Source organism: Lacisediminihabitans changchengi, assembly GCF_016634425.1.
Lineage (GTDB): Bacteria > Actinomycetota > Actinomycetes > Actinomycetales > Microbacteriaceae > Lacisediminihabitans > Lacisediminihabitans changchengi.
In genome coordinates, this window is sequence record NZ_JAEPES010000004.1 from 444,532 (window position 1) to 559,351 (window position 114,820).

Annotated in this window: 108 protein-coding genes, 1 tRNA gene and 1 pseudogene (2 of these 110 running past the window's edge); 30 read left to right on the forward strand and 80 right to left on the reverse strand. The window is 66.0% G+C overall.

The window, feature by feature from the left end; genetic code table 11:
- Window positions 1–775, forward strand: partial view of a threonine aldolase family protein gene (locus IV501_RS13320; RefSeq protein WP_200556804.1) — the 3' portion only. Its footprint begins 290 nt before the window's first position; 775 of the gene's 1,065 nt are visible here — the last part of the coding sequence; its start codon lies beyond the left edge, outside the window; it ends in the stop codon at window positions 773–775.
- A gap of 52 nt (window positions 776–827) precedes the next feature.
- On the opposite strand, the gene IV501_RS13325 is transcribed toward IV501_RS13320, so the two are convergent.
- From IV501_RS13325 to IV501_RS13375, 11 genes are all read right to left on the reverse strand, one after another.
- Entirely contained in the window at window positions 828–2,360 is a 1,533-nt protein-coding gene (locus tag IV501_RS13325) for an amino acid permease (RefSeq protein ID WP_307812289.1), read from the reverse strand.
- A gap of 156 nt (window positions 2,361–2,516) precedes the next feature.
- On the reverse strand, window positions 2,517–3,566 hold the full coding sequence (locus tag IV501_RS13330) for a zinc-dependent alcohol dehydrogenase family protein (protein WP_200556805.1): 1,050 nt from the start codon (window positions 3,564–3,566) through the stop codon (window positions 2,517–2,519).
- A 9-nt stretch (window positions 3,567–3,575) separates the two neighbouring features.
- On the reverse strand, window positions 3,576–7,220 hold the full coding sequence (locus IV501_RS13335; RefSeq protein WP_200556806.1) for a phosphodiester glycosidase family protein: 3,645 nt from the start codon (window positions 7,218–7,220) through the stop codon (window positions 3,576–3,578).
- Window positions 7,221–7,400: 180 nt separating this feature from the next.
- The gene (locus tag IV501_RS13340; RefSeq protein ID WP_200556807.1) at window positions 7,401–9,452 is read right to left on the reverse strand and encodes an acyltransferase family protein; all 2,052 of its coding nucleotides are present in this window, start codon (window positions 9,450–9,452) and stop codon (window positions 7,401–7,403) included.
- A gap of 36 nt (window positions 9,453–9,488) precedes the next feature.
- Window positions 9,489–11,648 (reverse strand): ATP-dependent Clp protease ATP-binding subunit, encoded by a 2,160-nt coding sequence (locus IV501_RS13345; protein ID WP_200556808.1) that lies wholly within the window; start codon window positions 11,646–11,648, stop codon window positions 9,489–9,491.
- A 54-nt stretch (window positions 11,649–11,702) separates the two neighbouring features.
- The gene (locus IV501_RS13350) at window positions 11,703–12,851 is read right to left on the reverse strand and encodes a class I SAM-dependent methyltransferase (RefSeq protein ID WP_200556809.1); all 1,149 of its coding nucleotides are present in this window, start codon (window positions 12,849–12,851) and stop codon (window positions 11,703–11,705) included.
- Between the two features lie 2 nt (window positions 12,852–12,853).
- Entirely contained in the window at window positions 12,854–13,270 is a 417-nt protein-coding gene (locus IV501_RS13355; RefSeq protein ID WP_200556810.1) for a heat shock protein transcriptional repressor HspR, read from the reverse strand.
- Between the two features lies 1 nt (window position 13,271).
- On the reverse strand, window positions 13,272–14,264 hold the full coding sequence (locus IV501_RS13360) for a DnaJ C-terminal domain-containing protein (protein WP_200556811.1): 993 nt from the start codon (window positions 14,262–14,264) through the stop codon (window positions 13,272–13,274).
- 139 nt (window positions 14,265–14,403) lie between these two features.
- The gene (locus IV501_RS13365) at window positions 14,404–14,985 is read right to left on the reverse strand and encodes a nucleotide exchange factor GrpE (RefSeq protein ID WP_200556812.1); all 582 of its coding nucleotides are present in this window, start codon (window positions 14,983–14,985) and stop codon (window positions 14,404–14,406) included.
- Window positions 14,986–14,987: 2 nt separating this feature from the next.
- On the reverse strand, window positions 14,988–16,850 hold the full coding sequence (dnaK, locus tag IV501_RS13370; protein WP_200556813.1) for a molecular chaperone DnaK: 1,863 nt from the start codon (window positions 16,848–16,850) through the stop codon (window positions 14,988–14,990).
- Window positions 16,851–17,238: 388 nt separating this feature from the next.
- Entirely contained in the window at window positions 17,239–17,769 is a 531-nt protein-coding gene (locus IV501_RS13375; protein WP_234698529.1) for an EXPERA domain-containing protein, read from the reverse strand.
- Between the two features lie 512 nt (window positions 17,770–18,281).
- Between IV501_RS13375 and IV501_RS13380 the strand changes: the two genes are divergently transcribed.
- On the forward strand, window positions 18,282–19,721 hold the full coding sequence (locus IV501_RS13380) for an MFS transporter (RefSeq protein ID WP_200556814.1): 1,440 nt from the start codon (window positions 18,282–18,284) through the stop codon (window positions 19,719–19,721).
- A gap of 138 nt (window positions 19,722–19,859) precedes the next feature.
- On the opposite strand, the gene IV501_RS13385 is transcribed toward IV501_RS13380, so the two are convergent.
- The 7 genes and pseudogenes from IV501_RS13385 to IV501_RS13415 all read right to left on the reverse strand — a co-directional run bounded on the left by IV501_RS13385 (window position 19,860) and on the right by IV501_RS13415 (window position 25,496).
- Window positions 19,860–20,078 carry a YozE family protein gene (locus IV501_RS13385; protein ID WP_200556815.1) on the reverse strand — a complete coding sequence of 73 codons (219 nt, stop codon included), beginning with the start codon at window positions 20,076–20,078 and terminating at the stop codon, window positions 19,860–19,862.
- Between the two features lie 372 nt (window positions 20,079–20,450).
- Window positions 20,451–21,353: pseudogene (locus IV501_RS13390) on the reverse strand (prenyltransferase); the annotation flags it as partial.
- The gene (locus IV501_RS13395) at window positions 21,311–21,631 is read right to left on the reverse strand and encodes a lycopene cyclase domain-containing protein (protein ID WP_200556817.1); all 321 of its coding nucleotides are present in this window, start codon (window positions 21,629–21,631) and stop codon (window positions 21,311–21,313) included. The pseudogene IV501_RS13390 and the gene IV501_RS13395, both read right to left, overlap by 43 nt.
- On the reverse strand, window positions 21,628–21,981 hold the full coding sequence (locus IV501_RS13400; protein ID WP_200556819.1) for a lycopene cyclase domain-containing protein: 354 nt from the start codon (window positions 21,979–21,981) through the stop codon (window positions 21,628–21,630). Before IV501_RS13400 ends, IV501_RS13395 begins: the two co-directional genes overlap by 4 nt.
- The gene (gene crtI, locus IV501_RS13405) at window positions 21,981–23,534 is read right to left on the reverse strand and encodes a phytoene desaturase family protein (RefSeq protein ID WP_200556820.1); all 1,554 of its coding nucleotides are present in this window, start codon (window positions 23,532–23,534) and stop codon (window positions 21,981–21,983) included. The genes IV501_RS13400 and crtI overlap by 1 nt, the downstream gene beginning before the upstream one ends.
- On the reverse strand, window positions 23,531–24,415 hold the full coding sequence (locus IV501_RS13410; RefSeq protein ID WP_200556821.1) for a phytoene/squalene synthase family protein: 885 nt from the start codon (window positions 24,413–24,415) through the stop codon (window positions 23,531–23,533). The genes crtI and IV501_RS13410 overlap by 4 nt, the downstream gene beginning before the upstream one ends.
- Window positions 24,416–24,425: 10 nt before the next feature.
- A complete protein-coding gene (locus tag IV501_RS13415) occupies window positions 24,426–25,496 on the reverse strand; it encodes a polyprenyl synthetase family protein (RefSeq protein ID WP_200556822.1) in 1,071 nt (356 codons plus the stop codon).
- Between the two features lie 22 nt (window positions 25,497–25,518).
- On the opposite strand from IV501_RS13415, the gene idi reads away from it, so the two are divergent.
- Window positions 25,519–26,037: an isopentenyl-diphosphate Delta-isomerase gene (idi, locus tag IV501_RS13420; RefSeq protein ID WP_200556823.1), complete on the forward strand. Its 519-nt coding sequence runs from the start codon at window positions 25,519–25,521 to the stop codon at window positions 26,035–26,037.
- Between the two features lie 10 nt (window positions 26,038–26,047).
- Here the strand turns inward: idi and dcd are convergent, their stop codons facing one another.
- Complete coding sequence (gene dcd, locus IV501_RS13425; RefSeq protein WP_200556824.1) at window positions 26,048–26,647, reverse strand: dCTP deaminase; 600 nt, start codon at window positions 26,645–26,647, stop codon at window positions 26,048–26,050.
- A gap of 76 nt (window positions 26,648–26,723) precedes the next feature.
- Between dcd and IV501_RS13430 the strand changes: the two genes are divergently transcribed.
- From IV501_RS13430 to IV501_RS13440, 3 genes are all read left to right on the forward strand, one after another.
- Window positions 26,724–27,650, forward strand: a complete 927-nt coding sequence (locus IV501_RS13430) for an ABC transporter ATP-binding protein (protein WP_200556825.1) — start codon at window positions 26,724–26,726, stop codon at window positions 27,648–27,650.
- Window positions 27,647–28,699 (forward strand): ABC transporter permease, encoded by a 1,053-nt coding sequence (locus tag IV501_RS13435; protein WP_307812290.1) that lies wholly within the window; start codon window positions 27,647–27,649, stop codon window positions 28,697–28,699. Before IV501_RS13430 ends, IV501_RS13435 begins: the two co-directional genes overlap by 4 nt.
- Before the next feature lie 145 nt (window positions 28,700–28,844).
- A tRNA-Gly gene (locus IV501_RS13440) sits at window positions 28,845–28,918 on the forward strand.
- Between the two features lie 35 nt (window positions 28,919–28,953).
- Here IV501_RS13440 and IV501_RS13445 read toward each other — a convergent pair.
- Complete coding sequence (locus IV501_RS13445; RefSeq protein WP_200556826.1) at window positions 28,954–29,799, reverse strand: hypothetical protein; 846 nt, start codon at window positions 29,797–29,799, stop codon at window positions 28,954–28,956.
- Between the two features lie 281 nt (window positions 29,800–30,080).
- Here IV501_RS13445 and IV501_RS13450 point away from each other — a divergent pair, with 281 nt between their 5' ends.
- Window positions 30,081–31,796, forward strand: a complete 1,716-nt coding sequence (locus IV501_RS13450; RefSeq protein ID WP_307812291.1) for an ABC transporter ATP-binding protein — start codon at window positions 30,081–30,083, stop codon at window positions 31,794–31,796.
- 18 nt (window positions 31,797–31,814) lie between these two features.
- Here IV501_RS13450 and IV501_RS13455 read toward each other — a convergent pair whose 3' ends face one another.
- The 5 genes from IV501_RS13455 to IV501_RS13475 all read right to left on the reverse strand — a co-directional run bounded on the left by IV501_RS13455 (window position 31,815) and on the right by IV501_RS13475 (window position 40,611).
- Window positions 31,815–34,061: a beta-galactosidase gene (locus tag IV501_RS13455; protein ID WP_200556827.1), complete on the reverse strand. Its 2,247-nt coding sequence runs from the start codon at window positions 34,059–34,061 to the stop codon at window positions 31,815–31,817.
- A 56-nt stretch (window positions 34,062–34,117) separates the two neighbouring features.
- Window positions 34,118–34,954, reverse strand: a complete 837-nt coding sequence (locus tag IV501_RS16430; protein ID WP_200556829.1) for a carbohydrate ABC transporter permease — start codon at window positions 34,952–34,954, stop codon at window positions 34,118–34,120.
- Between the two features lie 99 nt (window positions 34,955–35,053).
- Window positions 35,054–36,019 carry a carbohydrate ABC transporter permease gene (locus IV501_RS13465; RefSeq protein ID WP_200556831.1) on the reverse strand — a complete coding sequence of 322 codons (966 nt, stop codon included), beginning with the start codon at window positions 36,017–36,019 and terminating at the stop codon, window positions 35,054–35,056.
- A complete protein-coding gene (locus IV501_RS13470) occupies window positions 36,016–37,320 on the reverse strand; it encodes an ABC transporter substrate-binding protein (protein WP_200556833.1) in 1,305 nt (434 codons plus the stop codon). The genes IV501_RS13465 and IV501_RS13470 overlap by 4 nt, the downstream gene beginning before the upstream one ends.
- Before the next feature lie 342 nt (window positions 37,321–37,662).
- On the reverse strand, window positions 37,663–40,611 hold the full coding sequence (locus IV501_RS13475; RefSeq protein WP_200556834.1) for a DUF5107 domain-containing protein: 2,949 nt from the start codon (window positions 40,609–40,611) through the stop codon (window positions 37,663–37,665).
- Between the two features lie 199 nt (window positions 40,612–40,810).
- On the opposite strand from IV501_RS13475, the gene IV501_RS13480 reads away from it, so the two are divergent.
- The 3 genes from IV501_RS13480 to IV501_RS13490 all read left to right on the forward strand — a co-directional run bounded on the left by IV501_RS13480 (window position 40,811) and on the right by IV501_RS13490 (window position 44,807).
- Window positions 40,811–41,701, forward strand: coding sequence for a helix-turn-helix domain-containing protein (locus IV501_RS13480; RefSeq protein WP_200556981.1), 891 nt, complete (start codon window positions 40,811–40,813; stop codon window positions 41,699–41,701).
- 113 nt (window positions 41,702–41,814) lie between these two features.
- The gene (locus IV501_RS13485) at window positions 41,815–42,834 is read left to right on the forward strand and encodes a glycoside hydrolase family 43 protein (RefSeq protein ID WP_504739222.1); all 1,020 of its coding nucleotides are present in this window, start codon (window positions 41,815–41,817) and stop codon (window positions 42,832–42,834) included.
- Window positions 42,834–44,807, forward strand: coding sequence for a beta-L-arabinofuranosidase domain-containing protein (locus tag IV501_RS13490; RefSeq protein WP_200556836.1), 1,974 nt, complete (start codon window positions 42,834–42,836; stop codon window positions 44,805–44,807). Before IV501_RS13485 ends, IV501_RS13490 begins: the two co-directional genes overlap by 1 nt.
- Before the next feature lie 60 nt (window positions 44,808–44,867).
- Here IV501_RS13490 and IV501_RS13495 read toward each other — a convergent pair whose 3' ends face one another.
- On the reverse strand, window positions 44,868–45,134 hold the full coding sequence (locus tag IV501_RS13495) for a hypothetical protein (RefSeq protein ID WP_200556837.1): 267 nt from the start codon (window positions 45,132–45,134) through the stop codon (window positions 44,868–44,870).
- 451 nt (window positions 45,135–45,585) lie between these two features.
- Here IV501_RS13495 and nhaA point away from each other — a divergent pair, with 451 nt between their 5' ends.
- The 6 genes from nhaA to mtnN all read left to right on the forward strand — a co-directional run bounded on the left by nhaA (window position 45,586) and on the right by mtnN (window position 52,692).
- On the forward strand, window positions 45,586–46,875 hold the full coding sequence (gene nhaA, locus IV501_RS13500; protein WP_200556839.1) for a Na+/H+ antiporter NhaA: 1,290 nt from the start codon (window positions 45,586–45,588) through the stop codon (window positions 46,873–46,875).
- Window positions 46,876–47,014: 139 nt separating this feature from the next.
- Window positions 47,015–47,194 (forward strand): CsbD family protein, encoded by a 180-nt coding sequence (locus IV501_RS13505; RefSeq protein ID WP_200556840.1) that lies wholly within the window; start codon window positions 47,015–47,017, stop codon window positions 47,192–47,194.
- 159 nt (window positions 47,195–47,353) lie between these two features.
- Entirely contained in the window at window positions 47,354–49,429 is a 2,076-nt protein-coding gene (locus IV501_RS13510) for an MMPL family transporter (protein WP_200556841.1), read from the forward strand.
- A 62-nt stretch (window positions 49,430–49,491) separates the two neighbouring features.
- Complete coding sequence (locus IV501_RS16620) at window positions 49,492–51,486, forward strand: acyltransferase family protein (protein WP_200556842.1); 1,995 nt, start codon at window positions 49,492–49,494, stop codon at window positions 51,484–51,486.
- A 13-nt stretch (window positions 51,487–51,499) separates the two neighbouring features.
- On the forward strand, window positions 51,500–51,967 hold the full coding sequence (locus tag IV501_RS13520) for an S-ribosylhomocysteine lyase (protein WP_200556843.1): 468 nt from the start codon (window positions 51,500–51,502) through the stop codon (window positions 51,965–51,967).
- Window positions 51,964–52,692 (forward strand): 5'-methylthioadenosine/S-adenosylhomocysteine nucleosidase, encoded by a 729-nt coding sequence (gene mtnN / locus IV501_RS13525; RefSeq protein WP_200556844.1) that lies wholly within the window; start codon window positions 51,964–51,966, stop codon window positions 52,690–52,692. Before IV501_RS13520 ends, mtnN begins: the two co-directional genes overlap by 4 nt.
- 320 nt (window positions 52,693–53,012) lie before the next feature.
- Here mtnN and IV501_RS13530 read toward each other — a convergent pair whose 3' ends face one another.
- Window positions 53,013–53,615 carry a DnaJ family domain-containing protein gene (locus IV501_RS13530; protein WP_200556845.1) on the reverse strand — a complete coding sequence of 201 codons (603 nt, stop codon included), beginning with the start codon at window positions 53,613–53,615 and terminating at the stop codon, window positions 53,013–53,015.
- 95 nt (window positions 53,616–53,710) lie between these two features.
- Between IV501_RS13530 and IV501_RS13535 the strand changes: the two genes are divergently transcribed.
- Window positions 53,711–55,405: a glycoside hydrolase family 13 protein gene (locus IV501_RS13535; protein WP_200556846.1), complete on the forward strand. Its 1,695-nt coding sequence runs from the start codon at window positions 53,711–53,713 to the stop codon at window positions 55,403–55,405.
- Between the two features lie 121 nt (window positions 55,406–55,526).
- Here IV501_RS13535 and IV501_RS13540 read toward each other — a convergent pair whose 3' ends face one another.
- The 5 genes from IV501_RS13540 to IV501_RS13560 form a co-directional block, all read right to left on the reverse strand.
- The gene (locus IV501_RS13540) at window positions 55,527–60,926 is read right to left on the reverse strand and encodes a discoidin domain-containing protein (protein ID WP_200556847.1); all 5,400 of its coding nucleotides are present in this window, start codon (window positions 60,924–60,926) and stop codon (window positions 55,527–55,529) included.
- A 262-nt stretch (window positions 60,927–61,188) separates the two neighbouring features.
- Window positions 61,189–61,707 (reverse strand): peptide-methionine (S)-S-oxide reductase MsrA, encoded by a 519-nt coding sequence (gene msrA / locus IV501_RS13545; protein WP_200556848.1) that lies wholly within the window; start codon window positions 61,705–61,707, stop codon window positions 61,189–61,191.
- Between the two features lie 25 nt (window positions 61,708–61,732).
- Window positions 61,733–62,197: a peptide-methionine (R)-S-oxide reductase MsrB gene (gene msrB, locus IV501_RS13550; RefSeq protein ID WP_200556849.1), complete on the reverse strand. Its 465-nt coding sequence runs from the start codon at window positions 62,195–62,197 to the stop codon at window positions 61,733–61,735.
- 96 nt (window positions 62,198–62,293) lie between these two features.
- Window positions 62,294–63,538, reverse strand: a complete 1,245-nt coding sequence (locus IV501_RS13555; protein WP_200556850.1) for an MFS transporter — start codon at window positions 63,536–63,538, stop codon at window positions 62,294–62,296.
- A gap of 48 nt (window positions 63,539–63,586) precedes the next feature.
- Window positions 63,587–64,582, reverse strand: coding sequence for an alpha/beta fold hydrolase (locus IV501_RS13560; protein ID WP_200556851.1), 996 nt, complete (start codon window positions 64,580–64,582; stop codon window positions 63,587–63,589).
- A 157-nt stretch (window positions 64,583–64,739) separates the two neighbouring features.
- Between IV501_RS13560 and IV501_RS13565 the strand changes: the two genes are divergently transcribed.
- Complete coding sequence (locus tag IV501_RS13565) at window positions 64,740–65,387, forward strand: dienelactone hydrolase family protein (protein WP_200556852.1); 648 nt, start codon at window positions 64,740–64,742, stop codon at window positions 65,385–65,387.
- A 240-nt stretch (window positions 65,388–65,627) separates the two neighbouring features.
- Here the strand turns inward: IV501_RS13565 and csrA are convergent, their stop codons facing one another.
- The 29 genes from csrA to IV501_RS13710 all read right to left on the reverse strand — a co-directional run bounded on the left by csrA (window position 65,628) and on the right by IV501_RS13710 (window position 89,715).
- Complete coding sequence (gene csrA / locus IV501_RS13570) at window positions 65,628–65,870, reverse strand: carbon storage regulator CsrA (protein ID WP_200556854.1); 243 nt, start codon at window positions 65,868–65,870, stop codon at window positions 65,628–65,630.
- 9 nt (window positions 65,871–65,879) lie between these two features.
- Window positions 65,880–66,842, reverse strand: coding sequence for a hypothetical protein (locus IV501_RS13575; RefSeq protein ID WP_200556855.1), 963 nt, complete (start codon window positions 66,840–66,842; stop codon window positions 65,880–65,882).
- Entirely contained in the window at window positions 66,820–68,871 is a 2,052-nt protein-coding gene (locus IV501_RS13580) for a flagellar biosynthesis protein FlhA (protein ID WP_200556856.1), read from the reverse strand. The genes IV501_RS13575 and IV501_RS13580 overlap by 23 nt, the downstream gene beginning before the upstream one ends.
- The gene (locus IV501_RS13585; RefSeq protein WP_200556857.1) at window positions 68,871–69,983 is read right to left on the reverse strand and encodes an EscU/YscU/HrcU family type III secretion system export apparatus switch protein; all 1,113 of its coding nucleotides are present in this window, start codon (window positions 69,981–69,983) and stop codon (window positions 68,871–68,873) included. Before IV501_RS13585 ends, IV501_RS13580 begins: the two co-directional genes overlap by 1 nt.
- A complete protein-coding gene (locus tag IV501_RS13590) occupies window positions 69,984–70,742 on the reverse strand; it encodes a flagellar biosynthetic protein FliR (protein ID WP_200556858.1) in 759 nt (252 codons plus the stop codon).
- A gap of 1 nt (window position 70,743) precedes the next feature.
- Complete coding sequence (fliQ, locus tag IV501_RS13595) at window positions 70,744–71,019, reverse strand: flagellar biosynthesis protein FliQ (RefSeq protein WP_200556859.1); 276 nt, start codon at window positions 71,017–71,019, stop codon at window positions 70,744–70,746.
- Window positions 71,016–71,852 carry a flagellar type III secretion system pore protein FliP gene (gene fliP / locus IV501_RS13600; protein ID WP_200556982.1) on the reverse strand — a complete coding sequence of 279 codons (837 nt, stop codon included), beginning with the start codon at window positions 71,850–71,852 and terminating at the stop codon, window positions 71,016–71,018. Before fliP ends, fliQ begins: the two co-directional genes overlap by 4 nt.
- Window positions 71,853–71,902: 50 nt before the next feature.
- Entirely contained in the window at window positions 71,903–72,367 is a 465-nt protein-coding gene (locus IV501_RS13605; RefSeq protein ID WP_200556861.1) for a FliO/MopB family protein, read from the reverse strand.
- Window position 72,368: 1 nt separating this feature from the next.
- Window positions 72,369–73,082, reverse strand: a complete 714-nt coding sequence (gene fliN, locus IV501_RS13610; RefSeq protein ID WP_307812292.1) for a flagellar motor switch protein FliN — start codon at window positions 73,080–73,082, stop codon at window positions 72,369–72,371.
- A gap of 49 nt (window positions 73,083–73,131) precedes the next feature.
- Window positions 73,132–74,031, reverse strand: coding sequence for a flagellar motor switch protein FliM (locus IV501_RS16625; protein ID WP_307812293.1), 900 nt, complete (start codon window positions 74,029–74,031; stop codon window positions 73,132–73,134).
- An 8-nt stretch (window positions 74,032–74,039) separates the two neighbouring features.
- Window positions 74,040–74,999 (reverse strand): OmpA/MotB family protein, encoded by a 960-nt coding sequence (locus IV501_RS13620; RefSeq protein WP_200556864.1) that lies wholly within the window; start codon window positions 74,997–74,999, stop codon window positions 74,040–74,042.
- Window positions 74,999–75,811: a motility protein A gene (locus tag IV501_RS13625; RefSeq protein WP_200556866.1), complete on the reverse strand. Its 813-nt coding sequence runs from the start codon at window positions 75,809–75,811 to the stop codon at window positions 74,999–75,001. Before IV501_RS13625 ends, IV501_RS13620 begins: the two co-directional genes overlap by 1 nt.
- A complete protein-coding gene (locus IV501_RS13630; protein WP_200556868.1) occupies window positions 75,811–76,110 on the reverse strand; it encodes a flagellar FlbD family protein in 300 nt (99 codons plus the stop codon). Before IV501_RS13630 ends, IV501_RS13625 begins: the two co-directional genes overlap by 1 nt.
- 176 nt (window positions 76,111–76,286) lie before the next feature.
- Entirely contained in the window at window positions 76,287–77,462 is a 1,176-nt protein-coding gene (locus IV501_RS13635) for a flagellar hook protein FlgE (RefSeq protein ID WP_200556870.1), read from the reverse strand.
- A gap of 22 nt (window positions 77,463–77,484) precedes the next feature.
- The gene (locus tag IV501_RS13640; RefSeq protein WP_200556871.1) at window positions 77,485–77,943 is read right to left on the reverse strand and encodes a flagellar hook assembly protein FlgD; all 459 of its coding nucleotides are present in this window, start codon (window positions 77,941–77,943) and stop codon (window positions 77,485–77,487) included.
- Window positions 77,944–77,959: 16 nt separating this feature from the next.
- Window positions 77,960–79,477, reverse strand: coding sequence for a flagellar hook-length control protein FliK (locus IV501_RS13645; RefSeq protein ID WP_200556873.1), 1,518 nt, complete (start codon window positions 79,475–79,477; stop codon window positions 77,960–77,962).
- On the reverse strand, window positions 79,474–79,908 hold the full coding sequence (locus IV501_RS13650; RefSeq protein WP_200556875.1) for a hypothetical protein: 435 nt from the start codon (window positions 79,906–79,908) through the stop codon (window positions 79,474–79,476). Before IV501_RS13650 ends, IV501_RS13645 begins: the two co-directional genes overlap by 4 nt.
- On the reverse strand, window positions 79,908–81,215 hold the full coding sequence (locus tag IV501_RS13655; RefSeq protein ID WP_200556876.1) for a FliI/YscN family ATPase: 1,308 nt from the start codon (window positions 81,213–81,215) through the stop codon (window positions 79,908–79,910). The genes IV501_RS13650 and IV501_RS13655 overlap by 1 nt, the downstream gene beginning before the upstream one ends.
- Window positions 81,212–81,856 (reverse strand): FliH/SctL family protein, encoded by a 645-nt coding sequence (locus IV501_RS13660; protein ID WP_200556877.1) that lies wholly within the window; start codon window positions 81,854–81,856, stop codon window positions 81,212–81,214. Before IV501_RS13660 ends, IV501_RS13655 begins: the two co-directional genes overlap by 4 nt.
- The gene (fliG, locus tag IV501_RS13665; protein WP_200556879.1) at window positions 81,846–82,862 is read right to left on the reverse strand and encodes a flagellar motor switch protein FliG; all 1,017 of its coding nucleotides are present in this window, start codon (window positions 82,860–82,862) and stop codon (window positions 81,846–81,848) included. The genes IV501_RS13660 and fliG overlap by 11 nt, the downstream gene beginning before the upstream one ends.
- Window positions 82,859–84,487 (reverse strand): flagellar basal-body MS-ring/collar protein FliF, encoded by a 1,629-nt coding sequence (gene fliF, locus IV501_RS13670; RefSeq protein ID WP_200556881.1) that lies wholly within the window; start codon window positions 84,485–84,487, stop codon window positions 82,859–82,861. The genes fliG and fliF overlap by 4 nt, the downstream gene beginning before the upstream one ends.
- Entirely contained in the window at window positions 84,487–84,792 is a 306-nt protein-coding gene (gene fliE, locus IV501_RS13675) for a flagellar hook-basal body complex protein FliE (protein ID WP_200556883.1), read from the reverse strand. The genes fliF and fliE overlap by 1 nt, the downstream gene beginning before the upstream one ends.
- Window positions 84,793–84,794: 2 nt before the next feature.
- Window positions 84,795–85,184: a flagellar basal body rod protein FlgC gene (locus IV501_RS13680; RefSeq protein WP_200556884.1), complete on the reverse strand. Its 390-nt coding sequence runs from the start codon at window positions 85,182–85,184 to the stop codon at window positions 84,795–84,797.
- The gene (flgB, locus tag IV501_RS13685) at window positions 85,184–85,525 is read right to left on the reverse strand and encodes a flagellar basal body rod protein FlgB (protein WP_200556885.1); all 342 of its coding nucleotides are present in this window, start codon (window positions 85,523–85,525) and stop codon (window positions 85,184–85,186) included. Before flgB ends, IV501_RS13680 begins: the two co-directional genes overlap by 1 nt.
- A 127-nt stretch (window positions 85,526–85,652) precedes the next feature.
- Complete coding sequence (locus IV501_RS13690; RefSeq protein WP_200556886.1) at window positions 85,653–86,000, reverse strand: hypothetical protein; 348 nt, start codon at window positions 85,998–86,000, stop codon at window positions 85,653–85,655.
- 1 nt (window position 86,001) lies between these two features.
- Window positions 86,002–86,436 (reverse strand): flagellar export chaperone FliS, encoded by a 435-nt coding sequence (fliS, locus tag IV501_RS13695; RefSeq protein ID WP_200556887.1) that lies wholly within the window; start codon window positions 86,434–86,436, stop codon window positions 86,002–86,004.
- 2 nt (window positions 86,437–86,438) lie between these two features.
- Window positions 86,439–87,821, reverse strand: a complete 1,383-nt coding sequence (gene fliD / locus IV501_RS13700; RefSeq protein WP_200556888.1) for a flagellar filament capping protein FliD — start codon at window positions 87,819–87,821, stop codon at window positions 86,439–86,441.
- A gap of 135 nt (window positions 87,822–87,956) precedes the next feature.
- Entirely contained in the window at window positions 87,957–88,793 is an 837-nt protein-coding gene (locus tag IV501_RS13705) for a flagellin N-terminal helical domain-containing protein (protein ID WP_200556889.1), read from the reverse strand.
- A gap of 106 nt (window positions 88,794–88,899) precedes the next feature.
- On the reverse strand, window positions 88,900–89,715 hold the full coding sequence (locus IV501_RS13710; RefSeq protein WP_200556890.1) for a sigma-70 family RNA polymerase sigma factor: 816 nt from the start codon (window positions 89,713–89,715) through the stop codon (window positions 88,900–88,902).
- Between the two features lie 437 nt (window positions 89,716–90,152).
- Here IV501_RS13710 and IV501_RS13715 point away from each other — a divergent pair, with 437 nt between their 5' ends.
- The 4 genes from IV501_RS13715 to fliW are packed head-to-tail and all read left to right on the forward strand — an operon-like array spanning window position 90,153 to window position 93,352.
- A complete protein-coding gene (locus tag IV501_RS13715; protein ID WP_200556891.1) occupies window positions 90,153–90,638 on the forward strand; it encodes a flagellar protein FlgN in 486 nt (161 codons plus the stop codon).
- Window positions 90,639–90,657: 19 nt separating this feature from the next.
- Window positions 90,658–92,088: a flagellar hook-associated protein FlgK gene (gene flgK / locus IV501_RS13720; RefSeq protein ID WP_234698530.1), complete on the forward strand. Its 1,431-nt coding sequence runs from the start codon at window positions 90,658–90,660 to the stop codon at window positions 92,086–92,088.
- 2 nt (window positions 92,089–92,090) lie between these two features.
- The gene (flgL, locus tag IV501_RS13725; protein ID WP_200556892.1) at window positions 92,091–92,972 is read left to right on the forward strand and encodes a flagellar hook-associated protein FlgL; all 882 of its coding nucleotides are present in this window, start codon (window positions 92,091–92,093) and stop codon (window positions 92,970–92,972) included.
- Complete coding sequence (fliW, locus tag IV501_RS13730) at window positions 92,969–93,352, forward strand: flagellar assembly protein FliW (protein WP_200556894.1); 384 nt, start codon at window positions 92,969–92,971, stop codon at window positions 93,350–93,352. Before flgL ends, fliW begins: the two co-directional genes overlap by 4 nt.
- Window positions 93,353–93,417: 65 nt before the next feature.
- Here the strand turns inward: fliW and IV501_RS13735 are convergent, their stop codons facing one another.
- The gene (locus IV501_RS13735; RefSeq protein WP_200556896.1) at window positions 93,418–93,933 is read right to left on the reverse strand and encodes a DinB family protein; all 516 of its coding nucleotides are present in this window, start codon (window positions 93,931–93,933) and stop codon (window positions 93,418–93,420) included.
- 44 nt (window positions 93,934–93,977) lie between these two features.
- Here IV501_RS13735 and IV501_RS13740 point away from each other — a divergent pair, with 44 nt between their 5' ends.
- The 4 genes from IV501_RS13740 to IV501_RS13755 all read left to right on the forward strand — a co-directional run bounded on the left by IV501_RS13740 (window position 93,978) and on the right by IV501_RS13755 (window position 95,967).
- A complete protein-coding gene (locus tag IV501_RS13740; protein WP_200556897.1) occupies window positions 93,978–94,274 on the forward strand; it encodes a DUF2470 domain-containing protein in 297 nt (98 codons plus the stop codon).
- Between the two features lie 44 nt (window positions 94,275–94,318).
- Window positions 94,319–94,705 carry a DUF4383 domain-containing protein gene (locus IV501_RS13745; RefSeq protein ID WP_200556985.1) on the forward strand — a complete coding sequence of 129 codons (387 nt, stop codon included), beginning with the start codon at window positions 94,319–94,321 and terminating at the stop codon, window positions 94,703–94,705.
- A gap of 3 nt (window positions 94,706–94,708) precedes the next feature.
- Entirely contained in the window at window positions 94,709–95,230 is a 522-nt protein-coding gene (locus tag IV501_RS13750; RefSeq protein ID WP_200556899.1) for a hypothetical protein, read from the forward strand.
- A gap of 89 nt (window positions 95,231–95,319) precedes the next feature.
- Window positions 95,320–95,967 carry a biliverdin-producing heme oxygenase gene (locus IV501_RS13755; RefSeq protein ID WP_200556900.1) on the forward strand — a complete coding sequence of 216 codons (648 nt, stop codon included), beginning with the start codon at window positions 95,320–95,322 and terminating at the stop codon, window positions 95,965–95,967.
- A gap of 138 nt (window positions 95,968–96,105) precedes the next feature.
- Here IV501_RS13755 and IV501_RS13760 read toward each other — a convergent pair whose 3' ends face one another.
- Entirely contained in the window at window positions 96,106–97,428 is a 1,323-nt protein-coding gene (locus IV501_RS13760; protein ID WP_200556901.1) for an ATP-dependent DNA helicase, read from the reverse strand.
- 147 nt (window positions 97,429–97,575) lie between these two features.
- Between IV501_RS13760 and IV501_RS13765 the strand changes: the two genes are divergently transcribed.
- Window positions 97,576–98,538: a hypothetical protein gene (locus IV501_RS13765; protein WP_200556902.1), complete on the forward strand. Its 963-nt coding sequence runs from the start codon at window positions 97,576–97,578 to the stop codon at window positions 98,536–98,538.
- A gap of 30 nt (window positions 98,539–98,568) precedes the next feature.
- Here the strand turns inward: IV501_RS13765 and IV501_RS13770 are convergent, their stop codons facing one another.
- The 14 genes from IV501_RS13770 to IV501_RS13835 all read right to left on the reverse strand — a co-directional run bounded on the left by IV501_RS13770 (window position 98,569) and on the right by IV501_RS13835 (window position 110,340).
- On the reverse strand, window positions 98,569–100,551 hold the full coding sequence (locus IV501_RS13770) for a bifunctional copper resistance protein CopD/cytochrome c oxidase assembly protein (protein ID WP_200556903.1): 1,983 nt from the start codon (window positions 100,549–100,551) through the stop codon (window positions 98,569–98,571).
- Between the two features lie 126 nt (window positions 100,552–100,677).
- Window positions 100,678–100,965, reverse strand: coding sequence for an HU family DNA-binding protein (locus IV501_RS13775; RefSeq protein WP_200556904.1), 288 nt, complete (start codon window positions 100,963–100,965; stop codon window positions 100,678–100,680).
- A gap of 114 nt (window positions 100,966–101,079) precedes the next feature.
- A complete protein-coding gene (gene rpsN / locus IV501_RS13780; RefSeq protein WP_200556905.1) occupies window positions 101,080–101,385 on the reverse strand; it encodes a 30S ribosomal protein S14 in 306 nt (101 codons plus the stop codon).
- 2 nt (window positions 101,386–101,387) lie between these two features.
- Window positions 101,388–101,555 carry a 50S ribosomal protein L33 gene (rpmG, locus tag IV501_RS13785; protein WP_200556906.1) on the reverse strand — a complete coding sequence of 56 codons (168 nt, stop codon included), beginning with the start codon at window positions 101,553–101,555 and terminating at the stop codon, window positions 101,388–101,390.
- On the reverse strand, window positions 101,555–101,791 hold the full coding sequence (rpmB, locus tag IV501_RS13790; protein ID WP_173182131.1) for a 50S ribosomal protein L28: 237 nt from the start codon (window positions 101,789–101,791) through the stop codon (window positions 101,555–101,557). Before rpmB ends, rpmG begins: the two co-directional genes overlap by 1 nt.
- A 207-nt stretch (window positions 101,792–101,998) precedes the next feature.
- Window positions 101,999–102,430 (reverse strand): hypothetical protein, encoded by a 432-nt coding sequence (locus IV501_RS13795; protein WP_200556907.1) that lies wholly within the window; start codon window positions 102,428–102,430, stop codon window positions 101,999–102,001.
- Between the two features lie 48 nt (window positions 102,431–102,478).
- Entirely contained in the window at window positions 102,479–102,889 is a 411-nt protein-coding gene (locus IV501_RS13800; RefSeq protein WP_200556908.1) for a Fur family transcriptional regulator, read from the reverse strand.
- Window positions 102,886–103,788, reverse strand: a complete 903-nt coding sequence (locus IV501_RS13805; protein WP_200556909.1) for a metal ABC transporter permease — start codon at window positions 103,786–103,788, stop codon at window positions 102,886–102,888. Before IV501_RS13805 ends, IV501_RS13800 begins: the two co-directional genes overlap by 4 nt.
- The gene (locus tag IV501_RS13810; RefSeq protein WP_200556910.1) at window positions 103,785–104,615 is read right to left on the reverse strand and encodes a metal ABC transporter ATP-binding protein; all 831 of its coding nucleotides are present in this window, start codon (window positions 104,613–104,615) and stop codon (window positions 103,785–103,787) included. Before IV501_RS13810 ends, IV501_RS13805 begins: the two co-directional genes overlap by 4 nt.
- Window positions 104,616–104,659: 44 nt before the next feature.
- A complete protein-coding gene (locus IV501_RS13815) occupies window positions 104,660–105,559 on the reverse strand; it encodes a metal ABC transporter solute-binding protein, Zn/Mn family (protein WP_200556911.1) in 900 nt (299 codons plus the stop codon).
- A 115-nt stretch (window positions 105,560–105,674) separates the two neighbouring features.
- Entirely contained in the window at window positions 105,675–107,012 is a 1,338-nt protein-coding gene (locus IV501_RS13820) for a dihydrolipoamide acetyltransferase family protein (protein WP_200556912.1), read from the reverse strand.
- A gap of 31 nt (window positions 107,013–107,043) precedes the next feature.
- The gene (locus IV501_RS13825; RefSeq protein WP_200556986.1) at window positions 107,044–108,021 is read right to left on the reverse strand and encodes an alpha-ketoacid dehydrogenase subunit beta; all 978 of its coding nucleotides are present in this window, start codon (window positions 108,019–108,021) and stop codon (window positions 107,044–107,046) included.
- An 11-nt stretch (window positions 108,022–108,032) separates the two neighbouring features.
- Window positions 108,033–109,130, reverse strand: coding sequence for a thiamine pyrophosphate-dependent dehydrogenase E1 component subunit alpha (locus IV501_RS13830; RefSeq protein ID WP_200556913.1), 1,098 nt, complete (start codon window positions 109,128–109,130; stop codon window positions 108,033–108,035).
- Window positions 109,131–109,254: 124 nt separating this feature from the next.
- Window positions 109,255–110,340 carry a histidinol-phosphate transaminase gene (locus IV501_RS13835; protein WP_200556914.1) on the reverse strand — a complete coding sequence of 362 codons (1,086 nt, stop codon included), beginning with the start codon at window positions 110,338–110,340 and terminating at the stop codon, window positions 109,255–109,257.
- Between the two features lie 59 nt (window positions 110,341–110,399).
- On the opposite strand from IV501_RS13835, the gene IV501_RS13840 reads away from it, so the two are divergent.
- Complete coding sequence (locus tag IV501_RS13840; protein ID WP_200556915.1) at window positions 110,400–110,795, forward strand: phage holin family protein; 396 nt, start codon at window positions 110,400–110,402, stop codon at window positions 110,793–110,795.
- Between the two features lie 13 nt (window positions 110,796–110,808).
- On the opposite strand, the gene IV501_RS13845 is transcribed toward IV501_RS13840, so the two are convergent.
- Both IV501_RS13845 and IV501_RS13850 read right to left on the reverse strand, forming a co-directional pair.
- A complete protein-coding gene (locus IV501_RS13845) occupies window positions 110,809–112,257 on the reverse strand; it encodes an alpha/beta hydrolase family protein (protein WP_200556916.1) in 1,449 nt (482 codons plus the stop codon).
- 12 nt (window positions 112,258–112,269) lie between these two features.
- Window positions 112,270–112,578 (reverse strand): hypothetical protein, encoded by a 309-nt coding sequence (locus IV501_RS13850; RefSeq protein ID WP_200556917.1) that lies wholly within the window; start codon window positions 112,576–112,578, stop codon window positions 112,270–112,272.
- Between the two features lie 153 nt (window positions 112,579–112,731).
- On the opposite strand from IV501_RS13850, the gene IV501_RS13855 reads away from it, so the two are divergent.
- The gene (locus IV501_RS13855; RefSeq protein WP_200556918.1) at window positions 112,732–113,256 is read left to right on the forward strand and encodes a low molecular weight protein-tyrosine-phosphatase; all 525 of its coding nucleotides are present in this window, start codon (window positions 112,732–112,734) and stop codon (window positions 113,254–113,256) included.
- Complete coding sequence (gene purB, locus IV501_RS13860; protein WP_200556919.1) at window positions 113,253–114,638, forward strand: adenylosuccinate lyase; 1,386 nt, start codon at window positions 113,253–113,255, stop codon at window positions 114,636–114,638. The genes IV501_RS13855 and purB overlap by 4 nt, the downstream gene beginning before the upstream one ends.
- Window positions 114,639–114,767: 129 nt before the next feature.
- On the opposite strand, the gene IV501_RS13865 is transcribed toward purB, so the two are convergent.
- On the reverse strand, window positions 114,768–114,820 hold the end of the coding sequence (locus IV501_RS13865) for a hypothetical protein (RefSeq protein WP_307812298.1). It continues 256 nt past the right edge of the window; only the last 53 of its 309 coding nucleotides appear in the window; its start codon lies beyond the right edge, outside the window; the stop codon is at window positions 114,768–114,770.

Here is a 114,820-nt window from a genome sequence, read left to right on the forward strand (position 1 = left end):
CAACACCGACGAGGGCGGAGCACCAGAACGCGTCAGCGGGCTCAAGCTGCTCACCGTCCCCGCCCCCGACGGCAAGCTCACCCCCGATCTGATCGACCGCGAGGCCTGGGGCTGGGGCGACGAACACCGCGCCCAGCCGCTCGCCGTCAGCCTGACGCAGACCACCGAGCTCGGCACCCTGTACACGGTCGATGAGCTGAAGGCCATCACCAGCCACGCGCACTCACTCGGCATGACCGTGCACATGGACGGTGCGCGCATCTCCAACGCCGCGGCGGCCCTGGGGGTTCCGCTTCGCGACTTCACGACGGATGCCGGGGTCGACATCCTGAGCTTCGGCGGTACCAAGAACGGCCTGCTCTACGGCGAGGCGATCGTGGTGCTGCGCCCCGCGGCATCCGATGGTCTCCGCTATCTGCGCAAGCTGAACATGCAGCTCGCGAGCAAGATGCGGTTCGTGTCGGCGCAGCTCATCGCGCTGCTGACGGATGACCTCTGGCTCACGTCCGCACGGCACGCCAACGCGATGGCGTCCCGGTTGCGCACGGCCCTCGAGACCGCGCACCCGGCCGGACTCTCGTTCAGCCAGCAGACCCAGGCCAACGCGGTGTTCGCGGTGCTCGACAACGCGATCGCGGATCGCATTCGTGAGCGGGTGCGGTTCTACGACTGGGACCGCGCGGCCGGCCAGGTGCGCTGGATGGCTGCGTTCGACACCACCGAGGCCGACGTCGACAACTTCGTGGCGGTCATCCTCGAGGAGCTCGGGCGCTAGCTCGCCATCGGTCCCTGCGCTCGGCTTGGGGTCCCGCGCCTGTCGAGAGGCGCTACTCCTCGGGAGCTGGCGGCGAGGCCGGCCGGTTCGCCACGGTCGGGAAGGGCCCGGTATACCCCTCCCGCGCCTTCGCCAGCGCGAGAATGCGGCCGCGGAAGACGAACCAGCCGAGGATCAGCAACGGGATGATGATCACCAGCGAGGCCACCGTGAAGGTGCCGGCCGGGTAGTCGAAGGCCATCAGTATCAGCACCGCCACCAGGAACGCCAGCGTCAGATAGGACGTGTACGGCGCTCCGAACAGCCGGAACTTGGGCCGCTCGAGCAGCCCCTGTTTCGCCATTTTCTGCAGCTTAATCTGGCAGAGCACGATCGTTCCCCAACTCGACACGATTCCCAGCGCCGAGACGTTGAGCACGATCTCGAACGCCTGCTTGGGCACGAAGAAGTTGAGTGCGACGCCGAGCAGCGCCACCGCCGACGTCAGCAGGATTCCGCCGTATGGCACGCCGCGCCGGTTCATGCGCCCGGTGAACTTCGGGGCCGCGCCGCTGATCGACATCGAATGCAGGATGCGACCGGTCGAATACAGACCGGCATTCAGACTCGACAGGGCCGCGGTCAGCACCACGAAATTCATGGCCGAGCCAGCGATCGCCGCCACCGTCGGATTGCCGATGTGCGAGAAGAACGTGACGAATGGACTCTGGTTGGCGGCATAGGTGCTGGCCGGCAGCAGCAGGGCGAGCACCAGCACCGATCCCACGTAGAAGACCGCGATGCGCAGGATGACGCTGTTGATCGCGCGCGGCATGATCTTCTCGGGGTTCGGCGTCTCCCCCGCGGCCGTACCGACGAGCTCGATGCCGGCGTAGGCGAACACGACGCCCTGCACGATGATGATGGCCATCACGATGCTGGAGAGGCCCTTCGGGAGGAATCCGCCCTCATTGATGAAGAGTGCGGCACCGGTCGGGCCGGCATCCGTCGGGAAGGCGAATGCGAGAAACACCACGCCGATGATGAGGAAGGCGACCAGTGCGACGACCTTGATCAGCGCGAACCAGAACTCCATCTCGCCGAAGACTTTCACCGAGATCATGTTGAGCGTGAGCACGATGGCCAGCGCTATCAGAGCGAGCAGCCACTGCGGCACGACAGTGAAGGCCTTCCAGAACTGCACGTAGACGGCGACCGCGGTCGAATCGACGATGGCGGTCATCGCCCAGTTGAGGAAGTACATCCACCCGGCGACGTATGCGGCCTTCTCGCCGTAGAACTCGCGGGCGTATGACACGAAGGATCCGGATGACGGCCGGTGCAGCACCAGCTCACCGAGCGCCCGCAGGATGAGGAAGGCGAAGAAGCCACAGATCGCATAGTCGAAGACCAACAGCGGACCGGCATCGTGAAGCCGGCCGCCCGCGCCGAGAAAAAGCCCGGTGCCGATCGCGCCACCGATCGCGATCATCTGCAGCTGCCGGGAACTCAGTCCCTTGTGGTACCCGGCCTGCTCATCTGAGAAATCGCGAGCAGGCTCTGGCCCGTCGACATCCTGTGCTGTCCCGTGTGCGTCTTGGCTCACTGTGATCCTCCCCGATCGATACTGGGGCCACGGTACTCCCGGGCTTAAGTGACAGGCGCAGGGACCGAGGTACGGTCCCTGCGCCTGCCGAAGGGTCTAGTCCAGCGGGCCTCGATACGCGTCCTCGTCCCTCGGGCGCTACTCGACCAGCAACAGCTACGGCCTCAGCAGCACCTTGGTCGCGCGGCGTTCGTCCATCGCGGCATACGCCTCGGCGACCTCGGCGAGCGGCAACTGCAGGTCAAACACCTTGCCCGGCTGGATCGCGCCAGACAGCACCTCGGGCAACAGCTCCTCGATGTAGTTACGCACCGGCGCAACCCCACCATTGACGCCGACGTTGGTGTTGAACAGGCGACGGATGGGAAGCTCGGCTCCCCCGTTCGGAACTCCGACGTAGCCCACCATGCCACCCGGGCGGGTGGAACGGATGGCCTGATCCATCGACTCCTCGGTGCCGACGCACTCGAGCACGCAGTCCGCGCCGATGCCGTCGAACATCGCTTTGATGGCCGCCACTCCCTCGTCGCCGCGCGACTCGACGATGTCGGTCGCACCGAAGTCCCGGGCAAGCGCCTGACGATCGGCGTGCCGCGACATGGCGACGATGCGGGATGCCCCGAGTCGCTTGGCCGCGATGATCGCGCAGAGTCCTACCGCGCCATCCCCCACGACCACGACGGTGCTGCCCGTGGTCACGCCGGCAGAGAGCGCGGCGTGGTGACCGGTGCCCATCACGTCGGAGAGGGTGAGCACACCGGGAATCTGCTCCGGCGTCGGGTGCGACGGGGTCGCCACCAACGTGCCGTCGGCGTGCGGCACACGCACGTATTCACCCTGGCCGCCGTCTGCGAACGCGCCCTCCCGGTCATCCTGTCCCCACCATCCGCCATGAAGGCAGGAGGTGCTGACGCCGTTGAGACAGTTGGCACAGGTCATGTCGCAGTCGTAGAACGGCGCGATGACGAAGTCGCCGACCTTGATCTTGCTGACCTGGTCTCCGACCTCCTCGACCACGCCGATGAACTCATGACCGATGCGGTGCGGACGGTCGGTGGGGGTCACGCCGCGATACGGCCAGAGGTCGGAACCGCAGACGCATGCCGCGGTCACGCGCACGATGGCGTCGATTCCGGAGGAGAGCTGGGGATGAGGGACCTCTTCGAGGCGGATGTCCCGTTCGCCGTGAATTACTGTTGCACGCATCCGTCAAGCCTATGCGCGCGGCAGGGCGTCGGTACGCGCTCGACGCCGCAGGATCGTCACGACTACGCCGATCGCGATCAGCAGCGCGCCTCCGAGGAGCCCGGCAAACGCATTCACACCGGTGAACGCGAGGGGTCCGGATGTCGAGACCGGGGTTGTGACTCCGCCCCCTCCGCCGCCCGCACCGGGAACGCCTGGGCCGCTCGGCACGCCGGGGTCACCCGGAGCAGCCGCGGCGACCACAGTGACGACGGCCGTGTCAGTGAGACCGCCGGCCGTGATCGAGATAGACGCTGTGCCAGGTGCGACCGCGGTCACAGCTCCGGTGATCGGATCGACCGAGGCGACCTTCGGATCGGAACTCGTCCAGCGGTGCGACACCGGGTCAGCGATCGGAAGCGTGATCGGATCTGCGACATTGGTGCCGGTCTGCTCCACGCCGCTCGCTGCGAGAACGACACCCGAGCCGACGGGGAGTGGAACCCCCTTGGTCACACCCGCTGCTGCACTGATGGAGAGCGACTCGATCACCGGCTCGACGTCGACCTGCACGCGCCCATCGGCGGTGACGTTCACCAGACCGAAGTTGTAGAAACCACCGCGGTCAATGGCCCCGTAGGCCGGCATTCCGAGGTCGGCGAAGACGAACTGCGGGATGCCCGCGGAACCGCTGACCTGGTTGCCCTGCGGATCGAGGATCTGCTCCGAGAACCCGCGAGCGTGACCGTAGGTCATGATCACGTGCGTCTGCGGGTGAGTGTCCTGGTAGCTCTGCACGATCTTCAGGTACTGCTGCGCCTCCCAGCGGTCATTGAACTGGCTGTTCTTGGCTGGGAACGGGTCGTAGGCGGGCATGTGAACGGAGACGATCGCGACCGGCGTGGTCACGGCATCCAGCTGCTGCTGCAGCCACTGGTACTGCTTCGCCGCGGGGGCCTGGAACGGGTCGGAAAGCGTGATGCCACCGTGCGCGTTATCGAGTGCGATGACAGTGCTCGGGCCCGCGGTGTAGGAGTAATGCGTATCGCCGAAGGTGTTCGAGAACCCGCCGGTCTCCGCATCCGCCCCCTGGGTTATCTCATGGTTGCCCACCAGGTCGTGGAAGGGCTTGCCCAGCGCCGCGATCTTGCCCTTGGCGAAGTCGAGGTCGGGCTGCTTGCCGTCGTCGGACATGTCGCCGAGCATCTGCACGGTGTCTGGCACGGCGACCGCGGGCAGCGGTGCGATCTCCTGGTTGCCAGACGAGGTGAAAGCCGTGCCACCGACGCGCTTCGCGATCGTATCCATCACGTGACTGCTCACGCCTTCGGGCTGGTTCGCGAGCATGTGCGCGTCATCCCCCATCAGGAAGGTGTGACCGCCATCGGTGAACTCGCTCGGCGACTCCACGTAACTCAGCCACTTCGGGTTCTGCGGGATGGCGGTGTAGTCATTCGCCGCCGGGGTCCGCGCCGAATAGAGCGCCTGCAGCGACGAGAGCCGCATGGTGCCGGTCGATGCCTTCGTGGGGTTGATGCTCAGCATGTCGATCCAGTTGAGAGACAACGGGAAAGCAGTGCCGGCGGGGATCGGAGTTTTGAGCAGCGCCCACCCGTTGTAGACGATCGCGGTGTCGTAGACGGTCGTGCTCTGCCCGTTCGACTGCTTCCACGAGGTAGCGAACTCGAACGCGTCATGCACCTGGTCGTCGACACGCAGCCAGACACCGAGCGCGGTCGGATCCTGCCCCGCAGCGTTGGCACTGATCGTGATCGCCTTCTTGGGCGAGATCACCATCTGGTGCACGCCGCTGGTGCCCGGCATCGTGTAATCGAGGCGGATCGAGGATGCCGCGGCCGACCCAGCCGGAACCTGCGGGTCTGTCGTGACCGTCGCCGTCGCGCCATTCTTGATGCTGTAGGTCCACGCGGTGGAGTCCGAGAGCGGGTCGAGTTCGACCGACGTGCTGCCGACGGCAATCGAGACCTCGGTGCTCGAGCCCCCGGCCGTGACGGTAACCGTCTCCAGGCCGGAGCCATCAGCCGCCGCTGTGAACACCCCGGTGGCCGGGTCGATCGAGCCGAGCTTCGGATCGCTCAGCGTCCAGTGCGCGCTCTGTGGCGTCACTGGCAGCGACTGACCTTCCGCCGTGCTGCCGACCAGCGTCTCGGTGGTCGTCGCGCCGTTGTCGAGGTCCGGTGCAGCCGGGGTCGCCCGCAACGTGGCCAGCGAATCGGCGACCGTGAGCGGCACGAAGGCGGTTGCCGCGCCGTCGGTCACGGTGAGCGTTCCGGTGCCCGCGGCCCCTGGGCTGAACACGCCGTTCGCCCAGGTGCCGAGACTGGTCGGGTTGGCCGTCACCGTCAGCTTGCCATCGTCTACCGGGTTGCCCCGGTTGTCACTGGCGAAGGCCTTGATGGGCTGTGCGAGACCAGTGACCGCGGTCACCGGGTTGCCGCCGGCGACGGAGGCGGAGGTCGGTGCTGCTCCGGCCGGCGCCGTGCTGTAGACGAAGATGCCGTTGCCGACGGGGCGCTCACCAGTGTTGTCCGAGGGAGTGTTGCGCAGCGTGGCGACCGTGTCGCCAGGTGCCCGGGTCACGAGGCCGGTCGAGCCGCCGCCATCCAGCAGCACCGCGTCGCGCACGCCGAGGTTCAGCAGGTAACCCGCCACCTGGGAGCTGGTGACACCGATCGCGGTGGAAGTGGTGCCGTGGCCGTCGAGAGCGACCATCACGAGCTTGCCGTCCACCGTCGTTCCGATCGCCGACTCGGGGTTGAGCTGCGTTGCGGGCGGGTTCTGGTTGGTCGGATCGGTGAAGATCGCGCCGTCTTTGAGCAGCTGCCCCGGGCCCTGCACGAGCTGTTGCAGGTCGTTGTCTGGGGCGATCTGCGTGCTGACGGTCACTGTGTCACCAACGGAGATCGAGTTAGTGAGCCACGTCGCGCCGGCGCCAGACGCAAGCAACCCGGCGGTGCCAGCGGCGAGCGCAGGCAGTGTGGTGATGGCATTGATGCTCGTCACGGTGATGCTCTTTCCGCCGTCGGTGCTCGTCCCGAGCACCAGCGTCGGCTTAGTGGCCGCGACGTCGGTCGGTCCACCGAGGCGCGGGGTGATCTCGGTGATCTTCGTGCCGGTCGCGTCGTCTGTCCAGTTGAGTGAACTCAGAGCGTGGCTGGCCGCACCATCGATGATGGTGCCGCTGAACGTCTGTGCACCGATCACGATGCTGCCGTCCGGCTTCACGCCGACCATTCCGTTTCGCCCCGGCTCCGGGCTCTTCCAGATCTCACCGTCGATGATCTGGCCACCGGTGGCCTGACCGCTCGCATTGATCGCGAAGTATCCGCCGTTCACGCCCGCGACCGCACCCGTTCGGGCCGCCATCGAGGTGATCTTCTCGTCCTTCGGGTTAATCAGAGTGTCACCGGCGTTCACGACACCGAGTCGCACGTTGGCGTTCTTCGGGTCGATCGATACGACCTGTGCCGGCTCGCGTCCGGCCACGGTGTTGAGCACATCGGAGTGAGTGGTCACGCCAGCGGTGACGAGCTGTTCAGCACCGACGGAGCGCGAGGAGACGGTTGACCAGTTCGCGGGAGTATCCGGAATCCAGCCCGCCTGAGCGGTAGCGGAGGGAATCTGGGCGGCGCCGAGGGCGGAGACGAGGAGCACCGTCAGCGCGGCGCACCCCCCGACGACGGACTTTCTCGTTCGGCTGTGGGGACCTGCAAAAACGTTTCGGTATAAAGGCACGAGCGACGACGGTACGAACGTCATGTGACCCGATTAAGGCCGCCAGATTAACGCGCGGGATTAGTTGAGTTGCCGAAAGGATTTATTTCGAATGCAGCGCTACAACCCCGCCGGCGCTAGCCGCGACTCGAGCGCCGCACCGATCTTGTCGCGCATCGTGAGGGTCCAGGTGACGGTGAGGTGGTCCTGGTCCCGGTATACATCAGCGCCGCCGACGACGCTGAAGCAGCGGGTGTCGTCGCAGTACTTGTCGGTCAGGTCGAGCAGTGTAGCGCCGTGCTTCTTCGCCGCGAGCGAGATCGGGTCGACCTTCTTCAGCACGTCGGACCTGGCTTCGGTGCAGTCCTTCGCCGCGCTCGCCCGCAGGCACTTATTCGGGTCGGTGAGGAAGTCGGGGTTGTCGACGATGGTGACGATCGGGGCACCCTTGGCCTGCGACCATGCCTTGTCGTAGCCGTCGGCGATCTCCTGCGTCGCATCGTTCGACGACGTGATGTACGGAGTATCGGCAAGCGCGGATGCGAAGATCGCGTCGTACTTCGGCTGCTGTGCAAGCACCCCCTTGAGGTTGCTGAGCCAGGTGGCACACGAGTTGGTGAACTCCGGGCTCGGGCCACCGATGGGGGTGGTGTTCCACGGGCAGGCACCCTTGAGATACGTGGTGAGCGCCCAGCCCTTCTCGTCGGCGAGTCGAATCATCGCCTCGATGTACTGGTACGCATGGCTGTCACCGATCAGGGCGACGCGCGGCGCGTCATCCTTGGTCGAACCGAAGTGGCAGGCCTTCACGTCGGAGGCGTTCAACTGCACGAAGCACTCGACGTGACCGGGGGTGTCCGCATTGCCGAAACCGGCGCTCGGGATGACCGCATCCGCCAGTTTCGGGTTGACGCAGGTTGCACTCGCCTCCGCGCCGAAGCAGTCGGGCGGGTTCTCGTTGATCGACGCCAGCTCGGTGGCTGCCGCCTGGTACTTCGGGTTCTGCACCGCGAAGACACCGCCCACGAGCAGCGCGGTGATCGCCATCGCGGCCAGCACGAAACCGTAGGTGACCCGCGGCTTGCGCAGGGTGAGGAACTTCCAGGTGCGGGCGGGGTCTTCGATCAACTTCTTGGTGAGCCAGCCGAGCAGGAAGGAGCCGAGGAAGAGCACAACTCGATTCCAGCCGTCGAGCCCCCAGCCCGGGATGTACGGGGCGATGATGATGAGCGGCCAGTGCCAGAGGTAGACGGAATACGAGATGTCACCGATGAATCTGGCCGGTCGCATGCCCAGCACGCGGCCGACATCCCACGGCTTCTCGGCTCGCCCGGAGGCGATGATCGCGGCGGTGCCGAGCACCGGCAACAGCGCCGCGTATCCCGGGAACGGGGTCGTCGGACCGAAACGATATGCCGAGGCGAGAATGACGACGAGTCCGCCATAGCCCAGGACGTTGGGCAGCCAGGCACCGAGCGGACGCAGCCGCGGCAGCAACGCGAGGATGGCACCGACGCCGAACTCCCAGACCCGGGTGAAGGTGGCGAAGAAGGCCTCGGACGGGTGGCTTCGCGTGTACAGCACCGACACGATCAGCGAGATGACGCTCACGGCGATGACGATGCTGATCATCGGCAGCCAGCGACGCTTGGAGAAGAACCTGACTCCGAGCCAGGTCGCGAACAGCAGCAGCAACGGCCAGACGATGTAGAACTGCTCTTCGAGCGACAGCGACCAGTAGTGCTGCACCAGGGTGGCGTCGTGGGCGGCGAGGTAGTCGACCGAGGAGGCGGCGAGCGACCAGTTCTCCACATAGAACGTGCTGGCCAGGATCTCGCGCAGCGAGCTCGGCAGGCTCGACAACGGAAGCAGGAACACGGTGGCGATGACGCTGAAGATGAGCACGGTGATCGACGCAGGGAGCAGGCGGCGCGCCCGCTTCGCCCAGAAGCTGGGAAGGCGGATGCGGCCGGTCTGTTCGATCTCCCGCGCCAGCTGGCCCGTGATGAGATAGCCGGAGATCACGAAGAAGATGTCGACGCCGATGTACCCGCCGGAGAGCCGCCCGGGCCAGAAGTGATACAGCACCACCAGGATGACGGCGATCGCGCGCAGGCCCTGAATGTGCGCCTGGAAGTGTGTTGGCTTATGTGGTGCCCGGTGCGTGCTCATCGCCGGTCAGCCTAACAGCGGGCCGATTGCGGGCCCTTATTCCTCCAGGTGGGCCTTGCGGATACTGAGGGTGTCGTTCTCCGAATCCAGGTCGACCATGACGGTGTCTCCGTCGCCGATCTCCCCGGCCAGCAGCGCGGTCGCCAGCTTGTCGTCGATCTCGTGCTGCATCAGGCGGCGCAGCGGACGCGCTCCGTAGATCGGGTCGTAGCCGCGCTCGGCGAGCCAGGCGCGGGCATCCGGCGTCACCGCGAGCTCGAGGCGACGGTTCTCCAGACGGCGCGAAAGGCGATCGATGTAGAGCTCCACGATCTGGGCGAGGTCGTCTTTCGACAGCGTCGAGAAGATCACGATGTCGTCGAGCCGGTTGAGAAACTCGGGCTTGAACGACTGCTGGACCGTGGCGCGCACCGCGTCTTCCTTGGCCTCGGTGCTGAGGGCGGGGTCGATCAGGTACTGGCTACCGAGGTTGGAGGTGAGAATGAGGATGACGTTGCGGAAGTCGACCGTGCGGCCCTGACCGTCGGTCAGACGTCCGTCGTCGAGCACCTGCAGCAGCACGTCGAAGACGTCGCCGTGTGCCTTCTCGACCTCGTCGAGCAGCACGACGGAGTATGGCCGACGACGCACGGACTCGGTCAGCTGACCGCCCTGCTCGTAGCCGACGTAGCCGGGAGGGGCACCGAGCAGCCGAGCGACCGAATGCCGCTCTCCGTACTCGCTCATGTCGATGCGGATCATGGCCTTGTCGTCGTCGAACAGGAACTCGGCGAGCGCCTTGGCCAGCTCCGTCTTGCCGACGCCGGTTGGTCCGAGGAAGAGGAACGAACCGGTGGGGCGGTCGGCGTCGGCGATTCCCGCACGAGATCGGCGAACGGCCTCGGCGACGGCTCGCACGGCGGGCTTCTGGCCCACCAGTCGCTTGCCGAGTTCCCCCTCGAGACCGAGCAGCTTCTCGGTCTCCCCCTGCATCAGACGACCGACCGGGATACCCGTCCAGGCCGCCACGACGGCGGCGATGTCCTCCTCGGTGACCTGCTCGTTCACCATCCGCGGGCCGGTGTCTTTTGCTTGCTCCGCGGCGGCGATGTCGTCTTCGATCTTCTTGATCACCTCATAGTTCAGGCGAGAGGCATCTTGGTACCGACCCTCGCGCATGGCGCGGTCGAGTTCGATGCGGGCGTCGTTGAGGCGCATCCGCAGATCACCGACGCCCTGCAGCGACGCCTTCTCAGCGGCCCAGCGGGCGTTCAACCCGTCGAGGGTCTCCTGCATGGCGGCCATCTCACTGCGGAGCTTCTCGAGGCGCGCCTTCGACGCGGCATCCTTCTCCTTCTTGAGCGCCAGCTCCTCGAGCTTCATCCGGTCGATCGCGCGCTTGAGCTGATCGATCTCCACCGGGGAGGAGTCGATCTCCATCTTCAGCCGACTGGCCGCCTCGTCGACGAGGTCGATGGCCTTATCGGGAAGCTGCCGGCCGCTGATGTAGCGGTTGCTCATGGCCGCGGCGGCGACAAGCGCGGTGTCGGCGATGGCCACCTTGTGGTGCGCCTCGTAGCGCTCCTTCAGCCCGCGCAGGATCGCGACCGTGTCTTCGACGGATGGCTCCCCCACGAACACCTGCTGAAAACGACGTTCGAGCGCGGCATCCTTCTCGATGTACTCGCGGTACTCGTCGAGGGTGGTCGCCCCGATGAGACGCAGCTCGCCACGGGCCAGCATCGGCTTGAGCATGTTGGCCGCGGCAACGGACCCCTCACCGCCGCCCGCCCCCATCAGGGTATGGAGCTCATCGACGAACGTGATGATCTCGCCGTCGGCGTCGTTGATCTCCTTGAGCACGGCTTTGAGGCGCTCCTCGAATTCTCCGCGGTATTTCGCGCCGGCCACGAGCGCGGCGAGGTCGAGCGAGACCAGGCGCTTTCCTTTGAGCGAGTCGGCCACGTCGCCCGCGACGATGCGCTGGGCGAGGCCCTCGACCACTGCGGTCTTGCCCACGCCGGGCTCGCCGATGAGCACCGGGTTGTTTTTGGTGCGGCGGGTGAGCACCTGGCTCACCCGTCGGATCTCGGCGTCGCGCCCGATCACCGGGTCGAGCTTGCCGGTGCGCGCGATCGCGGTCAGATCGACGCCGTACCTCTCGAGCGGGGACTTCTGGTCTTCGTCAGAACCGGGCGCGCCCTGCATGTTGGCCATTCGAACTTCCTCCGTAAACGTCGGGAATCGGGATGCTTCTGTTCTACTGCTGGTTCACGAGCGTGAATCGGGTCGGGATGACGCGGCGACGGTGAACTTCGCGTTACGGGCCACCTCGCGCGTGGGCCCGACCAGCTGCTGCAACTCGGGGCGGTAGCCCAGCGACGAGTTGAAGACCGTCCAGAGTTCGCCGCCCGGCCTCAGCACGCGCGCCGCCTCACGAAAGAGGTTCTCCGCGATTCCGGTAGTGACGGCCGCGCCGGTGTGAAACGGCGGATTGAGCAGGATGAGGTCGGCGCTCGCGTCGGGCTGAGACTCGAGCCCGATGTCCCGCACGACGGTCACGTTCGCGATGTCGTTTGCTGCCATCGTCGCCTCGGCGGAGGCGACGGCGATGCGGCTCTGGTCGGTGGCGATCACGCGCAACTCCGGGCGGGAGCGGGCGATTGCGGCGGCCAGGATGCCGGTGCCGCAGCCGAGGTCGATGGCGAGCCGGGCATCCGGTACCGCCTGATCCATCACGCTCAGTAGAAAGCGGGTGCCGATGTCGAGCTTGGTACCGGAGAACGCCCCGCCGTGAGCGCAGACCCAGAGGTCCAATTCCTCATTGAACTCGCGCTGAGGGAACTCGCGCTGAGGGAATTCGCGCTGCGAAAAACCGTCGGGCGTGACGATGGGCCCGCGCGCAGTGAGCGCCCGAGACTTCTGCCGCGCAAGCGACGCGGTGACCTCCCCGAAGTGCCGCCCGAGCACGACGTTCATCTCGCGGGTCATGTGCTTGAGGCGTCCGCCGGCGACGACCATCACATCCGGCGCGGCGAAGCGCGCGATCGCACTCGCCAGCTCGTCGAGTTCGTCGAGGCTCTTCGGCAACTGCAATAGCACCACGCGAGCGCCGTCGAGTAGCTCGCGGCCGAGCGGCAGGCTGCGGTAGTCCGCGCCGGGCCCGTTCGACGCCAACGCCCGCTCGCCGAGCAGCGAGTCCTGGTAGCTGCGCACCGCGGTGGCGCCGAGCGCTAGGGCACCGAGGGTGAGCGCCCCGTAGTGATCGCCGAGCGTCACCACGGCGCCGGGACCAGCCGCCGCGACATCCGCCGCCGCCTCGTCGAGGATCAGCCGGTCGCTGGCATCGACCGCAACGAGGTTCGGGGCCTCGAGATCGGGGTACCGGCGCAGAGTGTCGAGAATTGCCAGATCCGTCATGGTCACTCGCGGTCGAGCGGTCGCCAGACGACCAGCTGGGTATTGCGTTGCGTACGCTTGCCGGCCCGGAGCGAGACGACCTCACCCGTTCCGCCGCCCGCGAAGATCCGGCGGCCGGGACGGTTCAGCAATTCGTCTGCAAGAGCCGCCTCGAGCTCGTGGACTCGCTCGGAGAGCTCCGCCACCTGGTTCTCGAGCTGCAGGATGCGACGGATGCCCTCCAGGCTCACGCCCTCCGTGCCCAGCCGCGCGATCTCCCGCAGCTGCACCACGTCACGCATGGAGTAGCGACGCGACTGACCGGCGGTGCGCTTCGGCACCACGAGCTCGAGGCGGTCGTATTGGCGGAGCGTCTGCGGGTGCATGCCCGCGAGCTCTGCCGCGACCGCGATCGCGAAGATGGGGTCGGTGGGCTCCACGTCAGTCGGCTTTCGCCTTGGCGAGCAGCTCTTCGCGCGGGTTCTCGGCGGGCTGCAGCTTTGCGAAGGCCTCGAGTGCCTCGGTGGCTTCGGCGCTGAGGTGCGCGGGCACCGCGACGACGATGGTCGCGAGCAGGTCGCCCGTTCCCTTCGCGGTCTCCACGCCGCGACCCTTGACGCGCAGCACGCGCCCCGAGGGCGTGCCTGGAGCAACGCGTAGTTTCACCGGATCGCCGCCGAGGGTCGGAACCTCGATCGTCGCACCGAGGGTCGCCTCGGTGAAGGTGACCGGAACATCCACCCGCAGGTTGATGCCGTCGCGCTCGAAAATCGGATGCTTGCGCACCGTGACCGTGAGAGTCAGGTCGCCGGGAGCTCCGCCATCCATGCTGGGCTCGCCCTTGCCCTTGAGGCGGATCTTCTGGCCGTCATTGACGCCGGCGGGGATCTTGACACTCATCGACTTGCCACCCTCGGGCTGCAGGCGGATCGTCTCGCCCCTGATCGCGGTGTGGAAATCAAGTGTGGTGGTGGCAGTGAGGTCGCGACCCTTGGTCGGTCCTCCCTGGCCACGGAACCCGCCGGACGGCTGACCGAAGTTGCCGCCGCCGCCGAACAGGTTGCTGAAGATGTCGTCGAAGCCGCCACCCTGCTGCGCATAACGCTGACCGCCGGCCTGCTGATTGAACATGCCGCCAAAGACGTCGTCGAAACCGCCGCCCTGGCCGGTGCCGCCGGAGGTGAAGCGCGGACGACCGGGGCCCATGGCCCGCATCTGGTCGTACTCCTGGCGCTGCTCGGGATCACTCAGCACGGAATGCGCCTCGCTGATCTCCTTGAACTTCGCCTCCGCTGCCGCATCCCCGGGGTTGGAGTCGGGGTGATACTTTCGCGCGAGCTTGCGGTAAGTCTTTTTGAGATCTGCCTCAGACACATCCTTGGACACACCGAGAACGGCGTAGAAGTCCTTGTCGAACCAGTCTTGGCTGGCCACGGGCGCCTGCTTTCTGTGGGAGAGGGTCGAGCCGCCGGGACCACTTCAGCGTTGTGGCTGGGGTCCCGGCAGACTCGACCCGGGTTGTGCGGTGTTTCTGTGCGGTGCTGTTTATTCTGCGGTGCTTATTTGGCCGTCTTCATTCGGCCGGAACCGCGACGGCGACCTTGGCCGGGCGCAGCAGACGCTCGCCGATCTTGTAGCCGGGCGCGATCACGTCGGCGACGGTGTTGACCGTCACATCCGGCGTGGGCAACTGAACGAGCGCCTCGTGCAGGTTGGGGTCGAACACGTCGCCCTTCGCGCCGACGGAGGTGAGCCCGAACTTGTCGAGCCCCGCCCGCAGCTTCTGCACGATGACGACCATCGGGCCATCGGTGAGGTCACCGTGGGCCTCGGCAAGCGCGAGGTCGTCGAGCACCGGGAGCAGCGCCTTGACCACCTCGGCGATGTTCAGCTCGCGGGTCGCCTCCCGGTCGCGCTCGACGCGCTTGCGGTAATTGGCGAACTCGGCCTGAACGCGCTTGAGGTCCCCGAGGATCTCCACCGCCGGGTCGACGTCCGTCGACGCCGCGGCCGACGGGTCGGCCAGGAAGGCGAGGTCGTCATCGGAGAAGGAGGTCTCGATGTCGGGACCTTCCGCCTCGATGAGTCCCTCGGCGTCGGTCGACCCCGTGGGCTCGGTGTTCTCCGAGTCGTCGGGCTTCTTGTCGTCAGTCATTGTTACTTCTTGTCTTTGTCGTCGTCATCGTCCACGACCTCGGCGTCGACGATGTCCTCGTCGTCACCGGATGCCGCGGGCTCACCCTCGGCGGGAGCGTCGGCCGGAGCCGCCTGCTCCTGCGAGTAGATCGCCTGGCCGAGCTTCTGCTGGCTCTCGGTCAGCGTGTCGAAGGCGGTCTTGACGGCAGCCTCGTCGTCGCCGGCGAGTGCGGACTTGAGCGCGTCGACATCCGCCTGGACCTCGGTCTTGACGTCGTCGGGCAGCTTGTCTTCGTTGTCCTTGATCAGCTTCTCGGTCGAGTATGCGAGCTGCTCGGCCGTGTTGCGGGTCTCGGCAGTCTCGCGACGCGCCTTGTCCTCCGCCGCGTGCTCCTCGGCCTCGCGCACCATGCGCTCGATGTCGTCCTTCGACAGCGACGAACCACCGGTGATCGTCATCGACTGCTCCTTGCCGGTGCCCTTGTCCTTGGCAGACACGTGCACGATGCCGTTGGCGTCGATGTCGAAGGTGACCTCGACCTGCGGGATTCCGCGAGGCGCGGGGGCGATGCCCTGCAGCTCGAAGGTGCCGAGGTTCTTGTTGTCGCGGGTGAACTCGCGCTCGCCCTGGAAGACCTGGATCGCGACCGACGGCTGGTTGTCATCCGCGGTGGTGAAGGTCTCGCTGCGCTTGGTCGGGATGGCCGTGTTGCGCTCGATGAGCTTGGTCATGATGCCGCCCTTGGTCTCGATACCGAGGCTCAACGGGGTGACGTCGATGAGGAGGACATCCTTGCGCTCGCCCTTCAGCACACCGGCCTGCAGTGCAGCACCAACGGCGACGACCTCATCGGGGTTGACGCCCTTGTTCGGGTCCTGGCCACCGGTGAGGCTCTTGACAAGCTCCACGACGGCGGGCATACGGGTCGATCCACCGACGAGCACGACGTGAGCGACGTCGGCGACCTTGATGCCGGCCTCCTTGATGACGTCGTGGAACGGCTTCTTGGTGCGCTCGAGCAGGTCTTTCGTGAGTTCCTCGAACTTGGCGCGGGTGAGCGACTCGTCGAGGTTGGCCGGGCCGTTCTCGGTGAGCGAGAGGTACGGAAGCTGGATGTTCGTGCTCAGCGAGCTCGACAGCTCCTTCTTCGCCTGCTCCGCGGCCTCCTTGAGGCGCTGCTTGGCGATCTTGTCGCCGGAGACGTCGACACCGGTCGAGTCCTTGAAGCGCTTGATCAGGTAGTCGACGACGCGCTGGTCCCAGTCGTCACCACCGAGGCGGTTGTCACCGGAGGTGGATCGCACCTGGATGGTCGAGAAGTCGTCGTCCTTGCCCACCTCGAGGAGGGAGACGTCGAAGGTTCCACCACCGAGGTCGAAGACCAGGATGAGCTCGTCTTCCTTGCCCTTGTCGAGGCCGTAGGCCAGGGCTGCTGCGGTCGGCTCGTTGATGATGCGGAGCACGTTGAGGCCCGCGATCTCGCCGGCCTCCTTGGTGGCCTGACGCTCGGCGTCGTTGAAGTATGCGGGAACGGTGATGACCGCGTCGGTCACGGTGTCGCCCAGGTACTGCTCGGCGTCGCGCTTGAGCTTCGCGAGGATACGCGCCGAGATCTCCTGCGGGGTGTACTTCTTGCCGTCGATGTCGACGGTCCAGTCGGTACCCATGTGGCGCTTGACCGACGAGATGGTGCGATCGACGTTGGTGACGTTCTGGCGCTTGGCGGTCTCGCCGACCAGAACTTCGCCGTCCTTGGTGAAGGCGACGACGGACGGGGTCGTACGGAAGCCTTCTGCGTTGGTGATGACGGTGGGTTCTCCACCTTCGAGAACAGACACCACGGAGTTTGTGGTTCCGAGGTCGATTCCTACTGCACGAGCCATTGCTCTATCTCCCTGAGGTACGTATTCGAGCGAGACTTGAGCCTCGCATGCTCAAGTTTCCACCCTGTGGATAACTCGTGTCAAGTCGAGACCAAAAAACTTGAGTCGCCCTGGCTCAACCAGCCGCGCTGGAGCGCTCCGCCCGAGGAAGGCCACCTTCGTTATTCAGAATGCTGTGGGGCAGGCTCCATCACCCCTTCCTCGTAATTCAGGATGCTGTGTGACAGGAGTTGTCCGAGGTGCAGGAGTGACTAACATCCGTCACTTCCGTCACCCGAGTCACGCACCCTCCTGAATTCGGCGGAAGCACGACGAGAAACCGGGACAGCGAGACGCAAGGAAGTCGCCAGATGGGGCCTGGGCCCCGCACCCCTCTAGCTGTAGTTGCCTAGAACTTGCGGGTGAAGGGCAGCGGCTTGCGCATCCGGATGAGGAGCAGCAGCGGGAACAGGATGTACGGCCCGTTGTACAGCAGGAACACTCCGGGGTTCGGGGTGCGCTCGCCGACCGGGCCGAAGAACTCGACGCCGAAGATCGGGATGCCGGTGAGGGCGATGATCATCGTCGCGTAGATCACCGAGTACAGCTGAATCCAGTTGAAGCCCTTGACGATCGAGATGATCAGCAGGATGTAGAAGAAGACGTAGATGAACGCCGAGGTGCCGCTGATGAACCGCAGCCAGAGCGGGTGCGACTGGTACAGCGGGTCGAAGTTCGACGAGTAGGTGTAGTTCCACTGCACCAGGATGTTCGACGAATTCGCCACCTGGTCGAGCCCGAGGCCCTCCACCGAATCGCTGATGATGCAGGTCACGATGAACAGCGAGAAGATCACCAAAAACACGATGTCGAACGGTCGCTTGCGCAGCGGCAGGTTCTCGACGGCCATGGGCGCAGGGGCGACGACAGTTTCGGTCATTACTGCATGGTACCGAAATACCAGGGTCCGCTCAGAACCGTCGGTGACCGGGCCCCAGCCACTCTGGGGCGGGGCCCGGAGACCAGGTCAGGCGGTGTGCCGCGGGCGACGGTGACGACGGATGCGCGCGAAGCCGAACGTGAAGAGTGCTCAGCGACCAGTTGCCCCGAGATGCCGTCCGCTCCGCCGTCCGGGCCAAACCAGACCCGGCTGACGGTTGCCCCGACGATTACGGGCTCTCCGGCCGTCTTCGTGCCGTCGCCGTCCAGGTCGTACCAGACGGTGTCGCCGATGCTGCCCCGGACAGGCGGTGGCCCCGTCGGCGGGAAGCTCGAACGTGGGCGCGGGTAAACGGGTATTCGGGTGACTCGGGTGAATCGGGTTCTAGCTGAAGTTATCGGACCGGAGAGCCTCATGTGTAAGCAAACGCATCAAACTCCCCACAATTGGGGGCAGGGCCGAAATCTCCCCGGTTCGCTCGCGAATTTACCGGTCCCCACTACCCTGTGGGCATGAGCGACACGACGCCGAGCGTTCCCCAACCTGCAAAGACCGGAGCGATCGCCGTCGCCGGACTCGACCTGCAGGAGGGCAAAGTCATCCCCCGCCGCTGGGTTGCGGCCTGGGCATTCTGGGACTGGGGCGGCGCCGCATTCAACGCCGTAATCACGACCTTCGTCTTCACGGTCTACCTGACCAGCAGCTACTTCGTGTCCCCCGGCATCGTTGCGGCGCGGGATGCGGAGAAAGACACCGCCGGGGCCGCGCATCGCGCGTACACCGCGGCAGAGGCATCCCTCACCTCGCAGCTCGGCTTCGGCCTCGCCATCGCTGGCATCGTCGTGGCGCTGATCGCCCCCGTGCTCGGACAGCGAACGGATGCCTCGGGCCGCCGCAAACTCTGGCTGGCGATCAATACCGGGGTCGTCGTGGTCATCACCGCCCTGATGTTCTTCGTCGAGGGCAAGCCAGCGTTCTTCCTGCTCGGCGTCGCACTGGTCTGTGTCGGGACCGTCTTCTACGAGATCGCCACGGTCAACTACAACGCCATGCTGGTGCAGGTCTCCACCCCGAAGACGGTGGGTAAGGTGAGCGGCCTGGGCTGGGGGGCCGGATACCTCGGCGGCATCGTCCTGCTGCTGATCGTGCTGCTCGGCCTGGTGGGATTGTCGGCCGGGTCAGGCGGACTGTTCGGTGTTTCGCATGACGACGGCCTCAACATCCGTCTGATCGCGGTGATCGCCGCTGCCTGGACGCTGGTGTTCTCGCTTCCGGTGCTGTTCACCGTGCCCGAGATTTCGGTCGCCGAACGCCGGGTGAAGGTCGGGTTCTTCCAGTCCTATGTCGTGCTGGTGCGCGACATCTCCCGCCTCTGGAAGGAGAGCCGCAACACCGTCTACTTCCTCATCGCCAGCGCGCTGTTCCGCGACGGGCTGGTGGGCGTGTTCACGTTCGGCGGCATCCTGGCGCAGGGCACGTTCGGCTTCTCGAGCAGCCAGGTGATCATCTTCGCCATCGCCGCGAACGTGGTCGCGGGAGTCAGCACCTTCATCTCGGGGCTGTTCGACGACCGCTTCGGCGCCAAACCGGTGATCGTGGTGTCGCTGATCGGACTGCTGGTCTCGGGGCTCGGAGTGTTCTTCGCTCACGACGGCGGACAGACCGCGTTCTGGATCGGCGGCCTGCTGCTCTGCCTCTTCGTCGGCCCGGCCCAGTCGGCCAGCCGCAGCTTCTTGGCGCGGGTCACCCCGGCCGGTCGCGAGGGCGAGGTGTTCGGCCTCTACGCCACGACCGGGCGTGCGGTGAGCTTCCTCGCTCCCCTGTTGTTCTCGGCCTTCGTCGCGATCGCGGGCGCGCAGTACTGGGGCATCCTGGGCATCATGATCGTGTTGCTCGCGGGACTGCTGCTGCTGATCCCGGTGCGCGCGATCTCGTCCCGTCGCTCTGAGTGAGGTGCGCACTTACCCCTAGTAAGTTGCACGGTCGAGTGGTTATTTCGGGCTCAGAACCACTCAAATGTGCAACTCGGTGCTCGCGGGTCGGTACTCGCGGGTCAGTGCTCTATGGGTCAGCGCTCGCAGGTCGGTGCTCTACGGGGCGACGTGCTTGCCCTCGAACTCTTCCCATGCGCGCTCGAACGCGACGCCGTTGTGCTTCGGTTCCGACGCCGAGGTGAACCAACCCTCGAAGATCGCCTTGTCGCCGTGGGCGGGAAACCGCGGATCCTTGGCAACGGATGCCGCCAGCTCACCCACCTCGTCGCGTCGCTCGGCCTGCTCGAGCAGCCAGTCGTGAAAACTCTCGGTCATGGGTAACCCTCTCCGTCGAATGCGCAGTGCTTTCCTTCGAATGCGTAGTGCCCACTCTGCTCGCACTCGCGCCCGCTGACCAGGGGTGCACGAGAGCCGGGCTCGCGGCCTCCGCCGCCGATTGTGCCCGTTCGTCGCGATTGTGCCGGCTCGAGCAGGCACAACTGCCTCGAACGGGCACAATCGGAGCCGGTTTGGCCAACTCGTCGCCTAACCTCAGCGCGACACGCACGCGGAGAAGTGCTGCGCGAGCGGCGAGCCACCGACGAAACCGAAGTCGGTGCCGTTCGTGAGCGGCGCGTACGAGCCGGAGTAGCGCGTCTCGAGCGGGGCGTACGCGGTCCACCCGAAGGTCACGGTGCATGGCGTGAGCACCCAGAACCAGATGAGCAGCATCGTCACCAGAAACCCGGTGACGAAATTGAGAGCCAGGAATTTGCGCCAGCCGCGGTTGGCGCGTTCGGCCTCGTCATCCGTGAGGTTCCAGAACGGCGCGACCACGAGCGCGTAGGGGATGAGCAGTATGGCGGCCAGCGGCCCGGGCCAGAGGGTGAACAGCAACAGGATGCCCGCGGCGACGTAGGCGAAGAACGACAGCCGCACGGTCAGTTTCGCCCCGATCACCGTGGCGATCGACGAGATGTTCGCCTCGCGGTCGGCGACGATGTCTTGCACCGCACCGAACGCGTGCGATGCCATTCCCCAGAGGAAGAACGCACCGAGCAGACACCACAGCGACGGCCGGAACCAGAACTGCGCGAAGATTCCGGCACCGAGCACGACGCCGTAAACGGCGGGCGAAACGAAGTGGGTGGCCGAGGTGATCGAGTCGAGGAACGGACGCTCCTTGAACCGCAGCTTCGGCGCGGAATAGGCGATCACCGCAAAGACGCTGATCGCCAGGACCAGCCACGACAGCGGTGTGCCGACGATCACGAGATATACCAGGAACGGAATGTTCGTGATCACCGCGGCCCAGAGGGTTATCCGGTGTACCGCCGGATCGAGCAGAGCGCCCTCGACGCCGCCCTTGCGCGGGTTGCGCAGGTCGGACTCGTAGTCGAACACGTCGTTGATGCCGTACATGGCGAGGTTGTAGGGGATGAGGAAATAGAGCGTGCCGATGACGAACGTCGCGTCGACCTCGCGGGTGACCAGCAGGTAGGCGGCCGCGAACGGGAACGCCGTGTTCACCCAGCTGAGCGGGCGGGAGGAGACGAAAAGCTGGCGGATCACTGTTCTCCCTCCCGACGACGGGGCGCGAGCAGCACCCACAGCGACGGCAGCAGCAGCGCCGCGGCGAGAGCGTAGGCGAAGTCCTCGAGCGGGGCGATGCCGATGAAGGCGCCCGAGATCTTCGCGGCGTCGTACCCGACGAGTCCGATGCCGATCATCACATTGTCGAACACCGCGGTGAACACGAGAAGGATCAGCAGGGTCAGCAGAACGGATGCCGCCCCCCGGCGCAGCGAGCGCCTCGCCCGGACGAGGGAGAGAGCCCCCACCACGGCCACCGGGATGAGAAAGAGGAGGTTGAGCTGCCAGTAGCTCATTTCGTACCGGGTTTCGATACGCGTCCTCGCGCGGGCGCTCGGTCGCTACTCAACCGACGGGCAGCCCCGAACAGGTTCATCGTGAGATAGCAGAGCAGGGCGAGGAAGAACAGCTCCTCCACCGGCAGCTCCGGCGCGAGCACGAGGCCCGTCATGAACGACGTCTCGCCGCGGAAGAAGATGCCGAGACCGATACCCGACAGGTCCCAGGAGAGAAAGAACAGCACCCCGACGACCAGCACGATCGCTGCGCGCACGGGCCCGCACCAGAAAAACAGTCGAAACCGTCGATCGAGCATCACCATGCCGAACAGCGCGATGAGCAGCCCGAGCAGATAGAGAACACCCATCAGACCGTGCGCTGCAGGGGTTCGGCCATCGGCTCGGTCGACGTGTCGTGGCGCAGCCGCTTCACCAACACCTCGGCGCTGATCAGGCACATCGGCAGACCGATGCCGGGGATGGTCGAGCCACCCGCGTAGAACAGCCCGCGCACCTTCTTGCTGCGATTACCGGCGCGGAACATCGCACTCTGCCCGAGGATGTGCGCCGGGCCGAGCGCCGTACCGCGCCACGAGTTGAGGTCGTCGACGAAGTCCGCCGGGCCAACGGCCCTGCGCAGCACAATGCGCGAGGCGAGGTCGGGAATGCCCGCCCACTCCCCGATCTGCTCGATCACGCGGTCGCCCACCGCGTCGAGGTCGGCCCCGTGCCCGAGTGAGGGGTCGGCGGGTATCGGCACCAGAACGAACACGTTCTCGTGCCCGGCCGGCGCGACGGTCGGATCGATGCCGCTCGGCTTGCAGACGTAGATGGATGCCGGGTCGGGAATAGACGACTTCTTACCGAAGATCTTGGCGAAGCCCTTCTTCCAATCCCGCGCGAAGAAGAGCGTGTGGTGCTCGAGCTCGGGCAGCTCGCCGCTCACGCCCAGGTAGAGCAGCAGCGCGCTCGGCCCCGGCACCTTCTTGTCCCAGTACGACTGCGGAAAGGTCTGCTGCGCAAGGGGCAGCAGCTGCGTCTCGGTGTGGTGGAGATCGGCGGCTGAGACGACGATGTCGGCGGCCAGCGTGTGGGTCTGGCGCGCAGCATCCGTATAGTCCACGCCGGTGACACGGCCATGATCGCTGAGAATGCGGCGTGCGCTCGCTCCTGTCACGATGGTGACGCCCTCCGCGCGGGCGAGACCGGCGATCGCCTCGATCAGGCGGGTGAAGCCGCCCATCGGGTAGAGCACGCCGCCCTCCAGGTCGAGGTGACTCATCAGGTGATACATGCTCGGAGCGATATATGGCGAACTGCCGAGGAAGACCGCGGGGTACCCGAGAATCTGGCGCAGTCGACGGTCTTTCACCGTGCGGCCGACGAGACGCGAGAGCGGGCTCAGCAGAAGCCGGACCAGCGTTCCGAGCTTGCTCACGACATCCCGGCGCAGCAGCGGACGGATGCTCGCGAAGCTCGTGTACAGAAAGCGCAGCTTCGCGATCTCGTACGTCTCCCGCGCCGACTCGAGGTAGCGCTCCATGCGGGCCCACGACTTCGGCTCGATCGCGGCGAAGGTGTCGAGGTTCTCCTCGCGCGACGCGGTGATGTCGATCGGCTCGGCGACCCCCTCGAACAGCACCCGGTAGCCGGGGTCGAGGGTCACCAGCTTGAGCTGCTCCTCGGCAGTGGTGCCGAGGAGCTTGAAGAAGTGGTCGAAGACCTCGGGCATGAGGTACCAGCTGGGGCCGGTGTCGAAGCGGAAGCCGTCTTTCTCCCACGAGCCGGCCCGCCCGCCGAGCTGATCGCGCGCCTCGATGAGCGTGACGGAGTGGCCATCGCGGGCGAGGAGCGCCGCGGAGGCGAGTCCGGCGATGCCTCCCCCGATGACGACGATGCGACTGGCGACGAGTTTGCTCACGAGCGGGGAGTCCGTCCTGCGAGAGCACCCGCGGCGATTCGGAATTTCACGGGGTCAGGCACTCGCACGCGGGAGCGTACGAGTTGTTCGGCCGGGGTGGCACGCAGCCGCACCGCGAGTTCGGTAAACAGGCCCTGAGCCAGGGCGACCGCTCTCCGTGACGACGACGGTAGGAGCGGGATGACTGCGGCCGACTCACGCAGGTCGGAGTCGATATCGTCGAGCAGCCGCAGCTTGTCCACCTCGGCGAAGGAGTCGACGTTCACCCCCGGGAAGTAGCTGCGGCCAAGCGTCTCGAAGTCCGCGGAGAGGTCGCGCAAAAAATTGACCTTCTGAAAGGCGGCCCCGAGCCGGCGGGCGCCGTGCATGAGCCGGGCATCCTGCTCGTCGGTGAGGTTCTGGCCGAGCAGGAAGCTGCGTAGGCACATGAGGCCGACGACCTCGGCCGAGCCGTAGACGTAGCGGTCGAAACTTTCCTGGTCGTGCTCGGTGGCGGTGAGGTCGGCGCGCATCGACTCGAAGAACGGCCGGGTGAGGTCGGGGGTGATGCCCGATTCGCGCGCGGTGCGGGCGAAGGCGTGAACGACCAGGTTGGCGCTGAAGCCGCGGGTCATGGCGGACTCGGTCTCAGTCTCCAGTTCGTGAAGCACGCCGGCCGCGTCGAGCGGGCTGAGGCCAGCATCCGTCGCCGGCCCGTCGACGATCTCGTCGGCCACCCGCACCAGCGCGTAGATGTTCTCCACGTGCCGTCGAACCGGCGGGGCCAGCAGCCGGGAGGCGAGACCGAACGAGGTGGAGTAGCGACGGATCACGATGGACGCCGTCTCGTCGGCCACCCGATCGTAGAGACCCAGTCCGGTCTGGGCTGTGATGCGGGTCATGCGCTGCGCCTCATTTGATTCGACCGAGCAGGTCGGCGGCGAGCGGCTCGAGCTCGGCACGGAGCGCGGCGGGGATGTCGGTGGTGCGCAGGTGCGCCAGGGCCTCGTTCGTGTAGTTGCGGGCGAGCCCCTCGGTGAAGGCACGGCATCCCGAGCTCTCCAGCACGGATCGGATGTAGTCGGCCTCGTCGTGGTTCAGGTCGGGCTTGCCCACCAGGTGCTCGATCAGCGGCCACTCCTTGGTGCTGGTGGCGTAGGCGATCAGCACGGTGCGCTTGCCCTCGCGCAGGTCGCCGATGGTGGTCTTTCCGGTCTGCGCCTCGGAGCCGAAGACCCCGAGCAGATCGTCGACGATCTGGTAGGCGATGCCGATCTCGCGACCGAACCTACCCAGGCAGTCGACGGCGTCTTCGCTCGCTCCGGCCAGAACGGCCCCGGCCTGCAACGGGCACTCGAACGAATAGACGGCGGTCTTGAACCGCTCCATGGTGATCACGTCGTGCACGCGCGGCACGTCGGTGGTGGTGGAGAAGTCCACATCGATGAGCTCGCCAGCAGCGGAGGCGAACAGCGCCTCATCCATGATCTCGAGCAGCCGGGCGCGCACGGTGTCGCTTGCCCCGCTGCGGTCGATCAGGCGCAGCGAGTTGAACAGGGCCAGATCGCCGGCGATGACGGCGGCCGAGATACCGCGGTGCTCTGCCCGCGGAATCGGGATGCCTGCGGTCGTCGCGATGTCCCGATAGCTCCCCGAGACATTGGGGGCGCCGCGCCGGCTGAAGTCCCGGTCGATGACGTCGTCGTGCACGATGAGGGCGGTGTGCAGCAGCTCGAAAGCGGCGCCGACGTACGCGGCGGCCTCGGCATCCGTTCCCCCGAAGCCGTCGTAGGCGGTCATGACCATGCGCGGGCGAAAGCGTTTGCCGCCAACCGTGTTCGACTCGAGCGTTTCCCAGAGCCTCACGTAGTCGGCGCCGAAGCTGGTCGCGCGGTTCTTGGCTAGGCTGAAGAAGCGATCCAGCACGGCGTCGACCTGGGCCTGTCTCTTCGATGAGACTGTCTCAAGCTCATGGCCGGTCATTTTTACAGGCTATCGGACGGTCATGGTTACAGACACGGAGTTGGTTGTTCTGGTCGATGATCGGGGCACCCCCGTCGGCACCGCTGATAAGCGAATAGTGCATTCGACGGAGACTCCGCTGCACCTGGCGTTCTCCTGTCACGTCTACAACTCCGACGGTCTGGTACTGGTCACCCGGCGAGCTCTGTCGAAGCTGACCTGGCCCGGAGTCTGGACCAACTCGTTCTGCGGGCATCCCGCACCAGACGAATCGATGGAGCAGGCGATCGCCCGCCGCTCCGCCTTCGAGCTCGGGATCACCGTCGAGTCGATCGAGCTGGTGCTCCCCGACTTCCGCTACCGCGCGGTCGACGCCTCGGGCATCGTCGAGAACGAGATCTGCCCCGTCTTCCGCGCGGTGACGACGGATGCCGTGGCAGCCAACCCCGACGAGGTCTCGGAATTCGCCTGGCTGGCCCCCGACGCCCTGCGCACGTCCGTCGCCGCTGCGCCCTTTGCGTTCAGCCCCTGGCTCGGCTGGCAGCTGCAGCAGCTCGGCTAACGGCGCGCCCTCAGTCGAGCTGCGACTCGTCGCGCGAGATCTGCGTGAGGTGAAAGTTCTGGAACGAGCGCGACGCCGTCGGTCCGCGCTGCCCCTGGTATCGGTTGCCGTAGGTACCCGAGCCGTAGGGGTTCTCGACCGGCGAACTCGTGCGGATGAAGCAGAGCTGGCCGATCTTCATCCCGGGCCAGAGCTTGATCGGCAGGGTAGCGACGTTGGAGAGCTCGAGGGTCACATGCCCGCTGAAGCCCGGGTCGACGAATCCTGCCGTGGAATGGGTGAGGAGGCCCAGGCGCCCCAGGGAGCTCTTTCCCTCGAGACGGGCGGCCAGGTCATCCGGAAGCGTCACGGTCTCGTAGGTGGAGCCGAGCACGAACTCCCCGGGGTGCAGGATGAACGGCGCATCTGGAGCGGTCTCGACCAGGCGAGTCAGCTCGGGCTGGTCTTCGGCCGGATCGATGAACGGGTACTTGTGGTTGTCGAACAGCCGGAAAAACCGGTCGAGTCGCACATCCACACTCGACGGCTGGATCATCGCGGGGTCGTACGGTTCGAGTCCCACCCGTCCTGAATCGAGTTCGGCCCTGATGTCACGATCCGAGAGCAGCATGAGGCGAGCCTACCGAGCAGACGCGCCGGAGTCGTCACTGCGACGCACGGTGACACGACCTGACTATGGTGAGCAAATGACAAATTCTGGCGGGATCGTCGCCCGCGGGCTCGCCCGCTCCTTCGGCACGGTGCACGCGGTCACCGACATCAGCTTCACGGCAGAGCCCGGCCGGGTCACCGGGCTCATCGGGCCCAACGGATCGGGCAAGACGACCCTCATGCTGATGCTCGCCTCGCTGCTACGCCCGGACGCCGGCCAGGTGTTGATCTCGGGAATCGACCCCACGCTCGATGCGGAAGGCGTGCGCGCCCGGATGGGCTGGATGCCCGACGCGCTCGGGTCGTGGAGCGTGCTGACCGTGCGCTCCGCGCTCGAGACCACCGGGCGTCTGTACCGCATGGACCGTGTGCGGGCCGCCGAGCGGGCATCCGAACTCCTCAGTCTTGTGGGTCTCGCACAGCTCGCCGACCAGCCGACGCGGGTGTTATCTCGGGGCCAGAAGCAGCGGCTCAGCCTGGCCAGGGCTCTGGTGCACGACCCGGAGGTTCTACTGCTCGACGAGCCGGCATCCGGTCTCGACCCGATAGCACGGCTCGATCTGCAGCGCCTCGTGCGCGGCATGGCGGCCGAGGGCAAGACGGTGCTGATCTCGAGCCACGTGCTTGCTGAGCTCGACGACATGGCCGATGACGCCGTCTATGTCGCGGACGGAGCGACGGCATCGGTCGAGCGGGTCGCCCAGGCGCGCAGCTCGTCGCGGCTCTGGCGCATCCGCGCCGCGGAGCGCGAGCCCCTGCGCGCGGCGCTGGTGCACCACGGCGACGGACCGGTGAGGGATGATCGCGGCGACCTGCTCGTGCCCGTGGCGAGTGAGGCTGCCGCCGCCGACCTGCTGCGCGCCCTCGTCGCCGCAGACCTCTCGATCAGCGTCTTTGCACCGGCCGTGGGCGACCTCGAACACACCTTCCTCGATCTCAACCGGACGGCGGACAACGCGTGAGCGACTTTCTGAACGGCGTCGGCGTCGTGTTCTCCCTGGAGATGCGACAACGGGTGCGCGGCACCGCGTGGTACATCATGCTCGCGGTGTTCTTCGTGCTGATCTTTCTGGTGACCGGAATCCTCACCGCGGTATTGCAGGGCACGATCTCAGACAGTGACGAACGAGCAGGCGCCAGTGCCTTCTCCACGATCATCTACTTCGTGCTGCTGCTCGGCACCCTGGTCGCCCCCGCGCTCAGCGGCAACGCGATCAACGGGGACCGGGATGACGGCACGCTCGCCACCCTCCAGGTCACGCTGGTTTCGCACTGGCAGATCGTGGTCGGCAAGTTCCTGGCCGCCTGGGTCACCGCGCTGGCGTTCCTCGTCGCGGCGCTCCCGTTTCTCGTCTTCACCATCGTCCGCGGCGTCGCCCCGCTGACGATCCTGGTCTCGGTGCTCGTGCTCGCTCTCGAACTCGGCGTGGTCGCCGCCATCGGCGTGGGCCTGTCCGGGCTGATCGTCCGCCCGCTGTTCTCGATCGTTCTCACCTATCTCGTCGTCGCGGTGCTCAGCCTTGGCACTCTGATCGCCTTCGGACTCGGCGACCTCGTGAACCAGAGCCCGACGGTAACGAAGGTGTACTCCTCCACGGCCGTCGGTGACGACGGCACCGCTCTGGAGTGTGCATACACCGGCGAGGAGACCGGGACGGCGGTGCGGTTCGATCGGGTCTGGGGGCTGTTGGTCGCGAACCCGTACGTGCTGTTGGCGGATGCCGTGCCCGCCGATCGCTCGCAGGCCTACCCCTCCGATCTGTTCGGCATCATCAAGTTCGGAGAGCGGTCGGCGCAGCTCCCCCCGAAACTCACCCTCACCCAGAACGAGTGCACCGGCGATTATGGTGCGCCGCAGGTGTCGTACCGGAAGGCGATCGACTCGACCGTGCCGGGCTGGCTGGTCGGGCTGATCATCCAGTTGGCGCTCGCAGGGGCAGCGCTGGGCGGAGCCGGGCTGCGGCTGCGCACGCCCGCCGGTCGCCTCGCGAAGGGCAGCCGGATCGCCTGACGAAGCAGGCTGACCGCAGTGGCGGGCGAAACTTTCGTCGGCCTGGGGCTGCTCGTGGTAGGTGGTGGACTCGCCTATGCGTCCCTGCGACTTCGCCGACGCAAGTGATCGGCTAGGGTGTTTATGGTCGGCTTCTGGCCGATTCGCGAGTGTAGTTCAATGGTAGAACTCCAGCTTCCCAAGCTGGTAGCGCGGGTTCGATTCCCGTCACTCGCTCCACTTTCTTTTTCACTCTCGGCGATGTCACTGCCGGATCATCCCCCGGCGTTGGACGTCTCGATTACATCGATGTCCACCCACCACCGCAAAGGCTCCTCGCGCTGGAGGATTGCGGCGGCTCCGTTGCTCACGGCCTTGGCGAGCGAATCGGCGAAGCCGAGTGCCGGCTCGATCGCCACCACCGCCTGCGCTGCGTACGCAGCATGGTCGAACCACAGGCCGAGGTAACGAACGTCATTGGACCAGCGCATTCGTAGGCTGACCCCCTCCGGCCGAACGAGCGTTGCGCTCGTCGCGATCATCGACGGGTCCACGTAGACCTTACGGAATCCGCCCGGCGCGACCGAGTCGAAAGACGCGAGAGCGGATGTCCAGGGAAGGGGGGGCTGAGACTCGGCGAGGATATCGACCACTCGCGTGATTCCACCACCGAGTTGGACGTAGCTGCCCGCGGGTGCGACGAACTGCGGATGCGCCGCCCACAGGAAGGGAACGCGGTCCCCGGCAGCCCGGGCGACATACGACAGTCGAATCCCTCCGAATGGCGATTGCTCGACGGTTCGTTCGAGCGAATACGGCCAGGATGTCCCGTTGACCGACGTCCTGTTCCCATCCTCCGACCAGGCGACGTCCCAGAGGTCGCCGTGGTCGGGGAGCTCTCTGCCCTGAACCGTGCATGCGTCGATCGTCGGCGCGCATTCGTCCCACCCTGCCATCTCCGCCTGGCCGAAGGACCGTCCCGGCCCCACGTTCGGTCGGGTCGTCTGTGACAACCACTCCCGACCATGCTGATCGCGAAGGCTCACGAACTTTGCGCCGCGCGACGGCACCCATGTGATGGTGAGGCCGCCCTGTGCCGTAAAGCTTCGCCGAAGTGCCATGATCGCGAGCGTATCGACGATCGCGAAGCCGATGCCCGCGGGCGTGAGGCACCGATCAATCGTCCATGTCTGGGAGTCGGTTGCACCATGTGCCCCGACTGGTTCGCCTCATAGGGTTACTACTTCGTTGACACTACAGACCGTCGGACTCTGCCCCTCATTTCAGCGGCACTTGATCAATGACTAGGCACATGGGCACCTCTGACCGCCACTCCACGAAATCCCCATCTGACCCGAAGTGCGTCCCTACCTCAGGGATGGTGCTGCGCGCCCAGCGACCGATGTCATCCCTGATCCGGATGCTCGGGACCTATCGGTGGAGCCTCGTTGTCGTTGCACTGATCTTTGTCGTGAAAGACAGCTCGCTGTGGCTGCTCCCCGTGATTACGAGCAAGGTCATCGACGCTGTCGTCGCGGGCGGACCGGTCTCCACGATCGCGGTACTCGGGCTGATCGGCGGGCTCCTGCTTGTGCAGGTCTATCCGCTTCACGTGCTCTTTACCCGCGTCTACATGGGCGTAGTTCGCAACCTTGCGGCCGGGCTCCGCAACGCGCTCACCGCGAGGCTTCAATCTCTCTCTATCGGCTACCACGGCCGCACGAGTGCGTCTGTCATCCAGAGCAAGGTCGTCCGCGATGTCGAGAACATCGAGCTGATGTTCTCGCAGATCGGAAATCCGCTCGGATCGGCGATCGTCGTCTTCACCGGGGCCGTGGTCACCACCGCCATCACCGTCCCGCAGTTCCTGCCGGTGTTCGCTCTGGCGATTCCCTGCGGAATCGCGGTCTGGTGGATCCTCCGTCGACGCTCTCAGCTCCGAAATGAGGTCTTCCGTCGGCAGATGGAGCACTTCTCTCGTCGCGTCGGCGAAATGGCGACTCTCATGCCGATCACCCGGGCTCACGGTTTGGAGGATGTGGCGATCGATCGCGTCGCTCTCAGCGCGGAGGGAGTTCGTCGTGACGGACTCAGTCTCGACATGGTGAACGGTCATTTCGGCGCGCTGAGTTGGGTGGTCATGCAGCTCCTGGCGCTCGGTTGCCTCATTGGCGCCGGCGTCCTCTCCGTGCTCCACTGGGTGCCGATCACGGTCGGCCAGGTCGTGCTTCTCAGCACCTACTTCACTACTCTCACGGGCACGGTGCTGACCGTCCTGAGCTTCATGCCCGTCGTCTCCCGTGGACGCGAGTCCGTCAAATCGCTCGCCGAGGTTCTCGAAGAGCCCGACCTGGAACAGAACGCGGGCAAGCGTGAGGTGGATGACGTGCTCGGGTCATTCGAGCTGCACGATGTTGTCGTGAATTATGGCGACAACTCCCCCAACGCCCTGGATGGGGTGACGCTCTCTGTGCAGCCCGGAGAGACAGTGGCCTTCGTCGGTTCATCCGGCTCCGGCAAGTCGACTCTGATCAACATGCTGCTCGGCTTTGTTCGACCCACGAGCGGGCGAGTGCTGCTTGATGGTCAGGACATGCAGGATCTGGACCTTCGCACCGCTCGGCGGCGAGTCTCTGTCGTACCCCAGGAGTCGGTCTTGTTCGAGGGCTCCATCCGTGAAAACGTCGCCTACGGGCTCAGCCATGTCGGCGACGATGACATACGAGATGCCCTCCGAGAAGCCAACGCATGGGAACTGGTGACGAGTCTTCCCGATGGCTGGGACACGGTCGTGGGCGAGCGTGGGGCTCGCCTCTCCGGTGGCCAGCGTCAACGAATTTCCATTGCCAGAGCGATAATTCGGGACCCTCGCGTGCTGGTGCTCGATGAGGCCACTAGCGCCCTGGATGCCCAGTCGGAACAGGCGGTGCAGGAGGCCCTGGAGAGGTTGATGCGAGGACGGACAACCCTGGTCGTCGCGCACCGCCTGTCCACGGTCATGCACGCCGACAGGATCGTGGTGCTTGAACGTGGCCGCATCGTCGAAGTCGGAACTCATGAACAACTCGTCCAGGCGGGTGGCCGATACGCCAAGCTGTGGGACCTGCAGTTTCGCTGACCTAGTCGGACAAGCCGCCTACCAGCTGGTAGGCGACCAGCGCACCGACGTGACCTGCTCGACTGTTCTGATCGCGCACAGGCTGCCGGCAGCGTCAACCCGGGCGCGTGCTCCCGGATCCAGGTCGATGACGCTCTGGCTCGCGATCGGGGAGATGTGCAGCGTCAGCTCGCGATCCGCCGGGATGTGGGAGATGTCTACGCGCCACACCAGCCCGTCCCAGAACTTGTCGGCAAACAGTTCACCGTCGGCTCGAAGCTGTGCCACGTCACCGTCGAAATCGATCACGATTTCGACGCGATCGCCATCATTCAGCGCGCTCGTTAAGGGCCTCGCAATGCGCCACACCCCTGCCACCGCATCGAACTGCTCATCGGTCGGGGCAGAGGATCGACCCGCGAATTCGCCGTAGCGACTCGGCGCATCTCCGGCGCCCGCGACCTGCTGGAACGGCAGGCTGGTCGTTTGCGGGAGCGAATCAGTGGCCACTTCTACCGCAACCCAGTTCCCATCCACCCAGCGCCTCACATCCGGCGTGGAGGAGGCGCGAACGACCAGCGACCCCTCCTCAAACCACACGGCCTCCGCCGAGTCGATCAGCTCGGACGGGAAGTACCAGAGGCGCTCAGCCTGCGCGTCGTCGATCACCAGGATGCGCAGAGAATCGGAGACGACGAAGGTCTCACCGACCACGAGGTCCCGAGGAGAAGCCTCGAGACCCGCGAACATGATTCTGGGCTCGACGCCATCGTGCGCATGGAGCACCAGAGTCGGGATGGGCCCATCGATCAGTCCAGCCAGACTCGCCGTAGCCCAATCGATGGTTACACCGGCGATGTCCAATCCGAGAGGCCACCGCGCGATCAGACCGCTCGGGATGTCGATGGGACGATCGGGGATGACGCGCGCACCGTCCGCCGTCGCGATGGTCAGCTGCACGCCTTCCGCGGCCGCGAGCGGTTCATACGGCTGGTGCGTGTTGATGAAGACGACGCCCTGGGTGCCATCGCTGCGAACGGCCCACCGAAGCGTGCGGAGGTCGTGCACCGACACCGGCGCACCGTCGGGCAGAGAGCTGTACATATCGGCAAGCCGCTCGCCGAACGCGGCCAAGAAAGCATTGTGTTCTCTGAACAACGCGAGTCCTGAGCCCGGTCGTCCGGTGCTTCCGACCGCCGCCTGAAAGTCGTAGTCGAAGCGCGGCAAGTCGTTCGGGTACCCGGTCGAGTGCGATTCCTGAACGTGGTCTACAGGATTCGTGCCTCCCGCATACATGTAGAAGCCTTGCCAGAGGGAGCCGTTTCCGATCTTGGTGTTGGCGACGGCGGCGATGTCGCGGCCTCGAGCCAACGGGCGCCGGTGATACGCCGTGGCCATCCCGCCTCCCAGTTCGCATGTTGCTGGGGGAAACTCCGGGTCGACAGGTCGCACGAGAATCTCGACGCCCTCTTCCCGCTGGTCGCCGCCCACGCCCGGGTCGTCCCAGACATGCGTGAACGTGAAGTGGTCGCGGAAGCTGTCGTCCCAGACGGAACCCTGGTCAGCCCAGAACCCATCGGCGTAGCCGCTGTACAGCGGAAACACTTCGTGTTCGGGAAGAATCGCTCCGCCCCAGCCTGTGGCCGTCCAGAGCGGGGCGGAGAAGCCGACCTTGCGGGCCAACTTTTTGAGCGTCGCGATGTGTTCGGGCTGGTCGTAGAGCTCGTTTTCGAGCTGGATGCCGACAATGCGCCCATCCGGACCGCAGAAGCTCCGCACCTGCTCCGCGACACTGGCATACCACCCCTCTGCCAGTCGGAGATAGTCAGGATCGTTGGTTCGAGAGTGCGGCGCGGCCTCGAGCACCCAGTCAGGGAATCCGCCATTGCGGACTTCACCGTGACACCACGGGCCGATTCGAAGAATCACGTCGAGCCCGACTCGCTCTGCCGCACCCAGGAACGCCGCGACATCCAGATTGTCCTCGAAGCTGATCTGGCCCCGCTCTGGCTCGTGATGAATCCAGAACATGTACGTCGACACCATGGTGATGCCCGACGCCACGAGCAGTCGCAGCTCTTCCTCCCAGCGCTCGCGCTGAACGCGGCTGAAATGAAGCTCTCCGGCTACGGGGATGGCGGGACGCCCGTTGATCTCCATCCAGCGACTCGTCAGTCGTACACGAGAGTGACGGTCGACGTCGTTGCTCATTGCCGGCTGAGTGAGCGGCGGCCGATCGTCGCGCAACTGCACGCGGTACGAGGGATTCGGGTCGATTGACGTCATGGCTGTCCTAGGTAGCTAAGGGAAAAATGGTTGAGGGGCCTGAAAACTTGCGCGTGCTAGCCCTTGACGGATGACCCGACGGCCGAGCCCATGAAGTACCGCTGCGTAAAGAGGAAGATCACAATGATCGGCGCGATGTACATCACGGCTGCTGCCGCCTGGAGCGTGAGGATTCCGGAGCCGTGTGCGTCGAGATAGCCGGCCGCGGTCGCAACCGAGAGCGTGGTGTTGTCGTAGTTCAGAAGAAGCGAGGGGGCTAGGTAGTCTCCCCAGGTCCACGTGAACGACAGCAGCATCGACGTCAGAATCGCCGGCCGGGCGAGGGGGAGAAAAACCTGCACGAAGGTTCGAATCCAGCCGGCTCCGTCGATAATCGCCGCGTCTTCCAGCTCCAGCGGAATGGTGCTGAAGAACTGACGGAACAGGAAGATGAGGTAAGGGGTGCCGGCAAGTCCCCAGAGAACCCATGGCCAGTAGGTACCCACCAGCCCGATGCGCGAAAACAGAACGTACGTGGGTATCAGCGTGGCGATCGCCGGAATCATCATCGTGGCGATGACGACGTTGAACAGGGCGCGCTGACCCGGTGCACGCATGCGCGCAAAGGCGAATCCGACGAATGCACTGCTCGCGGTCGACAGCACACTCGTGATGAGCGACAGGAGGAGGGAGTTGCGAGCAAAGCCGAGGAAGTCGATGCGGGTCAGAGCATCGACGAAGTTGGACCACGCCGGCTTGGCCAGATTGAGCAACGACAACGCCCCGTCGGAAATCTGGGCTGGCGTTGCCAGGGCAACGAGGATGATCCAGATGAACGGAATACCGAACAGGGCGATCGCGAGGATCACGAAGATGTACACCCACGCGGACGCCTTCTGGCTCTGCTGAGTCACTTCACGTCGGCCTGCGCTCCGTGGGCGCCGAGCAGCGATTGCCGGCATCGGGGCGGTGGGATTTTCCACGAGTTGAGTCATTGTGATCCTCGGCGATCGCTACTGGTTGTTGTCGACTTGGTAGAACACGAATCGGCGGCTTAGGCGCTGGAGAATCAGCGTGATGGCGAGAATCACGATGAAGAAGATCCAGAGCATGGCCGACCCGAAACCAAACCGGTGGTTGAAGAAGAATTCGTTGTAGACCTGGACCATGTAGAGCGTCGAGCTCTGAGGGACCAGCGCCGAAGACGAGACTCGGTTTGTCTCGGCGAGAAGCAGAGGCTGCACCAGCATCTGGAGCGACGCGATGATGCCCGTAATCACCTGAAAGTACAGAACCGGCGAAATCAACGGGATCGTGACATTCCTGATGATGCGCAGGGTTCCCGCACCGTCGAGCCGAGCCGCCTCTTCGAGCTCAACCGGCACGTCTTGCAGCGCGGCAAGGGATATGACCATGCCGCCACCAAGGCCCCAGAGGGTCATCACGATGAGCGCGTAAAAGGCGTATGGATCGGACAGCCATGTGGTCGGACCGATTCCGAAGAAGCTCAAGATGCCGTTGAGAAGGCCGGCATCCCGGTTGAAGATGAGCCTCCACATGATGGCGGTAGCGACGACCGGAACGACGGACGGCACAAAGAAGATGGCCCGGACGACGCCTCTCGCCCGGATCCGTCGGTTGACCAGGATCGCGAGGAAGAGACCTCCGGCCACGCTCAGAGGCACGACGATCGCGGTATAGCCGAGGGTGCGGAGCAAGCTCAGCCACACCTGAGGGCTCGAGGTGAAGATCTCGATGTAGTTGCGTGCACCAACGAATCGCCAGAGGCTCGAGGCCCCGTCGTAGTTGGTGAAGCTGACGATGAGCGCGTACAGCACCGGCGCCAACGTGAGCAACACAAATCCGAGGATCCATGGCGACACGAAGGCGTAGAAGGTGCGGGTCGGGTAGCGGCGCCAGCCACGGCTGCGGGGCTTTGTCCCCGCAGCCGTAGCCAACGTCAATGTGGAGCTCGTCACCCGAGCTGATCCTTGCCCTGAACGAGAAGCGTATTCATCTGGGTCTGGAGCGACGATGCGACCTGCTTCGCCGTCTCGCCACCCTTGATGGCGTTCTGCAACTCCTTGTCGAGCAGGCCGTTCCACTGTGAGAACGAGATGTACGGCGAGTCCTGAAGCGGAACGACGTACTTCACTTCGGTCTTCGCGAGCTCGACCGCCTGCTTCTGGTACGACTCCTTGTCAGGGATGAGCTTCCAGAGGGACTTCAAAGCGGGCAGTCCCCATCCACTCGATGCGCGGTCGACCGCCGGCTTGCCTGCCATGAAGTACTCCATGACCTTCCACGCTGCGTCCTTGTTCTTCGACGCCTCCGGGATCCATCCACCGACACCACCGAGCACCGGGCTGATCCGCTTTCCGTAGGTGGGCGCCGGGACCAGCTGGGCCGTCTTTGCAACCGTCGCGCCATCCGCGGTAGCCAGGTTGCCACCGAACCAGAATCCGTCCATAGTCGAGGCCATTTTTCCGTTCATGAACGACGGAGCGTCCTGCCCGTCGGCAAGCGGGTTCAGCGTCGTCGGACCCACACCCGCTTTGCCATAGTCGATGAGCCACTGAATCGCACGAAGCCCTTCAGGCGTGTCGATCTGCGCCTTGGTCAAAGCAGTGTTGAAGATGTGGCCACCTTGCTGCTCGACCATGGTCTGGAATTCGCCACCGATGCCCCATTGCCACTCGATACCGAGAGGCAACTCGATCCCCTTGGCTTTGAGCTGCTTTGCCGTGTCGAGCACGGCATCCCAGCTGGCCGGGGTGCTCGTGCTGAGCGGCGCAACGCCGGCCTTGTCGAAATTGGCCGTGTTCTGCCAGATCGTCGCGTCCGGGCTGTAGTCCTTGATAATCCCGTAGATCTTGCCGGTACCGCGGGTCTTCCCGTTCCAGCGCCACAGGTTGTTGACCGACTCCAGGTCGGCCGTCTTCAGCACCTTGCTCTTGGCCAGGTAGCCGTCCAACGGCGCTGCAAGCCCGCGGGCGAAGAGGTTGGCGCTGGGTGAGCCGCGGACGAGGTCCGGCGGGTTTCCCGCGGTCTCCATCGCGTTCAACCGGTTCTCGTCGTACTCGATGAACTTGATCTTGATTTTCGGGTTCTTCTGCTCGAAGTCCTTGATGTATGCGGGCGTGAATTCGTTGCTTGCCCACATAACCGTGACCGTCGAAGACGCGTTGCTCGGCGTCGAAGCCGCACAACCCGTCAGCGCGGCGGCCACCGCAATGGTGAGAGCACCAGCCGCAAGACCCATGCGTTTTCTGATGGACATCTATGTCCTCTTTCCTCTATTGGCTACGTTATTGCTAGGTATCTGCGCGCTGCACTGCGCAAGGACAAACCGCCGACATACCGGTTACCAGACGATACGGGCTGCGCCTTTGCGCAGTTGCAAGCCGGTTACGAGCGAGGCGAGATTGCCCGCGTGCGCAAGGCGGCGCGACGCGATTCCACGGTCGATCCGACCGCCGCACACACTCTGCTCCACCTCGAACACATGATGACCATACGGGCATGAATTGTGCCACAGGCAGAACGATCCTGCGCCCTGGCATGGACGATTTCACGGTGGCGTGCGTCATTCTCGCCCCATGGAGCATTTCGGACGTGTCAATCATGGCCGAGGGAAAAGAAGATCTTCCGGGAGGCTTGTGGCGAAGTAGTCGACCTCACCATTCGCATGGCGCGCGACAGGCGCCGTGTACAGTGGCCGCCCTTCCCCGAGGCTCGCTGGCGGATCTGCCAAGGGCAGGCCCAGCGCCTCTCGGGCGCGATCCCACGCGCCAAGAACGCGTCCCTCACCGCCCTCCCACGGCTGGAAGAATCGACTCTCGATGAGCTGGAGGGCACGGTTTGGGGCGCCCGTACGGATGAGGAGTTCTGCGTACTCGACGACGAGATCGTCGCGCTGCATCACCACGGAGATCCGCGAGCTTAACCTTTCGATGCGGCGCTCGTCGGACTCCCCCAGCCGCTCTGAGAGCTGGTCCAGCTCGAACAGAAGGCGGGCGTTGGAGGGATCGAGGGCTACTGCCGACTCGTAGAAGCGGCGAGCGCGGCTTTCATCCCTCACCACGTTGTAGCTCGCAAGGCCAGCGTTACGGAACAGGAGCGGGTCATGAAGACCCGATGCGATTGCCCCCTCCCACTCTGTGAGCGCCGCGTCACGGCGTCCGGCGTCGTAGAGGAACATGCCCAGGAGCAGCCGCGCCACGGGGTCTCGATCCGCCTCAATCGCAGCGACCAGCGCGTCTCGATCGTCGAGGCCGGAGGGAAAACACCATCGCCTATCGGCCGCGCGGGCACGCTCGCGTTCCCGGCGGGCGTCATCCGAGCGCCCCAACCGGTCGAGGAGAAGAGCACGGTGATAGTGCGCCATGGGGATGACGTTCCCTCCCGGGCCCGGGACCGTCGCCGTCGCCGACGAAAGAACCTCAAGTGCTGCCGCGGTCTCGCCGGCATGTGCCAGCTCGAGCGCCACATCGACCAAAAGCCGGCCATCCTGCGACAGCGTTCCGTCATGAAGGAACCGGATCGTCGGGTTCAGCGGTTGCTCCGTGATCGCTCGCGAAAGAGCGGCGTCGGCAGACGTTCCGCGCCCAAGACGGCGCAGCGCGACGACTCGCAGAACGCTGCGGCGTCGATCGTTTGCTGCGACCGCATCCAGTACGTCAAGATCTCGAAGCGCCTCACTGTAATTGCTGGCCCGTGCAGACTGGCGCACCATCTCGAGACCGGCTGGCCCGGCAATCGCGCCGTCCCAACTTGCCTTCGCGAACGCCTCGCGTGCCGCGGTCGAGTTACCGCGTCTAGCCTCGATCAGCCCGAGCAAATACAGCGCGTCAGCGTGCCGCGGGTTCGCGTTTCTGCTCGCAACGCGGTCGACAGCGGCCTGGATGAATTGGAGGGCGGTGTCGTAGTCCCCCGACCGATAGGAGACCTCTGCCATGGCCGTCAGCACGCGACTATCGCGAGGATCCCGTCGGAGCGCTTCGTTCCAGTACGGGAGGGGGGAACGGGTCGGGTGGCGGTATTGCAGCAGATGCACGCCGATGATGTACAGCTCGTCGACGCTCGCGACATCTTCCGGGGCGGGTGGCGCCGTTGCCGTCCAGGGCTCCTCCGCGACGGCTGAAGGGCGGACAGGGTTCCACACCAGGAGGCGCTCACCCTGAGCATCAAGCACCTCCAGGGACATGCCGAAGTCGAACGTCGCGTCGAAGTCCACAGCCCAGACGCCCCCCGGTGCGAGGTCGGTCGTGATCTCGGCAACGGGAGCTCCGTCGACTCCGACGAGCTTCAGGCGCAAGCCATTCTGTTGCCGAGTGACGGCGACCTTGGCCTGAATGCGGTCGTCTCGGTCGACGTGGATGGCGGCATCTGGCGTCGCCTGGTGAGCCACGCCGATAGCGGGGATCGGATACCAGTACTGGGAGAAATGCTTGGATTCACCGGGCTGAAGCCAGGAGAAGTCCGGCTGGTTGTCCGTGAAGACCCCGGCCATGAGTTCGATGTACGGCCCGTCGCTGTCAGTGAGCAGTGCGTCCCAGGCGTGTCCAAAAGGTGCGTTGCCCCAGGTCCACTGCTTCTTGCCTGGAGCGATCCGTCGGTCTGCCCAGTGCACGAATCCCGCTCCGACCGAGTGATCGAATCCGCCGAAGAAATCGTCCTCGGTGTCGACGACCATGTACGACGTCGGGACGGGGATGTTGCGGTAGAAATCGAGACGATCGGCCCCGGGATGCTGGTGCGCTCGTTCCTGATAATCGACGCCGTAGTACGGCCGATCGGCGCGCGGAAAAGCCGTGAGTGCGCGACGGGCATGGTCCGCTACGAAGCGGACATCCTCGGGGAAGAACGACTGGTAGTCGTCGTTTACTCGCGCGGCCACGTTCGCCCACCAGAGAAAGGTCTGGGCAAGACTGGTGGTGTTGTGCAGTCGCACATCCACACGGATAGTCGAACTGTCCCCGTCCAGATGCACACCGTGAGTTCCGCGCATCCGCGTGAATGGATCGTGGTCACTGCACCAGACGGTTACCGAGCCGTCCTCGTGCGTCTCGATTGACGACTGCACCGGCAAGAACGTGGCCGGACGGTGGTGTTGCGGCCAGTTGAACTCCACACCCCCGCTCATCCACGGACCGGTGAGCCCTACCAGGGCGGGCTTGATGACGTTGTTGCGGTAGAAGAAGTCGTAGCCGTTGGTCTTGTCGTAGGCGACATGAATGCGCCCGCCCAGCTCCGGAAGGATCATGACCCGGACGTATTGATTCTCCAGATGGATGGCCTCCCACCGACGCAGATGGGGAGTCGAATCGATCCGTTCGATAAAGGGGATCGGATACACGCGCCCGCTGGAGCCCTGGTAGACGCGCTGGTCGAAGAACATCGGGAGCGCGGACGGCTCCAACGGTTCGTAGGTCAGTATCTCGACTGGCTCCGACCAGGCGATAGCGCTGCCAGCCTCCAGGAGCAGACGCAGGTGCAGCGGCGCCTCCGGCAATTCGAAGGGCGGGGCCGTTGCATCCTCAACGGAAGCGGTGGTGGTCTCGACTGACATGTACTTCTTCCAGCTCTACGGTCTTCGAACATCGACCGATTGCGACATCGGCCCTCGTTATTGAATGGCGCGAGCGGCGGAGCGCCTCGAGCACATATCCACGACGCTACGGCGACAGCCGCCGTTCAGGGCAGAACATTTCTTCGCCGGTGAATGGACAAACCGCTGACTGTCATGACGTAGTATCGCTGCCGTGTACATGAGGGAAGGCTTTCTAGGTCAACGGGTTCGCGTGCTGCCTCGGCCGCTAATCCGGGAGTTGCGCGAGAAACCAATCGTCCGGCGCTTCTTGGTCACCGACGTCGGGTACTTCCCTCACGCGGCTGCACATGGACGCGCCCGCGCTCACGGAGCGCCCGAGACCGTGGTGATTCTCTGCGCCGCCGGTGTCGGGTGGATCGAAGTCGATGGCGGTCCAGCAACCCGCGTTGCTGCGGGAGACGCCGCCGTGCTCGCTGCGGGCGTGCGGCATCGCTACCGGGCGGACAGCCAGGATCCGTGGACAATCTGGTGGATGCATGTCACTGGCGACGACGCTGATGACTTCGCGTCGTCGATTCTGGCCAACAACGGCGGACCCATCGTGCGTGTGCATGATGTGTACTCCGCGGTGCAGTCGATGGAAGAGGCAGTCTCGGCCCTGGAGGAGGACGACACGATGCCGAAGCTCCTCGCAGCCTGCGGAGCGGGGTGGCGGTTTCTGACTCATGTTGCCGCGAGCCGAATCCTCGGAGCCACGGCCTCTAACGACCGGATTCGGCACGTTCAGGACTACCTGAGGAACAATCTCGACACCGAGTTTTCGGTCCCCGAGCTGGCGGCCATGGCCGGACTGAGCGCATCCCACTTTTCGACCCTGTTCCGCGCCTCTGCGGGAGCCTCGATCAAGGAGTACTTGAAGCGCCTTAGGAGCGCCCGCGCTCGCGAGCTACTGCTGACTACAGACCTGCCCGTCACGCAGATCGCGGCCGCCGTGGGCTACGACGACGCCCTGTACTTCTCGCGGCAGTTCCGCGCCGTGAACGGCATCAGCCCGTCGGGCTTCCGCGAGCAGCACGAGGATGAGGAAACGGCGACGCGAACGTCGTAGCGCGTTCGGTCGATTGTGCCCGCGATTCATCCAGCTTGCACCGTTGAAATCGACTGGCTAACGAACCTGCGCGCTACCTAGGCTCGCTTGATGTGCTCGACGAGGTCCGTCGAGTGCGTCCCGTCTCGCAGAAGAGAAAGCGACCCCTGTTGGAACCCTCCGCGGCTTACCTGATGGCCTACTTCGCCCCGGAGACCGAAGCAGAGGGCGAGCAAATCCGGTTCGCCGTCTCCGATGTGGACGATCCCGAGCGGTGGACCCCTCTGAACGACGGTCACCCGATTCTCGTTTCGCAGCTGGGCGAGCGAGGAGTGCGTGATCCGTTCCTTCTGCGAGTGCCAGACTCGGGCGAGGTCATCCTCGTCGCCACCGACCTGTCGATCTATCCCGACCAGGATTGGGATCGTGCGGTGCGGCATGGTTCTCGGTCGGTCGTGATCTGGCGCACGTTCGACCTCGTGGAGTGGAGCGGACCGGAGATCGTCGAAGTCTCTCCTGCGACGTTCGGCAATACCTGGGCACCGAAGGCCTACTGGTCGGAGCCCCGGCAGGCCTGGCTGCTCATCTGGGCATCCGCGGACTACAGCACTTCAGAGAATCGCGATGCCGAACGACACCAGGCACTGTTCGCCGCCGAGACGAAGGATTTCCGCACATTCGGGCCGGCATTCGTCTACTCAGACCCGGGGCACACCGTGATCGACGCGTCCTTCATCCAGCACAACGGCCGGTGGTACCGGTTCTCCGCCAACTCGCTCGGAAGCACAGCCCCCGGTCGAGGTGAGCACATTCTGGTCGAGGTCGGAGACGCACTCGAATCCGCGACATTCGTTCCCCTCGTCATCGACCTGGGGAAGCCAGAGCTCGTCCACGCAGAAGGCCCGGCACCGTTTGTCGGGCCGGACAACGCGTCGTGGTACGTGCTCATCGACGAGAACGGACTGCGCGGATACCAGCTCTATCGCACGACAGATCTAGACTCCGGAATCTGGGAGCACCGGCAAGAGGCGCAGCTTCCGCCTGACGCACGCCATGGCTCGGTGCTGCGCATCTCTATGGCCGAGCGAGAGCAGCTCCTCTCGCAGAGCGACCACGCGAGAACAGCGGCGCCGGCGACGACCGCCCGTCGTTGATGCCGGAGCATCTCGCGGAGGTCGACCCCGGTCGGGTGACGCTGCTCGACCCATACATGGTCAACGCGCGTGAGCTGACCGTCTCATACCTGCTCCGACTCGATCCCGAGCGGTTTCTCTACGGGTTCTATGTGCACTCCGGTCTGCCGCCGAGGACCACGACAGGCTACGGCGGCTGGGAGCGGCAAGAAGGTGCCCGCTTTCCGGGCCATTTCTTTGGTCACTACCTCAGCGGACTGGCGCAGGCCTACGCCACCAGTGAGGGTCCCACGGCTCGGGAGCTCCTGAATCGCCTCACCGTCGCGGTGCGCGGCCTCCACGAATGTCAGACGGCCTACGCCGAGCTTCATCCGGGCGAGGCCGGGTACGTTTCCGCATTCCCCATAGAGGCATTGCCCGCTGGCGCCGACGACGTGATCGTGCCGTTCTACAACCTGCACAAAGTTCTTGCCGGTCTACTTTCCGCGCACCGATATGCCCCGGGCGAACTGCGGGAAGACGCCCTCCTCATCGCGTCCCGATTCGGCTCGTGGCTCAACGGATGGGCATCTCGACAAGCCGATCCGGCGCACATTCTGGCAACCGAGTACGGCGGAATGAACGACGCTCTATACGAACTCTTCGCCCGAACGAGAAACCCGGACCACCTGCGGGCGGCCGAGTACTTCGACGAGATCGTCTTATTCGAGCGATTGGCGGAGGGTGACGATGTTCTTGACGGCCTTCACGCCAACACCACGATTCCCAAGCTGATCGGCGCTCTTACCCGCTACACGACCTTGGTCGAGGATGGCGCACTCCTGAGGGCCCTGTCCCCCGAGGAGCAGCAACGCCTCGGGATGTACAGGCGCGCTGCCGAATCCTTTTGGCGGTTGGTGGTCGAGCATCACACATACGCAAACGGCGGCAACAGTCAGGCGGAGCATTTCCATACTCCGAATTCGCTCTTCGCATCCGCAATGCGGGGGCAGACCACCGAGTACGGCGACAACTCGACCTGCGAAGGATGCAACGAGTACAACATGCTCAAACTGACGCGAGCGCTGTTTCGAATCTCGGAAGATCCCCGCTACTCCGACTATTACGAAACGACTCTGGTCAACTCGATCCTGGCGTCCCAAGACCCGTCGACAGGCATGGTGACCTACTTCCAGCCGATGGCGCCCGGTTACGCAAAAGTGTTCGGCCATGAACTGGACGAGTTCTGGTGCGATCAGGGAACGGCGCTGGAGAGCTTCACCAAGCTCGGGGAGGCGATCTACTTCGAGAGCCCGGACGAAGTGACGGTGACCCAGTTCCGATCATCGACCTTCACGGATCGGGTTCGCAATCTTCGAATACGAGTCGACGCAGACGTTCCCGCTCACGAGGTCGTCAGCATCTCGGTAGAGGCGGTGGATGACTCAGAAGCTACTCCCGCGCGGACGGTGCGGCTTCGCGTTCCTGAATGGTGCACTCGCCCCGCTCTCACGATCAACAACACCGTCGTAGACGTTGATGCGCTTGTTGACCGGCAGTGGATAACCATCTCCGTGCACGCCGGAGATTCCATCGAGTACAGGCTGCCCGCCGCCGTTCAGGTTGTCGACGACACGGAGAACCACGATTGGGTCGCGTTCCGTTATGGACCCGTGCTTTTGGCGGCCGAACTGTCGAGGGATGACGTCGACTCCACCTACGAAGCAGGCGTGCTGGTTCGGATGAGTCGCCACACCAACCTCCACTCCACCGTGAGGCTGTCGAACCCGTCGCTGTGGAAGCGGCACGTGAGGGAGAACGTCGTTCGGATCGAGGATGGCCCCAATGGCGATGGCCGAATCACCATGAGGTTCGCCCTCAACAATGTGCAGGCGGAGTGGCAGCATTCAGTCTTGGAACCGTATTACAGCTTGTGCCGGGCCCGATACGCCACGTACTTCACGCTCGTTGATGACTTCACGCTCGTTGATGACGCGGACGCGGCAAAGAAGTAGCCCTCGCTCTGCGTGACGACAGGAGGATTGGCAGTCGAACACAACGGCGCGTAGGTCACCTCACCCGTCGGTCGGTCGACGCAGCAGGCAGCAGACCCCGAGGGTTGCGGTGATGAAGAGCAATGGGATCGCGATAATGAGGACGCCTGCTCCGAGATAGGCGGAAAGACCGATTACGCCCCGCTCGAAGGTTGCGATTGTGACGTCGGAGCGGAGGGATGCGGAAACCAATGCCGGCTCGGTGAGCGCTGCGATGAGGGCGGACCCTAGCGCGACCACGGAGAAGGTGAACCATCGCGAGCGCGCGAGCCCCGGCCAGCATGCCACCAAGACACAACGGCTTTCACTTCGCAGCACGCTTGGGCTTGCCTAAATGGATGACTTCTGTCGCACAAAAAACGGCAGTCAGTCTGAAGGATTGGCGGCACGGCATCACGGGGCTGCGCATTCTCTGACCAGGGTCAGGTCGTAATCGAGAGCAACCATGCTGATTGCCCGCCGACCAGACTTCCCGGCACACCGAGGGACATACTACCCGCGACCTTGAACAGATCGAGATCCCGGAAAAGGTCGGTTTCCATCCGGGTCGCGCGCAGGGTGAATTCGCAAAGAGCGGCACAGAAAGGTCTCAGGTCGACCGCGAGATTCCCGTGGACGCCGGACGGAGTCGTCGATGTAGAGATGCTGTGGAACTCTAGTAGGTTGACGTCAGCGAACGATCGTGGTGAGCCGGGAAGTCTGGTCGGCAGTCGCTTAATCGACCCAGTGTGGAGCCACCATGACGCAGCCCGAAACCGACCCGCCTCACTCCACGCTATTCGCCGAAGAGAACTCTTTAGAGTCATCGCGTATTGGCGAAATTCTTCGCAAAGAGACCGTCGGTGGAGTGATCCTCGTTGTGGCTGCGCTTGTGGCGGTGGTGTGGGCGAATTCACCGATCTCGGGCACCTACTTCGCCCTGAGGGACTTCGAAATCGGACCCAAGGCCCTCGGCTTGCACCTCAGTTTGGGGGAATGGGCGGCGGATGGTCTGCTCGCGATCTTCTTCTTCCTCGTCGGCCTGGAATTGAAACGCGAGTTTGTCGCGGGCGAGCTGCGACAGGTGAGTAAGGCCATTGTTCCCGTGGCGGCTGCGGTTGGAGGCGTGATCGTCCCCGCGCTAATTTTTACCGCCGTCAATCTCATGGATCCTTCGGCCGTTCGTGGCTGGGCGATTCCCACCGCAACGGACATCGCTTTCGCGGTGGCGGTTCTTGCGATCGTTGGCTCGAAGCTGCCTAACGCGTTGAGGATTTTCCTTCTTACCCTCGCGGTCGTGGACGACCTGATCGCTATCGGAATCATCGCCTTCGTGTACACGAGCGAAATCAACTTCGTGCCGCTAGGTCTGGCCCTCATCCCCCTGGCGCTGTATGTCCTACTCACTCAGAGATTCCGCCGTTTTTTCGGGATCCACCCCGTGGCCAATTGGTTCATCCTCCTCCCCCTCGCGGTCGTTGTTTGGGGCCTGGTGCATGCTTCCGGAGTGCATGCCACGGTCGCCGGCGTCCTTCTCGGGTTCGCGGTTCCCGTAATCCGAAGCCGCGCAAGCGGTGGTCCCGATGCGGGCCCCGGTCTCTCGGAAGTCTTCGAGCACCGATTTAGGCCCCTCTCGACGGGATTCGCCGTTCCCGTGTTCGCTTTCTTCTCCGCAGGTGTGGCCATTGGCGGCATCCAAGGGCTTGTCGATGCAGTGACTAGCCCCGTCACGCTCGGCATAATCGCGGCGCTCGTTCTCGGCAAACCGATCGGAATACTCGGCACCACCTGGATAACGACGAAGGCAACGAGAGCATCGATCGACCCCTCGATCCGATGGATCGACCTCATCGGCGTCGCCTTGCTCGGAGGCATCGGGTTCACCGTCTCCCTGCTTGTCGCCGAGCTCAGTTACGGGCTCGGCAGCAATCACGATGACGACGCCAAAGTCGCGATCCTCATCGCATCCGTCGTCGCGGCGGGACTCGCGACGATCGTCCTCCGACCCCGCAACCGCCACTACAAGAAGTCGGGCTCCCCTCGGAACTAGCCGGCTCGAAAGCAAGCTTCCGGCAAAAAAAGTCGCATCCGACCGTGACATCCTCGCCGCTGCCTCCGTCTACATTCCGACGCGGCACCGTCGCGTGACCATCGAACCGCCACCCGGCGGCCACGGAAAGGATGAGGACATGGCACTCGGAGACGACATCAAGAAGACCGCAGAAGAGGCAATCGGCAAGGGCAAGGAGGCTCTCGGCAAGGCGACTGGCAACGACAAACTGGTCGCTGAGGGCAAGGCCGACCAGGTCAAGGCGGGCGTGAAGAAGACGGCCGCCGACGTCAAAGACACCCTCGCCGGCGACAAGTAAGCCTCTTTTGCCGGCCGACGTGCGGACGACCGAACCAGTTGTCCGCACGTCGGCCGAGCGACGCATCGACCCGATCTGCCGAGGACCACGACCTCCCCTATATTGAGAATCCAGCTATTGAGAGCCCACCGGAGCCCCTCCCGGTGAGATCGGATTCCCGTGCGACTCCTCGCCCGCATCGAGACCGGTCGCGTGAGCGCGATCGTCGTCCTAGTCATCGCCCTCGCCGCGGTCGGAGCATTATTCGCGCTACTGCCGAGCGGTGGCAGCAGTGCCGTCCCGGCGAGCGGTGCGCCGGCATCCAGCCAGTCCGCGAAGGTCACCGCGCTACTCAAGAAGTTTCCGGGGGCAGACCAAACGGCGGCGCTCGTGATCTTCTCGCGCACCGATAAGCCTGGATCGTCCACTCTCTCCGCGGCCGACAAGACCGCCATCGCCGAGCGGGTCGCCGACCTGGCCGCTGAATCGACGACGCCGCAAGCGGTGCGCCCGCAGTTCAGCGACGACGAGACGACGGCCCTTGCCGTGGTGCCGATCACCAAGGAGACCGACGCCGAGAAGATCGCCGAGCAGGCGAAAGACATCCGCGCCACATCGCGCGACTCCCTGCCGAGCGACCTACAGGCGCAGCTGACCGGGCCACTCGGCTTCCAATCCGACACGGCAAACGCTTTTGCCGGAGCGGATGTGCGGCTGCTGTTGATCACCGCCGGCATCGTGGCATTGCTGCTCATCATCACCTACCGCAGCCCCGTGCTCTGGCTGGTACCGCTTACTGTCGTCGCCATCGCCGACGGCCTCGCCCGCATCGTCGTCAACGCGATCGCCGCCCGATTCGACATCGCCGCGGATGCCTCCATCCTGGGCATCCTGTCGGTGCTGGTCTTCGGTGCCGGAACCAACTACGCGCTCCTCCTCATCGCGCGATACCGGGACGAATTGCTCAGCCAGCCCGACCGACGGCAGGCGATGCGCACGGCGGTCACCAGCGCGGGGCCGGCCATCCTCGCGAGCGGGAGCACGGTCATCCTGAGCCTGCTCACCCTGCTGTTCGCGCAGATCGCGGGCAACCGGGCGCTCGGCATCGCCTGCGCGATCGGCATCGCCATCGCGCTGCTGTTCGCCCTGCTGGTGTTGCCTGCCGCGCTGGTCGTGTTCGGGCGCGGCCTGTTCTGGCCCTTCGTTCCTCGCGTGCGCGAGAAGTCCGCGCACGCCGCCCGGCCAACGGTGTGGAGCCGCATCGGCAACGGTGTCGTGAAGCGACCGGTGGTTGTCGCCATCGCGGCCGTCGCTGTCGTCGGCATCCTGAGTTCCGGGTTGATCGGAGCCAAGATCGGCCTGAGTCAGACCGACCAGCTGATCGGCAACCCCGAATCGGTGCAGGGTGAGAAGCTGCTCAGCAAGACCTTCCCGGGGGGCTTTGGATCGCAGACCAGCGTGCTCGCGCCCACGGCCGCCGTCGATGAGGCGACCACCATCGCCGAGAAGACGACGGGCGTGTCCGCGGTTCGTGCCGGTGCGAGCTCGGGTGGACGCACCGAATTGCAGCTCACCCTCTCCGGTGAGCCGCAGAGCCAGCGCAACTTCGACACGATCTCCGAGCTGCGACAACGGTATTCGTCGGGCGGCGGGGCGGTCTCCGAGACCATGGTCGGCGGAACCGATGCCACTGCGCTCGATGTGAACACCGCCTCAGCCGAGGATCGCGCCCTGCTGATCCCCCTCATCCTGGCGGTCGTCTTCGTCGTGTTGACCCTGTTGCTGCGTTCCCTCGTTGCGCCGCTGTTGCTCATCGCCAGTGTCGTCGCCACGTTCTTCGCCGCGCTCGGTGCCGGCAACTGGTTGTTCCAGAACGTGTTCGGCTTCGCCGCTTTCGACACCGCCGTGGTGCTCTACGCGTTCCTGTTCTTGGTCGCGCTCGGGGTGGACTACAACATCTTCTTGTCCACCCGCGCCCGAGAGGAGCGGGCTCTGCTCGGCGCCCGAGGCGGCATGCTCGAGGCGCTCACCCGCACTGGTGGCGTCATCACCAGCGCGGGTGTGCTGCTCGCCGCGGTGTTCGTCGTGCTCGGGGTACTGCCCGTCGTCGCCCTCGCGCAGATCGGCACCATCGTCTGCATCGGAGTTCTCCTCGACACTTTGGTGGTGCGCACGCTCCTGGTGCCTGCCCTCGCGTTCCTGTTCGGCGAGCGCTTCTGGTGGCCGAGCCGCGTCCCGGTGAACGCCAGGAGTTAACCTCTCGTTCCGCTCCCGCTGGTACGGTCGCCCGATTCTGTCTGGTGCGATGTGGGGGTTAGGTGAGCAGCACGGCGTTCCGCCCCGACATTCAGGGGTTGCGTGCCGTCGCGGTGCTGCTGGTCGTGCTGAATCATGCGGGAGTGCCGGGGCTCTCTGGCGGCTACGTCGGTGTCGATGTGTTCTTCGTCGTCTCCGGGTTCGTCATCAGTCGCGGCCTGCTTGCCCAATTGCGACAACGCGGTCGCATCGATCTTCCGCGGTTTTACGCTGACCGCGCCCGCCGCATCCTTCCCGCGTCGCTCGCCGTGATCCTGCTCACTACCGCGGCCGCCTTCGTGCTCGTCTCACCGCTCCGCCTGCGGGACATCGTCACCGACGCCGTCGCATCAGTGCTCTACATCCCCAACATCCGCTTCGCCCTGCTGAAGACCGACTACCTCGCCGGCACCGCCCCCTCGCCCTTCCAGCACTTTTGGTCGCTCGGTATCGAGGAGCAGTTCTACCTGCTCTGGCCGGTGCTCCTCCTCGGCATCTTCCTGCTCACTCGCCGACGGATGCCGCGACTCACGATCATCGTCGCCGCCCTCGCCATCGCCTCCTTCGCCGCCTGCCTCCTGCTCACCGCGACCGCCCAGCCGTTGGCCTTCTTCTCCCTTCCCGCGCGCGCGTGGGAGCTCGCGGCTGGCGCCCTCGTCGCGCTGCTGCCGCTGCGGCAATACCGGATGACGCCGGCGCTCGGCTGGCTCGGCCTCGCGGCCATCCTCGCCTCGGCCGTGCTGCTCGGGCCGGACACGGTGTACCCGGGATGGCCCGCGCTGGTCCCCGTGGCCGGCGCGATGCTCGTGATCGCGTTCGGAGCGCAGTCGGGGCACGGGTCGGTAGGGAGAGTTCTCGGCATCCGTCCGCTGGTGTTCGTCGGCGCGATCTCGTACTCGCTCTATCTTGTGCATTGGCCGCTGCTGGTGCTCGCCCACGAGAGGCTCGGCCTGGACCGTCCGCTGCCGCTCGCCCTCGCGGTCATTCTCGGGGCTGCTGCCGTGCCACTGGCCTATCTGCTGTTCCGGTTCGTTGAGACGCCGTTCCGGCGGCGCCGAGTGGCCCCACCGCGACGGGCACTGATCGCCTCGGGAGTTGCGACGGTCACGGTTCTCGGCGTGCTGCTCGGGGCGGGGCCCGCAGTGGCGATGATTCCGCTCGCCACCGATCGCGCGGTGGCCTCGACGGTGGTCGCTCCGAACCCGCGCGCGACCGACTTCGTGCCGTCGAACGTGTCTCCATCGCTCGCCGACGCTACCGCGGACACCGGCGAGCTCTACACCGATGGATGCCAGCAAGGCATGGCGAAGGACGATGTGCTGAGCTGCTCCTTCGGAGACCCAGACGCCACGATCGTGATCGCGCTGTTCGGCGATTCGCACGCGGGCCGGTGGTTTCCCGCGCTGAAGCAGGCGGCCGATGCGCTCGGCGCCCGGGTGGAGACCTTCACGAAGTCGCGCTGCCGCTCCGTCGATACCGCGGCCGCGTGGGCCGCGACCGAGAACGCAGGCTGCACCCGCTGGAGAACGGATGTCCTCGCCCGGTTGCGCGCGCATCCGCCGACCGTTGTCGTGCTGGCCAACCACCTCGGGCCGACCGTCGGTCGCAGCTACGACGTTGAGGAACGGGACTGGGAGCACGGCTTCACCACGTCGATCGAGCAGCTGCCCGCGAGCTCGAAGGTCGTGACCCTCGCCGACTCGCCGGAGTTCGCCAGCTCGCCGGTGCTCTGTCTCGCTGGCAATCTCGACAACGCGGATCGCTGCGCGGTGTCACCCGCCGACGGCGTCAACCATGCGATCGCGGCGGCGGATGTCGCCGTGGCGAAGCGCCTTGGCACCGGCCACATCGACCTCACCGAGTACTTCTGTGGGCCGACATCGTGCCCACCCATCATCGGCCGCACGCTGGTGTACTCCGACGAGCACCACATGACAGCGACCTTCAGTGGCCTGCTCGCGCGCCCGCTGACCGCGGCGTTGCGCCCGTACCTGGGCGGATCCAGCCCGTCGCCGTAGAATCGCAGGCGCCATGAATCAGCCACGCATGAACGTCGAATCCTTCAATCTCGATCACACTACGGTCGCAGCCCCGTACATCCGCATCGCGGATCACAAGGTATTGCCCCACGGCGATGTGCTCACCAAGTACGACGTGCGCTTCACCCAGCCGAATGTCGCGCACCTCGAGATGCCGGCGGTGCACTCGATCGAGCACCTCTTCGCCGAGAAGTCACGCAACCACTCGGATAAGGTCATCGACTTCTCCCCGATGGGCTGCCAGACCGGTTTCTATCTAATTCTGCAGGGTGAGACCGACTATGACGAGGCGCTCGCGCTGGTCGAGGCGACCATGACCGACATCCTCGAGGCGACCGAAGTACCGGCCGCCAACGAGGTGCAGTGCGGCTGGGGCGCGAACCATTCGCTCGAGGCTGCGCAGGATGCGGTGCGCGGCTTCCTCGCAGAGCGCGACGGCTGGAGCACGGTCACCCGATGACCACCGCGGTTGACGCGATCCTGATCGCCGCCATGGCGGATGAGGCCGCGCCCTTTCTCGCTCGAGCGACCGAGGTCGGTGAACCGGTCACGGTCGGGCGCTCCGTGCAGCGGATGATCTCCCTCGCCGGTCACCCCGTGCTGCTGGTGCACAGCGGCATCGGGCTTGCCAACGCCGCCGGGGCGGCCACCTCGGCGATCCTGGCTGCGCGCTCAAGCGACCCCGAGGCGAACCCGCTGGTGATCAGCGCGGGCACAGCGGGCGGCGTCGCCGCGTCGGTGCTCGTGGGGGACGTGGTGGTCGGCGCGGAGTACCTGACCCTCGATGCGGACGCCCGAGCGTTCGGTTACCAGCTCGGTCAGGTTCCCGGCATGCCGCCACGGTATGGGACCGAGGCGGACATCCTGGCCCTGATCGATCGGACGGCGCTCGACGGTCGCACCATTCACGACGGGCTGATGGTGTCGAGTGATGCCTTTGTCAGCGAGGATCGTGCGCTGCGCATCCGTGAGCAGTTCGACGGCGTGCTCTCGACTGACATGGAAACGAGCGCGATCGCGCAGACCGCGCACTCGTGGGGCGTTCCGTTCGTCTCGGTGCGCGGGATCTCCGACCTGTGCGGCCCGGTCGCGGAAGACGATCATCTCACTCACGTCGACGATGCCGCCGAGCGTTCGGCCGTCGTCGTGATGAGTCTGCTCTCGCGACTGCCGATCGGGGCGTAACGAGCCTCTGCGGCTAGCGCGGGCGCGGGTGGCTAGCTTGTGCGGGGCATCGCGGGCTCTGGCTCATGCACGCTCCCGCACGCTCTGGATCACGCTCGCTCTCGCACTCGCGCTCTCGCACTCTCGCCAATAGACCTCTGTTCTGCAGGAACTCCCGCAGAACAACCCTCCGTTCTGCAGGAAACGGTGCACAACTGCTGGCGGTTGTGCAGGCGTTCCTGCGAAACGACTCAGCGTTGTGCACCACGCACTGAAGTCAGGCCAGCCAGTCTGGCTGGGGAGAGGCCGAGCCCGCGTCGATCTGAGATCCGCGCTACGCGCTACGCGGTGGAGCCCCCTCGACGCGCACGACGACGCTCGCGCCAGGACATCGCGGCGAGCGCCGCCCGCGCCTGCTCCTGCGCGTCCGCGAGCTCCCGCTGGCGGGTCTCGCGGCGGTGGCGCCAGGCCGCGATCGTGGCATCGACGTCCCGGGGAGGGGTCACCACCGGCGGGCCGCCCTGCAGCTGACGCCGGGCCGCGACGATTCGCGAATTGAAGTCATCCAGCACCTCGCGCACCTGGCGCTCCGAGGCCAGCGCATCGAGCTGGGCATCGAGGGAGGCGTTCTCCGTGCGCAGCGTCAGGGCCGGCGGGCCCAGCCCGGTGAGGCGCTCGCGCTCGATCTTGCGGCGGATCCACCAATTCGGGTCATACGCCTCGTGCAGATCAGGGATCGGCTTTCCCGCGCCGGGCAGGTCGTCGAAATCGCCGCGGCGCATCGCCTGCTGGAGCTGGATCTCCACGTACTGGGAGCGGGCGTCCATGCGGGTCTGACCCGCGACATCCTTCTCCTCCTCCGGCACCTCATCGGACGGCGTAGAGCCATCGACCCGATAGCGGGCCGCGTTCAGCCGCGAGTCTCGAGGCGTCGGATCAGCCATGCAACCAGCCTAGGTAGGTGCTGCCGCTTCCGCATCCGCACCGACCCGTCTACGGTCGAGGGGCGACACCACACGTAAGGAAGTGAGCAACACCCATGCCAGACATCCACACCGACGACTGGTGGAAAAGCGCCGTCGTCTATCAGGTCTACCCGCGCAGTTTCGCCGACTCCAACGGCGACGGCATCGGCGACCTGCCGGGCATCATCGACAAACTCGACTACCTCGCCGAGCTGGGGGTGGATGTCGTCTGGCTCAGCCCGATCTACGCCTCCCCGCAGGCCGACAACGGCTACGACATCAGCGACTACTACGCGGTCGACCCGGTATTCGGCAACATCGGCGACCTCGACCGGCTCATCGCCGGACTGCACGCGCGGGGCATGAAATTGATGATGGACCTCGTCGTCAACCACACCTCCGACGAGCACCCGTGGTTCGTCGAGTCGTCGTCGAGCCTCGACAACCCCAAACGTGACTGGTACATCTGGCGGAAGCCGCGCGAGGGGTTCGCGCCAGGCGAACCCGGCGCCGAGCCCAACAACTGGGCCTCCTTGTTCTTCGGACCGGCCTGGCAGCTCGACGGGCGCACGCAGGAGTACTACCTGCACCTTTTTGCGGTCAAACAGGCCGACCTCAACTGGGAGAACCCCGAGGTGCGTCAGGCCGTCTACGAGATGATGCGCTGGTGGCTCGACCGCGGCGTCGACGGCTTCCGCATGGACGTCATCAACTTCATCTCCAAAGCCGAGGGGCTGCCGGATGGCGCGGCCAGCCCGGGAACCGCGCTTGCCAGCGGATTCCCGTTGTTCAGTTACGGACCGCGCATCCACGAATACCTGCAGGAGATGCACCAGGCGGTCTTTGCCGGTCGCCCCGAGCACATCCTCACCGTCGGCGAAATGCCCGGCGCATCGGTGGAGCAGGCGCGGCTGTACACCGACCAGGAGCGCGCCGAAGTCGACATGGTGTTCCAGTTCGAGCACGTCGAGCTCGACTACGGCCCCGACGGACGGTACGGGGATGCCCGCCCACTCCCCCTCGTCGACCTCAAAGCCTCGCTGGCGACGTGGCAGCTCGGGCTCTCCGACGTCGGCTGGAACAGCCTGTACTGGGGCAACCACGACCAGCCGCGTGCAGTCTCGCGCTTCGGCGACGACGGCGAATATCGGCAGCAGTCGGCCAAGCTGCTCGGCACTGTGCTTCACCTGCTTCGCGGCACGCCATACGTCTATCAGGGCGAGGAACTCGGGATGTCGAACACCGTCTTCGAGACGATCAACGACGTGCGCGACATCGAATCGCTGCGTTACTACGCGGAGCAGCGCGCGCTCGGCACCGACGACGAGACCCTGATGCGGCGCCTGCGCGTCACCTCTCGGGACAACGCCCGCACCCCGATGCAGTGGACGGATGCCGCACACGCCGGCTTCACGACCGGAACCCCCTGGATCGCGGCCACCCCCGACTACGCCACCGTCAATGCGGCGGCAGCGGTCGCCGACCCCGACTCGATCTTCCACCACTACCGGCGCCTGATCGCGTTGCGTAAGAGCGACCCGGTGGTCGTGAACGGCGACTTCCGGCTGCTGCTCCCGAACCACGAGACCGTCTTCGCCTACGAGCGGGCGTGGGAGGGGCGAGTGCTGCGGGTGGTGGCGAATTTCTCGAGCGTGCACACATCCGTCGAGCTGGACGACGAGGGTTTCGAGCCGCTGCTGTCGAACTACGACGCGAGCCCCGGGGCGCTTCGGCCCTGGGAGGTGCGGGTGAGTGCGAAGGGCTACTAAAAATCCGCTGATTGAGTAGGCCGCGAGGACCCTTCGACAAGCTCTGGGACCGATTACCACGGTCCCTGAGCTTGTCGAAGGGCGATACGCGTCCTCGCGCGGACGCTCAATTGCTACCCGATCAGTGGATCTCTATCGAGTACAGCGAGTAGCCGTACGGGGTTGCGCGGGTGACGCCCTGCATTCGGATGTACCGCCAGTCGCCGGACAGCGCGACCGAGTCGGTGCCGCCGTCGCCGTTCGATACCGTCGCGACGGTGGTCCAGGTACTGAACGGGCTGGTGCGCCCCTGGATCAGATAGGCGGAGCCGTACGCTCCCTCCCAGTTCAGCGTCGCGCTGTGCACCGGGGTCACCGCGCCGAGATCGACGTCCAACCACTCGCCGTCGGTGTGGCCACTCGCCCAGCGCGAGCCGGCGTCACCGTCGACCGCGTTCTTCGCCGGAAAGCTCCCCGACTCGTCCGATGACGACTCCACCGGATGCTTGTGCGCCAGATCCGGGGATGGCGCACCCTGCGTCGAGTAGACCTCGAACTCGTACAGCGAGTATCCGTACGGAGAGCTGCGTTCGCCTCCGAGCATGCGCACGTACCGCGCGGAAACGCCGTCGAGGGCGGTGCGGTCGGTGCCGCCCGTGCTGCCCGTGACGGTAGCGACGGTGCGCCACTCCGCGGTCTCGGTGTTGCGAACCTGGATCTGGTATCCCTTCGCGTATGCCGCCTCCCAGTCGAACTGCACCGCGTCGATCGGCAGCACTGCACCGAGATCCACCGCGATCCATTGGCCTTCCACCGGCGCGCTCGACCAGCGCGTATCGGTGTCGCCGTCGACGGCCTGCTCACCGGCGAGACCGCCGCGCTCGATGGACGACGTGGTGACCGGCTTGCCCACGGCGATGTTGCGGGAGGGGCTCGGAGTCGCCGGGGTACTGGCATCCCCGTTCGCCACGGTGGTCACCGTCGCGGTCGACGCCGTTCCCCCAACTGTCGCCGTGACGGTCGAGGTGACCCCGGCCTTCGCCGCCGCCGTGACGACACCCTTCGCACTCACCGTGCCGCCGCCCGTGATCGCCCAGACGGTGTCAGCCGGGGCGACAGCCCCGCCGTTTCCGGCGTCGTCGAACGCATACGCGTTCAGCGCGGCCGTGTCACCGGCGAGCACCGACGTGGCGCGCGGTGCGAGCAGCACGGCGGTCGGCGTGATGGCGCTCTCGGCCGGCGTGCCGAAGACCTGGAAGTCCCAGATCGAGTAGCCGTACTGGCTGCGCAGACGGCTGAGGCCGTGCATGCGCACGAAGCGACCCGTCGCGTCGACGTCGAGGCTGTCCGGCGTCGGGGCGGCCTTCGTGACCTCTCTGACCGTGCGCCACGGGCCGTCTGCGCTATCGGCAACCTGCAGGTCGTACTTCGCCGCGGCGGCGTCCTCCCACCGGATGCCCACGGTCGAGATGTCGGTCTCTCGTCCGAGATCGAGCGTCACGTCGACGGCGTCGATGCCCCACTCGCTCTCCCAGCGGGTCTGTGTGTCCCCGTCGATGACGGCCTTCACGCTGGCGCCGCGGGTCGAACTCGCCGTCGCAACCGCGTGGAGCGCCGCGTCGGGGATCGTGGCGACCGATGAGGCGACCGAGGAGCCCTCGATGCCACCGATCGTCGCGACGACATAGCCCGATCCCGGTCCCGTCGTGACGAGCGTGCCGTCGGGCCCGACGGCGCCGGGACCGGTGTACGACCAGGTCACGTCACCGGGAAGCGCCGCGACGTCCCCGTACTGATCCCGACCCGCCGCGCTGAACGTCACCGGCGTACCGGCCACCACTCGGTCGAAGCCAGGAGTGACCGTCAATGAGGTCAGCGTCGGTGACCGATCGACCCGGAAGGAGTAGCTGTCTTTCACGCCGCCGATCGCCGCGGTGACCGTCACCGTGTCGGTGGCTGCCGGCGCAACGAACTGGCCGTCGGCGGAGATGCTTCCGGCGCTGGCGCTCCAGACCAATCCCCTGGTGGGGAAGGTCGCACCGTACTGGTCGTATCCCACGACGTCGAACCGGGTGGTCGACTTCGGCGCGATGGTCTTCGGGCTGCCGACGGTGGAGACGACGACCCGGGTGAGGTGGGCATCCAGGTGCGACGAGATCTGCGTCTTGGCCGGCACCGCGATCTGACCGATCACCGTGTCACCGTCGTAGACGTCGTAGCTGTGCTGGACAGCATCCGGGTTATCCAGCACGTACGTGTACTTTCCAGCCGCGTCCCGGAAGACCTGGCTGAGCGGGTCGCTCGTGTGACGTGTGGTCACCTCGGTGCCGACCGCGAGGTTCGACATGCCCTGGTAGTACACCATCCCGGCCATCGACTGGCCGGTCACAGCCGGGTCCTTCGCGTTCCATAGCGCCGCGTGGATGTCCGCGTAGGTGCTCGGGTCGTACTGGGCAAGGTACCCAAGCACGACCTCACCGAGCGCATCGCCCATGTCGCTGAAGACCGCTGCCGCCTGGGCGGTGTCCTTTCCCGGCGTGTAATTCGACAGATCGGCGCTGTACAGACGAGCGGTCGTCACGGGGTCGGCCTGGTAGTTCGTGGACAGGAAGCCGAGCAGCGGTGACGGGATCGCCCAGTCGGTCGGCTGCTTGTCGGCCTCGGCGCCCGTGAGCTTGATCGGCGTGAGCGACGCGGGAAGCGTCGTCGGCGTCCAATACTTCTCGGGGAAGACCACCGCGCCCGACGCATCGACCGAGACGTAGAGCGTGTCGGTCGCGGCGTCGTACAGAGGATTGTTCGCCGTGCGCGCGGTCACATAGCCGGGATGGTTTCGCTCGGTGGCGCGGATGGCGTCTTCGAGCTCCCGGATCGCATCGTCACGATTTTCGGTGATTGGGTCGGCTCCGTAGGTACCGACGCCCCACCACTTCTTGGTGAGCATCTGAATGTGCCCGATGTTGCCGCCCTTCACTCCGTCGTTGCCGACGATCTCGGGGCGGGCCTTCATCATCTGCTGCATGATCGCTTTCGAGAACTTCGGGTCCCAGCCGAAGTAGTCGAACCATGGAGCGGTGGGCATCCACTGGATGCCGTAGATCCAGGCGGGATCACCCGAGAAGTAGGTCGCCTCGGCCTGCCCGCTGTCGAACAGGATGCCGGCCTGGCCGTGGCCGTACGCGGCCGGAAACGCGCCATCGCCGTCGTAGCTCGACGAGGCCGGGTTGCCCGCGGCGTTCTGGTAGTACTCGCGCACCGCAGCGCGCTCGTTGACGTACTCCATCGCGCCGGTCGCCTGCATCTGCTTGTCGCCGAGCACGGAGCCCAGCAGGAACAGGCCGGCCTCCGACTGGATGGCCTCCGACGACGACTCCTGGTTGTTGCCGCCGGGCGAAGACACTCCGCCGGCGTTGGAGTGCCCCTCCCAGACGCCGAAGGTACGAAGATGCGGGAACTCGGTGGAATCCCGGTCCCAGTTCGCGTATTCCTTCACGACGAGGGTCGCCATGGCTTCGTACTTCGCGATCCACGTCGGGTCGACCTGGCCGAGCAACGCGGTCGCGACGGCGAAGTAGCCGTAGTGGAAGTGATTGTCGTTGAACTGCGCCGACCCGTAGGAGTCACCGAAACCGATCAGTGCCTTCCAGGTGGGGTAGCGCGCAAAGAAGTGCGCGCTCTCCCCCGTCGTGTAGGTGTACCAGTCGGTGAGCGCTCCCTCGAGCGTGTCCTGCAGCTTCTGCTCCTGCTCGGTGTCGCCGATCTGCCGCGCGACCATCATGTACTCGGCAAGCTGCTCGAGGTCTTTTCCGCCCCAGTAGGTGTCGCCGCCGTAGGTGGTCCTCGACGCGTAGTCGGACAGGTACTTGCGCATGACGGTGGCAAAGTCGCCGTTGTCTGCGCTCGCATCCGGGGTGCCGCCGATCGGCGTCATTCCCGAGAACGCGTAGCTGAGGTTCCAGCCGCTGTGTCCGATCGTCGTCTTCATGGTGCCGCGAGGGGTCGCGTAGGTGGCGCCGGTGAAGCTGAGGCTGTTATCGGAGTCCTTGTACTGGTGCTTGATCCAGCCCTGGATGGTGTCGTGGTTGCTGCCCTGAAGAGCATCGGTGTCGATCTTCCAGGTCTCGTCGACCGTGCCCTTCGCGGCGTCGTACGAGTAATCCATCGTCGTGTTCCGCGGAACAGCGAACGCGTACTTGTGGAGCTGGTCGAGGCTGAGGCCGGTCTTCGGAACCGCGCTCAGCACGATGTACTTCGTTCCGGGCGAGGCGTCGATCGTGGTGCCGGAGCGCGTGAAGGTCGTCTCTGCCGGGGCGTGAACGCCGAAGACATGACCGTTCTGGCGGATCTCGAAGCGGTCACCGGTGAACGGGAAGGAAATCGCCTTCCCGTCGCCGTCGGTGACCGTCGCGGTGGCCTGCGTGGTGATGCGCGGGGTCTCGCCGGTGTACTCGAACCACTCGTACGGCACACCCTGGACGCTCGTGACGTCCATGTACTGCCCGGGTGCGCCGGTCTGCGGCATGCGCCAGCTGACGTTCCAATCACCCCAGCGGAGTGCATCCGCCTCTGCCGCGGTGAATGACGTCGAGAAACGCTGCGCGATGCCTGCCGGAACATTCGTGAGAACAATCTGGTCGAGCTCGATGTGGGCCCACCCGGCGTTCAGCCCGTCTACTACCCGCAGCTGTGCCCGCTTGCCCTGCCACGGGGTGAGGTCGAGGTTCGCCCACTGCAGCTGCTCGGATTGCGTGCCGGTCGCGCTGGCAACGACAGAACCGTCGACGACGACCTGGAGTGCCTCCTTCGCCAGGTCCTTGCCGCCCGCGATCATGAACGACAGCGAGGTCTTGTCGATGGTGAAGTCGGGGGACGTGAGGGTTCCGGTCGCGCCGTCGCCGCCATCATCCGTCCAGGAGTCGAGGAAACGGTCGTCAAGCCAGCCGGAGACCGTGCCCTGCCCCTTCGGGGTGCTGTTCGCCGTACTGGCGAACGCCGTGCCCGTGGCCGTCCAGCCCGAGGGGATACCGTGCTCGAAGTCGGTGATCAGGTCATCGGAGGGATCGAGCGTGGCCGCGACCTTGCCCCCGACGGTGATGCCGTCGTCGAGCTTCATCTGGGTGCCGTCGGCGTTCCAGGTGGTCGGGTAGGTGAGGGTGGTGCCGTTCGCGCTGTTCGACGAAACGAAGGGATTCGCCCACATGTCGCCGGAATACTTGCTCACCACGAGGTCGGTCCACCACTGGTTGGTGGGAACGGGCTTGCCGGCCTGCGACGGATCGATGTAGAGGTGCTGATTCAGAGTGTTCTGAACGTCTGCACTGTCGGTGATCGTGTTCGGCGGCGTCGGCGCGTACGAACCCGCCCCGACCTGCACACCATCGGCTCCTGGCCCGGGTTCGACCGGAGCCTTCTGTGGTGTGGTTGCGCCGGCGATCGACGAACTTGTGGACGGCGCTGGCGCCGTGCGCTCAGCCGCCTGGGCTGCAGAGACACCGCCGAAGCCGCACACAGGAACCGCGAGAAGTGCCGCGCTCAGTGTCACCGCCGCCAGCGTGTTTCGACGTGCCACTCGTGTGGGCCCGACCCGATCGTGCAATGGAACTCCTCGTCGCTAGCGCCCCCCGTGAGCGCCAAAGCGACCAGAAGTTTAGCCGTCGGGGGTGTCGGGAAAGGGCCGTGGCGGCCCCTCCAGCCACCCTCGGAGCCCCCCAGTTCGGGGTAGACAGCACGGGCTGGAAAAACGAAAGCCCGGCTGATTTCTCAGCCGGGCTCTCGCACAGTTACTGACTTTCGTGCCGTACTGGCTAGACGGCGACCTCGTCGCGGTGAGGGAGCTTCCACCCCGGGCGCACGTAGTGGCAGGTGTAGCCGTTCGGGTAGACCTCGAGGTAGTCCTGGTGCTCGTCCTCCGCGCGCCAGAAGTCACCGGCTGGCTTGACCTCGGTGACGACCGGGCCCGGCCAGAGACCGGAGGCGTCGACATCCGCGATCGTGTCGAGGGCAACACGCTTCTGCTCGTCGTTCGTGTAGTAGATCCCCGAGCGGTAGCTGCGGCCGATGTCGTTGCCCTGGCGGTTCTCGGTCGACGGGTCGTGGATCTGGAAGAAGAACTCCAGCAGGTCGCGGTACGAGATCACGTCGGGGTCGTAGACGATCTCGACCGACTCGGCGTGGTCACCGTGGTTGCGGTAGGTGGCGTTGGGGGTGTCGCCACCCGAGTAGCCGACCTGGCTGGAAATGACTCCGGGGCGACGACGTAGCAGCTGCTGCGCTCCCCAGAAACAGCCACCGGCCAGAATTGCGGTCTCTCTCTTGTCACTCATCGTGTGCCTCCTCGGCGGTTGAATCTCAGTTGTTCTGGAACAGTCGTGCGTAGTCGCCGTAGCCCTGGCTCTCGAGCTCGGAGAGCGGGATGAAGCGAAGCGACGCGGAGTTGATGCAGTAGCGCAGGCCACCGGCCTCGATCGGGCCGTCGTCGAACAGGTGACCAAGGTGGCTGTCACCGTGCGCCGAGCGCACCTCGGTGCGCTTCATCCCGAACGTGTTGTCGACGTTCTTGACCACGTTCGACGAGTCGATCGGGGCGGTGAAGCTCGGCCAACCAGACCGGCTGTCGTACTTGTCGGTCGACGAGAACAGGGGTTCACCCGAGACGACATCGACGTAGATGCCCTTCTCGTGGTTGTCCCAGTATTCGTTGTTGAACGCGGGTTCGGTCGCATCATTCTGCGTTACCTGAAACTGCTTGCGGGTCAACGCGGCGATGGCCTCGGGTGTTGCGGTGTATGACCTGGTGGAATCTGTAGCCGACATGATGTCTCCTCTACGGGGTGAAGTACTCATGGGGTATAACAACGAGATCACGAGAACATGCCCGGAATCCTCCGCGCACCCTGGGAGTGGGCTGTGTCATTCGGCGAGTCTCTCCGCCACGATCTCGCGGGCCTTATCGGCCTTGAGCACGAACTGAAGCGAGAGCGCGATGATCGCCAGCAGGGCGACGAACCCGGCATACATCGCGATCACCTGCTGCAGCCCCACGACGGGAACGAGCAGCCCGGCCACGACGCTCGGCAGACCGAGGGAGAGGTAACTGATCACGTACACGGTCGACAGCAGACCGGCACGCCCCACGGCGGGGGCGACGCCCAGCACCAACCGGAGTGCGCATTGGAATCCCGCCCCGAAACCTATCCCGGCCACGATCGTGCTCAGGTAGAACCCGGGCACCGAACCCAACTGAAGGGCGAGCACGGTGAGGCCGGGCCCGACCACCAGCGCACCGGCGCCGACCATCATCGCCGTGCGGGCATTCAGCCCCTGCACCACCAGACCGGTGATCGCACCGACACCGGTGAGCGTCGCCACCGCCAGGGCACCGGCGAGGTGATTGTCGATGTGCAGGATCGTGCTCACGATCGTCGGCCCGAGCCCGAGGTAGAGACCGCCCAACGCCCAGCTCGAGATCATGCAGCCCACGACGGCGGCGAGGATGCGGCGCGTCGACGGAGGGATCGTGATCGCTGGCCGTAATGAGCGCAGCGCCGCACTGCGGCTCGAGTCCGGCGCGCGCTCGGGCAGGAAGGCGATCAGGATGCCGGAAATCGCGATCAGCCCGATGTATACGAAGAAGACGAAACTAGTGGGATCTGGCGCGAACTGCACGAGGAAACCGGAGCTCAGCGAGCCGACCGTGAGACCGATCGGCGGCAATGCCCCGTTGAGCACCGCCGCGAGCCGCGGGCGCGACGGCGACTGCAGGTCGATAAGGGCCGCCCCGAGCGCGCCGGTCACGACTCCGATGCTCGCGCCCTGCAGCGCCCGTGCCACGAGCAGAAGCGTGAAATCGGAGGCCACGGCGAAGACGATCAGTGCCGCGATCGCGATGACCGTGCCGGCGAGGATCACCGGGCGCCGTCCGACATGGTCGGAGAGCGAGCCGAATGTCACCAGCGTCAGCAACAGCCCCACGACATAGATCGCGAAGACCGACGTGAGCTGCACCGGCGAGAGGGCGAACTCCATCGCGTAGACCGGGTACAGGGGCGACGGAGCCCCGGCCTGTGCCACCAGGATCAGATACGCGAACGCGACCACCCAGAATGCTCGCGCTGGCGCCTTCATGATCTGCGGAATGGAAGCGGTGATCGTCACCCTGCAATTATCCGCTGAGCGTGTGGCGCCGGGACAGTGGTTCTGGCGCTACCCCGCTGGGTTCGCCCGTCGGCCATTACGCTGCTCGTCGGCGACCGCCTCGGCGGCGGTCGACTTACCCTCGGCGATCTTCGCGTCGTCGTCCTGCAGAATTCCGATGGTCTCGATGATGCGACCCGAGACGGCTTTCGCCAGGTCGGCGGGGGTCGCGACGGCGTCGTCGGTGGGGTCGGCGGGGGCCGCGTCATCCAGAATGTGCAGTTCGTCGTCGTCGGCGTACGGCCTGCGGGCGTACTTGACACAGAGCCGCGCGACCTCTTCGGCGTGCGCGTACATCACTGAGTGGGCGGCGCCAGGGATCTCCCAGAGCTTGGAATGGGGGAGCAACTCCCCCACGCGCTCCACCCACTCGCGCGGGCAGACGGCGTCGAACTCGCCGCGAATGACGAGCGTCTGCGCCTGAATGTGCGGTAGCCGTTCTTCGATCGGAAATGACATCATCTTCGGCAGCACGCGCGAGAACCAGCGGAAGCCACAAAACAGGTAGGCGCTGATGGCGAGTACTTTCACGGTGAACGGCTCGTGCCAACTCGCCTGGAGGAATCGCAACGCCTGGGTCGGGATTCGCCGTTCGGCGGGATGGATGACCGGGCCGATCAACACGACCGTCGAGATTTCGGGGCGCCGAGACACCAGATCGCTGACCACCTGACTGCCCATCGAGTGGCCGACGACGATCGGGTCGTCGAGCTGTAGTTCGTCGATGACGCGGCCCACGAGGTCGGCGTACTGGCGGATCGACAGCGTGCTGGAGGGGTGCGGCACCCCGCCGAAACCCGGCAGGTCGAGGGCGTGAACGGGGCCGAACTCGTTGAGGTGCGGGGCGAGTTTCTCGAAATAGGTCGAGGAGACGCCGATGCCGGGAACGAGCACGAATGGGCGGGTTCCGCCGGTACCGACGGAGTTGACGCGCACGTAGGCGTCGCGGTCTTCGGCGTACACGCGGGACACGGTGACGTCGGTCGAGACGTGACGGCGGGGCATGTCATCCATTGTGCTCCGGGGAGGTGCGGGTTTTCGTCGCAAGGCACGCACCCGTGCCGACGAAAATACACGACTCCCGGCGCGCGACTGCCTGAGCGCGACGGGGGCTGCCGCTGGCGCCGGGGCGGGCGATAGAGTGGCGCCACAGGAGGCCACGATGGCTGAGTTGATCGAGATCCCTTCCCCCGGGATCCCGCTGTATTTCGGTGAGCTCGGCAACCCCGCCGTGCTGCTCGTCCACGACTGGTACGGCCGCCTGCCCGCGCTCGACGACTACGCCAAGGCGCTCGCGCACGTCGGCTTCCGGGTGATCGTGCCCGACCTGTACAGCGGCGTCGCGACGACCGACCCCGACACTGCGGAGTCGCTCATGCAGCAACTCGACGTCGGCACCGCTCTCGCCCTGCTCGACGAGGAGATCCGCACCGCACACCTCGAGGGGTCAGGGCGCATCGGCACGGTCGGCTTCTCGATGGGCGGCTGGCTGGCGCTGCTGCACGCCCAGGGTGGGGCGACGGATGCCGTGGTCGCCTACTATGCGACCCTCACCCCGTCGGAACACGGCGTCATCCCCTGCCCCGTGCAACTGCACTTCGCCGAGACCGACGACTGGGGCGCCGAGGCCGACCCGGAATCGTTCGTGAACAACCTCAAGGATCACGGCACGCCCGTCGCCGAGTTCAGCTACCTCGACACCGTTCACTCGTTCGCCAACGCCAGCGTGCCCGAGAGCTTCTCGCCGTCGGCGGCGGCGCTGGCCTACGCCCGCTCCGCCGGGTTTCTCGAGGACGAGCTGGACGACTGAGCCTCGCCTCGACGACCTGGAATATCCACGTCACACATCGTCACGTCGGTCAACAGGATGGCAGGCTCGGGAATGCCGAAACTGGCCTGTTGAGCGCACGTTGGGCGATCTCATCCTGTTGGCGGACTGGCGGAAGACTCGCGCGGGGGCGGACTGCCGGAGACTCGCACGAAGGGCGGACTGCCGGGAGACTCGCGCGGGGGCGGGGCAGTTCGGCGGCCCAGGAACTATGCGGGTGAACTAGGCGGGCGGCAGCGTGATGCCGAGTGCCGACTTGATGCGCTCCGCATCGGAGTCCTCGGCGGAGGCCGCGGCCATGTTCGCCTCCGTGACGGCGAGCAGCACCTCTTCGCGCTGGATCTTCACCCCGCGCGGGGCATCGATGCCGATCCGGATGCCGTCGCCGCGCACGTCGAGGATCGTCACGACGATATCGTCGCCGATCACGATCTTCTCGCCCGCCTTGCGCGTCAGCACCAGCATCCCGCCAGCCTAGCGACTCGGGCCCAGCTCGACCGGCTGCGACCAGCCGACCTGCAGCCCGAGATCGTGGACCGTGTTGGGGGTAGTGGTCGCATCACTGCCGACGACCGCGACGGCGTCCACGTGCACGACGGCCTGCACGGCGCGTACCCAGCGCTCGGTGTCTGCTGGCTTGCGCCCGACATCCACCACCACCCAGACCTGATCGGCCTGCACCAGGTGCAGGGCGAAGGCCGCGTCGTCGTCGAAGCCGATGCGCGGCAGGCCGAGGGCGACGAACACGGGATGCTCCTCCCGGACGCCTGCGGCGCGCGCAGCGACCACCATGCGACGGTCGGTCAGGCGGAATAGGCCGTCATCGAGAACGGCGCCGGCCACGGTGAGTGCCCGGCGCCCGAGGGCGGCCGACATCTCTCGCGCGACATCGAGCGGATCGGTGCCGAGACCGATCACCACGATCATGTCTCCCGCGCCGGAGAGCGGAGCCCGGCGGAACACGGCAGGGCCTTCCACCGTCGGCAGGATCTGCGCGGTGTTGTAACTGAGGTCGGCCATGATCGTGTCGAAGCTCGCGCTCGTGGTCGACAGCCGCGGAACCTGCTCGTAGTGCAGGGGCGCGGTCTGCTGGGGCGCAGTATGAACTGGCGCAATGTGCGGGGGCTCGGGAGCGGGACTCGGGGCGGCGGAAGGAGGCGCGGTGAAGATCGGCACCTCCGCCTCCTTCGCATCCGCCTCGTCCAGCAGGGCGGCCAGACCCGCGCGCGTCCCGAGGTCGAAGACGTGGGCGTCTCGCGCGGTGCCGTCAGGAACGTCGACCTCCACCTCGTAGGTGCGCTGGGCGAAGAAGCCCGCAACACCGCCGGTGGTCTTCGGGGTCACGGCGACGATCGAGGCGGTCGGTCCGTGCTCCGCCAACACTCGGGCATTCAGCTCGTCAAGCGACGAGCCTTCAAGCCGAAATCGATTCGGCAACTCTCACCACCCCGACGGTCTCGATGTTCACATTGGCCGAGGTTACCTCTTGGTAGGACAGCACCGGCAGCCCGTTCGCCTGCGCCGAGATCAAGCGACGGATGGCCGGCCGCAGCGCGGGGGCGCAGACCAGCACCGCAGACACCCCGGTCGCCTCCACGCGGGAGACGACATCGCGCACGGAGCCGAGCACGGTCTCGAGCTGCTGCTGATCCATGAGGATCTGCGTGCCCAGTTCCGATGGACGAAGGCCCTCGAGCATCGACTGCTCGAGCATCGGGTCGATCATGATGACACGCAACAGCTGGCCATCGAGATACTGCGCGGTGAGTGCCGGGCCGAGGGCTGCGCGAGCGGCCTCGATCAGACCCTCTGGATCGTTCGACACCTTGGCTCGCAGCGACAGCGCCTCGAAGATGCGGGGAAGATCGTTGATCGGGATGAGCTCGGCCAGGAGTCCCTGGAGCACGCGCTGCACCTCTGCGAGCGAGAGCAGGTTCGGCGTGAGCTCGTCGACGGCGGACGGGCTGACCTCCTTGACGCCGGCCGTGAGCACGCGGACATCCTCTCGGGTGAGCAGTCGCGCGGCATTGCTGGTGATGATCGACGAGAGGTGGGTGACCACCACCGAGACCCTGTCGATCACGGTGGCACCGGTGATCTCGGCGCTATGCCGCGACTCGCTCGGCACCCATTTGCCGGCCAGGCCGAACACCGGCTCGATCGTCGACGTGCCGGGCAGCGCGTCGAGAGCGTCGCCGAGCGCGAGCACCTTGCCGGCCGGGGCTACGCCTCGACCGGCCTCGACACCGGCGATGCGGATGACGTAGGTCGACGGAGGGAGCTCGATGTTGTCGCGGGTGCGCACGGGAGGCACGACGATGCCGAGCTCCATGGCGATCTTGCGGCGCAGCGAGCGCACCCGGGCGAGCAGGTCGTCGGAGGCGTCGGACACGATGTCGACCAGGTCGGGGGCGAGCATGATCTCGAGCGCGTGCACCCGCATCTGATCGAGAAGCTGCTCGGTGGTGACCGACTGGGTGGTGTCTGGCGCGATCTCGGCGAGCGCCGCCCGCTTGGCATCCATCGTCTCGCGCGACTTTATGCGCTGGGCGATGATGATCAGCGTCGCGCCAACGATGATGAAAGCGATCACCGGCATGCCGGGGATGAAGCCCATGAGGATCGCCGCGCATCCGGCGATGATCAGCGCGTAGCGCGACTGGGTGAGCTGCTTCGAGGCGTTGGTGCCCATGTCGGCTTCGGCATTCGACCGGGTGACGATCATGCCGGTAGAGACCGCCATCAGCAGCGCCGGGATCTGCGAGACCAGGCCGTCACCGATGGTGAGCAGCGTGTACTTGCTGACCGCGTCGCCGATCGAGAGCCCGTTCTGGATCATGCCGATCGCGATGCCACCGATGATGTTGATGACGATGATCACGATGCCGGCGATCGCGTCGCCCTTGACGAACTTGGATGCGCCGTCCATCGCACCGTAGAAGTCGGCCTCTGCCGATACCTCGGCGCGGCGCTCGCGGGCCTGCACGTCGGTGATGAGACCGGCGTTGAGGTCGGCGTCGATCGCCATCTGCTTGCCGGGCATGGCGTCGAGGGTGAAGCGGGCACCGACCTCGGCCACGCGCTCCGCACCCTTGGTGACGACGACGAATTGGATGACAACCAGGATCAGGAAGATGACGGCGCCGATGATGATCGAGCCGCCGACCGCCACGTGACCGAAAGCCGCGATGACGTCACCCGCGTAACCCTGCCCGAGCACCAGTCGGGTGGAGGCGACGTTGAGGCCGAGGCGAAACAGGGTCGCCACGAGCAGCAGCGACGGAAAGACGGAGAAGTCGAGCGGCTTCTTGACGAACATCGTGGTGAGTAGGGTGACCAGCGCCAGCAGGATGTTGATGATGATGAGGACGTCGAGCAGGAACGCCGGGACCGGCACGACGAGCAGCAGGATGATGCCCACCACCCCGATCGGCACGGCCAGTCTGCCGAGATTGCGGTTCTTCATCAGTTGCCTCCGAGTGCACTGTTGAGAGCTGGGACGAGCGTGGTCATGGTGTGGGTGCCCTGTGCAGCACCGCGGTTCTTCAGAGCGAGCACGAAGGCGAGCACCTGGGCGACGGCGTTGTACAGCTCCACCGGGATCTCGTGGCCGATCTCGCACTGCGCGTGAAGCGCCCGGGCCAGCGGGATGTCTTTGACGATCGGCACGTGGTCGGTCTCGGCCTGTTCACGAATGCGGGCAGCGATCACGCCGGCACCCTTCGCCACCACGCGCGGTGCCGACTTGCCCGGCTCGTACGCCAGCGCCACGGCGAAGTGGGTGGGGTTGACGAGCACCACGTCGGCGTCGGCGATGGCCGACATCATGCGATTGCGGCTCATCGCCAGCTGGCGTGAGCGACGCTGCGACTTGATCAGCGGGTCTCCGTCAGAGGCCTTGTTCTCGTCTTTTACCTCTTTTTTGGTCATCTTGGTCTTGCTGCGGTTGCGGCGCATCACGACGACGGCATCGGCGGCCGCCAACACCAGGCCCGCGGCGACCGCCGCCTGCACGAGGGCTGCTGCACCGCCCCCGGCCGCGGTGATGAGCTCGGCGGCGGGAAGGCCCCCGGCGGTCATCAGCGTCGGCATCAGACCCTGGATGACCACGAGCAACACGATGGTGACGACGGCCGTCTTGAGCACCGCCTTCGCGCCACCCCACAGTGCTTCGAGGCCGAACATCCGTTTCGTTCCCTGCAGCAGGTCGAGGTTGTCGAACTTGGGCGCGAACTGCTTGAAGTGGATGCCGCCCTGCAGCGCTGCAGACGCGATCACGGCGATCAAGACCACGATGAGCAGCGGCAGGATAATGCCGCCGATCGAGAGCAGCCCGTCGCCGAGGGCCTTGACCGCGGCCTCGGGGCTCGGGTTCTTGGCGATGTCACCGAGACGGAAGAACTGGTCGGAGGTCGCGTTTGCTCCCGACTGCACGGCGATCGGGATCATTACCGCGGCCGCGCCGATGGCGACCCACGCGGTGAGGTCTTGCGAGCGCTGCAGCTGGCCCTTCCCGCGGACCTCCTTCATGCGCTTCTCGGTCGCGTCCTCGGTCTTCTCGCCGGAATCCGTTGCCATCTACCTCACCCCCACGAGCGCTTCGATGGAGTCGCCGGTGACGGCCTCCACGATGTGCGGCATCGCCAGGAAGACGGTCGAGGCCAGCGTGAGGGTGATCAGGATCTTGATCGGAAAGCCGAGAGCGAAGGCGTTGAGAGCCGGGGCTACCCGGGTGAGCAGGCCGAGTCCGGCGTCCGCGAGAAACAGCACCACGATCAGCGGCCCCGCGATCTGGAGGGAGGAGAGGAGCATGCCGCCGACGGCATCCGTCAGCACCTTCATCGGCGCGGCGAAGTCGATTCCCCCGCCGATCGGAATGGCGGTGAAGCTGCGGGTCAGGCCGCCGATGATGAACTGGTAGCCGTTCGAGGCGAACAGCAGCACCAGCGCGGTCATCTGGAACAGGCGGGTGAACTGCGCGCCGTTGATCATCATCTGCGGGTCGAAGGCCTGGGCGAGCTGGAAGCCACCGAACAGGTCGACCAGGTTGCCGGCGGATTGGATGGCCGAGAACACGACCATGACGAGAAAGCCGAGCAGCAGACCGACCACCACCTCGAGGATGAGCTCGAGAACGAAGCCGCCGAGGTCGGGCGAGACGTAGCTTGTGCTCACGATCGGGGCGACGGCGAGCGCGAGACCCACTGAGAGCACCGCCTTGATGCGGATCGGGAAGGCGTTGCTCGAGAACGGCGGCGCGATGACGAGAAAGGCGACCATTCGCACCGAGGCGAGCATCACCGCCTCTAGCCACCCGAAGTCGATCGTGAACGACACCTCATCCCCCGCTCAGCAGCGAGGGGATCTTCTCGAACAGGGCGTGGGTGAACGACACCATCTCGGAGATCATCCAGTTGCCCGACACGATCAGGGCAACGGCCACGGCGATCGCCTTCGGGACGAAGGAGAGCGTGACCTCCTGGATCTGGGTGATCGACTGCAGGAAGGAGATGGCGAAGCCGACGACGAGCGCGGTGACCAGCACCGGCGCGGCGAGTTTCGCGGAGATCAGGATGCCCTGCATCGCGATGTCGAGTACGGCGTTCTGATTCATTTGTAACTCGCCACCAGCGTCGTGATGATGAGTCCCCAGCCGTCGACGAGCACGAACAGCAGGATCTTGAACGGCAGCGAGATCATCACCGGCGGGAGCATCATCATTCCCATCGACATCAGCGCGGCGGAGACGACGAGGTCGATCACCAGGAACGGGATGAAGATGACGAAGCCGATGATGAAGGCCGCGCGCAGCTCGGAGATGAGGAAGGCCGGCACCAGGGTGGGCAGCGGCACCGACTCGAGGTCTTTCGGGTTGGCCTGACCGGCGGCCCGGGTGATCAGCGCGAGATCCTCCTCGCGGGTGTGCTTGAGCATGAAGTGACGCAGCGGCCCCGTGGCGGTATCGATCGCGTGGGTGAAGTCGATGTTTCCGTCGAGATATGGCTGCAGGGCATGCGTGTTGATGTCGGTGAGCACCGGCGCCATGATGAACAGCGACAGGAACAGCGCGAGCCCCGCCAGCACCTGGTTCGGCGGGATCGACGGCAGCGCGAGCGCGTTGCGGGCCATGGCCAGCACGACGAAGATCTTGGTGAACGAGGTCATCATCAACAGCAGCGCGGGCGCGACCGAGAGCAGCGTGATCCCGAGCAGAGTGACGATCGCCGACGACGGCTTGCCATCCGGCCCGTTGATGTCGATGCTCACGCCGCCGGTGCCGTCTGGGCTGCTCGGGTCGACCGGCGGGGTGGGCGTCGTCGCCGCGTGCGAGGCGCTTGCCCCGATCAGCACGAGCGCGACGACGGTCGCGAGCAGAAGCAGGCCGATGATCGCGGCGCGGCGCCAGTCGCGCGGTCCCTGAGCTCGTCGAAGGGTGCGCAGGGTCATCGGGGTGAAACGGATCGTCGGAGCTACCCAGCCGCTGCCCGCGAGGGCGCTCATTTGAGGCCCGAGCGCACGGCCGAGGCGGCGCGCTTCCAGGTATTCAGGCTCAGCAGGGAGCCGTCGAGCGCGCTCACCCGCGGCTGGCCGGTGCGCGGGTCGAAGCTCGGCATGCCGGTGGGCAGCGCGGTCTTCTTCGCGGTAGCCAAGGCGGTGCCGAACGCTGCGGCACTGCCAGGGGCCGAAACCGGCTCAGAGACCGTCACTTCCGCGGGCAACTCGGTCGTGTTCAGCACGGTCACGGAGTGCTCGGTGACCCCGAGCAGAAAGCGGTGGCCCTCGACATCGATCACGACGACGGAGGCCTTCTGGGCGATGCCCTGTCGGGTGACGACGCGCACCAACTTGGCGTTGCGCACCGACTTCGAGCCCTTCGTCAGGCGGCGCTGAACCATCCACAAGAGCCCGACCACGACAGCCAGGGAGAGGATGACGCGCAGCACGGCGAAGACGGCATCCACGTTAGAGAATGCCCTCTGCCACGTCGAGGATGCGGGTGATGCGCACGGCGTAGTCCTGGTCGATCACGACGATCTCGCCGTGCGCGATCAGGCGGCCGTTGAGCAGCACGTCTGCCGGTGCCCCGGCCGAGCGATCGAGCTCGATGACAGCGCCAGGCTCCAGCGAGAGAACGTCGCGCACCGACATCCGTGTGCGTCCGATCTCCACGGTGAGCGCCATCTCCACGTTCGAGATGCGGCCGAGCTTGCCGACCATCGCGTCATCGCTGATCGGAGCTGCACCGGCAACGACGTCGTTCTCCCGCACGCGGATCGCGAACCAGCCGGCTGTGAGCCCGCCGGTGGCGAGGGTGAAGACCAGGGTGTCGGGGTCGGCGAACAGCGCGGTCGCATCGTCGATGCGGGCCTCCCCCAGCACGCCGGTGCCGAGCTCGGCGGCCGCCGCATCGAGGGCCGGGCGCAGGATGTCCGCGACCGACACCAGCGACGAGTCGGTGCCAGAGGCGGCCGACACGGCATCCGCGTCTACCAGCACCACGGCGAGGTCTGCCGAACGCTCCCCCACGAACGAGGCGACGACGGCCGCACGCGTGCCGGCACCGAGCTCCTCCGTGCCGGCGCCGCGGTGATCGGCGCTCAGCTCCGTCGCGCTGGGCAGGAGGCGCGCGAGCGCGGCAGCTGCAGCGACCTGCGGGTCGAGTGTTGTCTTCTTCACGATTTCTTCTCCTCTGGACCGAGACGTGAATGTCAGGATTCGTGGACGGTTACGGCTCGGTGGTGACGACGACGCAGGCGAGCCTCGCGCCATTGGCGCCGATCGCCGCGGTGGCGAGCGGCTGCCCGTCGACGGTGACGTCGAAGGGGCGGTGCTGGGGGTGTGGGATGCGCAACACATCGCCGACGGAGAGGCCGAGAATGGCGCTCGGCACTACTGGCGCGGCCGTGAGTTGCAGCGATACGTCAACCGGCACGCTGCCGAGCTGAGCGGTCACGAGCTCCCGCGCGTTCTCGGTCGACATGGTCGGGTTGGCCTGCCCGAGCTGGGGAAGTAGCGCCTCCGCGGGCAGGGCGAGCGTGGCATCCGTCGACGAGTCGCCGACGCGGATCGAGAACCTGGCGACGATCATGAGATCGGAGGTCGCCGCCGCCTGGGCGAACTGCGAGTTGTATTGGATGCCGTCGATCGAGATCTCGTTGACCAACAGCTGGCCGAACGAATAGCGCAGGTCTTCGAGCGCGTCGTCGAACAGTTCGCGTACCAGCGCGTGCTCGATCTGGGTGAACTTGCGGTCGGGCGCGGTCTGCAGGTGGTTGCTGCCGAGCATGTAGGAGATCCACGACAGCGCAGACGACGTCGCAAACTGGATGACGCCCTTGGCGGTCACCCCGCTGAGATTGCACAGCACCATGGTGGTGGTCGCGGGCAGGCTGGAGGCGTACTCGTCGTAGGTCTGCATCACGACCTGCTCGCTCGTCACCTGGGAGACGACGCGTACCTTCGCGGTGAGCTGCGTGCCCCACTGGCGCGCGAAAGTCTCGAAGGCGAGCTCGAGTACTCGGGAGTGCTCACGCGCGAGAGTGGTCGGCCGGCGGAAGTCATAAGGCTCGATCGCCGGACCGGTTTTCGCGGGCACGCCGATAGCGATGTGTTCCTGGACCGTCACGCAGGGGACTATCGGCCGGCTGTGGCTCCCGGTAAGGCGAAGGGCGAGGTTTTATGGGCCGCACCCTGGTCGGGGGGTGTGCCTGCGGCGTGGCCCCCGCTCTCCTTCGTCGTCGGTTTCTCCGGCGTCTTGGAAGGCGACTTCTCCGGCACCTGCTCTCCAGGCGGTTTGTTCGACTCGACCAGAGCATCCGGGATAAGTGCACGCACGGCCTCGGGCGCGTCGGAGATCGCCACGATGTCGACCCGGCGATTCTGCGCCATGGCCTCAGGGGAGTCGCCCGGCGCCAGCGGACGGGAGTCACCATAGCCGACCGCCGAGATGCGGGCACCCGGAATCCCGCCGAGCTCGACCATGCGTCGGGTGACCTCGACGGCACGGCCGGACGAGAGCTCCCAGTTGGTGGGATACGGCGGCTCCGGGTGACGGATGTCTGCGTGCCCCTCCACCGAGACCGAATACTTGCTCGGCGCGAGTACCGCCGCGATCGAGTCGAGCACGGAGGGCGCGACGCCGACCAGCGCGACGCTGTTCGACTCGAAGAAGGTCTGCGAGTCGACGAGACGGATGGTGAGACCGCGCTGATCGATCTGGTAGTCGACGGTGTTCTGCAGGCCCTTCGACGCGAGGCTCGCATTGATCTTGTCTTCGAGGTCTGTGAGGTCTTTGACCTCTTTCAGCGCCAGGTCGAGGCTGGTGAAGCCCTGGTCTTTCGAGTCGACCTTGTCGGCCGGCACGACGGTGCCCTGGGCGGTATCGATCTTGCCGACGTTCTTCTGGCCGAATCCGGTTGCGAGGGAGTTGCGTAGCTGATCGAACTTGTTCGCATCGACCGTCGACATCGCGAACAGCACGATGAACATGCACATCAGCACGGTGACCATGTCCATGTACGAGGCCATCCAGCGCTCGTCGACGTGCTCCTCGTGTTCCTCGTGCTTCTGGCGGCGACCGCGGGGCGTGCTCATCAGGCGGCCTTGTCCATCGACGCCTTATCGGCCTTCTTGTCTTTCTCCTTGTCCGCCTTGCCGAGCGCATTGGCCGGGACCATCGCGCGCAGCCGCTCGCCGAGGAGTCGGGGCTGGCTGCCCGCCTGCACGGCGAGCACGCCCTCCATGAGCAGCGTCATCCGTTCGTTCTCCAGGTCGGAGAGGCGACGCAGACGAGAGCCGATGGGGAGCCAGAGGAAGTTCGCGCTCAGGAGGCCCCAGAGGGTGGCGACGAAGGCGGCGGCGATCAGCGGGCCGAGCTTGTCTGGCGTGGAGAGGTTCTCCAGCACGTGGGTGAGCGAGACGACGGTGCCGATGATGCCGACGGTCGGGGCGAAGCCGCCGAGGGTGGTGAAGAATTTGCCGGCGATGCGATCGGAGGCGGTGCGGGTCTGGATCTCGTCCTCGAGCAGGATGCGCAGCTCTTCGCCGTCGGTGCCGTCGGCGATGTTCTGCAGAGCGTTCTTGAGGAACGGATCGTCGACGGATGCCGCCTCGCTCTCGAGAGACAGCAGGCCTTCTCGGCGTGCCTTCTCCGCGAATCCCACGACCTGGTCGATCGTGTCGGCCGGCTTCGGAACCTTGCCTTTGAAGGCGCGCGGGAGCGCCTTGAAGGCGAGCAGCATGTCGGCGATCGTTCCGCTGGCGATGCCGACCGCGATGGTGGCGCCGAACACCAGCACCATGGGCGCCGGCAACAGGATCGCGCTGACGCTGGACCCCTCCAGCGTGAGCATGGCGAACAGCGCGCCGAAGGCGGCGAGCATGCCGATTATGGTCGCGGGATCCATCAGATCTTCCTCGGTCGGGCGGGGGCGGCATCCGGGGCAGCAGCCTCATCGAAGTCGTCGACCAGGCCGAGAGCGCGCGGGCCGGAGAGGTAGCCGGTGGAGGAGAACTGCTGGGTGAGGGCGATCACCGTGGCCCGATAGTTGGTGATCCGCTCGATCACCTCGCTCATCGACTCGGTAACGATGTACTTCGCACCGTCGACCATCACGAGCGTCGTGTCCGGATTCGAATGGATGCGCTCGATGAGGTCAGGGTTTATCGCAAACTGTGTGGCGTTGAGCCGCGTGACAACGATCATGAGCGCATCCCTGCAGGTAATGAACGGCCCGTCCTGGGCCTACACCGGTAACTATCGGCCGGGGTGCCGCTGCCGTAAGAAGTGCGCCACCTCCTGAACAAGGCGAGCAGAACGAACGTCGGGGCACAGAAAAGGGGCGACCGGATGTCTCCGACCGCCCCCTCGCCTACACCGAGCTAGCGCTTGAGGTTGGTGAGCTCCTGAAGTACCTCGTCGGAGGTGGTGATGATGCGGGCGTTCGCCTGGAAGCCACGCTGGGCGACGATCAGGTTGGTGAACTCCTGGGAGAGGTCGACGTTCGACATCTCCAGTGCGCCGCTGGTGAGACTGCCGATGCTGCCCGATCCTGGAGCGCCGACCTCGGCCTCGCCCGAGTTGAAGGTGGCGATGTACGACGACGACCCGGCCTTCTCGAGACCGCCGGGGTTCGGGAAGGTGGCGAGCACGACGCGCCCGAGCGCCTGCGACGAGCCGTTGCTGAACGATCCGACCAGAGTGCCGTCAGCCGATAGCGTGTACGACTGCAATGTGCCGGCCGCGTTGCCGTCGGTCTTGGTGGCCGCTACGGTCGACAGCTTGGCGTAGCCGGTCAGCTTGGTCATGTCGACCGCGATGCCGCCGAGAGTCAGCGAGCCGCCCGCGGTCAACGCGCCCGCGGCATCGAAGGTCAGGGTGCCGGTAGCGGTGGCTCCGTTCGCGTCGACGCCCGCGATATCCCAGCCGGTAGCGGACTTGGTGAAGGTGAGGCTGACCGAGCGTTCCGTGCCCGCGGCGTCATAGACCTTGACGTCACGCACGAGCGCCGTGCCGACCGCCGCGTCAGATGGCAGGTTGCCGGTGAACTGCGTGCTCGTCGTGCGGGTGCCGGGTGAAACGGCTCCGCGCGGCAGCACGATGTTTCCGAGCGGACCGTTCTCGTTGACGACGCCGTTGGTGGCGGGCCAGCCCTGAACGAGCGAGCCGTCAGGGGCCACCATGTTTCCCGCCGCGTCGAAGTCGAAACTTCCGGCACGCGTGTACAGCGTCTGCCCGCCGAGCTTGGTGACGAAGAATCCGTCGCCCGAGATCATGAGGTCGGATGCCCGGCCGGTCGCCTGCGCGGAGCCCTGGGCGAAGTTGGTAGAGATTCCCGCGACCCGCACGCCGAGTCCGACCTGGGCCGGGTTGGTGCCACCGATCTGCTCCTGGGGGCTGCCGGCGCCCGAGGTGAGCTGCGAGAGCGTGTCCTGGAACTGCACCGCAGAGGCCTTGAAGGCGGCGGTGTTGACGTTGGCGATGTTGTTGCCGGTCACGTCGAGCATGGTCTGGTGCGAGCGGAGTCCGGAGATGCCGGAGTAGAGCGAGCGAAGCATGGTGTGAGCCTTTCTAGGTGAATCAGGCGGAAGGTGTGGGTGATGCAGAAGCTGTGGTGACGCCGGAGATGAGGTCGAGCGGCACGTCGACCCCTCCGACGGAGACGGTGGGCACGGCTCCGGCGAAGGACACGCTGTCGGCGAGGCCGGTGACGACCTTGCCGTCCTTGCCGGTGTAGGTGACCTGCTTGCCGACGTAGGCGGCGGCGGCGATGCGCATCTGCAATGAGAAGTCTTCGGTACTGGTCTGCGCCATCTCGGTCATCTTCTCCATCTGGGCCAGCTGGGTCGTCTGCGCGATCATCTGGTTGGTGTCCATCGGGGAGCTCGGATCTTGGTTTCGCAGCTGGGTGACCAGCAGGTGCATGAACACCTCGGAGTCCATCGTCTGCTTGGGGTCTCGCGCGACCTGGTTCGTGTACAACCCGGCGCTGTTGGCTGGCGCGCTGCCGGAGACCACGCCGGTAATCGGATCTGCCATTCTGTGTTCCTTCTGTCTAGGCGAGCACGTCGAGGCTCGACATCGTGCCGAAGGCGCGACGGGCGGTCGCGCTCTCCGGCTCGACGGCGATGGACGCGAGGCGATTGGGCGTCTGGCCCTCTGGCCGAGCCGGCGCACCCTGATGGGCACCCCGGTCCCCGCTGTCGGTTGGCTGGTTCTGGCTGGAGAGATCGAGATTCGCTGACGCGCCCTGACTGGCAAGGTCGCGGCGCAAGTCGGTGAGGATCGCCCGCAGCGCCTCTCGCCCGGCGTCGTTCGGCGCGAAGAGCTCCATGCGCACGCCGTCGGCACCGATGTGCGCGCGCACGGTGACCGGTCCGAGGTTCTCGGGCGTGACCTTGACAGTGACGATGTGGTCGCCGATCGGGCCGGTCGCGAGAGTGAACAGCGGCTTGGCGAGCTGGGCGGTGAAGGTGGGCGCGTTTGCGGGAGCGGGGGCCTGAGCCGCGGCGACCGGAGCGGCGGATGTCGCGGGCTGCACGTTCTGCGCGAGTGCGGGCAGCCCGGCTCCCGCCGCCCCACTCCCGCTCGCGTCGGCGATCCTCGGCGCCGTGTCATCGCGGAGGGAGCCGGGCACGACGGAGCCGGGGATCACGGCGGACACCTCGATCGGGAGCGACACGGTGGGCTGCGGTCTCGCCGCGGCGGGCTCCGCGGACGCTTCGCCTCGCGGCAGCGCAGCACCGTCAGCCGGAGCGACGGGTGCTGGAGCCGGCCTGCTGTTCTCATCGGCGGCCGGCGCGAGCGGCGCGCTTGACGGTGCGACCGGTGCGACCGGTGCGACCGGTGCGGCCGCGGTCGTCTTCGCCGTGGGCTTTACCGCGGGGGCAGGGGTTGGGTCGGCGGCTTGGAGAGTCGCGGAGGCTTGGAGAGTCGCGGAGGCTTGGAGAGTCGCGACGGCATTGCCCATCGCGGTCGCGGTCGCGGTCGCGGTCGCGGAAACCACGGTTGCCGAGCTTGGCGAGGCACCGCTAGGTGGCCCTTCGACGAGCTCAGGGACCGAAACTGGGTCAGAAATCGAGGGCAGCCCTGAGACGGAAACGAGCCCAGAGACCGAAACGAGCCCTGAGACCGAAGCGGGCGCGGGCGTCCCATCGATAACCGTCGCCTCGGCGGGGGTCGCTACGGCGGCCGCGCTGACCGCCGCCGATAGCATCGCCATCGGATTCGGGGTCGGGGTCGGGGCGAGTGTCTGCGGTGCGACCGTCGTCGGGTCGACGGTCGCGACGGTCGAGGCGTCTGCGGACGTCGGGTCGGCGGGCGTCGCGTCGACGGGCGTCGCGTCGGCGGGCGTCGCGTCGGCGGCCACGGTGGCCGAGTCGTCTTTCAACGCATCCGTCTTCGGCTGCGCGGAGTGCCTGCCGTGGCCGCGACCGACTGCCGTCGCGGGGCGCTCGGGTGCCATGGCGTCGGCGAGCGCCGCACCGAAGCTGGCAGCCCCGTTCTCACCCTTCGACTCCGAGCGGGTGGGCGCGGGCGCAGCCACCGGTGCCCCCAGGGTGATGCTGCTCATATCGCCTGTCCTTCCGCGGTGCGGTGCCACCCCGTGGTGACGATCTCGTCGAGCACGTTCTGCTCGGCGCTGAGGTCGGCGCTCCGTACGCCGTCGACGTGCTTGGCCTCGAGTTTTTCCAGGCCGACCGATCGGGCGCGGGCGGCGGTGAACGCCTGGCCCGCCGCATCCGCTTCGGTCTTGTTCGCGGCCTCGAGCGCCTGCAGCTCGCCAAGCATGCTGCGGGAGGCGGCGCGCGAGGCGGCGATCGCGTAGAGAACGGTGGTGTCAGTGACGTCGGGAGCGATGCCGCCGAGGGCTGCCCGCGCACGACGCTCGCGGGCGGTACTTTCGCGCACACGGGCGTTTGCCGCGGCGAGGTCGCTAGCGGCCTGATCCTGCTGAATCTGGCGCAGGCGCAGGAGACCCGCGAGCGGAAACAGTTTGGCCATCAGATTCTCCCGAGCTTCTCGGCCAGCACCGTGAGCTGCTGCCAGGCGGATTCGGTGCTGCTCTGGTCGCTCATGCTCTGACGCAAAAAGGCGTTGATCTCGGCCTCGTTGTCGACGGCCGCATCGACCTTCGGGTTGGCTCCGCGCTGGTAGGCGCCGACGTCGAGCAGGTCTTGGGCGGCGCGACGCGCGGCCATGGTCGAGCGCAGGACGGAGGCGACACGCATCCGCTCGGGAGCCGTCACCCGAGACGCGACACGGGAGATGGAGCCGAGGATGTCGATGGACGGGAAGTGACCGGCCACCGAGAGCTTGCGGTCGAGCACGACGTGCCCGTCGAGGATGGAGCGCGCCGCGTCGGCGATCGGCTCGTTGTGGTCGTCGCCATCGACGAGCACCGTGTAGATGCCGGTGACGGAGCCGATCTCGCCGGTTCCCGCGCGCTCGAGCAGCTGGGCGAGCAGCGAGAACGTCGAGGGCGGATAGCCGCGGGTGGCCGGCGGCTCGCCGACCGAGAGACCGATCTCGCGCTGCGCCATGGCGACGCGGGTGAGCGAGTCCATCATGAGCATGACGTGCGCGCCGTCGTCGCGGAACGACTCGGCGATGCGGGTGGCGAGGAAGGCGGCGCGGAGGCGCATCATCGCCGGCTCGTCGGAGGTGGCGACGACGACGATCGAGCGCGCCAGGCCCTCTGCTCCGAGGTCATCCTCGAGAAACTCACGCACCTCACGGCCGCGCTCCCCCACCAGCGCGATGACCGATACCTCGGCCTCCGTGCCGCGCGCGATCATCGACAGCAGCGACGACTTGCCGACGCCAGACCCCGCGAACAGGCCCATGCGTTGGCCGCGACCCATCGTCGTGAGGGTGTCGAGGGCGCGCACGCCGAGCTGCAGCGGCTGCTCGATGCGCGCGCGATGCATGGCCGACGGGCTGTCGTTGTCGAGCGAGACGTACCGGGTCGCGCCGAGCGCGCCCTTGCCGTCGATCGGTCGGCCGAGGCCGTCGATGACCCGGCCGAACAGCGCTTCCCCGGTCGGTACGAGAATCGGTAGGCCCTTCGTGCGCACGGGCGCGCCGGCGCTGATGCCGGACATCCGCCCGAGCGGCATGCACCGGATGCCCGTGGTCGTCACCGCGATGACCTCCGCGTCGAGGGCGACGGTTCCGTCCTCGCCACCGATGGTTACCAGATCGCCGATGGCGCAGTCGAGGCCGCCGACCTCAAGGCCCAGTCCGACGATGGAGGAGACGACTCCTACCCGCTCGGGGGCGGCGACACGGAGTGCTTCGAGCACGCTCATGCGAGGGCCTCCGCGAGGACGCGAGGATTCATCGCCGCCGCGGTCTCCGCGATGGCCGCGCGAGCGCGAGCGGTCGCGGCGGTGATGCGGGCGTCGAGGTATCCGATCGGCAGCTCGGCGATCGCATCGCCGCGCGCCAGGGACGGATCGGCGATCAGCGGAACACCGGCGGCGGCGATGATCTCGTCGTCGAGCACGGACAGGTCGATCGGACTGAGCCGGATCGTCGTCACCAGAGGCGCATCGGCGGTGGAGAGTGCGCGGGTGAGGGCGGCGCGGGCCGAGGTGTCGCCGGTGGCGAGTTCGATGCCGAGCAGCGCCTCGGCGAGCGCCAGCGCGTTCTGAGCCAGCACATCCTGAGCTTCGGAAACGAGCGGCATCGCGCGGGCGGCGAGAGCGGCGGAGGCGGCACCGAGGATGTCGATCGCCCGATCCAGTCGAGCCTGGCCGTGCCGGATGGTCGCGTCGTGCTCCGCCTGCAGTCTGGCGCGCAGTTCGTCGAGCTCGGCGTTTGCCGCCCGGAGCCCCTCGGCGTAGCCGGCCGCGTGACCGCTCGCGCGGGCGCGCAGGTCGGCCTCGTCCTGCTGCTCGGTGCGCAGGCTGGGAAAACGCAGGGTGGCGAAGGCCGGCTCAGGCGACATATTGATCGTCGTCCCCTCGCTGGATGGTGATGGCGCCCTGGGCCTCGAGGTCGCGGATGGCGCGAACGATCTCGGCGCGGGCCTCCTCGATCTGCTTCATGCGCACGGGCCCGAGGTTCTGCACCTCTTCCTCGAGGATCTCGCGGAGCCGCTCGGAGATGTTGGCCCGGATGACCTCGATCACGGCCTCGGTCGAGCCCTTCATGGCCAGAGCCAGCACGCTCGCATCGATGCCGCGCAGTACCTGCTGCACGTCTTTCTTCTCGAACTTGACGATGTCGGCGAAGGTGAGCAGGCGCGAACGCACTTCTTCGGCGAGGGCCGGATCGGTGACGTCGAGGCTCTCCAGCAGCGCGCGTTCGGTGGCGACATCCGCCCGGTTGATGATCTCGACCAAGGGCTGGACGCCGCCGACCACGTCGACGGTGTCGCGGGCGGTGACGACCGCGCTCGCGCGCACCTTGAGGGTGTCGGCGACGACGCGGACGGCCTCGGGCGCGGCGCTACCCATGGTGCCGATCGCCTGGGCGACCGCCGAGCGCACGTCGTCGTCGAGACCCGCCAGCACCGGAGAGGCATGCTCAGGGCGCAGGTGGGCGAGCACGAGGGCGATGGTCTGCGGCAGTTCGCCGTCGAGCAGGGTGACCAGCTGGCCGGGCTCCGCGCTGTCGAGAAACTCGAAAGCGCGGCCGCCCATACTCGAGGCGACGCGACCGAGCACGCCCGCGGCGCGCTCCGAGCCGAAGGATGCCTCCAGCAGCGAGGAGGCGAAGTCGCGACCACCGCGGGTGTTGCGCCCGCCCTTCATCGTGAGCTCGTGGAACTCGAGGATGGTGCGCTCGGCGACCGCGCTGTCGACGCGGCGCAGTCGGATGATCTCGGCGGTGATTTCCTCGGCTTCGGTCTCGGTGAACTGCTTCATTACCTCGGCGGCCCGGATCGGGTCGAGGTTCATCAGCACTACAGCGACCTTCTGCGTGCCGCTCAGAACCGCGGGTGCGCTCATGCGTTCTGCCTGTCGTCCATAAGCCCGCGCAGGAACTCGGCCGTGCGTTGCGGGTCGGCACCGGCAAGGGCATCGAGCTCGGCACGCTTGCGGTCGGTGTCGCCCGGCTCGATCGGCATCGGCGTGAAGGTGATCGGGGCTGCGGCGGCCGGCGGGGTGAGCTGCATCGGCACCGTCTGGTCCATCATGATCGAGCGCAGCTCTGCCAGTTCGCCGGCCTCCTTCTCGTCGCGCAATTCTCCGCTGCGACGGCGGAAACGACGCAGAAGCACGAGGGCGATGATCAGCGCGGGGATCGAGATCCCCAGCACGATGGCGGTGGTGCGGATGAGGTCCATCGTGCGCGCATCGGCTTCCGCCTTCTGCTGCGCGGCGATCTCCTTGGCGGCGCTGACCGCGCCCGCGGTGTTGAACGGCATCAGCTCGACGCTCAGCTTGTCTCCACGCTTGGTGTCGATGCCTGCTGCCGCGTTCACCAGCGACTTCACATTGGCGACGTTGAGGTTGCCGGCGGCCGCCGCGTTGATCGCGACCGAGACGGTCTGCTTGCGCAATTCGCCGGCCGGAATCGAGGTCTGCTCGGTCACCTGGTTGAGCGCGTTGTTCTTGGTGACCTGCTGCGATGTCACCCCGTTGGCGCCCGTCGTGGTTCCGTCGGCGCCGCTACCGCTCGGCACGGAGATGTTGTCGGGGCCGAGCACGCCGGCGCTGCTTCCCGAACCGCTGCCAGCTCCGCCGCCGAGCTCGGTGTTGCTCGACTCGTTGATCGCGGGCGAATCCGTGGGGGTGGTGTACGTCGTCGACGTCTTCTGGCCGGTGGCCTGGCTCATGTCCGCGGCCACCACGACGGTGGCGTTTCCGGGGCCGACCACCTTGTCGAGCATCGACTGAACGGCGGTCTGCACTCGGGTCTCGTATTCGGTCGACTGCTTCGAACCGGATGCCGCGCCATCCGTTCCCGAGGCGGAGAGCACGGAACCCTTCGCGTCGACCACGGTCACGTCAGACGACTTCATGCCGTCGACCGAGGCCGAGGTGAGGTGCACGATCGCCTGCACCTGGTCGTCGTCGAGCGAGATGCCGTTCTGGGTGGCGATGAAGACGGATGCCGTCGGATCGCTCTTCTCTGAGATGAACACGGTGTCCTTGGGGATCGCCAGCTTCACCGACGCCGTCTTGACGCCCTTCATGGCCTCGATCGTGGAGGCCAGTTCGCCCTCCAGCGCACGCTTGTACGTCGTGTTCTGCTGAAACTCGGAGGCGGTGACCCCCATCTTGTCGAGCAGGGAGTAGCCGCCGGTGTCGGAGGAGGGCAGCCCGGCCGCTGCCGCCTTGAGGCGTTCGGAGTAGACATCCGCCTCGGGCACCAGAATCGTGCCGCCGCCGTCGGTGAGCTGGTAGTCGACGCCGTCGGTGCGTAGCTGGTCGACGACACCGCTGGCGTCGGTGGCGCTGAGGCCGGAGAACAGCGGCGAATACTGCGGGCGGCTGAGCCAGACCGAGATGCCGACGATTCCGAGCACGAGCACCGCGACACCGATGATCGCCACGGTACGCTGGGCGATCGTGAATTCGCGCAGCCCGTTGGTGAAGCGCGAGAAGAAGGAGCTGAGCTGGGCGGGCATCAGGCCTGCATCCTCATGATCTCATTGAAGGCGTCGACGCCCTTGTTGCGTACGGCGGCGACGAGTTCGAGCTCGACCTGAGCGCGGGTCGAGGCGATGGTGGCCTTGTGGATGTCTTCGAGGTTTCCGGTGACCGCCTGCACGTTCAGGGCATCGGAGGTGGCCTGCGTCTGCTGCAGGCCGTCAATGGTGCCGCCGAGGATGGAGGCGAAGTCGGCCGCGCCCGTGGGGTTGGTCGGCGCGGTTGCCCCGACAGACGGCGCGCCGGTGATGCCGGCGACGGAGGTGATGGCGGAGATATCCATTACTAGCGCCCGATCTGCAGTGCTGCTTCGTAGGTGGTCTTGGCGCGATCGACGACCGCGGCGTTCGCCTGGTAGCCGCGCTGGGCCATGATCAGCTGGCCCATCTGGGAGGCGAGGTCGATGTCGGGCATGCGCACCATGCCGTCTTTGTCGGCGAGGGGGTTGTCGGGTGCATAGACCAGGCGACCCTCGGCCGAGCCGTAGGCGACGCCCTGCACATACACGCCCGAGGTGCCCGCGCCCTCCTGGGCGACGACGTAACGGGCACGGAATGCCTCACCGTCGGTCGGCTTGACGGTGTTGACGTTGGCGATGTTGTCAGAGACCGCGTCGAGCCACTTGCGGTGAAGGGTGAGGCCGGTGGAGGCGATGCCAATCGCGTCGAAAGTCATCAGGCACTCCTCATCGCGGTGCGCATCTGGGCGAACTCGGTGCTGACGGCCTGCGACGCGAACTGAATGCGCAGCACCGTGTCGATGTTGGAGAGAGTCTCGGTGTCGAGGTTGACGTTGTTGCCGTCGATCTGGGTCGGCTCGAGAGAACGCTTCACCTCGGGGGCGACCACGCCACTCTTCTGCTCTACCGACTTGGCGAGGGCGTCTTCGAATAGCACGCGCTTGGCGTGGTAGTCGGGGGTGTTCACGTTCGCGATGTTGTTCGCGATGACGCGCTGGCGGAGCGCCAGGCCGTCGAGCGCGCTGCTGAGTGCAGCGGCGGTGACCGATTCGAGCACGGATTGTCCGTTTCGCCTAAAAACGAGCGGCCGATCCGTGGCCTTCAAATGAGCGATCCCTGCTCTTCGAATTCAGCTATCGGCAGCCGCGCCCAATTCGTTAGGTGAAACGTCCAGGTGGATCTCGTCAGCCGGTCACATCGAGGTACGGCGAACCGCCGCCGACCTGGCCGGTCGGCACCGTGCGCAGCGCCGCGAGGTGTTTGCCGATGCTGCGCTGGCGTCGTTCGAGTTCGGCGACCCCGTCGTTCTGGGCGTCGAGCACGCGCGCTGCGCGCTCGCGCAGCTCCGCCGGCATCGGCCCGATGTCGCTCGGTAGCGACCAGACCCGCTCGCCGATCTCCGGCTCGCCGGCGTCATCGGAACCATTGGCATCCTTCGCGACAGCCCGCTCGACATACTGTTCCATTGCACTGAGCACGGCATCCCAGTTGTCCCACCTGGCGTTCGCGTTCGCGTTGGTGAAGCCCGTCACGTCAGGCGACGCCGAGGTCGCGGCTGATGGCGCCGGACGCCCCCGCGGCCGGCTGCACCGAGAGCTGAGCGGCGGCCTCCTGCCAGGCCTGACGCAGTGGCTCGAGGTGGTCGATGGCTTCGTGGATGCCCGCGGCCTCTCGGCGCACGTTGGCGAGCACGAGCAGGCTCTGGCAGTACTGATACAGGGCGAACAGCTGGGGACCGCCGTCCCAGAGGTCGACCTTGAGCGAGCTGCTCAGCTCGGTGACGATCGCCTGCGCGTGCAGCAGATTGTTCGACATGGTCTGCCAGTCGGCACTCTCGTGGGCGACCGCTGCACGCTCCAGGTCGAGCATCAGACGGTCGTAGAGCATCGTGAGCAGGCGAACCGGGGAGGCGGACAAAACGGCGTCGTTCGCGTATTGGGTGCGCTGGGCACTGAAGGTCAGGGTCATGATCAGCTTCCGCTAGAGGAGGAGGAGAGCGATGAGAGCTGCGAGGTGAGGGCAGCCGACTGTGCCTTCATGTTGCTCAGCAGCACCTCCATCGCGGAGTAGGTGCGCTCGAGCGTGCTTTTGCGACTGGCGAGACGGATGTCCCAGGCCGCAACCTGGTCGTTCAGCGACGTCACCGACGACTGGTCTCCGGTGATCCGCTGCGTGATCTGTCCGGTGTACTTGTCCGAGGCGATGTCGGTGACGGCAGCCACCCGGGTAGAAATGGTCTGCAGCGCCGCGTTGACCGCATCCGGATCCGCCGCCAAGGCCGCCTGGAACTTGTCGGTGTCGAAGGTGATGGTGCCGTCCTTCGTCACGCTGATGCCGTACTCCGACGGCGAATGTCCGTCGATCGGCATGGTCGCCGCAGACATGACCTTGTCGTCGATGTCGCGCACGGTGCTATCTCCGGCGAAGACGCCGGCCTTCAGGCTGGTCGTGCCATCCGCGTTGGTGACGGTGCTGCTCGCGCTCTGGTTGCTGATCACGCTGAACACGAGGTTGAGGGCGTCGACCAGGGCGCTGGCCTTGCTGGCGACAGCGCTCGAGTCACGCCCGATCGTGATGGTCGTCGGATCCGTGGATGTCGCCGACACGGTCACCGAGACGCCGGGCAGCAGATCGGTGAAAGTGTTGCTCGCCGAGGTGACGGTCTGCTCTGCGGAGGTTCCCGCCCAGAGCTTGACGCTGGCATCCTGCGCGGTCTTGGTGATCGCCGCACCCGGCGCGGTCAGCACATTGGTCGCCGTACCCGCTGCGACGTTCGCGGCGGTGCCCTGATAGACGCTGAACGCCGCATCCGCGCCGGTGGTCTTGCTGGAGAACTGCAGACGGTAGACCGGGTTGCCGCCGGAGTCTTTTCCCGCGGCGACCTTGGTCGCCGTCACCCCGGCGCTGGAGGCGTTCACCGCGGTGACCACATCGTCGAGCGAACCAGAAGCAGCGCTGATCTCGACCGGCCCACCGTGGCCGACGATCGTGATTGTCGCCGGAGTCGGCCACGCGCTCATGGCGGCCGAGACGCCGATCTGGTTCTGCGCGAGCGCACTGACGACGACCTGCAGCTCCCCACCGGTCGCGCCGGCCCCGGCGGTGGCTTTGACATTCGTGTTGCTGCTGGAGGCGGAGTACAGATCGAGCGCGCCGGGTTTGGACGCGGCCTTGGCGAGAACGCCGAGTGCCGCGATCTTCGCGTTGAGCGACTGCAGTGCCGTGATCTCGGCAGTGGTCGAGGTGACCTGTGCCTTGAGCAGGTTCTGCGGGATCGACTCCGACTGCATGAGGCTGGCGATCAGCGAGGTGGTGTCCAGGCCGCTGGAGAGCCCATCGAGGGAGATTCCCATGTCGTTTCCTTTGCGCTATCGCCGAGTAGAGGGGTGGGCAGACGATAAACGCCCGGCGGCGATCGATTTGAGAGGTCCAGGTCTCATCACGACAGCCACCGGGCGTTGTCCTTCTACCGTCTAGCTGTTTCCGGGTTAGCGGAGCAGCTGCAGGACGCCCTGGTTGCCCTGGTTCGCCTGGGCGAGCATGGCGGTGCCGGCCTGCGACAGGATGTTCGAGCGGGTGTACTTGACCATCTCGGCAGCCATGTCGGTGTCGGTGATGCGCGACTTCGCCGCGGTCAGGTTCTCGGTGGAGACACTGAGGTTGCGGATGACGCTCTCGAAACGGTTCTGCTGCGCACCGAGGTTGGCACGAGCGGTCGAGACGGCCGTGATGTTGGTGTCCAGCGTGGCGATCGTGGTCAGCGCCGCGGCACTGGTGGCGAAGCCGGCTGCGGCGAGTCCGGAGACCGTGGTGCCGATGGCAGCAACGTCGGTGTTGGAGACGGTGATCTGGTCCTCAGCTGCGACCGAACCCGCGCCGACCTGGAAGGTCAGGGTGCCCGTGGCGTTGTTCAGCAGCTTGGTGCCGTTGAAGTTGGCCGATGCGCCGATTCGCGTGAGCTCTGCGCCGAGCGCCGTGACCTCGGTGCCGATCGCGGCACGCGACGTCGCGTTGTTCGAGTCGTTGCCGGCCTGGACGGCCAGGTCGCGAACGCGCTGGAGGATGGTCTGGACCTCGCTGAGCGAACCTTCAGCGGTCTGGATGACGCTGATGCCGTCCTGCGCGTTGCGGCTGGCGACGGTGAGGCCGCTGACCTGGGACTGCAGACCCTGCGAGATGGCCAGGCCGGCCGCGTCGTCTGCTGCGTGGTTGATGCGGAGACCGCTCGAGAGCTTCTCGAGGGACTTCGCGAGATCGTTCTGCGTGTTGCTGAGGTTCCGGTACGAGTTGAGTGCCGAAATGTTGGTGTTGACCTGCATACCCATGGTGTTTTCCTCCGTGATTGGGTCTTCCCGAATCGGCCCATCCGTGGTCCGACGTTGATAGCTATCGGCACCCCGCGAGTTCGCGTTAGGTGCGAAGCAAACTTTTTTACGACGCGGCAGAAATGCGCTGCGTCACGGGCGCCATACCCGACGCCATGCCGGCGAGCGCGCTGGTCGCCACGCGAGCCAGGTATGCGCTACGCGCAGCAGGAGAGATGCGCGACACCGGTGCGTGCTGCTTCTCGTCGTCCGCGTAGTGCGTCTCCAGCCCGTCTTTGAGCAGACGGATGGCTTCGGCCCGCTGCTGCGAGACCGCAGAGTGCGTGATCCCCAGCTCGTCGGCGATCTCCTTGACCGAGCGGTCTTCGAAGTAGACCTGGGTGACGATCACGCGCATCTTCTCCGGCAGCGACTCGACGGCCGCGCGCAGAAAGTTAAGGCGCTCACTCGAGAGGAGCGACTCTTCGGGCAGCGCGATGTCGGCGATCAGGAAGTCCGACACGGCGTCATCGAGGGTCGAAACGGTACGGGCGGCATCCGCGAGTCCGGCCGAGACCTCCTCGCGGTCGACGCCCATCGCCTCGGCGATCTCATCGACCTTCGGGCTGCGGCCGAGGGCCGCGGTCAGCGTCTCCTGCACCGCGGTGGTCTCTTTGATGCGCTTACGGGCGCCCCGCGAGGCCCAGTCGCTGGAGCGCATCTCATCGGCGAACGCACCGACGATGCGCTTACGGGCGTATGCACCGAAGGGAACGCCGAGGGTGGAATCGAACGCGTCAGCCGCGGTCACGAGAGCGAGTGCGCCGGCCGAAGCCAGGTCGTCGCGAGAGAGGTGGGTGGCTTTCGCCCACACCTCTGACACCAGGTAACCCACCAGTGGGAGATTCTCCACAACCAATGCGTTGCGTTCCGATTTGTTCACAAGCCGTGCCCCCGTTTGCGATCCCAGTCGCGTTGCGGCGACATCCGTAAGGGACGGATGCCGTAAAACTTTGCAGTTCGTTTTCGGGTAGGTGTTGCGGGTGAGAGGTGTTTTTCGAGCGGTTCCGTCGGGGTGCCAGCCCCGCGATCCGGTTTTGACTCTATGGCGCTGACAACCCCCGTGACCAGGAAATTCGGGGTCTACGCGGCCGTTTTCGCCCCCAGTCCGGGGGACCGCGTACCCCGTTTCAGCGAATTAGTCCTCCATGGTGCTGACACCCGCCCGTGTCCCCCACGGCCTCGAATTCGCACCCGAAGATGACTAACGCCCGGCGTACCCTTGCCGATAGTCCCCACCGAACGAGAGTGGAGAAAATGACGTCGGTGGCACGAGCAGTGGGAACGTCAGCGCTTGCAGACGACCGGACTGGAGCAGACATGAGTGCGAACGAGCTTTCGGCCAGCCTGTGGCGTGAGCGGGAGCTGCTCGACCTGCTCGTCTTCAAGCTGGAGGAGGAGCAGTTCATCCTCTCTTCCGGCAAGACCCGCTGGCTTCAGTTCGCCACCCGTGAGGTCGAACAGGTCATGGAGCGTCTGCGCCAGGCTGGCCTCGCCCGCACCGTCGAGGCATCCATCGTCGCCAACGAGTGGGGAGCAGAGGATGACGTCACCCTCCGTGAACTCGTCGCCCTCGCGCCGAACGGCCCATGGGCCGACATCTTCACCGCGCATCTCTCGGCGATGACCGAGCTGACCAACGAGATCCGCGAACTGCGTGACCTCAACGAGCACTACCTGCGCACGGCCATCCGCTTTGTGCAGGAATCGCAGAGCGAGGGCAGCACCGACAGCGGAACGTACACCGCCAAGGGCGACACCGGGTCGTCCGGTGGTTCGTCCCACATCTTCGACGTGACCCTCTGATCGAGTACCGGACACGAACATGGTGAGCACTTTCGGCGGTCTCAGCACCGCATACTCCGGTCTGAACGCCGCCCGCCAGGGCCTGGATGTCGTGGGGCAGAACATCGCCAACGCCACGACCGCGGGCTACACCCGTCAGCGCATCACCACCTCTGCGGTGGGGTCGCTGGCGCAGGTCGGCCCGCTGTCTGGCGGCAGCCCGCGCGTCGGACAGGGCGTCTCCGTCGACGGTGTCGCCCGCCTCGGTGACGCGTTCCTCGACGCCCGCGTGCGAATCACCGCCGCGGCCTCCGGCAATCTTGCGGTGCGCTCGAACACGTTCACCGACATCCAGGCCTCACTCAACGAGCCGGGCAAGAACGGCATCTCCGCCCAGCTCTCCAGCTTCTGGAGCGCCTGGAGCGCCGTGAGCAATCAGGCCGGGCAGGCAGCGCCGGCCGGAGTGCTGCTGCAGACCGCCACCGCACTGACGAACCAGATCGCCGCGGGATACACCGCGCTGAACGACCAGTGGACGCAGACCCGTGGCAAGCTCACCGGCATGGTCGATGAGCTCAATCAGGCTGCCACGTCGGTGGCAGCCCTCAACGGCGAAATCCGCTCCACTCTCGCCCGTGGCGGCTCGGCAAATGAGCTGATCGACCAGCGCAATCAGCTCACGACCTCGATCGCCGCCCTCACCGGGGGCACAGTGCGGGAGCTGCCCGACGGCACCGCCGAGGTCTTGGTCGGCGGCAACGCCCTAGTTTCGGGCGACACGTCGTACCAGCTTTCCGTGTCCGGCAGCAGCACGATGGAGGGTGCGAGCGGGGCCCCGCTCACACTGCAGTGGACGGCCCGCCCGAATATCCCCGTGTCGGTTGAATCCGGTGAGATCGCCGGCGCTCTCTCGGTGCTCGCCGGCGCAAACGCCAGTGGCACCGGCGGGGCGATCGCCGAGGCCGCGGCCGGATACAACAAATTCGCCACCTACTTGGCCAACGCGGTCAATGCGGTGCACTCCGGCGGCACCACACCGAGCGGTACCACCGGCCTGAGCTTCTTCGCCGTGTCCTCCACCGGACCGGCCGCGCTCGGGTTGAGCGTCATCCCGACCAGCGGCGCGGAAATCGCCACCGGCACCGCCGGCGCAGGTGGCAACGACGGCTCGAACGCCGCCGCCATCGCGCACCTGGGTAGCGCCGCGGGTTCGCCAGACTCGGTCTGGTCCACCTTCGTCACCGGAATCGGCGTGGCGGCCAAGAGCGCACTGCAGCAGGCGACCCTCGCCGACAGCGCTGCCTCCAACGCCAGCAAGGCTCAGCTCTCCAACTCCTCGGTCGACATGGACGAAGAGAACGTCAACATGCTGACCTTCCAGACCTCGTACCAGGGTGCAGCCCGCGTCATGACCTCGATCGACGAGATGCTCGACACCCTCATCAACCACACCGGAATCGTCGGGAGATAACCGTGCTGACACGAGTGACCAGCCAGACCAGGATGCTGAACGCCCAGCACAACCTGCAGTCCAGCGCCGCCCAGTTGGCGAGGCTGCAGGATCAGTCCACCACCCTGAAGAAGATCGCAGTGCCGTCGGATGACCCCTCCGGCACCGCCGATTCGATGCGGGTGCGTGCCGCCCAGTCGGCCAACGCCCAGTACGGTCGCAACATCGACGATGCGACCGGCTGGCTCGACACGGTCGATTCGACGTTGTCGGCGACCACCGACATCCTGCGCCGGGTTCGCGACCTCACCGTGCAGGGTGCCAGTGACGGCTCGCTGTCGGCGACCGCCAAGGAGGCGATCGCGAAGGAGCTCGAGGGGCTGAAGAGCGATCTGATGGCCAAGGCGAACACCTCGTATCTCGGCCGAACCGTCTTCGCCGGAAACTCGGATGCCGGAGTTGCGGTGAACCCGAACTACACCTTCACCGGCACCGGCAGCACGGTTCAACGCCAAATGGACGGCACGTCGAGCGTGCGCGTCGACTCCGATGGCGCCGCGGTGTTCGGCTCCGGCGCGACCTCGGTGTTCGCACTGCTCGACACGATCGTCAGCGACCTGCGCACCGGTGTGAACGTCGGCCCGCAGTTGGCCAACATCGACAGCGCAATGACGGCGGTGAGCACGGAGCAGAGCAGCGTCGGTGCTCGTCAGCTTCAGGTGGAACGAGCAAAAGGATTGAACGTGGCAGCGACAGGAACCCTCGAGGCGAAGCGGGCCGACGTCGAAGACGTCGACATCGCAGAGATGGTGCTGCAGCTCAAGCAGCAGGAGGTCACCTACCAATCAGCATTGGCGGTCACCTCGCGCACCCTGCAGCCCACCCTGATGGACTTTCTGCGATGAGCACGAGCCTGAGCTTCGTCGCTCCCCTGCCGGGCTTTGCCCCCTTCACCGACTTCACCCTCGACGATATCGAGGGTGCGAGCGGCCTGTACTCGCTCCGCGCAGTCGGCAACGACAGCATCCGTCTGTTCGTGCTCGACGCTTCTGTCTACATCCCCGACTACGCGCCGGAGCTCTCTGACGAGCAGTGCGGCACGCTCGGCGTGACCCAGCCCGAAGATGCCATCGTGCTCGTGGTGGCGAATCCCGGCGAAAGTGGAACCAGCATGAACCTGATGGCACCGATCGTGGTCAACAGCCACACCGGGTCCTCGGCTCAGTTCATCCTGGAGAACCAGGACTGGCCGTTGCGCGCGGAGCTGACGGCCCGCTCGGCGTAGCCCGCGAGTACTTGGCCGGTTGAGTAGCCGTATCGACACCCGCTACTCGACCAACGAATGTCGCATCAGCGCACGTCCCAGAGGTGATGAATCGGGTCGTGGATGAAGTATTTCGCCAGCGTCTCGGTGGTGAACGCCGCGCCGTCTCCGCGCAGCCCGCGGCGCTGCCAGGCATCCGCCGGAACCGCCTCGAAGGCCGCGGCGAGAACGGATGCCGCCTCCACCAGTTCCACGCCCACCGTCGCCGGATCCTGCTCGCCGTACCGTTGGGCGACAGCCGTCGCATCCTGGTCCCAGTTCTCGAACTCGGGCTCGTCCTCCTCGAGGATCAGCGCAAGACGGGTAGCGAAGATGCGGAACACGTCGCGCACGTGGGCCGCGTATTCCAGGGGCGACCACGTGCTGTCGTCCGGCCGCACCGCGACATCCGCTCGCTCGAGCACGGCCGGCCAGGCCGCGGCATTGGCCCGGATCATGTCGGGCACGTCGGCGACCGTGATGGTCGAGGCGTCGTAGCCACAGTCGGGGCACGGGGCTTCGAGCACCCAGGTCCAGTTCTTGGTGTCGGGGACGATCGGCATGAAACCATGGTCCCCCATCGGCTGCGCCCAGTACCGTAGATTTCGTGCCAACATTCGAACCCGATGTCGTCGCCGCCATCCTGAAGCACATGAACGGCGACCACGTCGACGACAACCTGCTGATCGTGCGCGCCTTCGTCGACCCAGCGGCCACCACCGCCTCGATGACCGGCTTCGACGGTGACGGCGGTCTCTGGACCTACCGCACCCCCGCCGGCGAGTTCGTCAGCCGAGTACCGTGGCGCGAACCGATCAGCGAGCGCGCCCAGGTGCGGGCCGAGGTGGTCTCTCTGTACGAGCGCGCAGCCACCCAGCTCGGCGTCGAACAGCGGCCCCATTGAGCGAGGTCACGGCCCAGATCTCGCCCGCCGGCTCTGCCAACCGGATGCTCGCGGTCGTTCTCGGCGCGCTCTACGTCGTTCTCGGTGCGCTCGGGTTTGCCAGCACCGGCGGGGTCGGATTCTTCAGCACCCAGGGCGGACTGCTGCTCGGCATCTTCGAGGTCAATGACTTCCACAACATCGCCCACCTCGTCATCGGCGCCGCTCTCGTGATGGCCGGACTCTCCGGCCGTGCCGCCGCGCTCATGCTCAACCGCATCGTCGGCACGCTGTATCTGCTCATCGGGCTCGCCGGACTGTACGTCGTCGGCACTCCGCTCAACGTATTGGCGCTCAACCTGCAAGACCACGTGCTGCATTTCGCCAGCGCGATTCTGTTGCTCGCGGCATCCCTCGGCACGGAGCAGCCCGCGGGCCCGCGCCGCGGCTGACGGATGTCGCCCGTCACCCGCAGCTGGCTGGCCTTCGCCGCCATCGGCGCGGCCCTCATCCACATTGCCCTGAGCCTCGGAGCACCGGGGCCGTTCGCCGTGGGTCTCGTGCTGCTCGCGCTGTTCGAACTGCTCTGGGGTGTCGCCTGCCTGTCCCGTGATCGACTCGTGCTTCCCCAGGCCGCGAGGGCGGTCGCGCTCGTACCCGCCCTGATCTGGGCGCTGCTCTTGGTGATCGGCGCGGCGCTCGGTTCGCCGGACGTCGCCGCTCCCCTGGCGTTCGTGCCGATGGGCACGGCCACCGCGTTCGAGCTGGCTATCGCGATTGTGCTGAGCGTTCGGTTGCGCAGCCCCAGGGCGAATGTCGATCGGGTGAATGTCGATCGCGGCGGAGCTCGCTCGTTGCTCGCCATCGTCGTGGGTGCGCTCGTCATTGCGGCCCTCACCGCCCCGGCCCTCGCCTTCACCCAGGCCGGCGTTGCCGCGCCCTCCGAGCTGCAGTTTCCGGGGCATCCCGACCACTGATTCTTCGCCGATTGCCAGGGAGAACGGATGTCACCGGCGCAGGCCACCCCCTAAACTAAGGGTCACCTTACCTACCGTTCGGAGTGCCCATGCCTGACGTCATTCCCTTCTCGCAGGCGCTGCGCGAGCGCACCTGGTCGAGCCACGGTGACAGCGAGGGCGCCGATTTCATGACCGATCTGATGTCGGGCCGCGGCACGCGCGAGGATTACATCGCCCTGGTGGCCCAGCACTTCTTCATCTACGAGGCACTCGAGGCCGCAGCGGATGTCATGGCCGACAACCCGGTCGCGGCCCCATTCATCTCGCCTCACCTCACTAGGCTGCCGGCGATCGAGGCGGACCTCGAGTTTTTGCTCGGTGCGGCCTGGCGCACGGCCATCACGCCGCTCCCCACCACACAGCGCTACGTCGAGCGCATCTCCGGTGTCGCCGCGGGCTGGCCCGGCGGATTTATCGCGCACCACTACACGCGGTACCTCGGCGACCTCTCGGGCGGCCAGGTCATCCGCTCCCTCATGCAGCGCCAGTTCGGCTTCGAGACCAACGGCGTCGGCTTCTACCTGTTCGACGAGATCGCCAGCCCGAAGCGGTTCAAGGAGACTTACCGCGACCAGTTGGATGCCGTGACCTGGGACTCCGACGAACGCGACCGCGTCATCGACGAGGTGCTCATCGCGTATCGCTTCAACACGGAGCTGTTCGTCGACCTGGCCCGCGCGAAGGTCGTCGCCTAGCCACCCCAGCACTCCGTTGCGCCCGTTTGTGCGGGTTGTGCCTGCTCGGGCAGGCACAACCCGCACAAGACGGCACAAGTTCGACCAGCGCGGTAGTAACCGACCGGGTCGGTTACAGTCATGGACCCCATAACCGAGCTAGCCGGTTACCCCGGATTCGCGGGCCTCGAGCGCCGGCACGGCGGATGCCCGACTCATGAACCGCTGCACGTCGGGGTCGACGCGGATATCACTCGGCCGCAGCGGACGGGTGAGGTACAGCCCGTCGAGAGCGGTGATGCGGCTGAGCGCGACGTAGGTCTGACCTGCACTGAACACCCCGGAGCCGAGGTCGACTATGGCGCGGTCGTAGGTCTTGCCCTGCGACTTGTGGATGGTGACCGCCCAGGCCAAGCGCAACGGAAACTGGGTGAACTCGGCGACGATGTCTTTACGCAGTTGCTTGGTGCTGGGCGAGTAGGTGTACTTGAACTTCTCCCAGATGGCCGGCTGCACCTCGTGCTCCTCGCCGTCGACCTCCACGAACACCGTGGAGGAGATCTTGGTGACCGTGCCGACCGTGCCGTTCACCCAGCGCTGACCGCCCTCGCCGTTGCCGGTGTCATTGCGCAGGAACATCACCCGCGCACCCACCTTCAGATCGAGCGACTCATCGGCGGGAAAACCACGCCCGGCGAAGTCACCACTCACCTCGGCCTTCGCGGTCTTCGCCTTGCCGGTCAGGCGACCGAGCTCCAGCGCGTTGATGCGCGTCACCGTGTCGTTACGGGTGGCCAGAGTGATGGCGCCGTCGGTGGGCGCCGGCCGCGCACCGACCGAGTTGAGCCGCCCTGCCATTTCCGCGGTGACCTGCCCATGCCGCACACCATTCAGCAGGTACTTGAACTCCCCCTCGTGCTGCCGGTGAATGGTGGTGAGCTCGAAGATTCGCAGGTCGGCGTCATCCCAGACCTTCGCATCGAAGAACCACATCGACCGGTACTGGTCGGTGAAGTACGCCCGCTCGTCTTCATCGCCGGGCACGGGCGCCAATTGATACGGATCCCCGAACAGCACGACCTGCACGCCACCGAAGGGGTCGCGCGGCTTCTGCCGTGCCTGCCGCAGACTGCGATCGATGGCATCCACGAGGTCGGCATTGACCATCGACACCTCATCGATCACCAGGGTGTCGATAGTGTTCAGCAGCTTCTTCAGTTCTGCCGTCTGCTCGATCTTGTGGTCGGCGATGACCCCGATCGGCAGCCGGAACAGCGAATGGATGGTCTGCCCGCCCACGTTGAGTGCCGCAACACCGGTCGGGGCGCAGATGACCACCTGCTTGTCGGTATTCCACGACAGGTGGTTGAGCAGCGTCGATTTTCCGGTGCCAGCACGCCCCGTGACGAAGATGTTCTCGCGCGTCTTCTCGATCGCTTCGAACACCGCGGCCTGCTCCGCAGAGAGGGTGAAGTCGCTCACGAAGCTCCTCTCGCCGGGCTCGGACGTGTCGGGATGCCGACCGGCCCGCACAGCCTCTCCAATCTACCCGCGACATCCGTGCCCCCGGTCCGCGCCGCACGCCCCTGTGAGTGAACGGCGCCAAGCCCGCCCACTTAGGATGTGGACATGCGGCGCAGGGGGTTCACCACGTGGATCGTGCTGGGCGGGGTGCTCGTCGCCGCCTTCGTCGTCACCGTGACGACACTCAACCTCACGCTGTACAGCGCGAACGGGTTCGTCGGCTCCTACCTCTCGGCCCTCGCGCGGCACGATGTCGCCGACGCCTTGAGAACGCCGGGCGTCACCGCCCCGCGGAACGCGTCGCGTGCGCTGCTGCGATCGGATGCCATGGCCGAGCTGTCCGACATCCGTTTCGTCTCCGACAGCACGACCTCCACGGGCGCCCACCGGGTCACCGTGTCGTACCGCCTCGGCGACACCGCCGGTCGCTCGACATTCGAGGTGCGGCGCGATGGCAGCCATCTCGGGCTGTTCTCTGCCTGGCGGTTCGCCGCCACTCCGGTCAGTGCGCTGCACGTCACTGTCGACCACGCCGCGAGCTTCGTCGCCAACGGACTGCCCGAGAACCCGACGAACGGTGACGGCACCTATCTCGTGTTGACGCCGGCGGCGATCACCCTCTCGCACGCGTCTGCGTACCTCACAGCCGCGCCGACAACGGTGTTGGTCGACGATCCGGGCGTAGTTGCACCGGCCACGGTCGAGGTGCGGGCGAGTGCCGCCTTCGTGAAGGCCGTGCAGAAGCAGCTGGATGCGCAGCTGGCCTCCTGCGTGAAGCAGACCGTGCTCCAACCGACCGGGTGCCCGATGGGCCAGCAGATCCGCGATCGGGTTCAAGACACCCCCACCTGGTCGATGGTGAAGCTGCCCGTGGTCACGATCGCCGCGGCGGGCGGGATCGGCAATTGGGCGGTCCCCCCGACCGAGGGAACCGCGCACCTAAAGGTCACGGTCAAGTCGATCTTCGACGGAACGGTGTCGGTCTTCGATGAGGACGTGCCATTTTCGGTCGCCTACGCGATCATGATCGCGGGCGACGGCAGCCTGCAGATCACCGCGCAGTATTAGCGCGTGGAACTCGCGCGTACTGAATGCCGCCTAGGGTCGCGGCGCGCCGTCCCTGGCCCGCTCTTCCAGCATCCGGTTGTACTCCTCGAGATCGCGGTCACCGTCGCGGTCGGCCTTGCGGTCGAGGCGTTTGGCCTCACGGTCGTCGCTTCGGCTCCACATGATCGCCACCGTGATGGCGAGCACCACCGTGGGGATCTCGCCCACACCCCAGGCGATACCGCCGCCGGCCTGCTGGTCGGCGATGGCACTCGGCCCCCAGGTGCGCCCCATCGCGCCGTACCAGTTCGCCAGCAGCAGCCCGGTTCCTGTGGTCAGAGCCAGCCCGAAGAATGCGTGGAACGCCATCGTCGCCAGCAGCGTCAGCAGCCGCATCGGGTATGAGGCGCGGAACGGAACCGGGTCGACGCCGATCAGCGACTGAACGAACAGGTAGCCGGCGATGAGGAAGTGCACCGTCATCCACTCGTGCCCGATGTGGTCGACGGTGGCCCAGCCGAACAGCGGCGAATAGTAGAACGCCCAGAGGGAGACGACGAAGATGACCGCGGTGATGAGCGGGTTGGTGAGCACCTTCGATATCGGGGCATGCACGACGATCATGATCCACTCGCGCGGGCCGCGACTTCCGTCGGTGCGCTTGTGGATGCTGCGCAGTGCGAGCGTGATCGGTGCGGCCGGGGCAAGGAGCACCGGGATCATCATGCCGAGCAGCATGTGACCGAGCATGTGGGAGCTGAACAGGTACTTCTCGTACACGTTGATGCTGCCGTTTGTCACATAGAACAGCACCGCGAGCCCGGCCAGCCACAGCACGGTGCGGTACCAGGGCCAGCGGTCGCCACGGCGGCGCAGGCGCCAGACTCCGGCGAGGTAGAAGAAAGCCAAGAAGGCGCAGACGAGCACCCAGATCAGATCGAAGTTCCACAGGGTGAAGTAGCGCCCGACGGTGACCGGGGGCGGCAGCGGTCCGCTGGTGAGCACCCAGGCGGGAGAGGTACCGCCGCGGGTCTGCGCGACGGGAGTCTGCGTCTTGGCGAGCGCGGCGGCGACACCCGAGGCGAGGCCCATGAAGCCGAGCTCCGCCGCGACGAGCCACCAGAAGAATTTGCTTCCGCCGTTTGTGGCGTTCTGCATCTTCTTCACCAGGAGCGTGCGCTGGGCGAGGCCGAACAGACCGAGCACGAGCAGGGCCAGCACCTTGACCAGCACCAGGATGCCATAGGGAGTAAGCAACTGCGGCAGCGTTCCGACACGAAGGGCGGCATTCACATAGCCTGAGGCGGCCACCACCACGAAACAGATGATGGCGAGCGTCGAATAGCGGGCGATCACCGGGCCGATCCGCCCACCCTCGAGGCTCTTCCGCAGCAGCACGATCGTGACCAGACCACCGAGCCAGATCGAGGCGAAGACCAGGTGGAGTCCGAGCGAGCTGGTCGCCGCGTCGTGACCGGCCGCATCCCCCGAGTGTCCCTGCAGCGTCGCCGGCACAAGGCCAGCCGCAGCGAGCACCGTCACGAAGAGCAGCGCGGTGCGGTTGCGCACGGCGAAGCAGAGAACGGTGACGACCGCGGCGATCAGCACGGTGGCGAGCCAGGACGGCCCGAGGCTCTGCCCGGCCGGCTGACCAGACAGAAACTGCCCGAGCACCGAGCCGAAGTTCTGGTCGAAGCTCACCGGCGTGCCCGACAGGCTGAGGAAGGTGAGAAAACCGGTGGCGGCGGAGGCGACCGTCCAGAAGGCGGAGGCGGCAGCGGCGATGTCGAGCGCCTTGCCGAACTCGGGCTTGTCGTTCAGCGCGAAGCAGACCAAGACCAGAGCGCCGAGGGTCACGGCCACGCCGAGATTGCCCAGCATTGTCGCAATCGGGAGTCCGATGCGCACGACGGCTCCGGGGTCGAACACCGCCTGAGGGGCCGCCGCACCGCCGAAGGCGAGAGCCCAGAGCAGGGACAGAAAAGCGACGACCAGCAGAAGGGCTGGCCCGGCGATCCTCACGAGCCTGGGCACGACATCCACCCTAAACGAGGTCGTCCCGGTAAAACGCCGAGAAGACGGGCTGAACGGATGCCGCACCAACGACGAAGGGGACGCCGACCGTGTGGTCGACGTCCCCTTCGGGACTGCAGAGCAGGACTACTTGGCGGCGGCCTTGAGCTTCGAGCCCGCGCTCACCTTGACGCCATAACCGGCCTTGATCTCGATTGCCTCACCCGTGGAAGGGTTACGGCCGGCGCGAGCGGCACGGTGGGTGCGCTCGACTGCGAGCCAGCCCGGGATCGTGACCTTCGTGCCCTCGCCCACCGAAGTGGCGAGAGTCGAGAACAGAGCGTCGAGGACGCCGTTGACGGCGGCCTGGCTCTGCCCAGACTGAGCGGCGACTGCCGCGACGAGCTCGGTACGGTTTAGTGACTTGTCAGCCATTGAAGTCCTCCTCGGACGTTGTGCTTTGCAGAACAAACATTGCTGCTCAAGAGAACAGACCTGCGTGCATGAATCGATCGGCCCTGAGAAGTTATCCCCCGAGCCGCCTGTAATTTACCAGCTTGACTTAGTAATACCGGGCAATTCTCCCCGGTGCGCCATATCGCGGAATCGTACACGGGAAACGCCGAACTGGCTGAGGAAACCACGCGGACGACCGTCGATCGCGTCGCGACCACGAACGCGCACCGGCGAGGCGTTGCGAGGAAGCTTCTGCAGGCCGAGGCGAGCGGCTTCGCGCTGCTCGTCGGTCGAGGTGGGGTCGACGAGAGCCTTCTTCAGCTCCAGGCGCTTGGTCGCGTACCGTGCGACGACGATCTTGCGCTGCTCGTTCGCAGCGATCTTGCTCTTCTTCGCCATGGTTAGCGCTCCTCGCGGAATTCGACGTGCTGGCGCACGATGGGGTCGTACTTCTTCAGCACCAGACGGTCTGGGTCGTTACGACGGTTCTTTTTGGTCACGTAGGTGTAACCGGTGCCCGCGGTCGAGCGGAGCTTGATGATCGGACGAACGTCCTGGGACTTTGCCATTAGATCTTCTCCCCACGGGCAAGGAGATCCTTGACCACAGACTCGATACCGCGAGCGTCGATGACCTTGATGCCCTTGGCACTCAGGGTCAGCGTCACGTTACGGCGAAGCGACGGGACGTAGTACTTCTTCTTCTGCACATTCGGGTCGAAGCGTCGGTTGGTGCGACGGTGCGAGTGCGAAATGTTGTGTCCGAAGCCGGGAACGGCTCCAGTCACCTGGCACACTGCGGCCATGGTTTTCCTCCATCTACCGTAAACGGGCCAATCCCTTCCATAGGGGAAGGGGCCCGGTTACCCAAGGTTTCTTGTCGGCGCACGCGATCCACCGCAGAAATTCATGGGGATCCGTACACGTGGCTGGCGAGATTCGCGCAGCAGCGTCCAATACTACGGGATGCCCGCGAGCTCAGCAAACACGCCGGTGGCACGCATCCCGCTTCGCTACGGCGTGCAGACCTTGCCGATGGCCACGAAGTCGTCACTGACCGCGGTCGCCGCGTCCTGCAGGGCAGTCGTGTCGGCGGATGCGGGGTTCGCCGATACCGCCTCGACCTTGTCCACCAGAGCCGTGAGGGAGGCATCCGCCGTCTCTGCCGCCTTCTTCACGTCGACATTCTTCAGTTTGCCCACGGCGGTGTGGAAGTCGGCCGAGACCGTTTTCAGCTTCTCGAGCGCTGTCGCCGGATCGGTGGTCATCGATGTCACGCTGCCGGCGATATCACTGCTGGCAGCGCTCATCGTCGTGGCGATGGACGCACACGATTCGACCTTCGACGCCGCGGAGCTCACGGTACCGATCGCACTACAGCCGGAGAGGGCGAGCGCGGCGACGCCGACGGTGGCGAGGAGGGCGAGGGAACGGGCTGTCGACATGGTGAGCACCTCCGGAGCAGTCGGTGCGCGCTGCACCGTGCCGACACTCTAACCGCGCGTCACCTGATCGGACGCGGCGAGCGCGCTGCAATCCGCGCAGAGGCCGAAGACATCGACGACATGATTTGCCTGGGTAAACCCGTGCTGCGCTGCAAGGTTCTGCGCCCAGCGCTCGACCTCATCCGCCTCGATTTCCACGGTCAGTCCACAATTGCGGCAGATCAGGTGATGGTGATGCTGGCCAGGGGTGCAGGCGCGATAGAGGCTTTCGCCCTCCTGCTGCAGCGAATCCGCCTCGCCCTCGCTCGCGAGACTGGCCAGCGCGCGGTACACGGTGGCCAGCCCGATCGGCGATCCCGCATCGCGCAGACCCGCGTGCAGACTCTGCGCGCTGACGAAGTTGTCGCTGCTGCCGAGAGCCTCGCGAACTGCCTCGCGTTGCCAGGTGTTTCTCTTCACTCGTGACCTCCACCCAGAGTCGAGACGACGGGCGCCGACAGCGTCCGCCCGTTGTTTCCCCGCCGGCGCTGACGCGAGCCGATGATGCGGCACACCACGTAGATCAGAAACGAGATCGTCGTGACGTACGGGCTGATCGGCAGCCCGCCGCCGAGCGCGAGCAGAATGCCGCCGACCACCGAGGTCACGGCAAAGGCCACGCTCAGCAGCGGGGTGAGAAAAGGGGATGCGGTGACCCGCATGGCCGCGGCGGCCGGCGTCACCAGCAGCGATAGCACCAACAGCGCCCCGACGATCTGGATCGACACCGCGGTCGCGAGGCCGAGCAGAACCATGAAGGCGATCGAAATCCCGGAGACCGGCAACCCCTTGGCTCGGGCGACATCCGCATCGACGCTGGCGAAGCTCAGCGGCCGCCAGACAAAGAGAAGACCGGCGATGACCACCAGTGAGATGATCACCAGCATCAGCAGCTGGGGGTTGTCGACCGACACGATCTGCCCGGTCAACAGCCCGAACTTGTTGGCGCTGCGGCCCTTGTATAGCGCGAGAAACAGGATGCCCAGGCCGAGACCGAACGGCGTCAGTACCGCGACGATCGAGTTGCGTTCGCGCGCTCTCGACCCGAGGACGCCGATGAGCAACGCCGCCAGCAGCGACCCCGCGATCGATCCCGTCACCACATTGACGCCGAACAACAGAGCCGCGGATGCTCCAGCGAAGCTCAATTCGCTGACTCCGTGCACCGCGAACGCGAGGTCACGGGTCATCACGAAGGGGCCGATAAGTCCGCCGACGACGCCGAGAATGGCCCCGGCGATGATCGAGTTGTGCACGAGCACCAGCAGTTCGCCGTAGTTCGCAAAGCCGAAGATCTGCGACCAGAAGTCCCCGCTCATTCGGGTGCCTCCGTCGCCTCGGTGGCGGTGTGGTGCTCGAGGTGATCGTGAACGCCGTACCCCTCCGGCGCTCCGAGCACGACGATGCGCCCGCGACTGCGGATGACCTCGACCGGGGTGCCGTACATGGAGGAGAGCACCTCGCTGCGCAGCACCTCGTCTGGCGTGCCCACCCGGAAGCGGCCGCCCGCCAGGTACAGCACGCGATCGACCATCGGCAGAATCGGGTTGACGTCATGCGTCACGAACACGACGGCGGTGTTCAACCGCTTGCGCTGCTCGTCGATCAGCTCGCTGACCTGGCGCTGGTGGTTCAGGTCGAGCGAGATGAGCGGCTCGTCGCAGAGCAGCAGCCGCGGGTCGCCCGCGATCGACTGCCCGACGCGTACGCGCTGCTGTTCCCCGCCCGACAGAGTGGCGACCGGCACGTTCGCGTAGTCGCTCGCCCCGACGGACTGCAGGATGTCCGCCACCTTCGCCCGAACCGCCCGCGAGTTAATCGGCAGTCCCCACCGATTTCCGTTCACCCCGAAGGCGACCAGGTCGCGCGCACGCAGCGGGGTCCCCTGCTCGAGAAGCTTCTGCTGCGGGATGTAGCCGATGCGCTTGTCGCCCCGGCCTACCGGGCCGCCGAGAAAGTCGAGCTCCCCCGAGGTGAGCTTCTGCTGCCCGAGGATCGTCTTCAGCAGGCTGGTTTTACCGGTGCCGTTCGGCCCGAGCACGGCCAGGAATTCGCCCGCCTGCACCTCGAGGTTGAGGTTGCGCCAGAGTTCGCGGTCGCCGAACGAGAGCGTGGCGTGACGCAGGCTCAGCACGGGTTCGGTCATGGACGGGTCTCTCGCTCGGTGTGGTGGTCAGCGTATTCGGTCGCTCAGCCGAGCGCAGCCGAGATGGCCGCGAGATTGGCGGTCATCCAGCTGACGTACGACTTCCCAGCCGGCAGAGTCTCGGTGACCGGGACGATGGCGATCTTGGCCTTTTTCGCCGCGGCGAGCACCTGCTCGGTCTCCGGTCCGTCGGTCTGCTCGTTGTAGACCAGCAGTTTCACGGTGTGTTCGGTGAAGAGGGCGAGGGTCTGGCGCAGAACGAGGGGGGAGACATCCGTTCCCTCTTCTACGGCTTCACTGAACTTCGCCGGGGTCGCGTTCACCAGACCGCTCGCTTCGAGCAGGTAGAGAGGAACAGGCTCGGTGATCGCGACGCCCTCCCCCTTGTGGGCACTCTTGATAGTCGCCTCGGATGCCTCGAGGGTGGCGAGTTTGTCGACGAATGCAGCGGTGTTGGCCGCGAACGTCGACTTCTTACTTGCGTCGAGCGCGCTGAGACTCGCCTCGATCTTCTCGGCGACCTTCGTCATCACCGGAAAGTCGTACCAGAGGTGCTCGTTGAACTCCCCTGCGGAGGGATGCTGGTTGAGTCCGGAGATCGTCGCGGCATTCAGCACCGTGGCCTTCTTATTGCTCGCACCCTTCAGCAGCGTGTCGACGAAATCGTCGTAGCCGCCGCCGTTCTCGATCACGACCTGCGCCTTCGAGAGTGCGAGCTGCACCTGGCCGTCAGCCTCGAAGGAGTGCGGGTCTTGAGACGGGTCTTCGATCAGCGAGGTGACCGCGACGGCGGAGCCGCCGATCTGCTTGACGATGTCGCCGAACACATTCGTGGAGGCGACCACGCGGATGGGGCCGCCGGTGCCAGCGGAGCTCGACGCGGCACACCCCGTGAGGGCGAGCGCAGCGACGAGGAGGACTGCAGAGGTGGGGATGATGCGCACGGGAGGAGCTCTCTAATTTAGCTAATGATTGTCGTTCTCATTAGAGAGTAGCGCAGATCGAGCATCCTGTGGCCGCGCTGATCAGTCGAACAGCAGCGTCAGTCGAGCAGCAGCGTCAGTCCAGCAGCAGAGCGGGCTCTTCGATCACGCTGGCGACGTCCGCGAGGAAGCGGCTGGCGACATCCCCGTCGACGATCCGATGGTCGAAGCTCGCACCGAGGGTCGTGACGAAACGCGAACGCACTTCGCCGTCGACCACCCACGGCTTCTGCTTAATAGTGCCGAGCGCCACGATCGCGACCTCGCCGGGGTTCAGGATCGGGGTTCCGGTGTCCATGCCGAAGACACCGATGTTCGTGACCGTGATAGTGCCGCCCGCCATGTCGGCCGGTGGCGTCTTACCGTCGCGTGCGGTGATGGTGAGCTGCTCGATCGCCGAGGCGAGTTCGCGCAGCGAGAGCTCCTGCGCCTCTTTGATGTTCGGCACGATCAACCCGCGCGGGGTCGCCGCGGCGATGCCGAAGTTCACGTAGTGCTTGACGATGATCTCGCTATCGGTCCACTGGGCGTTGACCGTGGGGTTGCGCCGCACTGCCCAGATCATCGCCTTGGCCATGATCAGCAGCGGAGAGACCTTGACCCCGGCGAAGTCGGGCGAATTCTTCAGACGTTTGACGAACTCCATGGTGCGGGTCGCATCCACGTCGACGAACAGGCTCACGTGCGGCGCGGTGAACGCGCTCGACACCATGGCCGTGGCGATCGCCTTGCGCACACCCTTGACCGGGATGCGCTCCTCGCGCTCATCCGACCACGGCGGTGTCTCGATGTTGTGGAACAGGCTCGCCTGCGACGCGTGACGGATGACGTCATCCCGGGTGATCTCGCCGGCCAAGCCCGTTGGACCTACCTCGGTGAGGTCGACCCCGAGGTCTTTCGCCAGCTTGCGGATCGGGGGCTTCGCGATGATGTTCGACGCGGATGCCGCGGGCACCGAGCGCGGACGAATCGCGATGGGTGCGCTGCCGCTCTCCGTCGCCACCGCCGGTTGCTGCCCTCCGCGCTGGCGGCGGGAGGTCACTCCCCCCTTGATGCCGTAGCCGACGAGGACCGCGCCGGGGCGGTCATCCGCCTGCTCCGCAGCCAGCGCCAGTGCTGCTGCCGGAGTCTCGTCTGGATCGCCGCCGATCGCCGCCGCGAGGGCCGCCCCGTCACCGGAGGAGACCGCGATGATCGGCGTACCGACGTCGACGGTCTGCCCCTCCTGCACGAGCAGCTCGGTGACCGTGCCCTCGAACGGCGACGGCAGTTCGACGAGCGACTTCGCCGTCTCGATCTCCACCAGAACCTGATTGAGAACCACGGTGTCGCCGGCCTGGACGCGCCACGACACGATCTCGGCTTCGGTCAGACCTTCGCCGACATCCGGCAGGGGAAATTCTGAGGTGCTCACGATGCTCCTTGGTGCCCGGTGGGGCGAGAGGTTAGTAGGCGAGGGTGCGGTCGACCGCTTCGAGGATGCGATCGGCATCCGGGAGGAAGACGCCCTCGAGTTTCGCTGGCGGGAAGGGGGTGTCAAAGCCGGTGACCCGCAGCACGGGGGCTTCGAGCGAGTAGAAGGCCTTCTCGGTGATGGTCGCAGCAATCTCCGAGGAGATGCTGGCAAAACCGGGAGCCTCGGAGGCGACCACGACACGGCCGGTCTTCTGCGCGGAGGCGATGATCGGCGCGTAGTCGATCGGCGAGAGGGATCGCAGGTCGATGACCTCGATGCTGGTTCCCTCGGTTGCGGCGAGCTCGGCGGCCTGCATGAGCACGTTGACCATGGCACCGTGGCCGATGACGGTCACCTCGGTGCCGGTACGCACCACGCGACTGCTGTGCAGCGGCGCGGCCGATGCGCTGAAGTCGACCGGACCTTTGTGCCAGTACCGGCTCTTTGGTTCGAAGAACAGCACCGGGTCGTTCGAGGCGATGGCTTCCTGGATCATCCAGTAGGCGTCGTTCGGGGTGCTCGGGCTCACCAGTCGCAGGCCGGGGGTGTGCGCGAAGTATGCCTCCGGGCTCTCCTGGTGGTGCTCGACGGCACCGATGTGTCCGCCGTACGGCACCCGGATGACGACCGGCATCGACACCTGTCCCTCGTGTCTGCTCGTCAACTTCGCCAGCTGTGTGGTGATCTGGTCGAACGCGGGGAAGATGAACCCGTCGAACTGGATCTCGCACACGGGGCGATAGCCGCGCATCGCCAGACCGATCGCCGTGCCGACGATGCCCGACTCGGCGAGCGGGGTGTCGAAGACACGGTTCGTGCCGAACTCCGCCTGCAGCCCCTCCGTCACGCGGAAGACGCCACCGAGCGGGCCGATGTCCTCTCCCATGAGCAGAACCTTGGGGTCGTCGTGCAGCGCCTTCTTCAGTCCGGCATTGAGTGCCTTGACCAGCGGGAGCTCTGTCGTTATCGCGGTGTCGGTCACGCTTCTCCTCCGAACGACGCCTCGTAGTCGGCCAACCACTGCTTCTGCTCCACCATGACGGGGTGCGGCTCCGAATACACGTTGTCGAAGATCTTGTCGTTGCCGGGGATCGGCAGGTCGACCGTGCGGTGACGCAGATCGGCGGCGAAATCATCCGCCTCGGTCGCTATCTCGGCGAAGACCGCGTCGCTGGCGACGCGGGTGCGCAAGAACTTTTCGTAGCGGGCGATCGGGTCTTTGAGTACCCAGTCGGCCACGGTGCCGCTCTCGCGGTACTTGGTCGGGTCGTCGCTCGTGGTGTGGGCGCCGATGCGGTAGGTAAAGGCCTCGATCAGGCGCGGTCCCCCGCCGCTGCGCGCGTCATCCAGGTTCTTGCGGGTCACGGCGTAGCTCGCCAGCACATCGTTGCCGTCGATCTGAATGCCGGGGATTCCGAAGCCGATCGAGCGCTGGAACAGCGGGATGCGCGACTGCACGCTCACCGGCACGGAGATCGCCCACTGGTTGTTCTGCAGGAAGAAGACCTCGGGGGTCTGGAAGCTCGCGGCGAATACGAACGCCTCGCTGACATCCCCCTGGCTGGTCGAGCCGTCACCGAAGTAGACGATGACCGCCTGGTCGTTGTCGAGATCGCCGGTGCCGGTGGCCCCGTCGAGCGTGACGCCCATCGCGTATCCGGTGGCATGCAGGGCCTGCGAGCCGAGCACGAGCGTGTAGAGGTGGAAGTTGTTCTGTTCGGCCGGATTCCACCCGCCGTTGGTCGTGCCACGCATGATCTTGATGATCTCGAACACATCGAGGCCACGGATCATCGCGACGGAGTGCTCGCGGTACGACGGAAAGACGTGGTCTTGGCGACGCGTGGCGCGGGCCGACCCGACCTGTGCGGCCTCCTGGCCGTGGCTCGGTGGCCACAGGGCGAGCTGCCCCTGACGCTGCAGGTTGGTCGCCTCAACGTCGAAGCGACGGGTGATCACCATGTCGCGGTGCAACTGGAGCAGTTCCTCGTCGCTCAGCGCCTCGACGTACGGCAGGTATTCCGCGGCTGCTGCTCCGGTCTGGAGCTCGCCATCGGGAGAAAGAAGCTGCACCATCGATGCATCGTTCGTGAGAGTTTCGTCTGCCACGGAGACCTCGCAGTCCTGGTTCGGCCTTCGCGAGAAGGGTGGGCGGTCGTGCCGCCGAGCTGGCACCGAGTTTCTAATCTAACCCGGGCAATCAGAGCGTACTTGGTAGAGAACGGACAACCTCTTCCGAAGCCCTTAGGAGAGAAGCAACAGACTCCTTCTCTCCGATGGAGATACGGATGCCGTCGGTTCCGAGTGCGCGCGCCACGATTCCGTGCTCGCTGAAGATGCCTGCCGCGCGCTCGGTGAACTGCTTCGTCTCGAGCCAGATGAAGTTGCCGTGCGGTTTCGGGCTGTCCCAGCCCTGCTCGCGGAGAGCGCTCCAGATCTCATCCCGCAGCACGGCAAGGTCGCGCACCCGCTCCAGCAGCACATCCTCGTTGTCGAGTGATGCCATCGCGGCGAGTTGCGCCTGCTCGGTGACCGACAGCGGGATGGCCGTGCTCCTGGCGGCGTTGAGGATGTATTCCGGGCCGACCGCGTAGCCGATGCGCAGGCCCGCGAGGCCGTAGGCCTTGGAGAAGGTGCGCAGCACGACGAGGTTGGGGTAGCGGCCGGTGAGGGTCCGCCCGTTGACCACGGTCGGGTCGGTGACGAATTCGATGTACGCCTCGTCGAGCAGCACCAGCACGTCGTTCGGCACGAGCTGCATGAACCGCTCGAACTCCTGCGCCGTGACGATCGACCCGGTCGGGTTGTTCGGCGAGCAGACGATGACGACGCGGGTGCGGTCGGTGATAGCGGCAGCCATCGCATCGAGGTCATGTCGACCGTCCGCGCGGATCGGCACCGTCACGCTCGTGGCGCCGCAGACGGCGACGAGGCCCGGGTAGGCCTCGAATGAACGCCAGGCATACACGACCTCGTCGCCGGGGGCAGCAGCAGCCTGGATCAACTGGGCGAGGATCGACACCGATCCGGCACCGAGGTGCACCTCCTGCTCGCTCACACCGAAGCGCTCGGCGATCCGGGCCCGCACGACCCGGCCAGAAGCATCGGGGTAGCGATTGATCGACGAACCGGCGATCGCCTCGCGTACCGCCTCGATCGGTTCGAACGGATTTTCGTTCGACGAGAGCTTGAACGCATCGTGCGCGGCAGGCTTTCCCTGCGCGTACGCGGCGAGCGCCACGATCTCCGGGCGAAGGCGCACGGGGGGCTGGCGGTCTGCGGTCATACCTTCCAGCTTATGGGGCCGCCGTTGCCGTGCCGCTGGGAGCCGGGCATAGTGGTCGCATGACCCGATTCCTCGTTCGGCTGATCATCAATGCCGTGGCCCTCTGGCTCACCACGCTGATCGTTGCGGGCGTGACGGTGCGGCCGTGGGATAGCGGCACGCTCCCGACGATCCTCACCTACCTGCTCGTCTCACTCATCTTCGGGATCGTGAACGGGGTGATCGGCGGCTTCATCCGCGTCGTCGCTCTTCCGCTCTACATCATCACCCTCGGCCTCATCTCGTTCATCGTGAACGGGCTTCTCCTGCTGCTCGTCAGCGGAATCTCGACCATCATCGGATTCGGCCTGCGCGTCGACAGCTTCTGGTGGGGCGTTCTGGGCGCTCTAGTGCTCGGTGTTATCAGCTGGATCATCGGCCTCATCCTGCGCCCCTTCGTTCGCACGCGCGCCTGACCGCTCTCCGACATCACCCTCCGACCGGACTGGTGCGCACCGACTGATACGTCGTCGAGCTCACCGGTGTTGCTATCTCGGTGAACTCGGAGAAGTGCCCAGCAGCCTCCACGACCCTGCTCTCGGTGGCACCGTCGAGCACCACCGCGGTGTCTCGATAGGCCGGAAGCATGTGCGTCGGAAAAAACTGGTCCGGCGTCGCAGACGGCAGTCCGCTGATGTCCCGCCGCACCAGCACCGGATCAGACGAGGTCCACTCCCCGGACGTCGCCGGAACGATGTCACCGGTGTGTTCGATCGCCACCCATGGCACGGAATGCGGTACCGCTACCCCGGCCGCTGGCGCGCCCAGAGTGTAGAGGCCACGCACGTCGTACTCGCCGGAGCCCGCGACGAGCGCGGCGACCAGGCCGCCCTGCGAGTGGCCGGTCAGAACGACCGGGGTCTCCGCCGTGACGCCTGCGTCGGCCATCGCCTGCTCGACCGCGCGAACCGAGCCAGAGTCTCCGAAGGCGATGCCGTTCAGATTGCTCGTCATGTCCCACGGCTGCGTGTCTCCGCCGAGAGAAAAGTCCCGGGTACCACTCACGTAGACCTCGAACCGCTCAGGCTGACCGCCGACGCTGTAGCGATCGATCCGCACCTGAGCGTTCTCGCGCGGAATGCGCGCGGCGCGGTCATCCCATCCCTGCGGCGCGGTCGAGAGCGGGATGCTCGCCACCCGATCCGTGCGCACCGGGGTCTCAGCGAGCATCCCGAGTCCACGCCCGGCGCCGACCACGGTTCGCGACGAGCCGGTCACGCCGGTGATACCCAGCAGCCCGAGAATGCCGGAGACCGCCGGGACGGCGTGAAACAGTCCAGCGCCCACATCGTCGACGCTGGTCACGGAATGCCGAACGAACGAGGCGAACATGGGGTCACTGAGGATTCCCTTGCGCTCGAGCAACCACCCGCGCAGGGACGTGGTCAGCTCGGCCCGACGGTCCGGCGGTAGCTGAGAGAAGGCGACGGCGGCCGGCAACGCCGCCCCGGCGATGCCGAGCAGGCCGGGCAGCGCCGCGAGCGCCATGCCCGGCAGGAAGAAGCCGAACGCGTACCCCAGCGTGGCAGCCGCCTCGGTGCTGAGCCGCTCCGTGGCTTCCTCCGCGATTCCGTAGGCCGTCGCCGAGCGATCGACCGCCAGATACAGCAGCCCGGCGTGGTCCTTGGCGCGCGACGCCAGCACCATCGCATCGCGGATGCCGTGCTCCGCCGCCTGCACGGAGCCCTGCGCGAGCGGTACTCGAGTCGCCGTCACCAGGCCATCGATGGCAGACAGTTCGCGCAGACAGCTGGCCAGCTCCACCGCCACCGCGCGCAGGGCTCTCGATGCCGCGAACAGCTCGTCGGTGCCCACGGCGATGGAGCCGCCGCCACTGATGATGAGCGGATGCCCACCGTCGTCCGATCGGTTCGTCACGTTAACCGCGGCTCAGCCCTGCTGGGCAGCGATGGAGTGCGCCGCGCGGGTGGAGGCGAGCGCCGCATCGAGCCGGTCGCGAATGACGCCGAACTCTTTCACCAGCGCCTCGACGGAGCTCGCGTAGAGCGTATGCGCTGGCCCCCGCCACACTCCCACCTCTGCCGAGGGCAGCTGCGCACGCACGCTGTCGACCCGCACCAGGAGGGCATGGAGCCTGCGCTGCTGGGTCTCCAGGGCAAGCAGGAAAGCCGGGTCTGCCGGCAGTCCGCCCATCGGCATCCCACCGGTCGTCAGTCCGCCCATCGTGATCGTCTCCATCGCCTCTCCCGTACTCGTGCGCCTGGCGACCATCCTGCGCGGGCGACGGGGGCTAGGGAGGCGGTACCCGAGGTTTCGTGCATGGGCGGCGCCAGCATCCGTCTGGGGAGGAGGGGATGATGCTTCGGCGGGAATCTGCGCGACAATGAAGCAATGAGCTTCGACCGCACCCTCGACGGATCGGCGCTCTTCCGAATCTGCTTCGTGTGTACCGGCAACATCTGCCGCTCGCCGATGGCCGAAGTGGTATTTCTCGACCTGGTGAAAAAAGCCGGCTACGAGGGGGCGGTGACCGTGATGTCCGCCGGCACCGGTGACTGGCATGTCGGTGAACACTCCGACAGTCGCACCATTGCCACGCTCGCCTCGCACGGCTACGACGGGTCCCGGCACCGAGCGCGCCAGTTCGACCCGGAGTGGTTCGACAACCTCGACCTCGTCGTGGTGTTCGACCGCAGCCAGGAGCGCACCGTGCGCTCCTGGGCGGCAACAGAACAGGATCGCGGCAAGGTGCAGATGCTCCTCAGCTTCGACCACGAACAGGCCGAACAGGTCGACGTACCAGACCCGTATTACTCCGACGCCGCGATGTTCGACAGCGTGCTCGGCATGATCGAACGGTCCAGCGCAGCGCTGTTCCGACAAATAGAACCAGGAATCCGACAGGGAGTCTCATGAACCCACTGCCCGAACAACCCCTCAGCCCCCTCGACGGCCGCTACCGCGCCGCCGTCTCCGAGCTCGGCGAGCACCTCTCCGAGGCCGGTCTCAACCGCGCGCGGGTGCACGTCGAGGTGGAGTGGCTGATCTACCTCACCGATCACGAATACTTCGGATCACACCGCCTCGACGCCGAGCAGGCTCGTGCCCTCCGCGCGTTGGTCAGCGACTTCGACCAGAGCGCGATCGATCAGCTCGCCACCCTCGAAGCCACAACCCGTCACGACGTGAAGGCGGTCGAGTACTACGTTCGTCGCAAGCTCTCTGACCTGGGGCTCAACGACGTCGCCGAGCTCACCCACTTCGCCTGCACCAGCGAGGACATCAACAACCTCTCCTATGCGCTGACGATCCGCGCGGCTGTCGAACAGGTCTGGTTGCCCAAGGCCAAGGCCGTCATCGCGGCCCTGCAGGAGCGATCATTCGCGCACCGCGACGACGCCATGCTCGCGCACACGCACGGTCAGCCGGCGACCCCGACCACCGTCGGCAAGGAGTTCGCCGTCTTCGTCGGTCGCCTGCAGCGCATTGCGAAGCAGATCGAGGCGGTCGAATACCTCGGCAAGTTCAGCGGCGCCACCGGTACTTTCGCCGCGCACGTCGTCGCCGATCCGCGCCTTGACTGGCCCGCGATCTCGCGCGAGTTCGTCACCTCGCTTGGCCTGGACTGGAACCCGCTCACCACGCAGATCGAGCCGCACGACTGGCAGGCCGAGCTGTATCAGCGCACCAGCCACCTGAACCGGGTGCTGCACAACCTGTGTACGGATGTCTGGACCTACATCTCCATGGGCTACTTCACGCAGATCCCGCAGGCCGGCGCCACGGGGTCATCCACCATGCCGCACAAGATCAACCCGATCCGCTTCGAGAACGCGGAGGCCAACCTCGAACTTTCGAGCGCGCTGCTCGATTCGCTCGCGGCCACCCTGGTCACCTCCCGCCTGCAGCGCGACCTCACCGACTCCACGACGCAGCGCAACATCGGTGTCGCCCTCGGCCACTCGCTGCTCGCGCTCGACAACATCCTGCGCGGTCTCGGCGAGATCGACGTCAATCGCGAGCGCCTCACCGACGACCTGTCGAACAACTGGGAGGTGCTCGGCGAGGCCATCCAGACGGTCATTCGTGCCGAGGTCACCGCCGGACGCAGCTCGATCGCCGACCCGTACGCGATGCTCAAAGAACTCACCCGGGGTCGCCGGGTCGGGGCGGAAGAGCTGCGCTCCTTCGTCGATGCGCTCGACATCGGTGCCGAGGCGAAGGCACGACTCATCGCCCTCAGCCCGCAGACCTATGTGGGCCTCGCGAGCGAGCTGGTCGACTACCTCAACCCCTGAAACGGATGCCCGGCCGCCGGGGACTCCGCTGGTTGAGTAGGCCGCGGTTTCGAAACCCGCGGACTCCGCTGGTTGAGTAGGCCGCGAGCGCCCGCGCGAGCAGCCGTATCGAAACCCGCCTGAGACGGCTTAGTGCGTCGACCCGCCGTGTTCGTGGTTCTGCTCGTCGAGATCCTGCTGTT

Excerpts from the sequence above, each read along its gene's own strand:
- IV501_RS13330 (WP_200556805.1), bottom strand. The coding sequence starts at position 3,566 with ATGCGTGCAACAGTAATTCACGGCGAACGGGACATCCGCCTCGAAGAG.
- IV501_RS13340 (WP_200556807.1), bottom strand. The coding sequence starts at position 9,452 with ATGAGCACGCACCGGGCACCACATAAGCCAACACACTTCCAGGCGCAC.
- IV501_RS13345 (WP_200556808.1), bottom strand. The coding sequence starts at position 11,648 with ATGGCCAACATGCAGGGCGCGCCCGGTTCTGACGAAGACCAGAAGTCC.
- IV501_RS13350 (WP_200556809.1), bottom strand. The coding sequence starts at position 12,851 with ATGACGGATCTGGCAATTCTCGACACTCTGCGCCGGTACCCCGATCTC.
- IV501_RS13365 (WP_200556812.1), bottom strand. The coding sequence starts at position 14,985 with ATGACTGACGACAAGAAGCCCGACGACTCGGAGAACACCGAGCCCACG.
- dnaK (WP_200556813.1), bottom strand. The coding sequence starts at position 16,850 with ATGGCTCGTGCAGTAGGAATCGACCTCGGAACCACAAACTCCGTGGTG.
- IV501_RS13375 (WP_234698529.1), bottom strand. The coding sequence starts at position 17,769 with ATGACCGAAACTGTCGTCGCCCCTGCGCCCATGGCCGTCGAGAACCTG.
- IV501_RS13380 (WP_200556814.1), top strand. The coding sequence starts at position 18,282 with ATGAGCGACACGACGCCGAGCGTTCCCCAACCTGCAAAGACCGGAGCG.
- IV501_RS13385 (WP_200556815.1), bottom strand. The coding sequence starts at position 20,078 with ATGACCGAGAGTTTTCACGACTGGCTGCTCGAGCAGGCCGAGCGACGC.
- IV501_RS13395 (WP_200556817.1), bottom strand. The coding sequence starts at position 21,631 with ATGAGCTACTGGCAGCTCAACCTCCTCTTTCTCATCCCGGTGGCCGTG.
- IV501_RS13400 (WP_200556819.1), bottom strand. The coding sequence starts at position 21,981 with ATGGGTGTTCTCTATCTGCTCGGGCTGCTCATCGCGCTGTTCGGCATG.
- IV501_RS13410 (WP_200556821.1), bottom strand. The coding sequence starts at position 24,415 with ATGACCCGCATCACAGCCCAGACCGGACTGGGTCTCTACGATCGGGTG.
- IV501_RS13415 (WP_200556822.1), bottom strand. The coding sequence starts at position 25,496 with ATGACCGGCCATGAGCTTGAGACAGTCTCATCGAAGAGACAGGCCCAG.
- idi (WP_200556823.1), top strand. The coding sequence starts at position 25,519 with ATGGTTACAGACACGGAGTTGGTTGTTCTGGTCGATGATCGGGGCACC.
- dcd (WP_200556824.1), bottom strand. The coding sequence starts at position 26,647 with ATGCTGCTCTCGGATCGTGACATCAGGGCCGAACTCGATTCAGGACGG.
- IV501_RS13430 (WP_200556825.1), top strand. The coding sequence starts at position 26,724 with ATGACAAATTCTGGCGGGATCGTCGCCCGCGGGCTCGCCCGCTCCTTC.
- IV501_RS13445 (WP_200556826.1), bottom strand. The coding sequence starts at position 29,799 with ATGGCACTTCGGCGAAGCTTTACGGCACAGGGCGGCCTCACCATCACA.
- IV501_RS13450 (WP_307812291.1), top strand. The coding sequence starts at position 30,081 with ATGTCATCCCTGATCCGGATGCTCGGGACCTATCGGTGGAGCCTCGTT.
- IV501_RS13455 (WP_200556827.1), bottom strand. The coding sequence starts at position 34,061 with ATGACGTCAATCGACCCGAATCCCTCGTACCGCGTGCAGTTGCGCGAC.
- IV501_RS13470 (WP_200556833.1), bottom strand. The coding sequence starts at position 37,320 with ATGTCCATCAGAAAACGCATGGGTCTTGCGGCTGGTGCTCTCACCATT.
- IV501_RS13475 (WP_200556834.1), bottom strand. The coding sequence starts at position 40,611 with ATGTCAGTCGAGACCACCACCGCTTCCGTTGAGGATGCAACGGCCCCG.
- IV501_RS13480 (WP_200556981.1), top strand. The coding sequence starts at position 40,811 with ATGAGGGAAGGCTTTCTAGGTCAACGGGTTCGCGTGCTGCCTCGGCCG.
- IV501_RS13490 (WP_200556836.1), top strand. The coding sequence starts at position 42,834 with ATGCCGGAGCATCTCGCGGAGGTCGACCCCGGTCGGGTGACGCTGCTC.
- nhaA (WP_200556839.1), top strand. The coding sequence starts at position 45,586 with ATGACGCAGCCCGAAACCGACCCGCCTCACTCCACGCTATTCGCCGAA.
- IV501_RS13505 (WP_200556840.1), top strand. The coding sequence starts at position 47,015 with ATGGCACTCGGAGACGACATCAAGAAGACCGCAGAAGAGGCAATCGGC.
- IV501_RS13520 (WP_200556843.1), top strand. The coding sequence starts at position 51,500 with ATGAATCAGCCACGCATGAACGTCGAATCCTTCAATCTCGATCACACT.
- mtnN (WP_200556844.1), top strand. The coding sequence starts at position 51,964 with ATGACCACCGCGGTTGACGCGATCCTGATCGCCGCCATGGCGGATGAG.
- IV501_RS13530 (WP_200556845.1), bottom strand. The coding sequence starts at position 53,615 with ATGGCTGATCCGACGCCTCGAGACTCGCGGCTGAACGCGGCCCGCTAT.
- IV501_RS13535 (WP_200556846.1), top strand. The coding sequence starts at position 53,711 with ATGCCAGACATCCACACCGACGACTGGTGGAAAAGCGCCGTCGTCTAT.
- msrA (WP_200556848.1), bottom strand. The coding sequence starts at position 61,707 with ATGAGTGACAAGAGAGAGACCGCAATTCTGGCCGGTGGCTGTTTCTGG.
- msrB (WP_200556849.1), bottom strand. The coding sequence starts at position 62,197 with ATGTCGGCTACAGATTCCACCAGGTCATACACCGCAACACCCGAGGCC.
- IV501_RS13560 (WP_200556851.1), bottom strand. The coding sequence starts at position 64,582 with ATGCCCCGCCGTCACGTCTCGACCGACGTCACCGTGTCCCGCGTGTAC.
- IV501_RS13565 (WP_200556852.1), top strand. The coding sequence starts at position 64,740 with ATGGCTGAGTTGATCGAGATCCCTTCCCCCGGGATCCCGCTGTATTTC.
- csrA (WP_200556854.1), bottom strand. The coding sequence starts at position 65,870 with ATGCTGGTGCTGACGCGCAAGGCGGGCGAGAAGATCGTGATCGGCGAC.
- IV501_RS13580 (WP_200556856.1), bottom strand. The coding sequence starts at position 68,871 with ATGAAGAACCGCAATCTCGGCAGACTGGCCGTGCCGATCGGGGTGGTG.
- IV501_RS13585 (WP_200556857.1), bottom strand. The coding sequence starts at position 69,983 with ATGGCAACGGATTCCGGCGAGAAGACCGAGGACGCGACCGAGAAGCGC.
- fliQ (WP_200556859.1), bottom strand. The coding sequence starts at position 71,019 with ATGAATCAGAACGCCGTACTCGACATCGCGATGCAGGGCATCCTGATC.
- fliP (WP_200556982.1), bottom strand. The coding sequence starts at position 71,852 with ATGACCCTGCGCACCCTTCGACGAGCTCAGGGACCGCGCGACTGGCGC.
- IV501_RS13620 (WP_200556864.1), bottom strand. The coding sequence starts at position 74,999 with ATGAGCACGCCCCGCGGTCGCCGCCAGAAGCACGAGGAACACGAGGAG.
- IV501_RS13625 (WP_200556866.1), bottom strand. The coding sequence starts at position 75,811 with ATGGATCCCGCGACCATAATCGGCATGCTCGCCGCCTTCGGCGCGCTG.
- IV501_RS13630 (WP_200556868.1), bottom strand. The coding sequence starts at position 76,110 with ATGATCGTTGTCACGCGGCTCAACGCCACACAGTTTGCGATAAACCCT.
- IV501_RS13635 (WP_200556870.1), bottom strand. The coding sequence starts at position 77,462 with ATGCTTCGCTCGCTCTACTCCGGCATCTCCGGACTCCGCTCGCACCAG.
- IV501_RS13640 (WP_200556871.1), bottom strand. The coding sequence starts at position 77,943 with ATGGCAGATCCGATTACCGGCGTGGTCTCCGGCAGCGCGCCAGCCAAC.
- IV501_RS13645 (WP_200556873.1), bottom strand. The coding sequence starts at position 79,477 with ATGAGCAGCATCACCCTGGGGGCACCGGTGGCTGCGCCCGCGCCCACC.
- IV501_RS13650 (WP_200556875.1), bottom strand. The coding sequence starts at position 79,908 with ATGGCCAAACTGTTTCCGCTCGCGGGTCTCCTGCGCCTGCGCCAGATT.
- IV501_RS13655 (WP_200556876.1), bottom strand. The coding sequence starts at position 81,215 with ATGAGCGTGCTCGAAGCACTCCGTGTCGCCGCCCCCGAGCGGGTAGGA.
- IV501_RS13660 (WP_200556877.1), bottom strand. The coding sequence starts at position 81,856 with ATGTCGCCTGAGCCGGCCTTCGCCACCCTGCGTTTTCCCAGCCTGCGC.
- fliG (WP_200556879.1), bottom strand. The coding sequence starts at position 82,862 with ATGAGCGCACCCGCGGTTCTGAGCGGCACGCAGAAGGTCGCTGTAGTG.
- fliF (WP_200556881.1), bottom strand. The coding sequence starts at position 84,487 with ATGCCCGCCCAGCTCAGCTCCTTCTTCTCGCGCTTCACCAACGGGCTG.
- fliE (WP_200556883.1), bottom strand. The coding sequence starts at position 84,792 with ATGGATATCTCCGCCATCACCTCCGTCGCCGGCATCACCGGCGCGCCG.
- IV501_RS13680 (WP_200556884.1), bottom strand. The coding sequence starts at position 85,184 with ATGACTTTCGACGCGATTGGCATCGCCTCCACCGGCCTCACCCTTCAC.
- fliS (WP_200556887.1), bottom strand. The coding sequence starts at position 86,436 with ATGACCCTGACCTTCAGTGCCCAGCGCACCCAATACGCGAACGACGCC.
- fliD (WP_200556888.1), bottom strand. The coding sequence starts at position 87,821 with ATGGGAATCTCCCTCGATGGGCTCTCCAGCGGCCTGGACACCACCTCG.
- IV501_RS13705 (WP_200556889.1), bottom strand. The coding sequence starts at position 88,793 with ATGGGTATGCAGGTCAACACCAACATTTCGGCACTCAACTCGTACCGG.
- IV501_RS13715 (WP_200556891.1), top strand. The coding sequence starts at position 90,153 with ATGAGTGCGAACGAGCTTTCGGCCAGCCTGTGGCGTGAGCGGGAGCTG.
- flgK (WP_234698530.1), top strand. The coding sequence starts at position 90,658 with ATGGTGAGCACTTTCGGCGGTCTCAGCACCGCATACTCCGGTCTGAAC.
- fliW (WP_200556894.1), top strand. The coding sequence starts at position 92,969 with ATGAGCACGAGCCTGAGCTTCGTCGCTCCCCTGCCGGGCTTTGCCCCC.
- IV501_RS13735 (WP_200556896.1), bottom strand. The coding sequence starts at position 93,933 with ATGCCGATCGTCCCCGACACCAAGAACTGGACCTGGGTGCTCGAAGCC.
- IV501_RS13745 (WP_200556985.1), top strand. The coding sequence starts at position 94,319 with ATGCTCGCGGTCGTTCTCGGCGCGCTCTACGTCGTTCTCGGTGCGCTC.
- IV501_RS13750 (WP_200556899.1), top strand. The coding sequence starts at position 94,709 with ATGTCGCCCGTCACCCGCAGCTGGCTGGCCTTCGCCGCCATCGGCGCG.
- IV501_RS13755 (WP_200556900.1), top strand. The coding sequence starts at position 95,320 with ATGCCTGACGTCATTCCCTTCTCGCAGGCGCTGCGCGAGCGCACCTGG.
- IV501_RS13765 (WP_200556902.1), top strand. The coding sequence starts at position 97,576 with ATGCGGCGCAGGGGGTTCACCACGTGGATCGTGCTGGGCGGGGTGCTC.
- IV501_RS13775 (WP_200556904.1), bottom strand. The coding sequence starts at position 100,965 with ATGGCTGACAAGTCACTAAACCGTACCGAGCTCGTCGCGGCAGTCGCC.
- rpsN (WP_200556905.1), bottom strand. The coding sequence starts at position 101,385 with ATGGCGAAGAAGAGCAAGATCGCTGCGAACGAGCAGCGCAAGATCGTC.
- rpmG (WP_200556906.1), bottom strand. The coding sequence starts at position 101,555 with ATGGCAAAGTCCCAGGACGTTCGTCCGATCATCAAGCTCCGCTCGACC.
- rpmB (WP_173182131.1), bottom strand. The coding sequence starts at position 101,791 with ATGGCCGCAGTGTGCCAGGTGACTGGAGCCGTTCCCGGCTTCGGACAC.
- IV501_RS13795 (WP_200556907.1), bottom strand. The coding sequence starts at position 102,430 with ATGTCGACAGCCCGTTCCCTCGCCCTCCTCGCCACCGTCGGCGTCGCC.
- IV501_RS13805 (WP_200556909.1), bottom strand. The coding sequence starts at position 103,788 with ATGAGCGGGGACTTCTGGTCGCAGATCTTCGGCTTTGCGAACTACGGC.
- IV501_RS13810 (WP_200556910.1), bottom strand. The coding sequence starts at position 104,615 with ATGACCGAACCCGTGCTGAGCCTGCGTCACGCCACGCTCTCGTTCGGC.
- IV501_RS13830 (WP_200556913.1), bottom strand. The coding sequence starts at position 109,130 with ATGGTGCAGCTTCTTTCTCCCGATGGCGAGCTCCAGACCGGAGCAGCA.
- IV501_RS13835 (WP_200556914.1), bottom strand. The coding sequence starts at position 110,340 with ATGACCGCAGACCGCCAGCCCCCCGTGCGCCTTCGCCCGGAGATCGTG.
- IV501_RS13840 (WP_200556915.1), top strand. The coding sequence starts at position 110,400 with ATGACCCGATTCCTCGTTCGGCTGATCATCAATGCCGTGGCCCTCTGG.
- IV501_RS13850 (WP_200556917.1), bottom strand. The coding sequence starts at position 112,578 with ATGGAGACGATCACGATGGGCGGACTGACGACCGGTGGGATGCCGATG.
- IV501_RS13855 (WP_200556918.1), top strand. The coding sequence starts at position 112,732 with ATGAGCTTCGACCGCACCCTCGACGGATCGGCGCTCTTCCGAATCTGC.
- purB (WP_200556919.1), top strand. The coding sequence starts at position 113,253 with ATGAACCCACTGCCCGAACAACCCCTCAGCCCCCTCGACGGCCGCTAC.